The 115343-nt window shown below is 38.8% G+C and carries 103 protein-coding genes, 5 pseudogenes and 1 other annotated feature (1 of these 109 running past the window's edge); of the genes and pseudogenes, 94 read left to right on the top strand and 14 right to left on the bottom strand.

The genetic code is table 11. The features are described 5' to 3' along the window. From B7695_RS04370 to B7695_RS04345, 6 genes are all read left to right on the top strand, one after another. Positions 1 to 45 carry the final stretch of an ABC transporter ATP-binding protein gene (locus B7695_RS04370; protein ID WP_084889973.1) on the top strand. It extends 690 nt beyond the left edge of the window, so 45 of the gene's 735 nt are visible here — the last part of the coding sequence; its start codon lies beyond the left edge, outside the window; it ends in the stop codon at positions 43 to 45. 12 nt (positions 46 to 57) lie between these two features. Beyond that, positions 58 to 2073 (top strand): FtsX-like permease family protein, encoded by a 2016-nt coding sequence (locus B7695_RS04365; protein WP_084889937.1) that lies wholly within the window; start codon positions 58 to 60, stop codon positions 2071 to 2073. An 80-nt stretch (positions 2074 to 2153) separates the two neighbouring features. Continuing rightward, positions 2154 to 3728 carry an ATP-binding protein gene (locus tag B7695_RS04360; protein ID WP_084889935.1) on the top strand — a complete coding sequence of 525 codons (1575 nt, stop codon included), beginning with the start codon at positions 2154 to 2156 and terminating at the stop codon, positions 3726 to 3728. Further along, a complete protein-coding gene (locus B7695_RS04355) occupies positions 3709 to 4305 on the top strand; it encodes a response regulator transcription factor (RefSeq protein ID WP_084889933.1) in 597 nt (198 codons plus the stop codon). Before B7695_RS04360 ends, B7695_RS04355 begins: the two co-directional genes overlap by 20 nt. Before the next feature lie 47 nt (positions 4306 to 4352). Next, positions 4353 to 4622 carry a YqgQ family protein gene (locus B7695_RS04350; RefSeq protein ID WP_000051782.1) on the top strand — a complete coding sequence of 90 codons (270 nt, stop codon included), beginning with the start codon at positions 4353 to 4355 and terminating at the stop codon, positions 4620 to 4622. Further along, positions 4622 to 5005, top strand: a complete 384-nt coding sequence (locus B7695_RS04345; RefSeq protein WP_084889930.1) for a rhodanese-like domain-containing protein — start codon at positions 4622 to 4624, stop codon at positions 5003 to 5005. The genes B7695_RS04350 and B7695_RS04345 overlap by 1 nt, the downstream gene beginning before the upstream one ends. A gap of 33 nt (positions 5006 to 5038) precedes the next feature. Here the strand turns inward: B7695_RS04345 and B7695_RS04340 are convergent, their stop codons facing one another. Further along, positions 5039 to 5764, bottom strand: coding sequence for a 16S rRNA pseudouridine(516) synthase (locus tag B7695_RS04340; protein WP_084889928.1), 726 nt, complete (start codon positions 5762 to 5764; stop codon positions 5039 to 5041). A gap of 161 nt (positions 5765 to 5925) precedes the next feature. Here B7695_RS04340 and typA point away from each other — a divergent pair, with 161 nt between their 5' ends. The 10 genes from typA (at position 5926) to pyrE (ending at position 16577) form a co-directional block, all read left to right on the top strand. Continuing rightward, positions 5926 to 7767: a translational GTPase TypA gene (typA, locus tag B7695_RS04335; protein WP_000164108.1), complete on the top strand. Its 1842-nt coding sequence runs from the start codon at positions 5926 to 5928 to the stop codon at positions 7765 to 7767. A gap of 19 nt (positions 7768 to 7786) precedes the next feature. Beyond that, positions 7787 to 8041, top strand: coding sequence for a DUF3165 family protein (locus tag B7695_RS04330; protein WP_000262675.1), 255 nt, complete (start codon positions 7787 to 7789; stop codon positions 8039 to 8041). Positions 8042 to 8306: 265 nt separating this feature from the next. Further along, a complete protein-coding gene (locus B7695_RS11625) occupies positions 8307 to 8432 on the top strand; it encodes a hypothetical protein (protein WP_001818081.1) in 126 nt (41 codons plus the stop codon). Between the two features lie 131 nt (positions 8433 to 8563). After that, positions 8564 to 10585, top strand: a complete 2022-nt coding sequence (locus tag B7695_RS04320; protein WP_084889926.1) for a bacteriocin-associated integral membrane family protein — start codon at positions 8564 to 8566, stop codon at positions 10583 to 10585. Between the two features lies 1 nt (position 10586). Further along, positions 10587 to 11228, top strand: a complete 642-nt coding sequence (locus B7695_RS04315; protein WP_000571283.1) for an ABC transporter ATP-binding protein — start codon at positions 10587 to 10589, stop codon at positions 11226 to 11228. A 103-nt stretch (positions 11229 to 11331) separates the two neighbouring features. Beyond that, positions 11332 to 12684: a UDP-N-acetylmuramoyl-L-alanine--D-glutamate ligase gene (gene murD, locus B7695_RS04310; RefSeq protein ID WP_084889924.1), complete on the top strand. Its 1353-nt coding sequence runs from the start codon at positions 11332 to 11334 to the stop codon at positions 12682 to 12684. 1 nt (position 12685) lies between these two features. Further along, on the top strand, positions 12686 to 13744 hold the full coding sequence (locus B7695_RS04305) for a UDP-N-acetylglucosamine--N-acetylmuramyl-(pentapeptide) pyrophosphoryl-undecaprenol N-acetylglucosamine transferase (RefSeq protein WP_084889922.1): 1059 nt from the start codon (positions 12686 to 12688) through the stop codon (positions 13742 to 13744). 9 nt (positions 13745 to 13753) lie between these two features. Continuing rightward, the gene (locus tag B7695_RS04300; protein ID WP_084889920.1) at positions 13754 to 14977 is read left to right on the top strand and encodes a cell division protein FtsQ/DivIB; all 1224 of its coding nucleotides are present in this window, start codon (positions 13754 to 13756) and stop codon (positions 14975 to 14977) included. Positions 14978 to 15209: 232 nt separating this feature from the next. Next, the gene (gene pyrF / locus B7695_RS04295) at positions 15210 to 15905 is read left to right on the top strand and encodes an orotidine-5'-phosphate decarboxylase (protein WP_084889918.1); all 696 of its coding nucleotides are present in this window, start codon (positions 15210 to 15212) and stop codon (positions 15903 to 15905) included. A gap of 39 nt (positions 15906 to 15944) precedes the next feature. Next, the gene (gene pyrE, locus B7695_RS04290; RefSeq protein ID WP_084889916.1) at positions 15945 to 16577 is read left to right on the top strand and encodes an orotate phosphoribosyltransferase; all 633 of its coding nucleotides are present in this window, start codon (positions 15945 to 15947) and stop codon (positions 16575 to 16577) included. A gap of 61 nt (positions 16578 to 16638) precedes the next feature. Here pyrE and B7695_RS04285 read toward each other — a convergent pair whose 3' ends face one another. From B7695_RS04285 to B7695_RS04270, 4 genes are read right to left on the bottom strand one after another with little or no spacing between them, the layout of a single operon-like run. Beyond that, positions 16639 to 17505: a cysteine ABC transporter substrate-binding protein gene (locus tag B7695_RS04285; protein WP_084889914.1), complete on the bottom strand. Its 867-nt coding sequence runs from the start codon at positions 17503 to 17505 to the stop codon at positions 16639 to 16641. Positions 17506 to 17516: 11 nt separating this feature from the next. Beyond that, entirely contained in the window at positions 17517 to 18275 is a 759-nt protein-coding gene (locus tag B7695_RS04280) for an amino acid ABC transporter ATP-binding protein (RefSeq protein WP_084889912.1), read from the bottom strand. Beyond that, positions 18276 to 18953, bottom strand: a complete 678-nt coding sequence (locus tag B7695_RS04275; protein ID WP_033684005.1) for an amino acid ABC transporter permease — start codon at positions 18951 to 18953, stop codon at positions 18276 to 18278. It abuts the gene before it with no gap. Beyond that, on the bottom strand, positions 18913 to 19593 hold the full coding sequence (locus tag B7695_RS04270) for an amino acid ABC transporter permease (protein WP_084889910.1): 681 nt from the start codon (positions 19591 to 19593) through the stop codon (positions 18913 to 18915). The genes B7695_RS04275 and B7695_RS04270 overlap by 41 nt, the downstream gene beginning before the upstream one ends. A 215-nt stretch (positions 19594 to 19808) precedes the next feature. Between B7695_RS04270 and lctO the strand changes: the two genes are divergently transcribed. From lctO to manA, 12 genes and pseudogenes are all read left to right on the top strand, one after another. Further along, entirely contained in the window at positions 19809 to 20945 is a 1137-nt protein-coding gene (lctO, locus tag B7695_RS04265) for an L-lactate oxidase (protein ID WP_049524544.1), read from the top strand. A 285-nt stretch (positions 20946 to 21230) separates the two neighbouring features. Then, complete coding sequence (locus B7695_RS04255) at positions 21231 to 21626, top strand: CopY/TcrY family copper transport repressor (RefSeq protein ID WP_070535535.1); 396 nt, start codon at positions 21231 to 21233, stop codon at positions 21624 to 21626. Between the two features lie 10 nt (positions 21627 to 21636). Then, entirely contained in the window at positions 21637 to 22008 is a 372-nt protein-coding gene (locus B7695_RS04250) for a cupredoxin domain-containing protein (RefSeq protein WP_000935061.1), read from the top strand. A 9-nt stretch (positions 22009 to 22017) separates the two neighbouring features. Next, on the top strand, positions 22018 to 24261 hold the full coding sequence (locus B7695_RS04245) for a heavy metal translocating P-type ATPase (protein ID WP_084889908.1): 2244 nt from the start codon (positions 22018 to 22020) through the stop codon (positions 24259 to 24261). A 212-nt stretch (positions 24262 to 24473) separates the two neighbouring features. Then, positions 24474 to 26249 (top strand): pyruvate oxidase, encoded by a 1776-nt coding sequence (gene spxB / locus B7695_RS04240; RefSeq protein ID WP_084889906.1) that lies wholly within the window; start codon positions 24474 to 24476, stop codon positions 26247 to 26249. Positions 26250 to 26503: 254 nt separating this feature from the next. Beyond that, positions 26504 to 26851: a VOC family protein gene (locus B7695_RS04235; protein ID WP_084889904.1), complete on the top strand. Its 348-nt coding sequence runs from the start codon at positions 26504 to 26506 to the stop codon at positions 26849 to 26851. Between the two features lie 341 nt (positions 26852 to 27192). Continuing rightward, positions 27193 to 29190 (top strand): DUF1430 domain-containing protein, encoded by a 1998-nt coding sequence (locus B7695_RS04230; protein ID WP_084889902.1) that lies wholly within the window; start codon positions 27193 to 27195, stop codon positions 29188 to 29190. A 1-nt stretch (position 29191) separates the two neighbouring features. Continuing rightward, complete coding sequence (locus tag B7695_RS04225) at positions 29192 to 29827, top strand: putative bacteriocin export ABC transporter (RefSeq protein WP_084889900.1); 636 nt, start codon at positions 29192 to 29194, stop codon at positions 29825 to 29827. Next, positions 29824 to 30015 (top strand): hypothetical protein, encoded by a 192-nt coding sequence (locus B7695_RS04220; RefSeq protein ID WP_000850052.1) that lies wholly within the window; start codon positions 29824 to 29826, stop codon positions 30013 to 30015. The genes B7695_RS04225 and B7695_RS04220 overlap by 4 nt, the downstream gene beginning before the upstream one ends. A gap of 464 nt (positions 30016 to 30479) precedes the next feature. After that, positions 30480 to 32054 carry an ATP-binding cassette domain-containing protein gene (locus B7695_RS04210; RefSeq protein WP_084889896.1) on the top strand — a complete coding sequence of 525 codons (1575 nt, stop codon included), beginning with the start codon at positions 30480 to 30482 and terminating at the stop codon, positions 32052 to 32054. A 251-nt stretch (positions 32055 to 32305) separates the two neighbouring features. After that, positions 32306 to 32561, top strand: a pseudogene (locus B7695_RS04205) (SemiSWEET family transporter). A 258-nt stretch (positions 32562 to 32819) separates the two neighbouring features. Next, a complete protein-coding gene (manA, locus tag B7695_RS04200; RefSeq protein ID WP_084889894.1) occupies positions 32820 to 33764 on the top strand; it encodes a mannose-6-phosphate isomerase, class I in 945 nt (314 codons plus the stop codon). Between the two features lie 40 nt (positions 33765 to 33804). On the opposite strand, the gene B7695_RS04195 is transcribed toward manA, so the two are convergent. Further along, on the bottom strand, positions 33805 to 35145 hold the full coding sequence (locus tag B7695_RS04195) for a sodium-dependent transporter (protein ID WP_084889971.1): 1341 nt from the start codon (positions 35143 to 35145) through the stop codon (positions 33805 to 33807). A 339-nt stretch (positions 35146 to 35484) separates the two neighbouring features. On the opposite strand from B7695_RS04195, the gene B7695_RS04190 reads away from it, so the two are divergent. Next, positions 35485 to 36225, top strand: coding sequence for a MerR family transcriptional regulator (locus tag B7695_RS04190; protein WP_084889892.1), 741 nt, complete (start codon positions 35485 to 35487; stop codon positions 36223 to 36225). Positions 36226 to 36266: 41 nt separating this feature from the next. On the opposite strand, the gene B7695_RS04185 is transcribed toward B7695_RS04190, so the two are convergent. The 3 genes from B7695_RS04185 to B7695_RS04175 are packed head-to-tail and all read right to left on the bottom strand — an operon-like array spanning position 36267 to position 38913. Next, positions 36267 to 36788 carry a DUF1697 domain-containing protein gene (locus tag B7695_RS04185; protein ID WP_084889891.1) on the bottom strand — a complete coding sequence of 174 codons (522 nt, stop codon included), beginning with the start codon at positions 36786 to 36788 and terminating at the stop codon, positions 36267 to 36269. 48 nt (positions 36789 to 36836) lie between these two features. Further along, positions 36837 to 38009 (bottom strand): aminoacetone oxidase, encoded by a 1173-nt coding sequence (aao, locus tag B7695_RS04180; protein WP_084889888.1) that lies wholly within the window; start codon positions 38007 to 38009, stop codon positions 36837 to 36839. 58 nt (positions 38010 to 38067) lie between these two features. After that, complete coding sequence (locus tag B7695_RS04175; RefSeq protein ID WP_084889886.1) at positions 38068 to 38913, bottom strand: DegV family protein; 846 nt, start codon at positions 38911 to 38913, stop codon at positions 38068 to 38070. Between the two features lie 124 nt (positions 38914 to 39037). Between B7695_RS04175 and B7695_RS04170 the strand changes: the two genes are divergently transcribed. From B7695_RS04170 to B7695_RS11720, 19 genes and pseudogenes are all read left to right on the top strand, one after another. Beyond that, on the top strand, positions 39038 to 39595 hold the full coding sequence (locus B7695_RS04170; RefSeq protein ID WP_084889884.1) for a TetR/AcrR family transcriptional regulator: 558 nt from the start codon (positions 39038 to 39040) through the stop codon (positions 39593 to 39595). Between the two features lie 18 nt (positions 39596 to 39613). Continuing rightward, a complete protein-coding gene (locus B7695_RS04165) occupies positions 39614 to 40081 on the top strand; it encodes a deoxycytidylate deaminase (protein WP_000136976.1) in 468 nt (155 codons plus the stop codon). Positions 40082 to 40169: 88 nt separating this feature from the next. After that, positions 40170 to 40799 (top strand): uracil phosphoribosyltransferase, encoded by a 630-nt coding sequence (gene upp / locus B7695_RS04160; protein WP_084889969.1) that lies wholly within the window; start codon positions 40170 to 40172, stop codon positions 40797 to 40799. A gap of 171 nt (positions 40800 to 40970) precedes the next feature. After that, positions 40971 to 41561 carry an ATP-dependent Clp protease proteolytic subunit ClpP gene (gene clpP, locus B7695_RS04155; protein WP_000613475.1) on the top strand — a complete coding sequence of 197 codons (591 nt, stop codon included), beginning with the start codon at positions 40971 to 40973 and terminating at the stop codon, positions 41559 to 41561. A gap of 78 nt (positions 41562 to 41639) precedes the next feature. Continuing rightward, entirely contained in the window at positions 41640 to 41927 is a 288-nt protein-coding gene (locus B7695_RS04145) for a YlbG family protein (RefSeq protein WP_000462127.1), read from the top strand. 66 nt (positions 41928 to 41993) lie between these two features. Then, complete coding sequence (locus B7695_RS04140; protein ID WP_084889882.1) at positions 41994 to 43154, top strand: ABC transporter substrate-binding protein; 1161 nt, start codon at positions 41994 to 41996, stop codon at positions 43152 to 43154. A gap of 116 nt (positions 43155 to 43270) precedes the next feature. Then, positions 43271 to 44140 carry a branched-chain amino acid ABC transporter permease gene (locus tag B7695_RS04135; protein ID WP_000941427.1) on the top strand — a complete coding sequence of 290 codons (870 nt, stop codon included), beginning with the start codon at positions 43271 to 43273 and terminating at the stop codon, positions 44138 to 44140. Positions 44141 to 44143: 3 nt separating this feature from the next. Next, the gene (locus B7695_RS04130) at positions 44144 to 45100 is read left to right on the top strand and encodes a branched-chain amino acid ABC transporter permease (RefSeq protein WP_000662286.1); all 957 of its coding nucleotides are present in this window, start codon (positions 44144 to 44146) and stop codon (positions 45098 to 45100) included. Next, positions 45100 to 45864 (top strand): ABC transporter ATP-binding protein, encoded by a 765-nt coding sequence (locus B7695_RS04125; protein WP_001185997.1) that lies wholly within the window; start codon positions 45100 to 45102, stop codon positions 45862 to 45864. Before B7695_RS04130 ends, B7695_RS04125 begins: the two co-directional genes overlap by 1 nt. Beyond that, complete coding sequence (locus B7695_RS04120) at positions 45864 to 46574, top strand: ABC transporter ATP-binding protein (RefSeq protein ID WP_000062200.1); 711 nt, start codon at positions 45864 to 45866, stop codon at positions 46572 to 46574. Before B7695_RS04125 ends, B7695_RS04120 begins: the two co-directional genes overlap by 1 nt. 360 nt (positions 46575 to 46934) lie before the next feature. Next, on the top strand, positions 46935 to 47591 hold the full coding sequence (locus B7695_RS04115; RefSeq protein ID WP_084889880.1) for a CBS domain-containing protein: 657 nt from the start codon (positions 46935 to 46937) through the stop codon (positions 47589 to 47591). A 107-nt stretch (positions 47592 to 47698) separates the two neighbouring features. Further along, positions 47699 to 48794, top strand: a protein-coding gene (gene prfB / locus B7695_RS04105; RefSeq protein WP_100069222.1) for a peptide chain release factor 2 whose coding sequence is annotated in 2 segments (ribosomal slippage) — positions 47699 to 47770 and positions 47772 to 48794 — 1095 coding nt in all. Because the reading frame shifts where the segments join, the coding sequence is not laid out codon by codon here. 17 nt (positions 48795 to 48811) lie between these two features. Next, positions 48812 to 49504: a cell division ATP-binding protein FtsE gene (ftsE, locus tag B7695_RS04100; protein ID WP_000022265.1), complete on the top strand. Its 693-nt coding sequence runs from the start codon at positions 48812 to 48814 to the stop codon at positions 49502 to 49504. Then, entirely contained in the window at positions 49497 to 50423 is a 927-nt protein-coding gene (gene ftsX, locus B7695_RS04095) for a permease-like cell division protein FtsX (protein ID WP_049524182.1), read from the top strand. The genes ftsE and ftsX overlap by 8 nt, the downstream gene beginning before the upstream one ends. 182 nt (positions 50424 to 50605) lie before the next feature. Continuing rightward, positions 50606 to 52786 carry a PTS transporter subunit IIBC gene (locus B7695_RS04090; RefSeq protein WP_084889878.1) on the top strand — a complete coding sequence of 727 codons (2181 nt, stop codon included), beginning with the start codon at positions 50606 to 50608 and terminating at the stop codon, positions 52784 to 52786. Between the two features lie 51 nt (positions 52787 to 52837). Then, a complete protein-coding gene (locus B7695_RS04085; protein ID WP_084889876.1) occupies positions 52838 to 53653 on the top strand; it encodes an endonuclease/exonuclease/phosphatase family protein in 816 nt (271 codons plus the stop codon). Between the two features lie 292 nt (positions 53654 to 53945). After that, on the top strand, positions 53946 to 55289 hold the full coding sequence (locus B7695_RS04080) for a DEAD/DEAH box helicase (RefSeq protein ID WP_084889874.1): 1344 nt from the start codon (positions 53946 to 53948) through the stop codon (positions 55287 to 55289). Positions 55290 to 55421: 132 nt separating this feature from the next. After that, positions 55422 to 55511, top strand: a pseudogene (locus B7695_RS11270) (IS200/IS605 family transposase); the annotation flags it as partial. Positions 55512 to 55617: 106 nt separating this feature from the next. Further along, on the top strand, positions 55618 to 55878 hold the full coding sequence (locus B7695_RS11720) for a hypothetical protein (RefSeq protein ID WP_084889872.1): 261 nt from the start codon (positions 55618 to 55620) through the stop codon (positions 55876 to 55878). 209 nt (positions 55879 to 56087) lie between these two features. Here B7695_RS11720 and B7695_RS04065 read toward each other — a convergent pair whose 3' ends face one another. Beyond that, a complete protein-coding gene (locus tag B7695_RS04065; RefSeq protein WP_084889870.1) occupies positions 56088 to 58238 on the bottom strand; it encodes an LTA synthase family protein in 2151 nt (716 codons plus the stop codon). Positions 58239 to 58354: 116 nt separating this feature from the next. On the opposite strand from B7695_RS04065, the gene B7695_RS04060 reads away from it, so the two are divergent. The 15 genes from B7695_RS04060 to B7695_RS03990 all read left to right on the top strand — a co-directional run bounded on the left by B7695_RS04060 (position 58355) and on the right by B7695_RS03990 (position 73728). After that, positions 58355 to 59518, top strand: coding sequence for a class I SAM-dependent rRNA methyltransferase (locus tag B7695_RS04060; protein ID WP_192855727.1), 1164 nt, complete (start codon positions 58355 to 58357; stop codon positions 59516 to 59518). Next, positions 59515 to 60192, top strand: coding sequence for a type I 3-dehydroquinate dehydratase (gene aroD, locus B7695_RS04055; RefSeq protein ID WP_000767765.1), 678 nt, complete (start codon positions 59515 to 59517; stop codon positions 60190 to 60192). The genes B7695_RS04060 and aroD overlap by 4 nt, the downstream gene beginning before the upstream one ends. Further along, entirely contained in the window at positions 60182 to 61036 is an 855-nt protein-coding gene (locus B7695_RS04050; RefSeq protein WP_084889866.1) for a shikimate dehydrogenase, read from the top strand. The genes aroD and B7695_RS04050 overlap by 11 nt, the downstream gene beginning before the upstream one ends. A gap of 18 nt (positions 61037 to 61054) precedes the next feature. Beyond that, entirely contained in the window at positions 61055 to 62122 is a 1068-nt protein-coding gene (gene aroB / locus B7695_RS04045; RefSeq protein ID WP_084889864.1) for a 3-dehydroquinate synthase, read from the top strand. Positions 62123 to 62131: 9 nt separating this feature from the next. Next, on the top strand, positions 62132 to 63298 hold the full coding sequence (gene aroC, locus B7695_RS04040; protein WP_084889862.1) for a chorismate synthase: 1167 nt from the start codon (positions 62132 to 62134) through the stop codon (positions 63296 to 63298). A gap of 9 nt (positions 63299 to 63307) precedes the next feature. Further along, positions 63308 to 64411: a prephenate dehydrogenase gene (locus B7695_RS04035; RefSeq protein ID WP_084889860.1), complete on the top strand. Its 1104-nt coding sequence runs from the start codon at positions 63308 to 63310 to the stop codon at positions 64409 to 64411. Positions 64412 to 64421: 10 nt separating this feature from the next. After that, on the top strand, positions 64422 to 64760 hold the full coding sequence (locus B7695_RS04030) for a YlbF/YmcA family competence regulator (RefSeq protein ID WP_084889859.1): 339 nt from the start codon (positions 64422 to 64424) through the stop codon (positions 64758 to 64760). A gap of 91 nt (positions 64761 to 64851) precedes the next feature. After that, positions 64852 to 66135 carry a 3-phosphoshikimate 1-carboxyvinyltransferase gene (aroA, locus tag B7695_RS04025; RefSeq protein ID WP_084889857.1) on the top strand — a complete coding sequence of 428 codons (1284 nt, stop codon included), beginning with the start codon at positions 64852 to 64854 and terminating at the stop codon, positions 66133 to 66135. Continuing rightward, a complete protein-coding gene (locus B7695_RS04020; RefSeq protein ID WP_084889855.1) occupies positions 66128 to 66604 on the top strand; it encodes a shikimate kinase in 477 nt (158 codons plus the stop codon). The genes aroA and B7695_RS04020 overlap by 8 nt, the downstream gene beginning before the upstream one ends. Next, positions 66601 to 67449 (top strand): prephenate dehydratase, encoded by an 849-nt coding sequence (gene pheA / locus B7695_RS04015; RefSeq protein WP_084889853.1) that lies wholly within the window; start codon positions 66601 to 66603, stop codon positions 67447 to 67449. The genes B7695_RS04020 and pheA overlap by 4 nt, the downstream gene beginning before the upstream one ends. Continuing rightward, positions 67446 to 68741 carry an LCP family protein gene (locus tag B7695_RS04010; RefSeq protein WP_084889850.1) on the top strand — a complete coding sequence of 432 codons (1296 nt, stop codon included), beginning with the start codon at positions 67446 to 67448 and terminating at the stop codon, positions 68739 to 68741. Before pheA ends, B7695_RS04010 begins: the two co-directional genes overlap by 4 nt. A gap of 125 nt (positions 68742 to 68866) precedes the next feature. Further along, positions 68867 to 69712 carry a LicD family protein gene (locus tag B7695_RS04005; protein WP_084889848.1) on the top strand — a complete coding sequence of 282 codons (846 nt, stop codon included), beginning with the start codon at positions 68867 to 68869 and terminating at the stop codon, positions 69710 to 69712. Then, positions 69709 to 70677 (top strand): glycosyltransferase family 2 protein, encoded by a 969-nt coding sequence (locus tag B7695_RS04000; RefSeq protein ID WP_084889846.1) that lies wholly within the window; start codon positions 69709 to 69711, stop codon positions 70675 to 70677. The genes B7695_RS04005 and B7695_RS04000 overlap by 4 nt, the downstream gene beginning before the upstream one ends. A 21-nt stretch (positions 70678 to 70698) precedes the next feature. Further along, on the top strand, positions 70699 to 72858 hold the full coding sequence (locus B7695_RS03995) for a LicD family protein (protein WP_084889845.1): 2160 nt from the start codon (positions 70699 to 70701) through the stop codon (positions 72856 to 72858). Between the two features lie 57 nt (positions 72859 to 72915). Then, positions 72916 to 73728: a LicD family protein gene (locus B7695_RS03990; protein ID WP_084889843.1), complete on the top strand. Its 813-nt coding sequence runs from the start codon at positions 72916 to 72918 to the stop codon at positions 73726 to 73728. 95 nt (positions 73729 to 73823) lie between these two features. Here the strand turns inward: B7695_RS03990 and B7695_RS03985 are convergent, their stop codons facing one another. Then, positions 73824 to 75302, bottom strand: a complete 1479-nt coding sequence (locus B7695_RS03985; RefSeq protein ID WP_084889841.1) for an oligosaccharide flippase family protein — start codon at positions 75300 to 75302, stop codon at positions 73824 to 73826. 124 nt (positions 75303 to 75426) lie between these two features. On the opposite strand from B7695_RS03985, the gene mecA reads away from it, so the two are divergent. The 28 genes and pseudogenes from mecA to B7695_RS11780 all read left to right on the top strand — a co-directional run. After that, positions 75427 to 76164: an adaptor protein MecA gene (gene mecA, locus B7695_RS03980; protein ID WP_084889839.1), complete on the top strand. Its 738-nt coding sequence runs from the start codon at positions 75427 to 75429 to the stop codon at positions 76162 to 76164. Positions 76165 to 76316: 152 nt separating this feature from the next. Beyond that, on the top strand, positions 76317 to 77603 hold the full coding sequence (locus tag B7695_RS03975) for a homoserine dehydrogenase (protein WP_084889837.1): 1287 nt from the start codon (positions 76317 to 76319) through the stop codon (positions 77601 to 77603). 1 nt (position 77604) lies between these two features. Further along, entirely contained in the window at positions 77605 to 78474 is an 870-nt protein-coding gene (gene thrB, locus B7695_RS03970; RefSeq protein WP_084889835.1) for a homoserine kinase, read from the top strand. A 204-nt stretch (positions 78475 to 78678) separates the two neighbouring features. Beyond that, positions 78679 to 79617 carry a peptide-methionine (R)-S-oxide reductase MsrB gene (msrB, locus tag B7695_RS03960; RefSeq protein ID WP_084889833.1) on the top strand — a complete coding sequence of 313 codons (939 nt, stop codon included), beginning with the start codon at positions 78679 to 78681 and terminating at the stop codon, positions 79615 to 79617. Between the two features lie 60 nt (positions 79618 to 79677). Then, positions 79678 to 81402 (top strand): ABC transporter ATP-binding protein, encoded by a 1725-nt coding sequence (locus tag B7695_RS03955; protein ID WP_084889831.1) that lies wholly within the window; start codon positions 79678 to 79680, stop codon positions 81400 to 81402. Between the two features lies 1 nt (position 81403). Beyond that, a complete protein-coding gene (locus B7695_RS03950) occupies positions 81404 to 83152 on the top strand; it encodes an ABC transporter ATP-binding protein (protein WP_084889829.1) in 1749 nt (582 codons plus the stop codon). Positions 83153 to 83266: 114 nt separating this feature from the next. Next, complete coding sequence (locus B7695_RS03945) at positions 83267 to 84526, top strand: TRZ/ATZ family protein (protein ID WP_084889827.1); 1260 nt, start codon at positions 83267 to 83269, stop codon at positions 84524 to 84526. A gap of 76 nt (positions 84527 to 84602) precedes the next feature. Beyond that, positions 84603 to 84738, top strand: a sequence feature (ribosomal protein L10 leader region). 38 nt (positions 84739 to 84776) lie between these two features. Next, positions 84777 to 85277, top strand: coding sequence for a 50S ribosomal protein L10 (gene rplJ, locus B7695_RS03935; protein WP_001287277.1), 501 nt, complete (start codon positions 84777 to 84779; stop codon positions 85275 to 85277). Between the two features lie 72 nt (positions 85278 to 85349). Next, positions 85350 to 85718, top strand: coding sequence for a 50S ribosomal protein L7/L12 (rplL, locus tag B7695_RS03930; RefSeq protein ID WP_001196965.1), 369 nt, complete (start codon positions 85350 to 85352; stop codon positions 85716 to 85718). Positions 85719 to 85919: 201 nt separating this feature from the next. Next, the gene (locus B7695_RS03925; RefSeq protein ID WP_080982957.1) at positions 85920 to 86093 is read left to right on the top strand and encodes a hypothetical protein; all 174 of its coding nucleotides are present in this window, start codon (positions 85920 to 85922) and stop codon (positions 86091 to 86093) included. Continuing rightward, complete coding sequence (locus tag B7695_RS03920) at positions 86090 to 86869, top strand: replication initiator protein A (RefSeq protein ID WP_084889825.1); 780 nt, start codon at positions 86090 to 86092, stop codon at positions 86867 to 86869. The genes B7695_RS03925 and B7695_RS03920 overlap by 4 nt, the downstream gene beginning before the upstream one ends. Positions 86870 to 86967: 98 nt before the next feature. Beyond that, entirely contained in the window at positions 86968 to 88326 is a 1359-nt protein-coding gene (gene dcm / locus B7695_RS03915; protein ID WP_084889824.1) for a DNA (cytosine-5-)-methyltransferase, read from the top strand. After that, a complete protein-coding gene (locus B7695_RS03910) occupies positions 88310 to 88759 on the top strand; it encodes a hypothetical protein (RefSeq protein WP_000645900.1) in 450 nt (149 codons plus the stop codon). Before dcm ends, B7695_RS03910 begins: the two co-directional genes overlap by 17 nt. Continuing rightward, on the top strand, positions 88752 to 89132 hold the full coding sequence (locus B7695_RS03905) for a thioredoxin domain-containing protein (protein ID WP_084889822.1): 381 nt from the start codon (positions 88752 to 88754) through the stop codon (positions 89130 to 89132). The genes B7695_RS03910 and B7695_RS03905 overlap by 8 nt, the downstream gene beginning before the upstream one ends. A 12-nt stretch (positions 89133 to 89144) precedes the next feature. Continuing rightward, positions 89145 to 89378, top strand: a complete 234-nt coding sequence (locus tag B7695_RS03900; RefSeq protein WP_000840776.1) for a hypothetical protein — start codon at positions 89145 to 89147, stop codon at positions 89376 to 89378. Positions 89379 to 89380: 2 nt separating this feature from the next. Next, the gene (locus tag B7695_RS03895) at positions 89381 to 89968 is read left to right on the top strand and encodes a CPBP family intramembrane glutamic endopeptidase (protein WP_084889820.1); all 588 of its coding nucleotides are present in this window, start codon (positions 89381 to 89383) and stop codon (positions 89966 to 89968) included. A 127-nt stretch (positions 89969 to 90095) separates the two neighbouring features. Further along, positions 90096 to 90686: a type IV toxin-antitoxin system AbiEi family antitoxin domain-containing protein gene (locus B7695_RS03890; RefSeq protein ID WP_000227922.1), complete on the top strand. Its 591-nt coding sequence runs from the start codon at positions 90096 to 90098 to the stop codon at positions 90684 to 90686. Continuing rightward, entirely contained in the window at positions 90686 to 91522 is an 837-nt protein-coding gene (locus tag B7695_RS03885) for a nucleotidyl transferase AbiEii/AbiGii toxin family protein (protein ID WP_084889818.1), read from the top strand. Before B7695_RS03890 ends, B7695_RS03885 begins: the two co-directional genes overlap by 1 nt. 283 nt (positions 91523 to 91805) lie before the next feature. Next, positions 91806 to 92105: a hypothetical protein gene (locus B7695_RS03880; RefSeq protein WP_000869753.1), complete on the top strand. Its 300-nt coding sequence runs from the start codon at positions 91806 to 91808 to the stop codon at positions 92103 to 92105. After that, entirely contained in the window at positions 92095 to 92583 is a 489-nt protein-coding gene (locus B7695_RS03875; RefSeq protein ID WP_084889816.1) for a hypothetical protein, read from the top strand. Before B7695_RS03880 ends, B7695_RS03875 begins: the two co-directional genes overlap by 11 nt. Next, positions 92583 to 94460: a VirD4-like conjugal transfer protein, CD1115 family gene (locus B7695_RS03870; RefSeq protein WP_084889967.1), complete on the top strand. Its 1878-nt coding sequence runs from the start codon at positions 92583 to 92585 to the stop codon at positions 94458 to 94460. The genes B7695_RS03875 and B7695_RS03870 overlap by 1 nt, the downstream gene beginning before the upstream one ends. A gap of 20 nt (positions 94461 to 94480) precedes the next feature. Beyond that, entirely contained in the window at positions 94481 to 94723 is a 243-nt protein-coding gene (locus B7695_RS03865) for a hypothetical protein (RefSeq protein ID WP_000627865.1), read from the top strand. Positions 94724 to 94739: 16 nt separating this feature from the next. Beyond that, positions 94740 to 95594, top strand: a complete 855-nt coding sequence (locus B7695_RS03860; RefSeq protein ID WP_001054257.1) for a VirB6/TrbL-like conjugal transfer protein, CD1112 family — start codon at positions 94740 to 94742, stop codon at positions 95592 to 95594. A gap of 53 nt (positions 95595 to 95647) precedes the next feature. After that, positions 95648 to 96007 carry a PrgI family protein gene (locus tag B7695_RS03855; protein WP_084889814.1) on the top strand — a complete coding sequence of 120 codons (360 nt, stop codon included), beginning with the start codon at positions 95648 to 95650 and terminating at the stop codon, positions 96005 to 96007. Further along, positions 95958 to 98315: a VirB4-like conjugal transfer ATPase, CD1110 family gene (locus tag B7695_RS03850; RefSeq protein WP_192855726.1), complete on the top strand. Its 2358-nt coding sequence runs from the start codon at positions 95958 to 95960 to the stop codon at positions 98313 to 98315. Before B7695_RS03855 ends, B7695_RS03850 begins: the two co-directional genes overlap by 50 nt. Before the next feature lie 11 nt (positions 98316 to 98326). Then, complete coding sequence (locus tag B7695_RS03845; protein ID WP_084889811.1) at positions 98327 to 101032, top strand: phage tail tip lysozyme; 2706 nt, start codon at positions 98327 to 98329, stop codon at positions 101030 to 101032. Positions 101033 to 101740: 708 nt separating this feature from the next. Further along, the gene (gene ltrA, locus B7695_RS03840) at positions 101741 to 103663 is read left to right on the top strand and encodes a group II intron reverse transcriptase/maturase (RefSeq protein ID WP_084889809.1); all 1923 of its coding nucleotides are present in this window, start codon (positions 101741 to 101743) and stop codon (positions 103661 to 103663) included. A gap of 138 nt (positions 103664 to 103801) precedes the next feature. Continuing rightward, positions 103802 to 103924 (top strand): annotated as a pseudogene (locus tag B7695_RS11780) (CHAP domain-containing protein); the annotation flags it as partial. Between the two features lie 34 nt (positions 103925 to 103958). Here the strand turns inward: B7695_RS11780 and B7695_RS03830 are convergent. From B7695_RS03830 to B7695_RS11180, 3 genes are all read right to left on the bottom strand, one after another. After that, positions 103959 to 104567 (bottom strand): hypothetical protein, encoded by a 609-nt coding sequence (locus B7695_RS03830; RefSeq protein ID WP_084889807.1) that lies wholly within the window; start codon positions 104565 to 104567, stop codon positions 103959 to 103961. 1 nt (position 104568) lies between these two features. After that, positions 104569 to 104733: a hypothetical protein gene (locus B7695_RS11185; RefSeq protein ID WP_000201399.1), complete on the bottom strand. Its 165-nt coding sequence runs from the start codon at positions 104731 to 104733 to the stop codon at positions 104569 to 104571. A gap of 76 nt (positions 104734 to 104809) precedes the next feature. Further along, entirely contained in the window at positions 104810 to 105052 is a 243-nt protein-coding gene (locus tag B7695_RS11180) for a hypothetical protein (RefSeq protein ID WP_192855725.1), read from the bottom strand. Positions 105053 to 105230: 178 nt separating this feature from the next. Between B7695_RS11180 and B7695_RS03820 the strand changes: the two are divergent. The 3 genes and pseudogenes from B7695_RS03820 to B7695_RS03810 all read left to right on the top strand — a co-directional run. After that, a pseudogene (locus tag B7695_RS03820) lies at positions 105231 to 106205 on the top strand (IS256 family transposase); the annotation flags it as partial. Beyond that, positions 106162 to 106680: pseudogene (locus B7695_RS03815) on the top strand (transposase family protein); the annotation flags it as partial. The pseudogenes B7695_RS03820 and B7695_RS03815, both read left to right, overlap by 44 nt. A 475-nt stretch (positions 106681 to 107155) precedes the next feature. Continuing rightward, a partial coding sequence (locus B7695_RS03810) for a leucine-rich repeat protein (RefSeq protein ID WP_142358858.1) occupies positions 107156 to 115343 on the top strand: 8188 nt, incomplete at its 3' end.

Raw genomic sequence — 115343 nt, 5'->3', positions numbered from 1 at the left:
TCTAATGAACAGTATTTGCAAGAGATTTACAGCCGTACCAGATAGGAGGGGGAGAGTATGTATCCAAAATTGATTTTACGAAATGTATTTCGAAATTTACAGACCTATACCATCTATTTTTTCAGTCTGACCTTGATTTATAGCTTGCTCTATGCTTTTAATGCTTTACCAAGCCATCCAGTGATGCAAAGTTTATCAGGAGCAAAGGAAATGTTGACGACGGTGATGAGTCAGTACATGGGCTTGCTTTCCTATCTGATTCTATCGGCGATTGCCTTTCTCGTCGTTTATTCCACAAACTTTGTCCTGGGACGGCGCAAGAAAGAGCTGGGACTTTATGCAACGCTGGGAATGAAGAAGAAGCAGATTATCCGTACCCTGTTCTTTGAAACCATGCTGGTCAATATCTTTTCCTTGATTCTAGGTTTCTTGCTTGGAGTGATCTTACTGGTCATTCTAGCTAAGATTGCATCAGAGTTTTTTATGGCCAATTACTTTGGTAGTCTGCTTTTCTTTGATAGCAAGTCTGTCATCTTACTAGTTTATTCCTATTTGGTAACCAGTTTTATTGTTGGTGTCATGGACATTCTTACCTTTAGAAAGCAAAATATCATTGCACTCATTCAAGAAAATGGGGTCAAGAAATCTGTCTTGGCAAAAGGCAAGCCAGTTCTTCAAGCACTTCTCTTTATTCTTTCGACAGCTGTTATCGGTTTTGGTGCTCTCTATTTTTCAGACTATCACCATCTATCACTCTTGAAAAGTTGGGGTATCTTGCTGGTATCTGTCTTCGTGATTTTTGTGATTTTGTTTTACAATACCTTGAGCCATTTTATCTTGGTCTCTCTTAGAAAACTGCCTCAAACCTACTATAATAAACTAAACACTTTTAAAATTCGTCAATTTTCAAAACAAGCTGATAGTAATTCGGTCACGTTGGCTGTCTTATCCTTGACCTTGACACTGGCTCTCAGCTTACTAATTTTTAGTGGTAGTGCCTATACGACTATGAACCGAGAGCTGAACAAATACTCACCTTATGATGTAACTGTCAATCTCTACCGTGGTAAAGAGTTTCAATTTTCTCAGGAATCTGTCAAAGACAGATTGAAAGCCGATGGCTTTGACTTTAATGTCATCAAAGAGGAGTACAGCTATCCTAGCTATTCTAGTGATGTAATCTATAAAGATTTGATTGATACCAGCAATCTCTGGGAGCATGATAAGAAACTTCCTGAATCAAAAGTACCGATTTTAGGAATTTCTGCCTACAATCATCTCCGCAAACTGCAAGGTGAAAGAGAGGTTGACTTGTCAGAAGACCAATTTCTAGTCAATGCCAATTATAAAGGAACTGCCAAGCAGATTCAGGAATTTCTATCAACGACCAAAACCCTCATGATTAACGGTCATTCTCTCAACCTTGCCTCTTCAAAGCAACTTGAAACAGTTTACTTTTTATCTTCAGTAGGTCTAAATGACGCAGGAACCTTGATTGTACCAGATAAGGTAGTAGTTGGATTGACTGAAGACCACACGACCTATGTTGCCAATTTCAAGGAAAACATTGACAAACGGGAAGTAGAAACATTCTTGAGTCAGTGGATTGAAAAATACTACTTCACTCGTGATGGAGCAGAGTTGAATTCGTTCACCTATCAAACGAAAGGAAGTATTTTTGAGATTTACCTTGGATTTATGGGCGTCATTGTCTTTGTCATGATTTTTGTCAGTGTTATTTTTATCATTATTTCCCTCAGTATCTTGTCCCTTCAAACTTCAACAAGTGCTTTGGATAGTGTAAATGATTATCAAATCTTATACCTTCTTGGGAATAAGAGGAAGCAAAATCGTACTATTCTTTTGCAACAGATTCTAAGTTATTTCTTGGTTCCGCTGGTCATCGCAGGTCCGCTAGCATTTGCCTTGAGTACCGCTCTTTTGGGCTATTTTGAGAATTTCGCTAATACCAGCATTTCTATTGATATCACCTATCTGGGAGTAGCGGTTTTACTCTTTGTCCTTTACCTGCTAGTGACTTACAGAGTAAGTTGGCAAATTATTGAAAATTAAGTCAAATACCAGAGTTGCCTATCCGACAATTCTGGTATTGTGTTATAATGATATTAAAGTAGTTCAGGAAGTGGATACATATGAAACAGTTTGTCAAATCGCTCTCGAAAAACTCACTTTTATTGTGGTGGTTGACGATTTTTAATCATCTAGCTTTAATGATTTATATTTATTATAGGACTCCTCTGGACTTTTCGACAGATTTTTCCTTGCAGATGGTTTTATTGCTGCTTATTGCTTTAATTGTATTTAGCTATATTTGTAATATTGTGACTTTTCGGTATAGTGAGTTGAAACTTTGGTTGCTCCTGATGATGTTTCTCATTAGCTGGCAATCCATATTTAATCAAGGAGTTGTGAGCACCCTGTTGCACTTTTTTGATATTCTTCATCCGCTCAACTCTTTTTTATTGGTGTATAGTTCTCTGTCTATTATCTTTCTGGGAGAGAAAATAGGAGAAGAACTGTTGAGTGTGTCCTTTGTGTTGACACTAATCACCATTAGTTCGTATCTGTTAAGTCCTTCAATTTTTCTATTTCTGTCCTTGTTTGCGTCTTTCTTTTTAAACCTTGTTCCCTTGATTTTACTGATTTTATATCATAAAGAGTTGAAAAGTAAACTCAAGTATCAGAGACGAAATTTGTGGATATTAGCTTTAATATTGCCTCTTTCTTATTTCTTTTTGTATATCAATACGAGGGGCTCAGGAGTGATGAACCTAGTCTGGTATCTTGAGATTATTGGAATACTTGCTTTTTTGCATCTCAAAACAATTATTAACTCTCTTCAGAAAAAGGTAGTAGAGTTGAAGTTGTCCTATATAAAAGCTTTTTCACGCTTGTTTTTACTGGTTATGTTTTTGTTAGTAGGCATTTTCATCATCTTTCGTCTAGACTTAAACACGAGCTTTTTGGTATTGAATATCATGTTACTATTGTTCGGGATTTGTTCGGAAGAATTGATTCGCCTCTTTCGTTCTGCTGAAATGCTAGATGCTAGGTATTATGTAAAAGTTCTCTTTTTAAAGCGTAACCGTATGGTGAAAAGTCTGCTGGCAAATGAAGATACAGAACAACAGTTCTCGGAATTTCTTCACAATGAAATCCTGCAAAATGTGATGGCAATAAAAAATTTCAATAAATATAGTAGCAATCAAGCTTTTGGTGAACAGATCAATCTGGTGACAGAGGAGTTGGTTCAACGGATTCGTGAGCGGATGGATTATTATCAGCAAATGGTAGAAACAGACGAGCAGTTAGACATCCAGTATCAAGAGCTGATTAATCGGATTGTCAAGCGCTATCACGCAGAAAATGAAGTCGTCACACAGTTTCCTGTCCACTTTAGGCTTTTATCTCCTTACGATAAAATTGCCTATCGTCTGGTTGAGGAATTGGCGACCAATGCCGTTAAGTACGCTAGTGGTGGAAGGATTTCTTTGAAGATTGATGTGCATGATGACACTATTTTTATCATTTCTGAAAATAACTGCATTCAAACAGAAAAATCCTTAGGTTATGGCTTGAAAAATATGTCTAATAAAATTAGTGTTTTAGGTGGTCAAATGCAGATTTTTGAAAATAATAAGAGATTTCGTGTAGAAATTACTCTCCCGATTGATAAGGAGTTGTGTTATGAAAATTTTGTTAATTGATGATCATAAATTATTTAGCCAAAGTATCAAGATGATTTTAGAGTTATCGGAAAACATTAAAAAGGTCCAGTTAGTAGATAATTTTTCGACTATTTCGGAGATTGCTTTTAATGACTACGACATTATTTTGATTGATATCAACCTGACGAGTCTGTATCAAGATGATGGGCTGATCTTGGCACAAGAGATTATCGACAATGGTTGTACTAGTAAGGTTGTGATTTTGACAGGTTACAGTAAAAAAATGTATGAACACCGAGCTAAAGCTATGGGAGCTTATGGCTTTCTAGATAAAAGTATGGACCCAGATGAGTTGGTGAAAAAACTGGAAAAGATTTATCTAGGTGGTAAGGTCTTTTCAGATGAAGTGATGGTAGAGGTGCTAACACCACGAGAAATCGAGATACTAGAACTGGTTAGAAATGGCTTGACCATTGATGATGTCTGTGACAAGGTCTATGTGAGTAAACGTACAGTTTCTAATCACTTGGCCAATATCTTTTCAAAATTAGGAGTGGCTAACAGGCAGGAGGCGATTCACATCGCTGAGCAGTTGGGATATTTCCCACCAGATTAAAAAGTTGCAGAAGATGCAGCTTTTTTAATTTCTGTGCTACTTCTTGTGTGAGTCTCTTCTTGAAAAAAAGACAAAATTTTGCTAGAATGAGTCTTATGAAAACATTCTATGATGTGCAGCAATTCCTCAAACGATTTGGTATTATTGTTTACATGGGAAAACGCTTATATGATATTGAACTGATGAAGTTGGAGCTCTCTCGAATTTACGATGCAGGGTTGATGGACAAATTAGACTATCTAGAAGCAGAAGCGGTTCTTCGCAGAGAGCACAAGGTAGAATTGGATTATATTGAGAAAAATGGAGAAAAGAACTAATGGTTACTTGGATTTTGTGGGCACTTATACTAGCAATGTTGGCATGGATGGGCTTTAACTATCTTCGTATTCGCCGTGCGGCTAAAATCGTAGACAATGAGGAGTTTGAAGCCTTGATTCGTACAGGTCAATTGATTGATTTGCGTGATCCAGCAGAATTCCACAGAAAACATATCCTTGGTGCCCGCAATATTCCTTCAAGTCAGTTGAAGACTAGTCTTGCAGCCCTGCGTAAAGACAAACCTGTCCTTCTCTACGAAAACCAACGTGCGCAACGTGTCACAAATGCGGCCCTTTACTTGAAAAAACAAGGTTTTACTGAGATTTATATCCTTTCTTATGGTTTGGATTCTTGGAAAGGGAAAGTCAAAGTTGAGAAATAAGAAAATGAGCTTGGATATTTCCGAGCTCATTTTTTAACCACTTTTTCTGAGAAATTCATGAATGCTTGCCAATTCTTCTGAGTTTAGGGGACGATAGTCTCCTGCTTGAAGATTCTCATCCAAGCTCCAAGGCCCGAAATGGGTGCGTTTGAGGGAGGTCACCTTGACACCAACTGAGAGGAACATTTTCTTGACCTGATGAAATTTTCCTTCTGAAATGGTGATGGAGGCTTGACTAAGGGAAGGACTTGCAGATAGAATTTTTAGCCTTGCAGGTTTACAGACAGTGCCATCTAAAAAGATAATTCCTTTTTGAAAGGCTTGGATATGGTCAGGTGTTAGAAGTCCATTGACCTCAACTCGATAAGTTTTATCGACATGATATTGGGGATGGAGGAGCTGAAAGCCTAAGGGACCGTTATCGGTCAAGAGGAGGAGCCCTGTCGTATCTCGGTCCAGTCGGCCGACGGCATAGAGCTTGTCAGACTGGATGTCAGGTGACAGCAGGTCCATGACAGTTGGAAGTTTCTTGTCTTTGTTGGCTGTAACGACACCATTAGGCTTATGAAGCATAAGATAGGTGTGCTCATAGCCTTGAATGATTTGGCCCCGAAAGAGGAGCTCCTGTAGTCCTGTATCGATATTTTGAGCTAGGGAGCGGGCTGGGCAACCATCGACGAGAATGTCCCCTTTGAGTAAGGCTTGTTTCATGGCCTTTCGGCTGATTTTTTCTTGGGCTAATAAATTATCTAAACGCATACTGTGCTTATCTTATCATAAGTCGCTTGCTTTGAAAAGTCTTGATAGGAAAAGAAAAGCTTCGTGAAAACATTTACACTTGCTTGAATTATGTTATTTACTTGAAATTATGGTATAATCGTTCAGTTAGAAAATAAATTTTGAATATTATAGAGGAAATCATGACAAAACTTAGAGAAGATATCCGTAACATTGCGATTATCGCCCACGTTGACCACGGTAAAACAACCCTTGTTGACGAATTATTGAAACAATCAGAGACTCTTGATGCACGTACTGAATTGGCTGAGCGTGCTATGGACTCAAACGATATCGAAAAAGAGCGTGGAATTACCATCCTTGCTAAAAATACAGCTGTTGCCTACAACGGAACTCGTATCAACATCATGGATACACCAGGACACGCGGACTTCGGTGGAGAAGTTGAGCGCATCATGAAAATGGTTGACGGTGTTGTCTTGGTCGTAGATGCCTACGAAGGAACAATGCCACAGACTCGTTTCGTATTGAAAAAAGCCTTGGAACAAGACCTGGTTCCAATCGTGGTTGTTAACAAAATCGATAAACCATCAGCTCGTCCAGCTGAAGTAGTGGACGAAGTCTTGGAACTTTTCATCGAGCTTGGTGCAGATGACGATCAGCTTGACTTCCCAGTGGTGTATGCTTCAGCGATCAACGGGACTTCTTCATTGTCAGATGATCCAGCTGACCAAGAAGCTACGATGGCACCAATCTTTGACACAATTATCGACCATATCCCAGCTCCAGTAGATAACTCAGATGAACCTTTGCAATTCCAAGTATCACTTTTGGACTACAACGACTTCGTTGGTCGTATCGGTATCGGTCGTGTCTTCCGTGGTACTGTTAAGGTTGGGGACCAAGTTACCCTTTCTAAACTAGATGGTACAACGAAGAACTTCCGTGTTACTAAACTCTTCGGTTTCTTTGGTTTGGAACGTCGTGAAATTCAAGAAGCTAAAGCGGGTGACTTGATTGCCGTTTCAGGTATGGAAGATATCTTTGTCGGTGAAACCATTACTCCGACAGACGCAATTGAAGCTCTTCCAATCCTACACATCGATGAGCCAACTCTTCAAATGACTTTCTTGGTTAACAACTCACCATTTGCTGGTAAAGAAGGTAAATGGGTGACTTCTCGTAAGGTGGAAGAACGCTTGCAGGCCGAATTGCAAACAGACGTTTCCCTTCGTGTTGACCCAACTGATTCACCAGATAAGTGGACTGTTTCAGGTCGTGGGGAATTGCACTTGTCAATCCTTATCGAAACAATGCGTCGTGAGGGCTATGAACTTCAAGTATCTCGTCCAGAAGTTATTGTAAAAGAAATCGACGGTGTTAAATGTGAGCCATTTGAACGTGTTCAAATCGACACTCCAGAAGAATACCAAGGGTCTGTTATCCAAAGCCTTTCTGAACGTAAGGGTGAAATGTTGGATATGATTTCAACTGGTAATGGTCAAACTCGTTTGGTCTTCCTTGTTCCAGCGCGTGGTTTGATTGGATACTCAACTGAGTTCTTGTCAATGACTCGTGGTTACGGTATCATGAACCATACCTTCGACCAATACTTGCCATTGATTCCAGGGGAAATTGGTGGTCGTCACCGTGGTGCCCTTGTTTCTATCGATGCTGGTAAGGCTACAACTTACTCAATCATGTCTATCGAAGAACGTGGAACAATCTTTGTCAACCCAGGTACTGAGGTTTACGAAGGAATGATTATCGGTGAAAACTCTCGTGAGAACGACTTGACAGTTAACATCACTAAGGCAAAACAAATGACCAACGTTCGTTCAGCTACTAAGGACCAAACAGCTGTTATCAAGACACCTCGTATCTTGACACTTGAAGAATCTCTTGAATTCTTGAACGACGATGAGTACATGGAAGTAACGCCTGAGTCTATCCGTTTGCGTAAACAAATCCTTAACAAGGCAGAGCGTGAGAAAGCTAACAAGAAGAAAAAATCAGCTGAATAAGAGCTAGAAAGAGATAAAGATGGTTTATTTAATCATAGGACTCCTCTTATTACTACTCTATGTATTTGCGACACCACAAAGCATTAAAGGGACAGTCAATATCGTCCTTGTCGTCTTTGCTTTCGTAGCACTTTTGATTTTGCTGATGTTGTCTGTCCTGCAAATCTTTCAGCTACCAACAGAATTCTTTATCGCAATCGCCATGCTCTTCCTAGCATACTTTAGCTTGCGAGATATTACCCTCATGTCGGTCAGTAAAAGTAAAAGAAGATAAAAAGAGAGTTTCGGCTCTCTTTTTTTGTAGAAATTTTACAATAGTTTGAATTGCCTTTTACTATAACATCATCTCTTTTGCTTGGATAATATGGATGGTAAAAGCTTGAATAAAATTCTTTAACGACATCTATTTTTTTAGGAAATTGTAAAACTTCATTACTAATGATATATTAGTACAATATGTTGACAAGTTATATATGAAGTGATATATTTATGTTATAAGAAACCGATTTCAAAATAAGAAAGGATTAAATTTATACTCAATGAAAATCAAAGAGCAAACTAGGAAACTAGCCGCAGGTTGCTCAAAGCACTGCTTTGAGGTTGTAGATAAGACTGACGAAGTCAGTTACATATATCTACGGCAAGGCGACGTTGACGCGGTTTGAAGAGATTTTTGAAGAGTATTATTGTCTTGTTGTTCAGGGTGTAATTGATTAAACTAGGAAAATAATTCTAAGAATTTATAAAAGATAAAATCTTTTTCTATAGGGTTATTCTCTTATACAAGGAGTCTACTATGAAGAAACTATTCATATTATTATCAACTTTTTTTCTCAGCTTCTTCCTTGCTTGGATTATTGTCTTACGTGCTCCACAATATTTATATGCAAGCTATGATTCCGTCTCCTTACTTCGTGTCAAAAAAGATACTCAGGAACCGACGCGTGAGGTATTTGAACAGGAATTGGAGAAGTTTGCAAACTCAGAACAGAGTTTAATAGCTAGAAGAATCGTAGAGCCGAGTAAGGATGGAACGACTCACTTTGCTTATGCAACTTATGGTCAGGGAACTTTACCAAAAGAATTCCAAGAAGCTAGTCAAGAAAGTCGTGAACGTAGTGATCCGCTAAATAGTTATCTCCTTTTATCAGGCTCCTTGACGAAAGAAAAGCTAGCCGATAAATTAGGAGATTTGGGTTATAAAGCAATTGCTGACCGAAAGACACCGCCCTATTCTCTTGCTTTTCGAATGTTACTAAATCCACTTATCTTAATTAGTTTAGCAATATTTGGCTTATCTTTCTTTGCTCTAGTGATTATTACTCGGATTAAGGAAATGAGAGCAGCAGGTATAAAACTCTTTTCTGGTCAGACTCTCTTATCCATCATGGGGCATTCTTTATCGACTGATATCAAGTGGATCCTTCTATCAGCCCTCCTTTCCTTCCTAGGTGGAGGAGTCGTTCTTTTTAGTCAAGGTTTGTTTTATCCTATCTTGTTAGCCACCTATGGTTTTGGGATTAGTTTCTATCTGTTGTTTTTATTGGGTATTTCAATTTTACTAATGCTCCTTTATCTAATGAGTTTGAGTTACAAAGCATTAGTTCCTGTTATTAAAGGGAGATTACCCCTTAAACGCTTGATGATTTTAACCTTATTGTGTCAGTTAGTAGCTGTTTTTACAGTGGGCTACGCTGTTAAGACAGGCTTGACGTCTTACCAACGATTGAAAGAACTTGAAATTTCAAAACAAGCGTGGAAGGACAGAGCAGACTATTATCAAATTTCTTTTGGCTTAGGTGATAGAGGAAAAGATACAGAAAATCAGAATAAGTGGTATGAATTTTCCAAAGAAGCAGTTGAAAAAGAACAGGCTCTATTTGTAAAAGATAATCTCATTCATTTTGCAAATCCTCAAGGAAAAAATAAAAACGGAGAGACACTGGATACCTATAGTCCAGATGCTAATGTTCTTTATGTCAGCCCAAGTTATTTGGACAAGGAAAATGTTACTGTAAATGATGATACTAGACAGAAACTAGCTCATCTTCAAAAAGGGGAGTTTGGACTCTTATTACCAGAATCTCTTCGTTCACAGGAAGCAGAACTTAAGAAAGCTTTTGAAGAAAGATTGAGTTATTATGGAAAATCTGGTGAGGAGGCGAGTGCTCCTTTAGAGTATGAAATGAGAGCGATTGTTAGCTATCTTCCAACTGGAGAAAAGCGATTTATTTATAATAACGGTGAAAGCCCAGTATCCATCCAGTACTTAACTGATCCGATTTTAGTTGTATTTACTCCAACATCTACAGGTGATAGTATCATTTCCAAATCTGTTTGGTCTATCAATGCTGGAAAGCAACTCTTTATCAAAGGATATGAGAGTGGGCTAGATCTATTGAGGGAAGCTGGAATTTATGAGCAAGTATCCTATCTTAAAGAAGGAAGAAGTGTTTATCTAACTCGTTATAATGAAGTTCAAACTGAAACAGCAACTTTAATCCTAGGAGCTATTGTTGGAATAGCTAGTTCCTTGTTACTCTTTTATTCTGTCAATCTTCTATATTTCGAGCAATTCCGCCGAGATATCTTGATTAAACGAATTTCAGGTTTACGATTTTTTGAAACACATGCTCAGTATATGGTTAGTCAATTTGCCAGTTTTGTATTTGGTGCTAGTCTCTTTATTTTAAGCAGTCGAGACTTGGTGATTGGCTTGCTCACTTTATTAGTCTTTCTAGCTAGTGCAGTTCTGACGCTTTACCGTCAAGCGCAGAAAGAATCTCGTGTTTCTATGACAATTATGAAAGGAAAATAGGATGATTGAACTAAAGAATATATCTAAAAAGTTTGGAAGCCGTCAGCTATTTTCAGATACGAATCTTCATTTTGAAGGTGGGAAAATTTATGCCTTAATCGGTACAAGTGGCTGTGGTAAGACAACACTCTTGAATATGATTGGACGATTAGAGCCATATGACAAAGGGCAAATTATCTATGATGGCACCTCTCTTAAGGACATCAAGCCTTCTGTTTTCTTTAGAGATTACTTGGGATACTTATTTCAAGATTTTGGCTTAATTGAAAGTCAAACCGTCAAAGAGAATCTCAATCTGGGTTTAGTTGGTAAAAAGTTGAAAGAAAAAGAGAAAATCTCTTTGATGAAACAAGCTCTAAACCGTGTTAACCTCTCTTATTTAGATTTAAAGCAACCTATCTTTGAATTATCAGGAGGAGAAGCACAACGTGTTGCACTAGCGAAGATAATCTTAAAGGATCCACCTTTGATTCTCGCAGATGAACCAACCGCTTCACTAGACCCCAAAAACTCTGAGGAATTACTTTCTATCCTAGAATCTTTAAAAAATCCGAATCGAACTATCATTATTGCGACCCATAATCCTCTGATTTGGGAACAAGTGGACCAAGTTATTCGAGTTACCGATTTATCACATAGATGATATGGCGAGATTCAGTTAGAAGAAAGAGTCACAAACACACTTTGTGGCTTTTTTATTTCCATAAAAATGGTAAAATAGTAGGAGTAGAAATGGAGTTTGAGACATGAAAGTAATAGATCAATTTAAAAATAAGAAAGTCCTTGTTTTAGGTTTGGCCAAGTCTGGTGAATCTGCAGCTCGTTTGTTGGATAAGCTGGGTGCCATTGTGACAGTAAATGACGGGAAACCATTCGAGGACAATCCAGCTGCGCAAAGTTTGCTGGAAGAAGGGATCAAAGTCATTACAGGTGGCCATCCTTTGGAACTTTTGGATGAAGAGTTTGCCCTTATGGTGAAAAATCCAGGTATCCCCTACAGCAATCCCATGATTGAAAAGGCTTTGGCAAAAGGTATTCCAGTCTTGACTGAGGTGGAATTAGCTTACTTGATTTCAGAAGCACCGATTGTTGGTATCACTGGTTCGAACGGTAAGACAACCACAACGACTATGATTGGAGAAGTTTTGACTGCTGCTGGCCAACATGGTCTCCTATCAGGGAATATTGGCTATCCAGCCAGTCAAGTGGCCCAAACAGCGACAGACAAGGATACGCTTGTCATGGAACTTTCTTCTTTCCAACTCATGGGAGTTCAAGAATTTCATCCTGAGATTGCGGTTATTACCAACCTCATGCCAACTCATATCGATTATCATGGTTCGTTTGAGGCCTATGTAGCAGCTAAGTGGAATATCCAGAACAAGATGACAGCGGCTGATTTCCTTATCTTGAACTTTAACCAAGACTTGGCAAAAGAATTGGCTAGCAAAACACAAGCTACTGTTGTACCATTTTCAACACAGGAAAAGGTTGATGGAGCTTATCTGGAAGATGGTCAACTTTACTTCCGTGGGGAAGTGGTTATGGCAGCGAATGAAATCGGAGTTCCAGGTAGCCACAATGTAGAAAATGCCCTTGCGACTATTGCTGTAGCCAAGCTTCGTGGTGTGGATAACCAAATCATTAAGGAAACTCTTTCAGCCTTTGGTGGTGTCAAACACCGTCTCCAATTTGTGGATGAAATCAAGGGTGTCAAATTCTATAATGATAGCAAGTCAACCAATATCTTGGCTACTCAAAAAGCCTTGTCAGGATTTGACAACAGCAAGGTCATTTTGATTGCAGGTGGTTTGGACCGTGGTAATGAGTTTGACGAACTGGTTCCAGATATCACTGGACTCAAGATGATGGTCATCCTGGGTCAGTCTGCAGAACGTGTCAAACGGGCAGCGGATAAGGCTGGTGTGGCTTATGTGGATGCGACAGATATTGCTGATGCGACCCGCAAGGCTTATGAGCTCGCGACTCAAGGAGATGTAGTCCTTCTCAGTCCTGCAAATGCCAGCTGGGATATGTATGCTAACTTTGAAGTACGTGGAGACCTCTTTATCGACACAGTAGCGGAGTTAAAGGAATAATATGAAAAAAATTGTCTTTACAGGTGGGGGGACGGTCGGACACGTTACCCTCAACCTTTTGTTAATGCCCAAGTTTATCGAAGATGGCTGGGAAGTCCACTATATCGGAGATAAACGTGGTATCGAACACCAAGAAATCCTTAAGTCAGGTTTGGATGTTACCTTCCATTCCATTGCGACTGGCAAATTGCGTCGTTATTTCTCTTGGCAAAATATGCTGGACGTCTTCAAAGTTGGCTGGGGAATTGTCCAATCGCTCTTTATCATGTTGCGACTTCGTCCACAAGCACTTTTTTCAAAGGGAGGCTTTGTCTCAGTACCGCCTGTTATCGCAGCGCGTGTGTCAGGAGTGCCTGTCTTTATTCACGAATCTGACCTATCTATGGGCTTGGCCAATAAAATCGCCTATAAATTTGCGACCAAGATGTATTCAACCTTTGAGCAAGCTTCAAGTTTGTCTAAGGTCGAGCATGTGGGAGCAGTGACCAAGGTTTCAGATCAAAAAAATCCAGAACCAGATGAATTGGTGGATATCCAAACCCACTTTAATCCTAAATTGCCAACTGTATTGTTTGTCGGTGGTTCTGCAGGTGCTCGTGTCTTTAACCAATTGGTGACAGACCATAAGAAAGAGCTGACAGAACGCTATAATATTATCAATTTAACTGGAGATTCTAGCCTGAATGAGTTGAGCCAAAATCTCTTTCGTGTTGACTATGTGACTAATCTCTATCAACCCTTGATGGAATTGGCTGATATTGTTGTGACACGAGGTGGTGCCAATACGATTTTTGAGCTCTTGGCTATGGCAAAATTACATGTTATTGTGCCACTTGGTCGTGAAGCTAGTCGTGGTGACCAGATTGAAAATGCGGCTTACTTTGTAAAAAAAGGCTATGCAGAAGAGCTTCAAGAAAGCGATTTGACCTTGGATAGTTTGGAAGAGAAGCTGTCTCACTTACTAAGCCACAAGGAAGATTACCAAGCCAAGATGAAGGCTTCTAAGGAATTGAAATCTCTAGCAGATTTTTATCAACTATTGAAAAACGATTTATCATAAGGAAAGTAAATGTCAAAAGATAAGAAAAATGAGGGCAAAGAAATCCTCGAAGAATTGAAAGAGTTATCAGAATGGCAGAAACGAAACCAAGAATACCTAAAAAAGAAGGCTGAAGAAGAGGCAGCCCTAGCTGAGGAGAAGGAAAAGGAAAGACAAGCTCGAATGGGAGAAGAATCTGAGAAGTCAGAGGACCAGGAGAGTGAAACAGACCCAGAAGATGAAGAATCAGCTAAGGAAAAGTCTGAAGAAAAAGTAGCATCCTCAGAGGGTGACAAAGATGAAGAAGAGATAAAAGAATCAGGGTTTAAAGAGGACGAGGAACAGGATAAAAAGGATACAAAAGAAAAAGCAGCCAAAGCAAAGATTCCTGGCCTCCATATCTTGCGAGCTCTAACGATTTTATTTCCAAGTCTGCTTTTATTGATTATCTCTGCTTACTTACTCAGTCCTTATGCGACCATGAAGGATATAAGTATTGAGGGAACGGTACAAACTACGGCTGATGATATCCGACAAGCTTCAGGCATTCAGGATTCGGATTATACGATTAACCTTCTGCTAGATAAGGCAAAATATGAAGAGCGGATCAAGTCTAATTATTGGGTGGAATCAGCTCAGCTTGTCTATCAATTTCCAACCAAGTTTACTATCAAGGTTAAGGAATATGATATTGTAGCCTACTATATTTCTGGTGAAAACCATTATCCTATTCTTTCCAGTGGTCAGCTTGAGACCAGTGCTGTGAGTTTGGTCAGTCTACCAGAAACTTATTTATCAGTTCTCTTTAATGATAGTGAACAAATCAAGGCTTTTGTCTCAGAACTTGCTCAAATTAGCCCAGAACTCAAGGCTGCTATCCAAAAGGTGGAATTAGCCCCAAGCAAGGTGACTTCCGATTTAATTCGATTGACTATGAATGATTCGGACGAAGTCTTGGTTCCTCTATCTGAAATGAGTAAGAAATTGCCTTATTACAGCAAGATTAAACCTCAATTGTCAGAACCAAGTGTGGTCGATATGGAAGCTGGAATTTACAGTTACACTGTGGCGGATAAATTAATTATGGAGGCTGAGGAAAAAGCCAAACAAGAGGCTAAGGAAGCTGAGAAGAAACAGAAAGAGGAAGAGAAGAAAAGACTGGAAGAACAGCAGAATAAACTAGAAGAGGAAAGGAAAAAGCTGGAGGAAGAGGGCAATCGAAATCAAACAAGTCAGCGTTCATCGCGTCGCTAGGCTTAGCTTTTCTTCTATAGCTCTTTAGTTGCCATGTTTTTACTTGACAAGTGCTAGTAGAAATAATAGAATAATAGAAAACCTTTAAAGCAGTCCAGAGAGGCAGCTAAGGTTAGACGGTGAAAGGGTGGAGACTACCCATTTTTCGTGGAACCTTGCTGTTGGCAGGTTCCTTTTTTCGTGGCTTCTGTTGCCCAGACTCTCTCACTAGCAAAGGTAAAAGGAGAAACCTATGCGAGAACATCGTCCAGTCATTGCTCTTGATTTTCCTAGTTTTGAGGCGGTCAAGAAATTTTTAGCTCTTTTTCCAGCAGAAGAAAGCCTTTATCTAAAGGTAGGGATGGAGCTCTATTACGCAACAGGGTCTGAGATTGTGTCCTACTTGAAAGGCCTGGGGCACAGTGTCTTTTTGGACCTCAAACTACATGATATTCCAAATACAGTCAAGTCAGCTATGAAGGTCTTATCTCAGCTTGGTGTGGATATGACCAATGTTCATGCCGCTGGCGGTGTAGAGATGATGAAGGCGGCGCGTGAAGGTCTTGGAAACCAAGCCAAATTGATTGCAGTGACTCAGCTCACATCAACCTCAGAAGCTCAGATGCAGGAGTTTCAAAATATCCAAACCAGCCTGCAAGAGTCTGTGATTCATTATGCTAAGAAGACAGCTGAAGCTGGATTAGATGGTGTTGTCTGCTCGGCTCAGGAAGTGCAACTCATCAAGCAGGCTACCAATCCAGATTTTATCTGTCTGACACCGGGCATTCGTCCTCAGGGAGCTGCTGTTGGAGACCAAAAACGCGTGATGACGCCAGCAGATGCCTATCAAATCGGTAGTGACTATATCGTAGTGGGACGTCCCATTACTCAAGCTGAGGATCCTGTTGCAGCTTATCATGCCATCAAGGATGAATGGAACCAAAACTAGAATTAAAGAAATAGATTAGAAAAACAAAAGGAGAAGACCATGACACTTGCTAAAGATATCGCTAGCCACCTCTTGAAAATCCAAGCCGTTTACCTCAAACCAGAGGAGCCTTTCACTTGGGCATCTAGTATCAAGTCGCCGATTTATACTGATAATCGTGTGACATTAGCCTATCCAGAAACTCGTACCCTAATTGAAAATGGTTTTGTGGATGCTATCAAAGAAGCCTTTCCTGAGGTTGAGGTGATTGCAGGAACTGCGACAGCAGGGATTCCTCACGGAGCCATCATTGCTGACAAGATGAACTTGCCATTTGCCTATATCCGTAGCAAACCAAAAGACCACGGAGCTGGTAACCAAATCGAAGGCCGCGTAGCTCAGGGGCAAAAGATGGTAGTGGTTGAAGACCTTATTTCAACAGGTGGTTCTGTTCTTGAAGCAGTAGCCGCAGCTAAACGCGAAGGAGCAGATGTGCTTGGAGTTGTAGCGATTTTCAGCTACCAATTACCAAAAGCAGATAAGAACTTCTCAGATGCAGGTGTCAAACTTGTGACGCTTTCTAACTACAGTGAATTGATTCATCTAGCTCAAGAAGAAGGCTATATCACGCCAGAAGGACTCGATCTTCTAAAACGCTTTAAAGAAGACCAAGAAAATTGGCAAAATGCTTAAGACATAGAAAATCAGGTAGTCATTAGGATTACCTGATTTCTTTTTGTGATTTCATTGAGTATTAGTCAACTTTTCCGCCCTCAACAACTAGGTCATCTGCTTTAGCAGCGTCACCGTAGGTTGGGTGAAGTGTTTTTTCATAGGCTTTGTGGAAGAAGTTTTCTTTACCTAATTTTTCAATATCTTTATTGATGAAGTCTAGCAATTCTTGGTTGCCTTTTTGAACTGCTGCCGCAATGGTATCGGGATTACCGAGGGAAGTAATTCCTACTTCAAATCCTTTATTTTCAAGCGCCCAAGCTAGGACTTCCGTATTGTCAGTAGAGAAGGCATCTCCACGTCCGTCAAGAAGGGCTTGGTAAGAGTCACTGTATTGGTCGTATTTTTGGAGTTTGATTTCTGGATGATTCTTTTCAAAATAAGTCTCAGCAGTCGTTCCTTTTGTGACAATCAAGGTTTTACCTTCCAATTGTTTGACATCTGTAATAAGACCATTCTTAGGCGATACGACACCAAGTGAAACTTTCATGTAAGGAAGGGCAAAATCAACTTGTTTTTTGCGTTCGTCAGTCACCGTAAAGTTGGCAAGAGTAATATCCACCTTGTTTGAAATCAAGTATTCAGCACGGTTGGCAGCATCGACTGAAACGTATTTAACCTTGACACCCAAGTCTTGTGCTAGTTGGTTCCCAAGTTCAATATCGTAACCTTGGTAAGAACCGTCATTGTCAACGTAACCAAACGGTTTTTTATCTCCAAATACGGCGATTCGTAGCTCACCGCTTTTTTTGATTTCATCGATTGTGCGAGCCTTGGCAGTGGTTTTACCAGACGATGCACCACCATTTCCACCTGAGCTACAAGCTGTGACAAAGATAAGGGCGAAGGCAAGAGCCAAAACAGTTAAGAGTGGTTTGAGTAGTTTCATAAAAATCTCCTTTATAGATATGAGCCAAATTGGCTAAAGTCAAAGACGTTTAAAAATTCCTGAGCTCGTTTGGTTTGCGGATTGGTAAAGAAGGCTTGAGCCGTTCCCTCTTCAGCGATTTTCCCTTGGTCGAGGAAGATAATCCGATCGGCAATTGCTTGGGCAAACTGCATTTCATGAGTTACTAAAATCATGGTGCGACCTTCTTGAGCTAAATCATTGATGAGTTCCAGAACTTCACGCACCCTTTCTGGGTCCAGAGAAGCAGTCACTTCGTCAAAAAGGATGATTTCTGGATGCATGAGGAGGGCACGAACAATTGCAACCCGTTGCTTCTGTCCGCCAGATAATTGACGCGCAAAGCTATGTTGTTTATCTAGCAAACCGACACGTTCCAGTAGTTTCAGAGCTTCTTCCGTTACTTCCTTCTTGTCGCGACCTTGAGCCTTAATAGGACCTAGGATGAGGTTTTGTAAGACATCCAGATGGGGAAAGAGTTCATAGCTTTGAAAGACCATGCCAATCTTTTGGCGAACTAGGTGAAAATCTTTTTTATTTTCAACGATAGACTGACCGTCCAGAAGAATATCTCCACCTTGAATACTTTCTAAGCCATTGAGGCAACGAAGGAGGGTACTTTTCCCACAACCAGAGGGTCCTAGAATGACGACAACTTCCCCTTTATTGATTTGTAGGGATAGACCTTGGAGGATGGGATTGTCTCCGAAGGATTTTTTTAGTTCCTTGATTTCTAAGATAGTTTCAGACATTTAGTTCCTCCAATGTTTTTCTAAGTGAGTAGATAGTTTGGAAATAGGAAAGCAGACTGCGAAATATAAGACTAGAATGGTTCCATAAATCCAAAAGGAAGCTGTTGGTATAGTCAGGCGATTGCTATCGATGATTTGTTGTCCAACCTTGGTAACCTCTACAACTCCAATCAAAACGACCAAGGAAGTAGTTTTAATCATCCGAGTGACAAGATTGATGGCTTGTGGAAGTAATCTTCTCAAGACTTGTGGGATGATGATGTGGTAGTAAAGTTGAACATTGGTTAAGCCTAGCGCCTGTCCACTTTCAAACTGATGCTTAGGGAGGGAAGTGATAGCTCCACGGACCAAGTCCCCCATTTCAGCTGTTCCCCATAGGGTAAAAACGATAATAGCTGAAGTCTCACCTGAGATATTGATATTAAAGTTTCGAGCTAAGCCAAAGTAAACGATGAAGAGTAGCACCAGCTGGGGCATGATACGGATGAATTCCAGATACAATCGTGTTAAAAATCGTACGATTCTAGAATGGGAGGTCATGATGATTCCCATGACTGTTCCGAATATCATGGATAAGAGGACAGAAAGGATGGATATGCCAATCGTAACGCCCAATCCCTGTAAGATTCTCAGGAGGTTATTTCCCTGAAAGAGTACTTGGATTCCCGAATCCTGCATGGCGGAGCCTCCTTTCTATCCAGCTAAAGACCAGTGAGATGGGCAGCAGCATAATCAGATAAGCAATTACCAACATAGCTAGCGCAATGTCTGTTTCATAGTAGAGCCCAATCAAGTCCTTGGCGACGTACATGAGGTCGGCCAAAGCTACTGCTGAGAAAACAGAGGTTTCCTTGATGAGGAAAATGACATTGGCGCTAAAAGAGGGTAGGGCTACCGCTGTTGCTTGTGGCAGAACTACATAGTGAAAGACCTGTACAGGTGTCAGACCGATGGCTAATCCAATCTCGTGCTGGGTTTGACTGACGGCCTCCAGTCCGCTTCGGAAAGATTCTGCCATATAGGAACCTCCTAAAAAGACCAGTCCCAGAGTAGCACAGACTTCTGAAGATAGGACAATCCCCATTCGGGGAAGACCAAAGTAGAGAAAGAAGAGTTGAATCAAAAGGGGCGTGTTACGTGACAATTCAATGTAGGCTGTCGCTATTTGCGCCAAAACAGGGATGCGGTAATGTCGGATGATACTAACGATTAAACCAAGCAGAAAGGATCCTAAAATTCCCCAAACTGCAATATGCAAGGTTAGAAAGAATGCCTTTTGATATAGTGGTAGATATTGTTCAACAATGGACCAATCCAAAAATAGAACCTCCCATCTAGAAATAATACAGTTATTGTAGCACTTAAAATCTTCTTTGGATAATATGTATTTTTTATTGCCGTTATAAGGATTTTTTATCATAGACATAAAATTTCTGAAATTTTCAAACAAAATATTTGAAAAGTTTTGAAAAAAGAGTTAAGATATTTTTGTAATATACAAAGTAAACGCTTACTTACTAAGGAGGACATCTTATGTCATACAAAACAAGCAATGCAGAAGGTCATGTAGATTTCATCAATACCTATGATTTGGAGCCAATGGCGCAACAAGTTATTCCTAAAGCAGCATTTGGCTATATCGCTAGTGGGGCGGAAGATACTTTTACTTTACGTGAGAATATTCGCGCCTTTAACCACAAACTCATCGTTCCGCATACGCTTTGCAATGTAGAAAATCCAAGTACAGAGATTGAATTTGCAGGTGAAAAATTGTCTTCACCAATCATTATGGCGCCTGTTGCGGCTCATAAATTGGCAAATGAACAGGGTGAAGTGGCGACTGCGCGTGGTGTTCATGAGTTTGGTTCTCTTTATACAACCAGCTCTTACTCTACTGTTGACCTTCCAGAAATTACGGAAGCCCTTCAAGGGACACCTCACTGGTTCCAATTTTACTTTAGTAAGGATGACGGTATCAATCGCCACATCATGGATCGTGTGAAGGCTGAAGGTTATAAAGCGATTGTCTTGACGGCAGATGCTACTGTAGGGGGTAATCGTGAAGTGGATAAGCGTAATGGGTTTGTCTTCCCAGTTGGCATGCCGATTGTTGAAGAATACCTGCCAGAAGGTGCTGGAAAATCAATGGACTTTGTTTACAAATCAGCTAAACAACGCTTGTCTCCACGCGATGTAGAATTTATCGCTGAATACTCAGGACTTCCTGTTTATGTCAAGGGACCACAATGCCGTGAGGACGTTGAACGTTCGCTTGCTGCAGGAGCTTCTGGTATCTGGGTAACCAACCATGGTGGCCGCCAAATCGACGGTGGACCAGCTGCCTTCGATTCACTTCAAGAAGTGGCAGAAGCAGTTGATAAACGTGTGCCAATTGTCTTTGACTCTGGTGTTCGTCGTGGTCAACATGTCTTTAAAGCCTTGGCTTCAGGAGCAGACTTGGTAGCTATTGGTCGCCCTGTTATCTATGGCTTGGCCCTTGGTGGTAGTGTTGGTGTGCGTCAAGTCTTTGAACATTTGAATGCGGAATTGAAGACAGTTATGCAATTGTCTGGAACTCAGACTATTGAAGATGTCAAACACTTCAAACTCCGTCACAACCCATACAACCCAACCTTCCCAGTTGACCCTCGTGACTTAAAATTGTATTGATAAAACAGCTTGCCTCCATTTGATGTGGAGGCAAGCTGTTTTATACTCTTCGAAAATCTCTTTAAACCCCTTGGATTATATATGTGACTGAAACCTCAAAGCAGTTCTTTGAACAGCCTGCGCCTAGCTTTCTAGTTTGCTCTTTGATTTTTATTGAGTATTAAACACTTTTGAAATGAAAATTTTAAAAAAAGAGAAAGATTTGAATTTTATAGTTGACAAATGTAGATTTTAAGAGTATACTGATAATTATAATTGACAAATGTAGATTTTGGAGGTGTGATTATGCAGATTTCAGATGCAGAATGGCAGGTCATGAAGATTATTTGGATGCAAGGAGAGCAGACCAGTACGGATTTGATCAGGGTTCTGGCGGAGCGGTTCGACTGGTCCAAGTCAACCATTCAAACTCTTTTGGCTCGTTTGGTTGAGAAAGAGTGTCTGACAAGGAAAAAAGAAGGCAAGTTCTTTGTCTATTCAGCCCTTTTAACTTTGGACCAAAGTCGGGATTTACTTGTCCAAGATATCAAGGACAAGGTTTGTTCTCGTAGGATTAAGAACTTGTTGGCTGATTTGATTGCTGAATGTGATTTTACTCAGGCTGACTTGGAAGACTTGGAAGCTGTGATTTCTGAGAAGAAATCAAGCGCTGTAACAGAAGTAAGATGTAATTGTATGTAAAGGAGACGTCATGTTAAATAGTATTGTAACCATTATTTGTATTGCCCTTATCGCGTTTATCTTGTTTTGGTTTTTCAAAAAGCCTGAAAAATCTGGACAAAAAGCCCAGCAAAAAAACGGCTACCAAGAGATTCGAGTGGAGGTCATGGGGGGCTATACGCCTGAGTTGATTATCCTCAAAAAATCAGTGCCAGCCCGCATTGTTTTTGACCGCAAGGATCCTTCACCTTGTTTGGATCAGATCGTCTTTCCAGACTTTGGTGTGCATGCGGACCTGCCTATGGGGGAAGAGTATGTAGTGGAAATCACACCTGAGCAGGCTGGAGAGTATGGTTTCTCTTGTGGCATGAATATGATGCACGGCAAGATGATTGTAGAATAGGAGAATGATATGACTGAAATTGTAAAAGCAAGTCTTGAAAATGGTGTTCAAAAAATCCGTATCACGGCAGACAAAGGCTACCATCCAGCCCATATCCAGCTTCAAAAAGGGATTCCAGCTGAGATTACCTTTCATCGAGCAACTCCTTCAAACTGTTACAAGGAAATTCTGTTTGAAGAAGAAGGCATCTTGGAACCAATCGGCGTAGATGAGGAGAAAGTCATTCGTTTTACACCTCAAGAATTAGGCCAACATGAATTTTCTTGTGGCATGAAGATGCAAAAAGGAAGCTATACAGTTGTTGAGAAGACTCGAAAATCTCTATCACTTTTACAGCGTTTTTGGATTACTAGTATCTTTACTGTGCCTCTTGTGATTCTCATGATTGGGATGTCGATAGGAGGAATTAGTCACCAAGTCATGCGTTGGGGCACCTTTTTAGCCACAACACCGATTATGCTAGTAGCAGGTGGTCCTTATATCCAAAGTGCTTGGGCTAGTTTTAAAAAGCACAATGCCAACATGGATACCTTGGTTGCTCTGGGAACCCTAGTGGCCTATTTCTATAGCTTAGTTGCCCTCTTCGCTGGTCTCCCTGTTTACTTTGAAAGTGCTGCATTTATCTTCTTCTTCGTTCTTATGGGAGCTGTTTTTGAGGAGAAAATGCGGAAAAATACTTCCCAAGCTGTGGAGAAATTACTTGACTTGCAGGCTAAAACTGCAGAAGTCTTGCGTGAGGATAACTATGTTCAAGTTCCCTTGGAGCAAGTCAAGGTAGGTGATCTGATTAGAGTGCGTCCCGGTGAAAAGATTGCTGTTGATGGTGTCGTAGTAGAAGGTGTGTCCAGTATTGACGAATCCATGGTGACAGGTGAGAGCCTACCAGTGGACAAGACAGTTGGAGATACCGTCATTGGTTCAACCATCAATAATAGTGGAACGCTTGTTTTTAGAGCAGAAAAAGTTGGTTCAGAGACTGTTTTGGCTCAGATTGTGGATTTTGTGAAGAAAGCTCAAACCAGTCGTGCGCCGATTCAGGACTTGACGGATAAAATTTCAGGCATTTTTGTCCCAGCAGTTGTCATTTTAGGGATTGTGACCTTTTGGGTTTGGTTTGTCTTGCTCAGGGATAGTGTAGTTGTGCTTGGAGCTAGCTTTGTGTCTTCTCTTCTCTACGGAGTGGCTGTTTTGATTATCGCCTGCCCTTGTGCCTTGGGACTTGCAACACCGACAGCCCTTATGGTGGGGACAGGTCGCAGTGCCAAGATGGGAGTTCTCCTCAAAAATGGAACGGTTCTACAGGAAATCCAGAAAGTCCAAACTATTGTTTTTGATAAGACAGGAACTTTGACGGAAGGGAAACCTGTGGTAACAGATATCATCGGCGACGAAGTAGAAGTGCTTGGATTGGCAGCTTCCTTGGAAGAAGCTTCTCAACACCCACTGGCTGAAGCCGTTGTGAAACGAGCGAGTGAAGCTGGACTTGAGCTTCAAACTGTTGAAAATTTCCAAGCCTTGCACGGAAAAGGTGTCTCAGGGCAAATAGCTGGAAAACAAGTCTTACTTGGAAATGCTAAAATGCTGGATGGCATGGATATTTCTAGCATTTATCAAGAAAAACTAGAAGAACTGGAAAAAGAAGCTAAGACAGTTGTGTTTTTGGCTGTGGACAATGAAATCAAAGGCTTGCTTGCTTTGCAAGATATCCCTAAGGAAAATGCTAAGCTAGCCATCAGTCAGTTGAAAAAACGAGGTCTTAAAACAGTCATGCTGACAGGAGACAATGCAGGTGTGGCGCGTGCCATTGCCGATCAGATTGGAATCGAAGAGGTCATTGCAGGTGTCTTGCCAGAAGAAAAAGCCCATGAAATCCATAAGCTACAAGTGGCTGGCAAAGTAGCCTTTGTTGGGGACGGTATCAATGACGCTCCTGCCCTCAGTGTAGCAGATGTGGGGATTGCTATGGGAGCTGGAACAGATATTGCTATCGAGTCAGCAGATTTGGTGTTGACAACTAATAACCTCCTAGGAGTGGTTCGTGCTTTTGACATGAGTAAGAAAACCTTTAATCGAATTCTGCTCAATCTTTTCTGGGCCTTTATCTACAATGTCGCCGGAATTCCGATTGCAGCAGGAGTCTTTTCAGGTGTTGGACTGGCCCTCAATCCAGAACTGGCAGGTCTAGCTATGGCCTTTAGTTCTGTATCTGTTCTGACTAGTTCACTCTTACTAAACTTTAGTAAAATAGACTAAAAGCGAGTTTGCTCGCTTTTTATTATAAAACAGAGTCTAAAAAACGTTTTCAAACTGTACTGTAATAGAGAATAAAAACTTCTGAGCAGATTCTTAGTAAAGTCAAAATAAATGTGATAAATTAGTATTGTAAAAATTTACTGAAACGTTTTCAAAAACTATATGAAACCTTTTTTAGTAGATTTAAAAATATTTGAAGGAGAGTTATCATTATGACTCAAGGGAAAATTACTGCATCTGCAGCAATGCTTAATGTATTGAAAACATGGGGCGTAGACACAATCTACGGTATCCCATCAGGAACACTCAGCTCATTGATGGATGCTTTGGCTGAAGACAAAGACATCCGCTTCTTGCAAGTTCGCCACGAAGAAACAGGTGCTCTTGCAGCGGTTATGCAAGCTAAATTCGGCGGCTCAATCGGGGTTGCAGTTGGTTCAGGTGGTCCAGGTGCGACTCACTTGATTAACGGTGTTTACGATGCAGCTATGGATAACACTCCATTCCTAGCAATCCTTGGATCACGTCCAGTTAATGAATTGAACATGGATGCTTTCCAAGAATTGAACCAAAACCCAATGTACAACGGTATCGCTGTATATAACAAACGTGTAGCTTACGCTGAGCAATTGCCAAAAGTTATTGACGAAGCTTGCCGTGCTGCAGTTTCTAAAAAAGGTCCAGCTGTTGTTGAAATCCCAGTAAACTTCGGTTTCCAAGAAATCGACGAAAACTCATACTACGGTTCAGGTTCATACGAACGTTCATTCATCGCTCCTGCTTTGAACGAAGTTGAAATCAACAAAGCTGTTGAAATCTTGAACAATGCTGAACGTCCAGTTATTTACGCTGGTTACGGTGGTGTTAAAGCTGGTGAAGTGATTACTGAATTGTCACGTAAAATCAAAGCACCAATCATCACAACTGGTAAAAACTTTGAAGCTTTCGAATGGAACTATGAAGGTTTGACAGGTTCTGCTTACCGTGTTGGTTGGAAGCCAGCCAACGAAGTGGTCTTTGAAGCAGACACAGTTCTTTTCCTTGGTTCAAACTTCCCATTTGCTGAAGTTTACGAAGCATTCAAGAACACTGAAAAATTCATCCAAGTCGATATCGACCCTTACAAACTTGGTAAACGTCATGCCCTTGACGCTTCAATCCTTGGTGACGCAGGTCAAGCAGCTAAAGCTATCCTTGACAAAGTAAACCCAGTTGAATCTACTCCATGGTGGCGTGCAAACGTTAAGAACAACCAAAACTGGCGTGATTACATGAACAAAATCGAAGGTAAAACTGAGGGTGAATTGCAATTGTATCAAGTTTACAATGCAATCAACAAACATGCTGATCAAGACGCTATCTACTCAATCGACGTAGGTGACACTACTCAAACATCTACTCGTCACCTTCACATGACACCTAAGAACATGTGGCGTACATCTCCACTCTTTGCGACAATGGGTATTGCCCTTCCTGGTGGTATCGCTGCTAAGAAAGACAATCCAGATCGCCAAGTATGGAACATCATGGGTGACGGTGCATTCAACATGTGCTACCCAGACGTTATCACAAACGTTCAATACGACCTTCCAGTTATCAACGTTGTCTTCTCAAATGGTAAATATGCCTTCATCAAGGACAAATACGAAGACACAAACAAACACTTGTTTGGTTGTGACTTCCCTAATGCTGACTATGCGAAAATCGCTGAAGCTCAAGGAGCTGTTGGATTTACAGTTGACCGTATCGAAGACATCGATGCAGTTGTTGCAGAAGCTGTCAAACTCAACAAAGAAGGTAAAACTGTTGTTATCGATGCTCGCATCACTCCACACCGTCCACTTCCAGTAGAAGTACTTGAATTGGATCCAAAACTTCACTCAGAAGAAGCAATCAAAGCCTTCAAGGAAAAATACGAAGCAGAAGAACTCGTACCATTCCGCCTCTTCTTGGAAGAAGAAGGGTTGCAATCACGCGCAATTAAATAATTTCTCTCGTCGAAAATCAAAGATAAATTTATAGACTTCTTTATTAGATTACTGCCGACGATTCCATCATTGAAACCATAAATTTCAATGATGGAATCTAGTGTGGAGCCTAGAAAAAGTCCCAAAGGATTTTTCGTAGTTTGATGAGCAAAGATTTGCCATCAAACTTGGTTTTACCTTGTTTATTCTTTGATTTTCATAGAGAGAAACTTGAAAAGATCGGAGCAATCCGGTCTTTTTATGGAGGATAGTAAATGGATTTAAATCAATTAGATATTATCGTTTCAGATGTTCCCCAAGTCTGTGCTGACTTGGAGCTTACTTTGGATAAACAGGCAGATTATGCTGACCAAGGTTTTGCTCAGTTTACGATTGGCAGTCACTGTCTGATGTTGTCCCAAAATCATTTGATTCCTGTGGAAGATTTTCAGTCAGGAATCATTCTTCATATCGAGGTTGAGGATGTAGACCAGAATTACCAACGTTTAAAAGAGATCGGTATCGAGATTTTACACGGTCCTTGTGAAACGGATTGGGGAACAGAATCCTTGCTTGTTAAAGGCCCTGCTGGTCTAGTGATTGATTTTTATCGTATAAAATAAGGCGCTTAGTCATTTGAAGTTAGCCCTAATGATTCTTAAAATAGAGTGTGCGAATATAAACAATTGAAAGATCGGAGCAATCCGGTCTTTTTATATAAAGAAATTGCATATATAAAGAAATTGCATATATAAAGAAATTGCATATAAATAGTTGACAGCGTTTTCTTAAAATCTTATAATAAAAATATAACAGCAGAAAATAAGACTGATATGGAAAGGAGAAATATTTTTTAAATAGCTGTAGTAAGTGGATTTTATTATTTCATTGGAAGTTGGGATTGAAATATCTCCATGAATAGATAGAGAGCAACCTTTTTAAACAATGTAGAAAGGAGTAGTCTATGTATAACATACTAAAACGAAGCCTTGCAACTTTTTCCTTTGTTTTAATTGCTTTTGTTAGCCTTTTCTTTATTAGCCAATATAAAAGTGAAATGTTGGGTGGATATAGTAAGATGATTTCTGTAGAGAAATCTACTACTACCATTAAGAAGGATTTAGAAGAGATTGCAAAAGATAAACAGAGTGTTTTAGCTCGTAGGATTGTTTCTGTAAAGGATAATGTTAGGGGAAAGACAGAAAATACCTATATACCAATTGGAGGTGAACTACCTGTAGATTTACCATTACAACAAGATCAAAACCTAATTCAAAATGCATCTGATGACACCTTATATTTGATTGTAAGAGGAAACTTAAGTGCACAGGAACTAGCACAAACTTTAAACCAAAAAGGACATCAAGCCATTGTTGAACAATCAAGTTCTGGTCTGACCTTGTTAAAGGTATTTTTGACTTATCCTCAATCGATTACTTTTACATTAGTTTTGATAATTGCTTTTGGGACTCTGACACTAGCTGACTACATAGCGAAACTGCGTTCTGTAAGTATAGAACGATTATCAGGTAGAGGAAAATATCAAATTGCTTTGAGAAATATTAGCAAAGATAGTATTTTCTTAATATTGATAGCAAGTATAGTTTATTTAGCGACAGTTTTATTCTTATTCTCTACTAGAACTGTAAACATTTTGTCGTTAAGTCTAGTATTTTATCCTTTGCTTTCTTGGTTATTTCTTTTACTTTTTTTAAATTTCTTTTTATCAAATATTTTTTACCATATTTTACAAAAGCAAGCTCTTAATCTATCTATAAAAGGTAAGGCACCTTTGCATCTTGTGTTCATTTTGGTTATTTTGACGCAGTTACTATCTCTTTTAATTGTGATGTATAGTGTTTATGGTGTTGTTAACTTAAATCAACAATTGTCAACATTACAAGTAGGACGAGATGAATGGAGTAAGCATTCTAATTATTTTGCTACTAATGAATTATATACTGGAGAGTCAAATAAAGACAGAGAAGCAGAAGTAGCTTTTTATTCAGAACTTAGTCAAAAAACAAATCTCCTTTATATAGATACAAATCTAGATAAAATTGCTTTTCAAAAGAGTTCTTCAGCTAATTCTTATTATCCTACCCCAGATATGGTATCAAATGAAATTCGTGTGAATCGACGTTTTGTTGAAAAAAGTGGAATTCAGTTGAGTATGGAAGCTCAAGCATTCTTTGAACAGATGGGAGATTTTGATCGTCTCGTGTTAATACCAAAGAATCAAGAATCAAACTTTTCAGAATTACATAAGGCTTGGTTGCGATATGAACAAAAAGGCTTTGCTCCAGACGATGCTCCTGTAAAAAAGAAAGATCCTAATGAGAAAATTGAGATAGCCACTTATCAAGGCGGTGAAAATCTATTTGTTTACCCTATCTTCACTTCGGTTAATTACTTAGTGAATCAAAATGCTTTTGTTCATGAACCAATTATTACTGTGTTTGGTTCTGCTTATGAAAATAGAACAATTCGCCAATTCTCTTTGGCACATTATATTTTTGATAAACCTGAGGTAGTGAAAGAATTGATTTCTAAATACAAGTTAACAGCTAGTATTGGTAGTTTTTCAAATGGCATGTATTCATTTGAAAATAGAATTCAAAAAGTAGAGACAGATAGATTTATATTATTTTTTGCGATGATTATTAGTTTTGTGAGTTCCATTTTATTGATGGTATTACTGAACACTCTTTACCTCTATCAAGGGCGCAAAACTTATTTCATTGAGAGATTAGCAGGGAAGTCACTTTTTGAAATTCATCATGTTTATTTTTCAATTTTATCTAGTTGCTATATTTTTTGTACTTTATTGTCAGTAATATTAGGCTTCAATTTGTTTGTAATTTCTATTCCTTTGCTCTCATTGCTATTATTTACAGGAATTTTTCTTCTTCAACTGAGACAAGATAAAAAGGCTAATATTTTATATCTAAAAGGAGGTTAGTATGATTGAATTGAAAGATATTTGTAAACAATTTGATGATTACATTATTTTTAAAGATTTTAATTATCAATTTCATGAAGGTCAGACCTATGCTTTGATAGGTGAGTCTGGAGCAGGCAAAACAACTCTTTTAAATATTATAGGTAAATTAGAAACTGTCCAAAGTGGCTCAGTAGAAGTTGATGGTAAGGACTTAAAACAAATTAAGGAAAAAATCTATTTTAAGGATTATGTAAGCTACTTATTTCAAAATTATGGTTTAATTGAAAATAAGAGTATTAAAGATAATTTAGAACTTGCATTTATTGGGAGAAAAGAAAGCAAAAAAGAACAAGAAGCTCTTATGAAAGAAGCCTTGAAGCATGTTCACTTACAATTAGATTTAAAACGTAAGATTTTTACTCTTTCAGGTGGTGAAGCACAGCGTGTCGCAATTGCTAAAATAATGTTGAAAGATTCCCCAATAATCTTAGCAGATGAACCAACAGCCTCTCTTGATAGTAGGAATAGTCGTGAAATTATTGACCTTATTCTTGGATTACGAAATGAAAAACGTACGATTATTATTGCAACTCATGATAGTAGTGTATATGAACGAATGGATCAGGTTGTAGAAATTAGAAAGGAAAAGATATGAAAACAAAATTTAGTTTAACAACAATTTTTTTCCAAGTAATGATTTTTGGTTCTTCTCTCTTTGTAATACTGACTCAGTTTGGCTTACTGCGTCAACCTACAAAGCTAATTATACAGATGATTTGCTTACTAAGTTTGTTATCTTTAGCTATTGCGATTTGGAATTATGTACGTGAAGAAAAAGACTGAACAGATCGGAGCAATCCGGTCTTTTTAATATAAAGCAATTGCATATAAACAATTGACAGCGTTTTTCTAAAATCTTATAATAAAAACATAACAGTATAAAACAAGATTCATATGAAAGGATGGTTTCTGTTTGTTAGAGAAGACTGTAAAACATGTCCCTTTGTTTTAGTTTGTAAATCAGGATTTTGTCCAATGACCAAGCATATTACGGAATTAAGCTCTTCTGTGATTTGTAAGAATATGCAAGAGAAAATTCGTAAAAATCTAGCACTTTATGCTATTTCCGGATGCTATGAAGATATTTTAGATGTGGACTAGAGAGGGATAAGCAAAAATGTCTATTAAGAAAAACAAAAAGGTTGTAAAAAAACCTGAAGCCGTAAGCAATAATTGTAATATTTGTAAAATTTATATAATAAAAATGGAGAGGAGTGCTAGCATCTCTCTTTTTCTAGGAGGGCATTATGAATAAAATATTTCACTATCTGGATAAGAAAACGAAGTTTTATACTATCATCGGTGCGCTGGCAAATGGAGGTTTGGCTCTTGCTCAACCCTTAGTCGTATCACAAGCCTTGTCCTTAAATCAAGGAGAACTGACTTATTATAAAATCATACAGTTTGCTGTTTTTGGCTTTACAGTATACTTTGTCTTGTATAGCTTAATGCTCTTTTGTAATCATACACATAATGTTTTTCGGCGTGAAATTCAAATGAATATGAGGGCAGATTTATTTGACAAGCTGATGACAAAAAAAGATTTTAGCGAAGATGAAAAAATCACTATGCTCACACAAGATATGGAGTATTTGGGGGATAATTACTTAGAAAAATACATCAATATCATTTGCTGGAGCTTTGTAGCATTACTAACAGCGATTTATATTATTTCGCAAAATTTGTTGTTAGGTAATATTTTTGTCTTTTTCACTATTTTACGTCCTATTCCTCAGTTCTTGATGAATAAAAGACTCAAATATACTGGTGATGACATGGCGCAAGGCAGAGTAGAAGTGCATAATCAAGTATCTGATAGTATCCGAGGAGCACATACTCTACTTATGAACCAAGCAATTTCTGAAAATCAGAACAGATTTTGGAAGATTAATAGACATTATCAACTAGCCATTCAAAAATTTTGCTTTACCCATAATATAATTTTCTTTTGCAACGGTTTCATGGTCTTTTTAAGTCAAGTTTTACCACTTGTTTTAGGTTTTTACTTTGCTATGGCTGGGCAGAAAGTGTCAGTGGCAAGTCTTGTTGCCATGTACATCGCAGCAGGTCAGTTAGTGAGCCCTATTCAGACTATTATGTATGATGCTGTAGATATACAAGGGGCAAAAACGACAGCAGATAAGATTTTTGGAGTATTAGAAATTGGAGATGTAAAACAGATAGATAAAAAAGATGCGCAAGAATTGAATGCTCTGCACATTAAAAATTTAAGTAAATCCTATGGTGACAGACGACTTTTTACTCATCTAAATTTGGATGTTCAAGCAGGTCAGAAAGTTTTAATCAAAGGACCGAGTGGTTGTGGTAAGTCAACCTTGTTTCGACTCATTACTGGAGAAGAAATAGCAGATGAGGGAGAAATTATCGGTGTGACAACTGTTAATGAATGTACATCAAGTTTTGTATCCAGTATAGGAATTATTAGCCAACATCCATTTCTCTTTAACGATACAGTGCGTTATAATTTGACCTTAGGACAAGAATTTTCTGAGGAAGAGTTGCTTGCTGTTTTGAAACAAGTCAAACTAGATTTTGAATTGACGGGTGGGGTGGATTTTATTATCAAGAATAACGGGGAGAATATTTCTGGGGGACAAAGAGTAAGGATTGAATTGGCACGTTTTCTTCTTCGTAGAAAAAATCTGTTATTGGCTGATGAAGTGACCGCAGCCCTAGATAAAGAAAACGCCTTCATGGTACATGAACTACTATTTTCTCTTCCTGTAATGATGTTAGAAATTGCTCATCATATTGATGATGAAAGTAGATATCAACAAGTTGTAGATTTAGGAAAATATTGATTCTGGCTTAAAAATCAGTTTTATCAGAAAATAAATTAAATATTTCAGCAATAAAACACCCAGTATCAAGATTTTTCAACACATAATAATATGCGTTTTTTCTGATTATATATACTTTTCCAACTTCACTCTTCTTTCTTATCACAAGATTGTAATAGTTTACATTTTTATAACAAAACTCTCAAACTCTTACTTGTTTTTGCATCATATTATAAAATAAAAAGCATAAAAGAATAAAAGAGGTTTTGAAAATGTCTGAAAAACAAATGAAAGTTTTGGGTTGGGTAGCGACCTTCATGTCTGTTATGATGTATGTGTCTTACTTCCCACAAATTATGAACAATCTGGCTGGTCAAAAAGGAAATTTCATCCAGCCCTTGGTTGCTGCCATCAACTGTAGTCTCTGGGTTTACTACGGTCTTTTCAAGAAAGAGATATTCCCCTTGCTACTGCCAATGCTCCAAGTATCGTTTTGGCCTTGTGACGGCTATTACAGCTTTGATTTAAAAAGAAGACTGGTTTCAGTTTTGTTCGTTTATGAGAATAGATGCTTCATTAAAGTAATTTTTGAATGAGAGTTGAGGGAAAAAGTCCAGTGACAGCTAGCTTTACGAGAGTCTTTTATGTTCGTCTCTATCAAAGAAAAAAGTATATCGTTACTATTTTTATAAAATCTTCTCCCTACTTTATAAGATATGAAAAAGAGTTCTAATGGAACTCTTTTTTTGCTATAATGAGGGGAGAAAAATCAGACAGGAGATCAAGATGTCAGAACCATTATTTTTACAATCAGTTATGCAAGAAAAAATCTGGGGGGGAACCAAGCTACGTGATGAGTTTGGCTACGACATCCCAAGTGAAAAAATCGGAGAATATTGGGCCATCTCAGCACATCCAAATGGAGTCTCTAAAGTTGCCAATGGTCGCTTTGAAGGAACAGACCTAGCAACTTTGTATGCAGAACACCGTGAATTGTTTGGCAATCGTCCAGAACCTGTATTTCCGCTTTTGACAAAGATTCTGGATGCCAACGACTGGCTCAGCGTCCAAGTTCACCCAGACGATGCTTACGGACTAGAGCATGAAGGCGAACTCGGAAAAACAGAATGCTGGTACATCATAGCTGCGGATGAAGGCTCAGAGATTATCTACGGTCACAATGCCAAGTCAAAAGAAGAACTCCGCCAGCAAATCGAGGATAAAAACTGGGAGGACTTGCTGACAAAAGTGCCTGTTAAGGCTGGAGATTTCTTCTATGTGCCAAGTGGTACCATGCATGCTATTGGTGCGGGCATCTTGATTCTTGAAACCCAGCAGTCTAGTGACACCACCTACCGTGTCTATGACTTTGACCGCAAGGATGACAAGGGCAACTTGCGTGAACTTCATCTTGAAAAATCCATCGATGTTTTAAACATTGGAGAACCTGCAAATAGCCGTCCTGTAACTGTTAAAGCAGATGATTTACGTTCAACTCTCCTTGTATCCAATGATTTCTTTGCAGTTTACAAGTGGGAAATTACTGGAAAAGTTGACTTCGAAAAGACAGCTGACTACAGCTTATTCAGTGTCTTAGCCGGTCAAGGTCAACTGACTGTTGACGGAAAAAACTATCCAATCCAAAAAGGCAGCCACTTTATCCTACCAAGTGATGTTGAATCTTGGACCCTAGAAGGGCAAGCTTTGGAATTGATTGTTAGTCATCCATAAAAAAGAAAGGGCCTGAGTTCACTACTCAAGTCCTTTTTGATTACATAAATTGGGCGATGAAGACCACGATGATGATGATTGGAATGATGAAACGAAGAAGGAAGAGCCAGACTTGGAAAAATCCCTGTTTCCAGGCTCTTTCATCGAGATGGAATTCCTCCATAGCAAGAGCCTTTTTAAAGATATAGCCTGTAAAAAGTGAAAGGCAGAGAGCTCCAAATGGCATGAGGAGATTGGAAACCAAGAAGTCCATAGCGTCAAAGAAGGTCTTCCCAAAGATGTGAACATCCGCCATGACACCGTAAGATAGGGCTGAAGGAATTCCAAAGACAAAGGTCAAAATTCCTAAAATCACACTCCACTTAGCACGTTTGCTGTTATCCTGATTAGTGATATTACCCACATTGATTTCCAGCATAACGACAGAAGAAGTGACCGTTGCAAAGAGGAAGAGCAAGAGGAAGAGGATGTAGAAAATGGTTCCAAAAGGCATCTTGTCAAAGAGTTGAGGCAATACGATAAAGAGCAAGCTCGGTCCCCCTTCAGACTGGATATTGAAGGCTGACATGGCTGGGAAAATGGCTAGACCCGCCATGATAGATACTGAGATATTCATAGCTACGATGGAGATTCCTGATTGGACCAGATTGGTTTTCTTATCCAAGTAAGAAGCATAGGTCAGCATGGCTGTAACCCCTAGTGAGAGGGCAAAGAAAGATTGTCCCAGAGCATAGAGGAGACCAGCGCTGGTCAGTTTTGAAAAGTCTGGTTTGAGGAAGTAAAGAACTCCTTCCATGGCATTTGGCAAACTGAGAGAGCGCCCGATGATGACAACAAAGATGATAAAAAGCAGGGGCATCATAACCTTAGATGCTCTTTCAATCCCTTTTTGAACCCCACGTGATACAATAAAGATATTCAAGAGGATAAAGGCTGCTTGAGCTCCAAGCGCAATGGCTGGATTTGAAATGATGGAAGTAAATAACTGAGCATAATCACCAGTTCCGCTAAGTTGGAACAATTTTCCAAACTCAATTCCTAGATAGACTAAAATCCATCCTCCAATAACACTGTAAAACGATAAAAGGATAAAGAGGGCAAAGGCACCAATCCAACCGATAAAGTTATACTTGCTATTCTTGCCGAGTTTTCCAAAGGTTTTAATTCCAGAGACACCAGCGCTTCGGCCGAGGGCAAATTCAGCCAGCAAAAGGGGGAAACCGATTAGAATAGTGGAGATGAGAAAGACCAGTAAAAAGCCTCCTCCACCGTTAGCAGCAGTCATATAGGGGAATTTCCAAACGGCTCCAAGTCCGATAGCTGAACCAGCAGATGCTAGAATAAAGCCCAGTTTAGAACCCCATTGCGATTTTTCAGACATAGTTAAACTCCTAAAATTAGTATTACAAAAGAAAAAGCTACTGCCCTTGGCAACTAGCCTCATAAGTACTCAAAATGAGCCTTTCTTTTGATTGATAGACTTGACTATCCTATCATGTTTTCTAAGGTCTGTCAAGAAAACCATTTTCATGTTATGATAAAGTAAAAAAATTCGCAAAAACGCTTGACTCTGACCTAGGGGGAGGGGTTATACTATCAATGTAATACTCTTCGAAAATCTCTTCAAACCACGTCAGCGTCGCCTTACCGTACTCAAGTACAGCCTGCGGCTAGCTTCCTAGTTTGCTCTTTGATTTTCATTGAGTATAAGGAGGAAATCATGTACCATATAAAAGAAGCTGCGCAGCTTTCGGGCGTCTCGGTCAAGACGCTGCACCACTACGATAAGATAGGGCTTTTGGTTCCTTTAAAGTCGGAAAACGGCTATCGAACCTACAGTCAGGAGGATTTGGAGCGACTTCAGGTCATTCTTTATTATAAATATCTTGGCTTTTCTTTAGAAAAAATAGCAGAGCTATTAAAGGAAGAAAGGACAGATTTATTGCCCCATTTGACTAGGCAGTTGGACTATCTAACTCGAGAAAGGGAACATCTGGATACCTTGATTTCCACCTTGCAAAAAACCATTCAAGAACAAAAAGGAGAAAGAGAAATGAGCATTCAAGAGAAATTTGCTGGATTTAACTACCAAGACCATCAAAAATACCATCAAGAAGCGGTAGAAAAATATGGACAAGAAGTCATGGACCAAGCGCTCGAGCGCCAAAAAGGTCACGAAGACGAGGCTACGGCTGCCTTTAATCAAGTATTTCAAGCCTTGGCACAAAATCTTCAAGCTGGTCTGCCCGTAAAAGCAACTGAGAACCAAGAGCAAGCAGCCAATCTCTTGCAAGCCATTCGTACCTATGGATTTGACTGCTCAATTGAAGTATTCGGTCATATTGGTAAAGGCTACGTCTACAACCCAGAATTTAAGGAAAACATTGACAAATTTGGACCTGGTACAGCCCAGTACACATCAGATGTCATTGCTCACTATGTCCAAACTCAGACAAAATAAAATCGGAGGAGTATTCTTCCGATTTTTACTAAATTCAAGCACTACTTACTTAATAATTTTTCTACTACATTTAGTTTTCGCATGGTCAAATCTACATTAAAAAGCTTTTCAAGATAGTTGGTATGGAGTTTCTTTTGTTTTGCATTTCTAGGGAGATAGAGGTAAAGACAGTGGTTACCGATACAAATTTCTTCTTCACCGTAATCAATTTTCAATTTTTCTAGAGGGAGGCTTTGGAGAAATCCCTGATAAAGAATCACATGTACACGATCATGAAGATAGTCTTCTCTAAACGGATTTTCTTGGACGATTTTTTTAAAATCACTTTTGTTCTTGATTACCATTTTTAAGTCAGCACCAATTTTTTCCTTTATTAGAGTATGAACCTGTTCTCGTATTTCTTCTAGGGTTAAGTCACTTTCAAGAATGATATTACCACTTTGAATATAGGTTCGAACTTGTTGAAAACCGGCTTCTGTTAAGATATCTACTAGATAAGACATTTTAGGGATAGCATTTTTTCCATTAGGAGTAACTCCCCTTAACAAGATAATATGTTCCAAAGGACTTCCTTTCTTTTGGGGCTGATTTAGCCATTAAATAATTCAGATTTAGATTGGGTTTGATCCCGCCACCCAGCCAGTACAGAGGGCAGAAGTGATGTTAAAGCCACCCGTGTGGGCGTTGATATCCATGACCTCCCCAGCAAAGTGGAGCCCAGGTACCAGCTTACTTTCCAGAGTTTTGGGATTGATTTCCTTGAGACTGACACCACCTTTGGTGACAAAGGACTTGGCAAGGGACATTTTGCCAGTCACAGGGATTTTAAGGGTCTTGATAGATTGGAGCAGTTGCGCCCTTTCTTTTTCAGTCAATTGTTTGACTTTGTCAGGATATCCTTGTACAAAAAATTCTGCCAAACGTTCTGGTAACAAGTTTTTTAAGGCATTTTTCAGAGATTTTTCCCGATTTTCTTCTAGAAATGTAGCTAAGTCCTTCTCAGAAAGTTGAGGCAAGACATCCAGTGAGAGAACCTCCCCACCCTTGACAAAGCTGGACATACGGAGAGCAGCAGGACCAGACAATCCAAAGTGGGTAAAGAGGAGGTCGTGCGTGATCACATGTTTACCATAACTGAGTGTCACATCGTCTAGAGAAATCCCTTGTAAGGCCTTGTGAGGGAAATCTGTCAATAAAGGACTCTCAGCAGCCTCAAGGTCTGTAATAGTATGTTTGAAATGGCGTGCAATCTCATGACCAAAACCAGTAGATCCAGTAGAAGGATAGGATTTTCCACCAGTTGTAACAATGAGTTTCTCACAAGTAAAGGATTCATCCGCTGACTTGAGGACAAACTGACCGTCTATCTTTTTTACAGAAACGATCTCTGTTTGAGTAGCAACTTGACCACCTAACTCAGTGATTTTCTTTTCCAAGGCTTCGATAATGGTTCGAGATTTGTCGCTAGCCGGAAAGACACGGCCGTGGTCTTCGACCTTAAGTTTAACACCATTTTCTGTAAAAAAGTTAATGATATCATGGTTATCGAACTGGGAGAAAACACTGTAAAGAAAGCGACCATTTCCAGGGATTCCAGCTAGTAGGTCATCTAGAGTTCCGTTGTTGGTTACATTGCAACGTCCCCCACCAGTCCCAGCTAATTTTTTTCCAAGTTTCCGATTTTTTTCGATGAGAAGGGTTTTCTGTCCATAAAAGCTACTGGAAATTGTAGCCATCATTCCAGCAGGTCCTCCACCGATGACGATAGTATCAAAATGTTTCATAGCTCTATTGTACCATAAAAAAACAAGAGATGATGGTCACCTCTTGTCAAGAATGCAATTAATCAATTTCATATCCCATTAGCAAACCACCATCTTCTGCATAAAAACTACAGAGACCAGAGGTTGGGAGAATTTTAATATCCGCCTGTGGGAAATTTTCACGGATTCGCTCTGAAAGCTGTTGGCAACATTTCTCGTTATTGCGTTGAGCCATGACAATACGACCACCAGCATATCCAGCCTTGACTAACTCTTCATAGGCTGCCTGAATCGATTTCTTTGGTCCTCTTGCTTTTTGTAGCAATTCGAGAGTTCCAGTTTCACTAGCTTCCCCTACCATACGGATGTTAAGAAGACCAACGACTGTACCGATAAGCTTACTCAAACGGCCGTTTTTCACCAAGTTATCGACTTTGGCTAGAACAAAGAGCAGCTTGGTTTTTTCTTGATAGGCAGTGATAGCTTCAACCACTTCTTCAAAAGATAAGCCCTGGTCAATCAAGTCATTCAATTTTTCTACGAGTAGGTCAACCTCACCACCAGCAGACAAACTATCAATTACATGAATTTTAGTATCAGGATGTTCTTCCAGATAAATATTCTTAGCTAGTTGAGCACTATTGTGACTGCCAGAGAGAGTACCTGTGATGGTTACTAGGAAAATGTTTTTGGCACCTTCAAATGCTTGCAAATAATCATCTGGGCTTGGACAAGCTGATTTTGAAGCTTCTGCAGTTGCATACATGGTTTCCATCATTTGGTCAATGTCAAGACTAGCATCATCAACAAAGACCTGCTCAGCTACTTGAATGGTTAAGGGGACACTTACAAAAGTCGTGTCAATAGCTGGTGTTGCCAGCTGACGATAATCACAACCAGAGTCAGCAATAATCTTCCAAGTCATAGAAATTCTCCATCTTTGTCAGTTATACATTGACAAAGGTTCTGTCTTTTTTTACAATTATATCATGAAAGCCCTTGAAACAAAAGCCTCATCCGTCTGTTGTGACAAGTAGAAAGAAAATGTTATGTCTGAACGTAGAATCTCTGAAAAGTCTCTTGAAAATCTCAGAAAATCAAACCAAGAATCCAATTTATTAACTAGAGAAGCCATCGAAACAGCCCTCTTGCAACTCTTGGAAAAAAAGGACTTGACCAAGATTAGTATTTCTGAATTGGTCAAACGTGCAGGCGTTTCGCGTGCGGCCTTTTATCGCAATTATGATTCTAAAGAGGAGATTTTAGAAAGTGTCTTTAAACGGACTGTTCATAATATCATGGAACAGTTGCATCATTATGATTTAAAGACAGACCTTTATCTGGTCTGGGTTCACCTTTTCCGAGAAGCAAGAAAGGAGGCCAGAGTGATTCAATTGGCCTTAGATTACCATTTGGAAAAAATCTTTGTCCAAGCCATGCAGGAATTTCTGGAAAAATACCATGGAAAATCAAAAGGTGTCAGCTCTTATCTTCATTCCTTCTGGAGCTCGGCCGTCGTCTCTGTCCTTCTAAAATGGATCAAGGATGGCATGAAGGTACCTGCTGAAAAGATAGCGGATTTACGGTTACCATTTTTTAAAAAATAGAGAAAAAGGAGAAGAGATATGACTGAAAAAAGACTAGCATGGGATGAGTATTTTGCAGCCCAAGCTCTACTAATTGCCAATCGTTCCACTTGTAAACGTGCCAAAGTGGGTGCAATTCTGGTAAAGGATAATAAAGTTATTTCCACTGGTTACAATGGTTCGGTGTCAGGGACTGAGCATTGTATTGACCATGAATGTCTGGTCATTGAAGGACACTGTGTTCGCACCCTTCACGCTGAGGTCAATGCTATCCTTCAAGGTGCAGAACGTGGTGTTCCTAAAGGCTTTACAGCCTATGTGACCCATTTTCCTTGTCTGAACTGTACAAAACAATTACTTCAGGTCGGTTGCAAGCGCGTGGTTTATATTAACCAGTACCGAATGGACGACTACGCCCAATACCTTTATCAAGAAAAAGGGACAGAATTGACCCATCTACCACTTGAGACAGTACAGACAGCTCTTAAAGAGGCTGATTTAATGTAAAAATTATCAAAAATAAATGGTTTAGAAAGATTTTTAAACCGTTTTTTGGTATAATAAGAAGAATAAATTGAAAGAAGGAACTCCAAAAATGGGAAAAATTGAAGTTATTAATCATCCACTGATTCAACACAAATTGTCAATCTTGCGTCGTACAGATACTTCTACAAAAGCTTTCCGTGAGCTAGTAGATGAGATTGCAATGTTGATGGGATATGAAGTACTTCGTGATCTTCCGCTAGAAGATGTGGAAATCGAAACACCAATTACAAAAACAGTTCAAAAACAATTGGCAGGTAAGAAATTGGCCATCGTTCCAATCTTGCGCGCAGGTATCGGGATGGTTGATGGGCTCTTGAGCTTGGTTCCAGCTGCTAAAGTTGGCCATATCGGTATGTACCGTGATGAAGAAACACTTCAACCAGTTGAGTATTTGGTGAAATTTCCTGAAGATATTGACCAACGTCAAATTTTTGTCGTAGACCCAATGTTGGCAACAGGTGGCTCAGCGATCTTGGCTGTTGACTCACTTAAAAAACGTGGCGCATCAAATATCAAATTTGTCTGCCTTGTATCAGCACCAGAAGGTGTAAAAGCCTTTCAAGAAGCTCATCCAGATGTAGAAATCTTTACAGCAGCCTTGGATGAACGCTTGAACGAACACGGTTATATCGTTCCAGGTCTTGGAGATGCTGGAGACCGCTTGTTCGGTACGAAATAAGAATAAAGAAGATTGACTTGGAAAAGTATTTCCAATCGTGAAAGGAGGTTGAATTTTTGTTTCTGTCTGATGAAAACAGAGCAAAAATTTGACCTTTTTTGACCAAGATATTATAATAGTCTTATCTTCAGTCATTTGACCAACAAAATTAAAATTCAAAAGGAGAAATGAATGATTCCTGTAGTTATTGAACAAACAAGCCGTGGGGAACGTTCCTACGATATTTACTCACGTCTTCTCAAAGACCGCATCATTATGCTGACTGGTCCAGTTGAAGACAACATGGCTAACTCAGTTATTGCCCAGTTGCTTTTCTTGGATGCCCAAGATAGTACAAAAGATATTTACCTTTATGTCAATACACCTGGTGGTTCTGTTTCAGCTGGTTTAGCAATCGTTGATACCATGAACTTTATCAAGGCAGATGTCCAAACTATCGTTATGGGTATGGCAGCATCTATGGGGACTGTGATCGCATCAAGTGGAGCAAAAGGCAAACGTTTCATGCTTCCAAATGCTGAATACATGATTCACCAACCAATGGGTGGTACAGGTGGTGGTACCCAACAAACCGATATGGCGATCGCTGCAGAACACTTGCTTAAAACTCGTAACACCTTGGAAAAAATCTTGGCTGAAAATTCAGGTCAGTCAATTGAAAAAGTCCACGCAGATGCAGAACGCGATAACTGGATGAGTGCCCAAGAAACACTTGAATATGGCTTTATTGATGAAATCATGGCCAACAATTCATTAAACTAATGACTAAAGAAGGCAAACTCGACTGGGTTTGCTTTTTTTGGTATAATAGGGGGAGATTTCTTAGAAAGAGGATTTATCATGTTTGAAAAAGTCAATCGATCTGGCTTGATTATCTATCTTTACTATAATCGTGATGCAAAAAAACTGCAGGATTATGGAGATATTACCTATCATTCCAAGAAGCATCGTTACTTGCAACTTTATGTTCCAACTCAAGAAGTGGAGCAATTAGTCGGGCGCTTGAGCAAGGAAAAGTTTATAAAAAAAGTCAGAGTTTGTCATATCCAAGAGCTGGAAACACCCTTTGTTGGTAATCTTTACCGAGAGGAAAACGTTATCATCGAAAAAGTTCAAGAAAAGTGTTGACAATTTTCTGATAATTCGGTATATTCTTAACATGCTATTTATTTAAGAAATAAGGAGACAAAAAAGATGAAGAAAAAATTTGCCCTATCGTTTGTGGCGCTTGCAAGTGTAGCACTTCTTGCAGCCTGTGGAGAAGTGAAGTCTGGAGCGTCAAACGCTGCTGGTAACTCAGTAGATGAAAAGACAATCAAAATCGGATTTAACTTCGAAGAAACTGGTGCCGTAGCTGCCTACGGAACATCTGAACAAAAAGGTGCCCAACTTGCCGTTGATGAAATCAATGCCGCAGGTGGTATTGATGGAAAACAAATCGAAGTAGTCGATAAAGATAACAAGTCTGAAACAGCTGAGGCTGCTTCAGTAACAACTAACCTTGTAACCCAATCTAAAGTATCAGCAATCGTAGGACCTGCGACATCTGGTGCAACTGCAGCCGCGGTAGCGAACGCTACAAAAGCAGGTGTCCCATTGATTTCGCCAAGTGCTACTCAAGATGGATTGACTAAAGGTCAAGATTATCTCTTTATCGGAACTTTCCAAGATAGCTTCCAAGGAAAAATTATCTCAAACTATGTTTCTGAAAAATTAAACGCTAAGAAAGTCGTTCTTTACACTGACAATGCTAGTGACTATGCTAAAGGTATCGCTAAATCTTTCCGTGAGTCATACAAGGGTGAAATCGTTGCAGATGAAACTTTCGTAGCAGGTGATACAGACTTCCAAGCAGCCCTTACAAAAATGAAAGGGAAAGACTTTGATGCGATCGTTCTTCCTGGTTACTACACTGAAGCTGGAAAAATTGTAAACCAAGCGCGTGGTATGGGAATTGATAAACCAATCATTGGTGGTGATGGATTCAATGGTGAAGAGTTTGTACAACAAGCAACTGCTGAAAAAGCATCAAACATCTACTTTATCTCAGGTTTCTCAACTACTGTAGAAGTTTCAGCTAAAGCAAAAGCCTTCCTTGACGCTTACCGTGCTAAGTACAACGAAGAGCCTTCAACATTTGCAGCCTTGGCTTATGACTCAGTTCACCTTGTAGCAAACGCAGCAAAAGGTGCTAAAAACTCTGGTGAAATCAAGGATAACCTTGCTAAAACAAAAGACTTTGAAGGTGTAACTGGTCAAACAAGCTTCGATGCAGACCACAACACAGTCAAAACTGCTTACATGATGACCATGAACAATGGTAAGGTTGAAGCAGCAGAAGTTGTAAAACCATAATAGAAAAATGTTGAAATAGGGAATGAGCCTCGGACTCACTCCCTGTTTCGATGTTTAAGAACCTATCAAAAAGTGAGGGAAAACCCTCGGAATTATAAATAGAAAGAGTGAATCTTATGCTCCAACAACTAGTAAATGGTTTGATTCTAGGTAGTGTATACGCGCTGTTAGCCCTAGGATATACCATGGTTTATGGAATTATCAAGCTCATCAACTTCGCCCACGGTGATATTTATATGATGGGAGCCTTTATCGGTTATTTCTTGATTAATTCTTTCCAAATGAATTTCTTTGTAGCGCTTATTGTAGCTATGCTAGCGACGGCCATTCTTGGTGTCGTGATTGAGTTCCTTGCTTACCGACCTTTGCGTCACTCTACTCGTATTGCTGTTTTGATTACAGCTATTGGGGTTTCTTTCCTATTGGAGTATGGGATGGTCTATCTGGTTGGTGCCAATACCCGTGCTTTCCCTCAAGCGATTCAAACAGTTCGCTATGATTTGGGACCAGTTAGCCTAACAAACGTGCAGTTAATGATTTTGGCCATTTCCTTGATTTTGATGATTTTGTTACAGGTTATTGTACAAAAAACGAAGATGGGAAAAGCCATGCGTGCAGTATCCGTAGATAGCGATGCGGCGCAATTGATGGGGATCAATGTAAACCGTACTATCAGCTTTACCTTCGCTTTGGGTTCTGCTCTTGCGGGTGCGGCTGGTGTTCTGATTGCCCTCTATTATAACTCTCTTGAACCTTTGATGGGGGTTACTCCAGGTCTTAAGTCTTTCGTTGCCGCGGTACTTGGTGGTATCGGAATCATTCCTGGTGCGGCGCTTGGTGGATTTGTAATTGGTCTATTGGAAACCTTTGCGACAGCCTTTGGGATGTCAGACTTCCGCGATGCCATTGTCTATGGAATCTTGTTGTTGATTTTGATTGTCCGCCCAGCTGGTATCCTTGGTAAAAATGTGAAAGAGAAGGTGTAAGCGATGAAAGAAAATTTAAAAGTTAATATTCTATGGTTACTCCTTTTGTTAGCTGGCTATGGCTTGATTAGTGTATTGGTTTCAGTCGGAGTACTTAATCTATTCTATGTACAGATTTTACAACAAATTGGAATTAATATTATTTTGGCTGTTGGTCTCAACTTAATCGTTGGTTTTTCAGGTCAATTTTCACTTGGTCATGCTGGTTTCATGGCGATTGGTGCCTATGCAGCAGCTATTATTGGTTCTAAATCACCAACCTACGGTGCCTTCTTTGGAGCCATGCTGATAGGTGCTTTGCTTTCAGGAGCAGTTGCTTTGCTTGTCGGAATTCCAACCTTGCGCTTGAAGGGGGACTATCTTGCGGTAGCGACTCTTGGTGTTTCTGAAATTATCCGTATCTTTATCATCAATGGCGGAAGTCTTACAAATGGTGCAGCAGGTATCTTGGGAATTCCAAACTTTACAACTTGGCAAATGGTTTACTTCTTTGTCGTGATTACAACCATTGCAACCTTGAACTTCTTGCGTAGTCCAATTGGTCGTTCAACTCTCTCCGTTCGTGAGGATGAAATTGCTGCTGAGTCAGTTGGGGTTAATACGACTAAAATTAAAATCATCGCTTTTGTCTTTGGTGCCATTACTGCAAGTATTGCAGGGTCACTTCAGGCAGGATTTATCGGTTCAGTTGTACCGAAAGATTACACTTTCATCAACTCAATCAACGTTTTGATTATTGTTGTATTTGGTGGACTTGGTTCCATTACAGGTGCAATCGTTTCAGCTATTGTTCTTGGAATTTTGAATATGCTTCTCCAAGATGTTGCTAGTGTGCGTATGATTATTTACGCTTTGGCCTTGGTATTGGTAATGATTTTCAGACCAGGTGGACTCCTTGGAACATGGGAATTGAGCCTATCACGTTTCTTTAAAAAATCTAAGAAGGAGGAACAAAACTAATGGCATTACTTGAAGTAAAACAGTTAACCAAACATTTTGGCGGTCTAACAGCTGTTGGAGATGTGACTCTTGAATTGAACGAAGGGGAACTGGTTGGACTAATCGGACCAAACGGAGCTGGGAAAACCACTCTTTTCAACCTCTTGACGGGTGTTTATGAACCAAGTGAGGGAACAGTAACACTAGATGGTCACCTTTTGAATGGAAAGTCACCTTATAAGATTGCCTCTTTGGGACTTGGACGTACTTTCCAAAATATCCGTCTCTTTAAAGATTTAACCGTTTTGGACAATGTTTTGATTGCTTTTGGCAACCATCACAAACAACATGTTTTTGCTAGTTTCTTGCGCTTACCAGCTTTTTACAAGAGTGAAAAAGAATTAAAGGCTAAAGCCTTGGAATTGCTGAAAATCTTTGATTTAGATGGTGATGCAGAAACTCTTGCTAAAAATCTTGCCTACGGACAACAACGTCGTTTGGAAATTGTTCGTGCCCTTGCTACGGAACCTAAAATTCTCTTTTTGGATGAACCAGCCGCAGGTATGAACCCACAGGAAACAGCCGAATTGACTGAGTTAATTCGTCGCATCAAAGATGAATTTAAGATTACAATCATGCTGATTGAACACGATATGAATCTGGTCATGGAAGTAACAGAACGTATCTACGTACTTGAATATGGTCGTTTGATTGCTCAGGGAACTCCAGACGAAATTAAGACCAATAAACGCGTTATCGAAGCTTATCTAGGAGGTGAAGCCTAATGTCTATGTTAAAAGTTGATAATCTTTCTGTGCATTACGGCATGATCCAAGCAGTCCGTGATGTAAGCTTTGAAGTGAATGAAGGAGAAGTTGTTTCCCTTATCGGTGCCAATGGTGCTGGTAAGACAACCATTCTCCGTACCTTGTCTGGTTTGGTTAGACCAAGCTCAGGAAAGATTGAATTTTTAGGTCAAGAAATCCAAAAAATGCCAGCTCAGAAAATCGTGGCAGGTGGCCTTTCACAAGTACCAGAAGGCCGCCACGTCTTCCCTGGCTTGACTGTTATGGAAAATCTTGAAATGGGAGCTTTCTTAAAGAAAAACCGTGAAGAAAATCAAGCTAACTTGAAGAAAGTTTTCTCACGCTTTCCACGTCTTGAAGAACGCAAGAACCAGGACGCAGCCACTCTTTCAGGAGGAGAACAACAAATGCTTGCCATGGGACGCGCTCTTATGTCAACGCCAAAGCTTCTTCTTTTGGATGAACCATCAATGGGACTTGCTCCAATCTTTATCCAAGAAATTTTTGATATCATTCAAGACATCCAGAAACAAGGAACAACCGTCCTCTTGATTGAACAAAATGCCAATAAAGCACTCGCAATCTCTGACCGAGGCTATGTACTGGAAACAGGAAAAATCGTCCTATCAGGAACAGGAAAAGAACTCGCTTCATCAGAAGAAGTCAGAAAAGCGTATCTGGGTGGCTAAAACAATCCAGTGGATTGTTTTAGTCGGTGGATGAAGATGACGAAGTAATCATCATTATAGTCCGGGGGACCTTTTTAGTCGGCGGATGAAGATTGCAAAGCAATCATCAAATCCAGTGGATTGTTTTAGTCGGTGAATAGAGATTGCGAAGCAATTCTCATCTGCACTGGAAGGTTAGCTTCTGATAATTGAAATAAAATCGAATGAAGCGTATCTACCCTTCATTCACAGAGCTCGATTTTAGAGCTCTTTTTGCTAGCTTATTCATACTTTTCTGAATTTTGAAAAAGAAATGTAAGCGTTTGATAGATTTGCAAAAAGATTGTATAATAGGGATAAGAATAGAAAAGGAGAAGTCTCATGGCAGTTAAAGATTTTATGACCCGCAAGGTAGTTTATATTAGTCCAGATACAACAGTATCTCATGCAGCAGATTTGATGAGAGAGCAAGGGTTGCACCGCTTGCCTGTTATCGAAAATGATCAATTGGTTGGTTTGGTGACTGAGGGCACCATTGCCCAAGCTAGTCCATCCAAGGCAACCAGTCTTTCTATCTATGAGATGAACTATCTTCTAAATAAGACAAAAGTAAAAGATGTCATGATTCGTAATGTTGTCACGGTCTCTGGCTATGCGAGTCTTGAGGATGCAACTTATTTGATGTTGAAAAACAAGATTGGTATTCTTCCTGTCGTTGATAACCATCAAGTCTATGGAGTTATTACGGATCGTGACGTTTTCCAAGCCTTTCTTGAAATTGCTGGTTATGGTGAAGAAGGAATTCGTGTGCGCTTTGTTACAGAAGATGAAGTTGGTGTTCTTGGTAAGATTGTTTCTCTAATCGTTGAAGAAAATTTGAATATTTCACATACAGTCAATATTCCGCGTAAGGATGGTAAGGTGATTATCGAAGTTCAAATCGATGGATCAGTTGATTTACCAGCCTTGAAAGAAAAATTTGAATCAGAGAATATTCAAGTAGAAGAAATCACGCGTACTTCAGCAAAAGTCTTGTAAGAAGGGAAGCCGAAAGGCTTCTTTTTTCATGAAAAGAGGAGTAGAGCAAAAGATGGAAAGAAATGATAAAATATGCTATAATGAAATGATGTAAAAAAGGAGTATTTATGGACATTTCAGTAATCCGTCAGAAAATTGACGCAAATCGTGAAAAATTAGCTTCTTTCAGGGGGTCTCTTTGACCTCGAGGGTCTAGAGGAAGAGATTGCCATCTTGGAAAATAAGATGACAGAACCTGATTTTTGGAACGATAATATCGCGGCCCAAAAAACGTCGCAAGAATTAAATGAATTAAAAAACACCTATAACACCTTCCACAAAATGGAAGAGTTGCAGGATGAAGTCGAAATTTTATTAGACTTTTTAGCTGAAGATGAGTCGGTGCATGAAGAATTGGTTGAACAGTTGTCAGAACTTGATAAGATGATGACCAGCTACGAGATGACGCTTCTCTTGTCGGAACCTTATGACCACAACAATGCCATCTTGGAAATCCATCCAGGATCCGGTGGTACTGAGGCTCAGGACTGGGGTGATATGTTGCTTCGTATGTACACTCGCTATGGAAATGCTAAAGGCTTTAAAGTGGAAGTATTGGATTACCAAGCAGGAGATGAAGCTGGTATCAAGTCAGTAACCTTATCATTTGAAGGTCCTAATGCCTATGGCCTTCTCAAGTCAGAAATGGGGGTACACCGTTTGGTGCGAATTTCACCATTTGACTCTGCTAAACGTCGCCATACCTCTTTCACATCTGTAGAAGTGATGCCTGAGTTGGACGATACCATTGAAGTGGAAATCCGGGAAGATGACATCAAGATGGATACCTTCCGTTCAGGTGGTGCCGGTGGACAAAACGTCAACAAGGTTTCAACAGGTGTACGTTTAACCCACATTCCAACTGGAATTGTTGTCCAATCAACAGTGGATCGTACCCAGTATGGAAATAGAGATCGAGCTATGAAGATGTTGCAGGCTAAGCTCTATCAAATGGAGCAAGAGAAGAAAGCTGCGGAGGTAGATTCCCTCAAGGGTGAGAAAAAGGAAATCACATGGGGAAGCCAAATCCGTTCTTATGTCTTCACACCTTATACTATGGTAAAAGATCATCGAACTAGCTTTGAAGTTGCGCAGGTAGATAAGGTTATGGACGGAGACCTAGATGGTTTTATCGATGCCTATCTCAAGTGGCGAATTAGCTAAGAAAGAAAGGAACTCACATGTCAATCATTGAAATGAGAGATGTCGTCAAAAAATACGACAACGGAACGACTGCCCTACGCGGTGTTTCGGTCAGCGTTCAACCGGGAGAATTTGCTTACATTGTAGGACCTTCAGGAGCAGGGAAGTCAACCTTCATTCGTTCGCTATATCGTGAAGTGAAAATTGATAAAGGAAGCCTATCAGTTGCTGGTTTTAATCTGGTTAAAATTAAAAAGAAAGATGTTCCGCTTCTACGTCGTAGTGTTGGGGTTGTCTTCCAAGACTATAAACTCTTGCCAAAGAAAACGGTCTATGAAAATATTGCTTACGCTATGGAAGTAATCGGGGAAAATCGCCGTAATATCAAAAAACGTGTAATGGAAGTTTTAGACTTGGTTGGGTTGAAGCACAAGGTTCGTTCTTTCCCAAATGAGCTCTCAGGTGGAGAGCAACAGCGGATTGCGATTGCACGTGCCATTGTAAATAATCCCAAAGTATTGATTGCGGACGAACCAACAGGAAACTTGGACCCGGATAATTCATGGGAAATTATGAATCTCTTGGAGCGGATTAACCTACAAGGGACAACTATTTTGATGGCGACTCATAATAGCCAGATTGTAAATACCTTGCGCCACCGTGTCATTGCCATTGAAAATGGCCGTGTCGTTCGTGACGAATCAAAAGGAGAGTATGGATACGATGATTAGTAGATTTTTTCGCCATTTATTTGAATCACTAAAAAGTTTGAAACGAAATGGTTGGATGACAGTGGCTGCTGTCAGCTCAGTCATGATTACTTTGACCTTGGTTGCCATATTTGCTTCTGTTATTTTCAATACAGCGAAACTAGCTACAGATATTGAAAATAATGTTCGAGTGATGGTTTATATTCGTAAGGATGTAGCTGATAATAGCGAGACTATTGAAAAAGAAGGTCAAACTGTTACAAATAATGACTACCACAAGGTATACAATGCTTTGAAGGGGATGTCTACTGTTAAGAGTGTTACTTTTTCAAGTAAAGAAGAACAATATGAAAAATTAACTGAGACAATGGGGGACAACTGGAAAATTTTCGAAGGAGATGCCAACCCCCTCTATGATGCCTATATCGTTGATACCAAAGCGCCAAGTGATGTAAAAACTGTGGCTGAAGATGCTAAAAAAATTGAAGGTGTGTCTGAGGTTCAGGATGGTGGTGCCAATACAGAACGCCTATTCCAACTAGCATCATTTATCCGTGTTTGGGGATTAGTTATTGCAGGACTTTTGATTTTCATTGCAGTTTTCTTGATTTCAAATACCATTCGTATCACCATTATTTCCCGCAGTCGTGAAATTCAAATCATGCGCTTGGTTGGTGCTAAGAACAGTTATATCCGTGGACCGTTCTTACTTGAAGGTGCCTTCATTGGTTTGCTTGGAGCAACTGCACCATCAGTGTTGGTCTTTATTGTTTATCGAATGGTTTACCAATCTGTCAATAAGTCATTGGTAGGTCAAAATCTTTCTATGATTGCGCCAGAGGTATTTACTCCTCTGATGATTGCCCTATTATTTGTGATTGGAATTTTCATTGGTTCACTGGGATCAGGAATTTCCATGCGCCGATTCTTGAAGATTTAGATAAATAGCTACTTTTATGAGGAGATTAAATGATCTCCTTTTTTGCTACAAAAATTTTAGAAAAAAGTGTAATTTTTTTTGTAAAAGCCTTTACAAAAAAAATTAAAGTGGTATAATTAAATCATAAAAGGTGCAAACGTTTTCGTAAAACGTTTGCCTAAATAAAAATAAAGGAGATTTGAATGATGAAAGATACATTCAAAAATGTCTTGTCTTTCGAATTTTGGCAAAAATTCGGTAAGGCTTTGATGGTGGTTATCGCGGTTATGCCGGCTGCTGGTTTGATGATTTCAATCGGTAAGTCTATCGTGATGATTAACCCAACCTTTGCCCCACTCGTTATTACTGGTGGTGTACTAGAGCAAATCGGTTGGGGAGTTATCGTTAACCTTCATATCTTGTTCGCCCTCGCTATTGGAGGAAGCTGGGCTAAAGAACGTGCTGGTGGTGCTTTCGCCGCTGGTCTTGCCTTCATCTTGATTAACCGTATCACTGGTACAATCTTTGGTGTATCAGGCGATATGTTGAAAAATCCAGATGCTATGGTTTCAACACTATTGGGTGGGCAAATCAAAGTTGCTGATTACTTCATTAGTGTTATGGAAGCCCCAGCATTGAACATGGGTGTCTTCGTAGGGATTATTTCTGGTTTTATTGGAGCAACTGCTTACAATAAATACTATAACTTCCGTAAGCTTCCTGATGCACTTTCATTCTTTAACGGAAAACGTTTTGTACCGTTTGTAGTTATTCTTCGTTCAATAATTGCTGCAATTGTACTTTCAGCTTTCTGGCCACTTGTGCAAACTGGTATCAATAGCTTTGGTATCTGGATTGCTAACTCACAACAAACTGCTCCAATCCTTGCACCATTCTTGTATGGTACATTGGAACGTTTGCTCTTGCCATTTGGTCTTCACCACATGTTGACTATCCCAATGAACTACACAGCTCTTGGTGGTACTTATGAGGTCTTAACTGGTGCAGCAAAAGGTAGCCAAGTATTTGGTCAAGATCCACTTTGGCTTGCATGGGTAACAGACCTTGTAAACCTTAAGGGTACTGATGCTAGTCAATACCAACACTTGTTAGATACTGTTCATCCAGCTCGTTTCAAAGTTGGACAAATGATTGGTTCATTCGGTATCTTGATGGGTGTGGTTGTGGCTATCTACCGTAATGTTGATGCTGACAAGAAACATAAATACAAAGGTATGATGATTGCAACAGCTCTTGCAACATTCTTGACAGGGGTTACTGAACCAATCGAATACATGTTCATGTTCGTCGCAACACCTATGTATCTTGTTTACTCACTTGTTCAAGGTGCTGCCTTCGCTATGGCTGACGTCGTGAACCTACGTATGCACTCATTTGGTTCAATCGAGTTCTTGACTCGTACACCTATTGCAATCAGTGCTGGTATCGGTATGGATATCATTAACTTCGTTTGGGTAACTGTTCTCTTTGCTGTAATCATGTACTTTATCGCAAACTTCATGATTCAAAAATTCAACTACGCAACTCCAGGACGTAACGGAAACTACGAAACTGCTGAAGGTTCAGAAGAATCTAGCAGTGAAGTGAAAGTTGCAGCAGGTTCTCAAGCTGTAAACATTATCAACCTTCTTGGTGGACGTGCAAACATCGTTGATGTTGACGCATGTATGACTCGTCTTCGTGTAACTGTTAAAGATGCAGATAAAGTAGGAAATGCAGAGCAATGGAAAGCAGAAGGAGCTATGGGTCTTGTCATGAAAGGACAAGGGGTTCAAGCTATCTACGGACCAAAAGCTGACGTATTGAAATCTGATATCCAAGATATCCTTGATTCAGGTGAAATCATTCCTGAAACTCTTCCAAGCCAAATGACTGAAGCACAACAAAACACTGTTCACTTCAAAGGTCTTACTGAGGAAGTTTACTCAGTAGCAGACGGTCAAGTTGTTGCTTTGGAACAAGTAAAAGATCCAGTATTTGCTCAAAAAATGATGGGTGATGGATTTGCAGTAGAACCTGCAAATGGAAACATTGTATCTCCAGTTTCAGGTACTGTATCAAGCATCTTCCCAACAAAACATGCTCTTGGTATTGTGACTGAAGCAGGTCTTGAAGTATTGGTTCACATTGGTTTGGACACAGTAAGTCTTGAAGGTAAACCATTTACAGTTCATGTTGCTGAAGGACAAAAAGTTGTAGCAGGTGATCTCCTTGTTACAGCTGACTTGGATGCTATCCGTGCAGCAGGACGTGAAACTTCAACAGTAGTTGTCTTCACAAATGGTGATGCAATTAAATCAGTTAAATTAGAAAAAACAGGTTCTCTTGCAGCTAAAACAGCAGTTGCTAAAGTAGAATTGTAATATACTTGAGGTTGGAAGCTGTATTCCAACCTCTTATTTTGGGAGAAAAGAATGAAATTTTTAACACTCAATACTCACAGTTGGATGGAGAAAGAAGCAGAGGAAAAATTCCAGATTTTGCTTGAGGATATTCTTGAAAAGGACTATGATTTGATTTGTTTCCAAGAAATCAATCAGGAGATCACTTCGCCAGAGGTGGAGGTTAATGACCTTTATCAAGCTTTGCCAGCAGCTGAGCCTATTCACCAAGATCACTATGTTAGACTCTTGGTTGAAAAGTTATCTGAGCAAGGGAAAAATTACTACTGGACTTGGGCCTATAACCATATTGGTTATGATCGCTACCACGAAGGTGTGGCTATCTTGTCTAAAACACCTATTGAAGCCAGAGAAATTTTAGTTTCAGATGTGGATGATCCAACAGACTATCATACTCGCCGTGTTGCCTTGGTTGAAACTGTAGTTGATGGTAAGGAGCTTGCAGTTGCAAGTGTCCACCTTTCTTGGTGGAATAAAGGTTTCCAAGAAGAATGGGCACGATTTGAGGCTGTCTTGAAAGAATTGAACAAGCCGCTTTTGCTAGCTGGAGATTTCAACAATCCGGCTGGACAGGAAGGCTACCAAGCTATTTTAGCTAGTCCATTGGGCTTACAAGATGCCTTTGAAGTTGCTCAAGAGAAAAGCGGTAGCTATACCGTTCCACCAGAAATTGATGGCTGGAAAGGGAACACAGAACCCCTTCGAATCGATTATGTCTTTACTACCAAAGAGTTAGCGGTGGAAAATTTACATGTCGTATTTGATGGTAACAAGAGTCCACAAGTGAGTGATCACTATGGCTTGAATGCTATTTTAAACTGGAAATAATAACTGATACTCTTCGAAAATCAAATTCAAACCACGTCAACGTCGCCTTGCCGTATATATGTTACTGACTTCGTCAGTTCTATCTGCAACCTCAAAACAGTGTTTTGAGCAACCTGCGGCTAGTTTCCTAGTTTGCTCTTTGATTTTCATTGAGTATGAAAAGAGGTTGGAATCATGAAATTCTAGCCTTTTTCTGACTAGAAAAGCTACAGGAAATAGCCTAAATAAGTGAGACTACTGAAATGGAATAAAATATGGTATAATTGGTAAGATAGATAGAATCGAGGATATTATGTCATTTACGAAATTTCAATTTAAAAACTATATTAGAGAAGCCTTGGAGGAGTTAAAATTTACAACTCCTACAGAGGTGCAAGATAAGTTGATTCCGATTGTTTTGGCAGGTCGTGACCTAGTCGGTGAATCAAAAACAGGTTCGGGTAAGACTCATACTTTCTTGTTGCCGATTTTCCAGCAATTAGATGAAGCTAGCGATAGTGTACAAGCAGTCATTACTGCACCGAGTCGTGAATTAGCTACTCAAATTTATCAAGCAGCTCGTCAGATTGCTGCCTACTCAGATGTCGAAGTTCGTGTGGTTAATTATGTGGGTGGTACGGATAAGGCTCGCCAGATTGAGAAACTGGCAAGCAATCAGCCTCATATTGTTATCGGAACGCCAGGTCGCATCTATGACTTGGTTAAATCCGGTGACCTGGCTATTCACAAGGCTAAGACCTTTGTTGTCGATGAGGCAGACATGACCTTGGATATGGGATTCTTAGAAACTGTTGATAAGATTGCTGGCAGCCTTCCAAAAGACTTGCAATTCATGGTCTTCTCAGCGACTATCCCACAAAAGTTGCAACCATTCTTGAAAAAATACTTGTCAAATCCTGTTATGGAGAAAATCAAGACCAAAACGGTCATTTCTGATACCATTGATAATTGGTTGATTTCGACCAAGGGCCGAGATAAGAATGCTCAAATTTACCAGTTGACTCAGTTGATGCAACCGTATTTGGCAATGATTTTTGTTAACACTAAAACGCGTGCTGATGAATTGCATTCCTATCTGACTGCTCAAGGCTTGAAGGTGGCAAAAATCCATGGGGATATTGCCCCTCGTGAGCGTAAACGTATCATGAATCAGGTTAAAAATTTGGATTTTGAGTACATTGTCGCAACAGATTTGGCAGCGCGTGGGATTGACATTGAAGGTGTCAGCCATGTCATCAATGATGCTATTCCGCAAGACTTATCCTTCTTCGTGCACCGTGTTGGTCGTACCGGACGCAATGGCCTACCAGGTACAGCTATTACCCTTTATCAGCCAAGTGATGACTCAGATATCCGTGAGTTGGAGAAATTAGGAATCAAGTTTACTCCGAAGATGGTAAAAGATGGAGAATTCCAAGATACCTATGACCGTGATCGTCGTGCAAACCGTGAGAAAAAACAAGATAAGCTAGATATCGAAATGATTGGTTTGGTTAAAAAGAAAAAGAAAAAAGTCAAACCGGGTTATAAGAAAAAAATTCAATGGGCAGTTGATGAAAAGCGCCGCAAGACCAAGCGTGCCGAAAATCGTGCTCGCGGTCGTGCCGAGCGTAAAGCAAAACGCCAAACATTTTAATAGTAATCGTTGGAGTACTGAGCTCCAACTTTTTTAATTATGTGACTTTTGCGTCGAAGGTTATACCAAAAAAACTCCAAACGCGATACAATAAAGGTGTTCAAGCCAATTGTAAAGCGACAGAAGAAAAATATAGCACAAAAGGTTCATAGTTTATCGCACACAAAGTGGCACTGTAAGTATCACATTGTGTTCACCCATAAGTATAGACGAAAAGTCATCTAAAATCAATATCGAAGTAGTTTATCACATTAGAATCACAAAAAATTTTAAAAAATGGCAATATTTGTTAACAAGGCTTTCCTAGTTTGTTATAATGTAGTTGTAAATGATTAAGGTTGGTAATCAAAAAAATATAGGGAGGAATGTTTTGAATAAGAAATATAATATAGTTCTATTTTTGTTGTTTATAGTTTATTTATTGGGATATTTTTCAATTTCGAAAACGTTAATTCCTATAATGTGTGTGATCCAAGTATTTTTGACAGAACATATATTTAGATTTCGAAATAGAATTATGCAGATAGGTGAAATTATAATTATTGTTGCTTCTATAATATTATTTATTGATAGTATATTGAATTTGTAACAAAAGGCTTTTCTATAAAATCAAATTTTCCAGATATCTACTAAAGCTGATTTATCTTCTACTATCTACGTCACTAAACTTGACAGACATATATTGCAGTTACAACCTCTCTACCTACAATCTCAGAGTTGACCTGAGGCTAGTTTCCTAGTTTGTTCTTTGATTTTCATTGATAAAAAGAAATGCTCCTCCAAGACGGAAGAGCATTTTTATTGTGATTTTGATTCGGTTTCTACCGACTCTGGGTGGAGTTCTTGGTAACTTGGTGCCTTGAAAAGGTCAGTACTGGTCTTACCTTTTCGTTGGCTAAAGAGACTGGTTGATTGACTACCTTTTTCCTGCTCAATCTTTTGAAGAATTGGTAAGGAATTGAGGTAAGAAATGCTTTCTGTATCAACTGTTCCAAGATGATCTTTTTGGTAGAAACGTATCAAATCGCCAGTTTGAATCTGGTCGCTGATTTTTAGCTGTTGACTAGCTGCTTGACGAACAATTTCTAGTTCAGTCTGAGCTTGTTCATCAAGATTACTGATTTCAAGACCGCTTTCAGTATAGTAGGTTCGTCCGTCATAACTGGTGTATTTAGGTGTGACGAAGGAATTTGCAGTTCGAAAGGCAACGATTTCTTGATGGTCTGGTGATAGGAGGTTTTGTCCAACTTGAAGGAAGGAATTGGACTCAATACCAAGGAGGTGTTCGAGAGTCGGTAAGATATCGATTTGTCCACCGTAGGTATTGATGATTTGTCCTTTTTCATAGCCAGGCATGACCACCATAAAAGGCACTCGTTGCAACATGGCATTGTCGTAATTCGACCAGTTCTCAGAAGTCTTTCCAATCAAGGGTGCCAGCTCAGGATTGCGGGAGTTAGAAATTCCATAATGGTCTCCGTAGATGACGATGATGGATTTTTCATAGAGGCCACTTTCTTTGAGATAGTCAAAGAAGGCCTTGATAGCACTATCCAGATAGTTGGCGGTTTGGAAGTAGCCATTGATCGTTTCATCTTTGGTTTTAGCCAGTGGGAAACCAAGCTCATCGCCTGTCAGATTGCTAGCATAGGGATAGTGATTGGACACCGTGATATACTTGGCATAAAAAGGCTGCTGTAAGTGCTCTAGATACTGGATAGAATCTTTCATCATGATTTTATCATTTAAACCATATTGGAAAGAATTGCTACTGTCTTGTTTGGTAAAATAGGAAGCATCAAAGAAGTATTGGTAGCCCCATTGTTTGTAGGTCGTATTTCGATTCCAGAAGGTCCCGATATTACCGTGAAAGACGGCACTCGATTGATAGCCGTTTTTTGATAGGATAAAAGGCGCTGCTTGCTGGGTATTGGTACCACCGTAATTGACCATAAAGGAACCTTGGTCAAGTCCAAACAAACCAGTCTCCAGCATGGTTTCCGCATCTGAGGTCTTACCAGCCTTGACTTGGTTAAAGATATTCGAAAAGGCTAGGGTTGCTTGCGAATGGTAGAGGGAGTTAAGGAAGGGAGTGACTTCATGCTCAGTTCCATCTAGGTTGAGTTTATAGTCAAGCAGGAACTGTTGGAAGCTCTCCAAGTGGAGATAAATCACATTTTTTCCTTTGGCCAAGCTAAAATAGTCTGGATTGGGCTTAGCAGAATGTTCTTGAATATAATCTGTAATAGGTTGAAGATCAGTCTCAGAGGCCTTGGCACGTTCCTTGTTTGCACTGTAGGATTGGTTGGCGCTATAACCTAAAAAGGCTGGCAAACTAAGGGCGCGGACAACATAATAATTAGAAAATCCTCGCGATAGGAGATCGGGACGTTCAATTTCAGCCAAGAAAAGATTAGCAGAAAAGAGCAGGGCTGAGAGAGCAGTGATAGCAACACTGGAGCGGAATTTGAAGAGTCTCCTATCCAGCTGGATGAATTTTTTATAGAAAAGGAAAGCCAGCAATGGGAAATCCATAAAATAGATGAAATCCCAAAAGCGCAGTAACTCTAGTTCCGCAGTACCAACAGACACCTTGTTGACCACTTTCATGGTATTAGCCGTGATAAAGTCGCTAAATTCTCGATAGTAAAAGACATTAGAATAGAGCCAAATGAATAAAAGGCTATAAATAGCTATACTCAGACCATAAAAGATCTTGGTTGACCGAGCATAGAGGGCTAGAGCTAGCAGGAGGAGTCCCAAAGGAAGGGGGTTGAAAAAGGCGATAAAGGCAAGGTAATTTCCCTGCAACTTGCCCACTTGAATATCTAAATTAAAGTCAACGGCATAGGCTAATAAGGTTTTGAACCAATATAGGATTAAAAGGGTTAGGACAAAACCCAGTCTGGTACCGATGGCTTTTTGGATTTTGTTAAAATTGCTTTTCACACATTTACTTCCTAATTTTTTATTAGTATTAGTATACCATTTTTTAAAAGAAGAGTAAAAAAGCAAGGGTAGTTTCTTTTTTGAGAATTGTCTAAAAGTTTGATATAATGGTAGTTATGAATAGAATAAGAGTTAGCAAAAGGGTTGAAAAGAAGCTCGCTAAGGGGTTAGTTTTACTAGAAGCCAGTGATCTTGAAAATGTCAATCTTAAGGATCAGGAAGTAGAAGTCTATCGTCAAGAAGGCACCTTTCTTGGAACTGCCTACCTTTCTCAGCAAAACAAGGGTTTGGGTTGGTTTATCAGTAAAGACAAGATCACCTTTAATCAAGCTTTCTTTGAAACACTCTTTAGACAAGCTAAAGAAAAGAGGAAAGCCTACTATCAAGATGATTTGACAACTGCCTTTCGTCTCTTTAACCAAGAGGGAGATGGCTTTGGCGGTCTGACAGTGGACCTTTATGGCGACTATGCTGTCTTTTCTTGGTATAACTCTTATGTTTATCAGATTCGCAAGGTTATCTCAGAAGCTTTTAGACAGGTTTTTCCTGAGGTGTTAGGGGCCTATGAGAAGATCCGCTTTAAGGGTTTGGACTATGAATCAGCCCATGTTTATGGTCAAGAAGCACCTGACTTTTTCACTGTTCTGGAAAATGGTGTTCTGTATCAAGTCTTTATGAACGATGGCTTGATGACAGGGATTTTCCTAGACCAGCATGAAGTTCGCGGGAGCTTGGTTGACGGATTGGCTATGGGGAAATCTTTACTCAATATGTTTTCTTATACAGCCGCCTTTTCAGTAGCTGCAGCTATGGGAGGAGCAAGCCAGACTACTTCGGTTGACCTAGCTAAACGTTCACGAGAATTGTCTCAAGCGCATTTTCAGACAAATGGAATCAGTACAGACGACCACCGTTTTATAGTCATGGATGTCTTTGAATATTTCAAGTATGCCAAGCGAAAAGACTTGACCTACGATGTGATTGTCCTAGATCCGCCTAGTTTCGCTCGGAACAAAAAACAAACGTTCTCTGTGGCTAAGGATTATCACAAGTTGATTTCCCAGAGTCTTGAGATTTTAAATCCTGGAGGGATTATCATTGCTAGTACCAATGCTGCCAATGTATCCCGTCAGAAATTTACAGAACAAATTGATAAAGGCTTTGCAGGAAGAAGTTACCAGATTTTAAATAAATACGGTCTTCCAGCAGATTTTGCCTATAATAAAAAAGATGAAAGTAGTAATTACCTCAAGGTGATTAGTATGAAGGTTAGTAAATGAAATTAATCGTTTCAGTAATGCCAAGAAGTTTAGAGGAGGCCCAGGCTTTGGACGCCACGAGGTACCTGGATGCCGACATCATTGAATGGCGTGCCGACTATCTGCCTAAGGAAGCGATTTTGCAGGTGGCTCCAGCTATTTTTGAAAAATTCGCAGGCCGTGAGTTGGTTTTCACTCTGCGAACTCGCTCTGAAGGGGGAGAAATCGACCTTTCTCCAGAAGAATATATCCATCTCATCAAGGAAGTGGCGCAACTCTATCAGCCAGACTATATTGATTTTGAGTACTACAGCTACAAGGATGTTTTTGAGGAAATGCTGGACTTCCCAAATCTCGTTTTGAGTTACCATAATTTCCAAGAAACACCTGAAAACATGATGGAAATCTTGTCAGAGTTGACGAGCTTAAATCCAAAACTTGTTAAGGTTGCGGTGATGGCTCACACGGAGCAGGATGTGCTAGACTTGATGAACTATACACGAGGCTTTAAAACTCTCAATCCTGAGCAGGAATATGTGACCATTTCTATGGGCAAGGTGGGCAAGGTCTCTCGTATCACTGCAGATGTGACTGGTTCTAGCTGGTCCTTTGCTAGTCTGGATGAGGCTAGTGCCCCTGGTCAGATTTCACTAGCCAACATGAAAAAAATCAGGGAGATTTTGGATGAAGCTTGATGGCTATACACGTTTAGCTGCCGTTGTTGCCAATCCTATTAAGCATTCTATTTCCCCCTTTATTCACAACAGCGCCTTTGAGGCGACAGCTACCAATGGTGCTTATGTGGCTTGGGAGATTGAAGCGAGTGACTTGGCAGAAACAGTGGTCAATATTCGTCGCTACCAGATGTTTGGCATCAACCTATCCATGCCCTATAAGGAGCAGGTGATTCCTTATTTGGATGAGCTGAGTGACGAAGCGCGCTTGATCGGTGCGGTTAATACGGTTGTCAATGAGAATGGCAATTTAATTGGATATAATACAGATGGCAAGGGATTTTTTAAGAGCTTGCCTTCTTTTACAATTACAGGTAAGAAGATGACCTTACTGGGTGCAGGTGGTGCAGCCAAGTCCATTCTGGCGCAGGCTATTTTGGATGGTGTTAGCCAGATTTCAGTTTTTGTTCGTTCAGTATCCATGGAAAAAACAAGACCTTATCTAGACAAGTTACAGGAGCAGACAGGCTTTAAAGTTGACTTGTATGCTTTAGAAGATGTTCCTGAACTGCAAGTAAGGATTGCTGAGTCGGATTTACTTGTCAATGCGACAAGTGTAGGGATGGATGGTCAATCATCTCCAGTTCCTGAAAGCATAGTCTTACCAGCAACTCTCTTAGTAGCAGATATTATTTACCAACCCTTTGAGACGCCATTTTTGAAATGGGCTAGGAGGCAGGGCAATCCAGCCGTCAATGGTCTGGGTATGTTACTCTATCAAGCTGCAGAAGCTTTTCAACTGTGGACAGGAAAAGAAATGCCGACGGAAGAGATTTGGCAGTCCTTAACAGAAAAATACCAATAAAGAAAGGGAGATTCTCCTATGAAAATCAGAATCGATATTCCTCATCATCCTTATGATATTCAGATTGAAAAAGGCTGTCTGGCTCAGGCTGGTCAATGGTTGCGAGAACTCTGGCAACCACAAAAAGTGGTCATTGTGACAGATAACCATGTAGCCTCTCTCTATGCAGAGAAGCTCAAACTCAGCCTAGAAGATGCTGGTTTTCAGGTAGCTGTTTTTGACTTTTTAGAAGGCGAAGAAAGAAAGAATTTAACCACTGTCCAGAAAGTCTATGAATTTTTAGTCAAGCAAGGTCTGACTCGTAGCGATGGAATCGTGGCTCTTGGTGGCGGTGTCGTTGGGGACTTGGCTGGTTTTGTAGCCTCTACCTATATGCGGGGCATTCACTTTGTTCAGATTCCGACTAGTTTGACTGCCCAGGTGGATTCTTCAATCGGTGGAAAGACGGGCGTCAATACTCCATTTGCTAAGAATATGGTGGGGACCTTTGCCCAGCCAGACGGGGTTCTGATTGATCCGCTTGTCCTTGAAACGCTCGGAAAGAGAGAGTTGATTGAAGGAATGGGTGAGGTCATCAAGTATGGCTTGATTGAGGATCCAGAACTGTGGAAAATTTTGACGGAGCTAGATGGTTCTGTTGAGAGCATTCTGGAATATGCAGAGACTTTGATTGAACATTCTTGTCAGGTCAAGCGCAAGATGGTAGTTGAGGATGAGTTGGACAATGGTGTTCGCCTTTACCTCAATTTTGGCCATACTATTGGCCATGCCATTGAAGCAACTGCCGGTTATGGAAAAGTCATGCATGGAGAAGCTGTAGCCATGGGGATGGTACAGATTTCCAAGGTTGCTGAGGAAAAAGGCCTTATGCCAGCTGGCATAACTCAGTCCATTACAGATATGTGTCAGAAATTTGGCTTGCCTGTTGATTATGAAAACTGGGATGTTAACAAGCTTTATCAGGCTTTGACACATGACAAGAAAGCGCGTGGTAATACCTTGAAATTGGTCTTGGTACCAGAGCTTGGTTCAGCGACTATTCACCCAGTTTCTCTGGAAGAGATGAAAGACTACTTGGTAAAATAAGGAGAGTGTATGAGATATTTAACTGCAGGAGAATCACACGGCCCCCGTCTGACGGCTATCATTGAAGGAATTCCAGCTGGGCTACCTTTGACAGCAGAGGATATCAATGAGGACCTTAAACGCCGTCAGGGTGGTTACGGTCGTGGTGGCCGTATGAAGATTGAGAGTGACCAGGTTGTCTTTACTTCGGGTGTTCGCCATGGGAAGACGACTGGGGCTCCTATTACCATGGATGTTATCAATAAGGACCACCAAAAATGGCTGGACATCATGTCTGCGGAGGACATTGAAGAGCGCCTGAAAAGCAAACGAAAAATCACCCATCCTCGCCCAGGACACGCCGACTTGGTTGGGGGGATCAAGTACCGTTTTGACGATTTGAGAAATTCTTTGGAGCGTTCATCTGCCCGTGAAACCACCATGCGGGTGGCAGTTGGCGCAGTAGCCAAACGCCTCTTGGCTGAACTGGATATGGAGATTGCCAACCATGTCGTGGTCTTTGGTGGTAAGGAAATCGATGTTCCTGAAAATTTAACAGTCGCTGAGATTAAGGAACGAGCTGCCCAGTCTGAAGTTTCTATTGTCAACCAAGAAAGAGAACAGGAAATCAAGGATTATATTGACCAAATTAAACGTGACGGTGATACCATCGGTGGGGTTGTGGAGACAGTCGTTGGAGGTGTTCCAGTTGGTCTTGGTTCCTATGTCCAATGGGACAGAAAATTGGATGCGCGATTGGCCCAAGCCGTTGTTTCTATCAATGCTTTTAAAGGGGTGGAATTTGGTCTCGGCTTTGAAGCTGGTTACCGTAAAGGTAGCCAGGTCATGGATGAAATTCTCTGGTCTAAAGAAGACGGTTATACCCGCCGTACCAATAATTTAGGCGGTTTCGAAGGTGGCATGACTAATGGGCAACCTATCGTTGTTCGTGGCGTCATGAAACCTATTCCTACTCTTTATAAGCCTCTTATGAGTGTGGATATCGAAACCCACGAACCTTATAAGGCAACCGTGGAGAGAAGTGATCCGACCGCTCTTCCAGCTGCAGGAGTGGTTATGGAAGCTGTTGTGGCTACGGTTCTGGCACAAGAAATCCTCGAAAAATTCTCATCAGACAATCTAGAGGAATTAAAAGAAGCGATAGCCAAACACCGAGACTATACAAAGAACTATTAAGGAGTTCCTATGGCAAAAACAATCTATATCGCAGGTCTTGGTTTGATTGGTGCCTCTATGGCACTTGGTATCAAACGTGATCATCCAGATTATGAAATTTTAGGTTATAATCGCAGTCAAGCTTCGAGAGATATTGCTTTGAAAGAAGGCATGATTGACCGTGCAACAGATGATTTTGCCAGTTTTGCTCCTCTTGCGGATATCATCATTCTCAGCTTGCCAATCAAACAAACTATTGCTTTCATTAAGGAGTTGGCTAACTTGGATTTGAAAGAAGGCGTCATTATTTCAGATGCTGGTTCGACCAAGTCAGCCATTGTGGATGCGGCGGAGCAGTATTTGGCTGGCAAGTCTGTTCGCTTTGTCGGGGCCCATCCCATGGCTGGTAGTCACAAGACAGGGGCTGCTTCTGCGGATGTCAATCTTTTTGAAAACGCCTATTATATCTTCACACCTTCGAGGCTGACAAGTCAGGACACGCTTGAGGAAATGAGGGATCTGCTTTCAGGTCTTCATGCTCGTTTTATCGAAATTGATGCCAAGGAGCATGATCGTGTCACTTCTCAGATTAGCCATTTTCCTCATATTCTGGCTTCTAGTCTCATGGAACAGACCGCGGTCTATGCTCAAGAACATGAGATGGCAAGGCGCTTTGCGGCCGGTGGTTTTCGAGATATGACTCGGATTGCGGAAAGCGAGCCAGGGATGTGGACCTCCATTCTCTTGTCCAATCGTGAGACTATCCTAGAGCGGATTGCGGATTTCAAGGAGCGTTTGGAAGAGATTGGTCAAGCCATCAGCAAGGGAGATGAGGAGCAGATTTGGAACTTTTTCAACCAAGCGCGTGAGCAACGTCAGGCCATGGAAATCCATAAGCGTGGTGGTGTGGATAGCTCTTACGACCTCTATGTTGACGTTCCCGATGAAGAAGACGTTATTTTACGAATCTTGGAATTGCTACGTGGAACTTCCTTGGTTAATATTCACATCAATGAGGAAAACCGTGAGGATATTCACGGGATCCTACAAATTTCATTTAAAAATGCTCAAGACTTGGAACGAGCCGAGTACCTCATAACAGAAAATACCGACTACACAGTCGTCATCAAATAAGGAGAAAATTATGTCAAATATTTACGATAGTGCAAATGAACTCAGTCGCGGTCTACGCGAATTGCCAGAATACAAGGCTGTCAAAGCAGCTAAAGATGCTATTTCAGCAGATGCTGAGGCAAGCAAAATTTTTACAGAATATGTTGCTTTCCAAGAGGAAATTCAAAGACTGGCACAGACAGGTCAAATGCCAGACGCTTCCTTTCAAGCGAAAATGGAAGGCTTTGGCAAGCGGATTCAAGGGAATAGCCTCTTATCAGAATTCTTTACTAAGCAACAACAATTGGCAATTTACCTTTCTGACATTGAAAAAATTGTTTTCGAACCAGTTTCAGAATTGCTAAAATAAGAAAATAACTATCATAAAGTCAGAAATTTTTAAGGAATTTCTGGCTTTTTATGATAAAATAGGTAAAAGTATTGCAAGTATGAGGTCCAGTATGAAACTAAAAACAAACATTCGCCACTTACACGGCAGTATCCGCGTCCCAGGTGACAAGTCTATCAGTCACCGTTCTATTATCTTTGGAAGTTTAGCTGAGGGTGAGACCAAGGTTTATGATATTCTGCGAGGTGAAGACGTTCTTTCGACCATGCAGGTTTTTCGTGACCTTGGTGTTGAAATTGAGGACAAAGATGGGATTATTACTATTCAAGGTGTAGGCATGGATGGCTTAAAAGCTCCGCAAAATGCCCTTGATATGGGAAATTCTGGAACCTCGATTCGTCTGATTTCAGGTGTTCTTGCTGGTGCAGACTTTGAAGTAGAAATGTTTGGAGATGATAGTCTTTCCAAACGTCCTATGGATCGTGTGACGATTCCACTGAAAAAAATGGGCGTTAGTATTTCAGGACAAACTGAGCGAGACCTGCCTCCCCTTCATTTAAAGGGGACTAAAAATTTAACACCTATTCAGTATGAGTTGCCGATTGCCTCTGCCCAAGTCAAGTCAGCCTTGATGTTTGCGGCCTTGCAGGCTCAGGGGGAGTCTGTTATTATCGAAAAAGAATGCACCCGTAATCATACTGAAGATATGTTGCAACAATTTGGTGGTCATTTAAGTGTGGACGGTAAGAAAATCACAGTCCAAGGGCCACAAAAATTGACAGGACAAAAGGTGGTTGTTCCAGGAGATATTTCCAGTGCAGCCTTTTGGTTGGTCGCAGGTTTGATTGTTCCAAATTCTCGTGTAGTGCTGCAGAATGTGGGCATCAACGAAACGCGTACAGGTATCATTGATGTCATTCGCACCATGGGTGGAAAATTAGAAGTTACTGAAATTGACCCAGTCGCTAAATCTGCAACCTTGACTGTTGAGTCTTCTGACCTCAAAGGAACAGAGATTGGTGGCGCTTTGATTCCACGCTTGATTGATGAATTGCCAATTATCGCTCTTCTGGCGACCCAGGCCCAAGGTGTAACAGTTATCAAGGATGCTGAGGAGCTCAAGGTCAAGGAAACAGATCGCATTCAGGTGGTGGCAGACGCTTTAAATAGTATGGGAGCAGATATTACTCCGACGGCAGATGGAATGATTATCAAAGGAAAATCAGCCCTTCACGGTGCTAGAGTCAATACTTTTGGAGACCATCGTATCGGCATGATGACGGCTATTGCGGCCCTCTTGGTTGCTGATGGAGAGGTGGAGCTTGATCGTGCAGAAGCCATCAATACCAGCTATCCTAGTTTCTTTGATGATTTGGAGAGCTTGATTCATGGCTAAGGTGTTATTAGGCTTTATGGGGGCTGGAAAATCGACTATTGCAAGAGGCTTGGACTCTAATTACCTTGATATGGATGCTCTGATAGAGAAGCGCTTAGGCATGTCTATTGCAGAATTTTTCTCGGAAAAGGGAGAAGCGGCCTTTCGACGGGTGGAGTCAGAAGTTTTAACAGACTTACTAAAAACGGACCGAGTTGTGTCGACTGGTGGAGGAGTAGTCATTTCTCAGAAAAATCGCGACTTACTCAAAAACAATTCTGATAATATCTATCTGAAAGCTGATTTTGAAACCCTCTACCAACGTATTGCAGCTGATAAGGATAATCAGCGTCCGCTTTTTCTAAATAATAGCAAGGAAGGATTAGCAGCTATTTTCCAAGAACGACAGGCTTGGTATGAGGAAGTAGCCAGTCGGGTTTTGGATGTGACCAAGCTAAGCCCAGAGGAAATTATAGAGGAACTGAGATGAAAATTGCTTATCTAGGTCCCAAGGGATCATTTTCACATCACGTTGTGCAGACAGCTTTTCCTCATGAGGAATTGCAGGCCTTTGCCAATATTACAGATGTCATTAAGGCCTATGAGCAAGGCTTGGTGGACTATTCTGTGGTGCCAGTTGAAAATTCTATCGAGGGTAGTGTTCATGAAACCTTGGACTACCTTTTTCATCAGGCTCGCATCCAAGCAGTAGCAGAAATCGTTCAGCCCATTCATCAGCAGTTGATGGTGGTTCCAGGTCACACTAAGATTGAAAAGATTTTTTCTCACCCACAGGCCTTGGCTCAAGGAAAGAAATTCATCGATGAACAGTATCCAAAGGCCCAAATTGAGGTGACAGCCAGTACAGCTTATGCGGCCCGCTTTATTTCTGAACATCCTGACCAGCCTTATGCAGCCATTGCACCTAGAAGTTCTGCCGAAGAATATGGCTTGGAACTGATTGCTGAGGATATTCAGGAAATGGAAGCTAATTTCACACGTTTCTGGGTTCTGGGAGCTGAAGGTGTAGCTATTCCCTTGCAAGCACAAACTGAGAAAATGAGTTTGGCCTTGACCTTACCTGACAACCTTCCAGGTGCACTTTATAAGGCTCTTTCGACCTTTGCTTGGAGAGGAATTGACCTGACAAAAATTGAAAGTCGTCCACTCAAGACAGCGTTGGGCGAATACTTTTTCATTATCGATGTGGACTATACTGATAAGGAACTTGTCCATTTTGCCCAAAAAGAATTAGAAGCGATTGGAATCCAGTATAAAGTTCTGGGTGCCTATCCTATTTATCCAATATCAGACCATGGAAAGGAGAGAAGATGAGTAAAGAAAATCCCTTAAGCCATCACGAGCAGTTGCGTTATGACTATCTACTTAAGAATATTCACTACCTCAATGAGCGAGAGAAAAAAGAGTTTGCTTACTTGCAAGACAAATTAAATAAGGCAAGTAGTGACGCTCTCTCAGAAAGTCAGGAATTGACAGAGGATTTTAGAAAGACAAGTGCTAACACTTCGATTCCTTCTTATAATAGCCGTAGTCGTTCTGAGAGATACCAGAAGATCAATTCTCTTCCAAAGAAAAAAACTAAAAAGCGGAAGCTACGGTGGGGCCGCATTTTCGCAGGTTTACTGGCTATCTTAGCTTGTCTAGCATTGGGTATGATTTTTATGTTCTTAAAAGGTTATACCAATGCTAATCCAGATAAAACTGCCAATGCCCGAGCAGCTCAAGTAGAAGTCTTTAACGGTCAAGATACCAGAGATGGAGTTAATATTTTGATCATGGGTACAGATGGTCGAATCGGTCAAAACAGTGCTGAGACGCGGACGGACTCTATTATGGTACTAAATGTCGGAGGTTCGGATAAGAAAATGAAGCTAGTCAGTTTCATGCGTGACAATTTGGTTTATATAGACGGTTACAGCCAAGTCATTAACGGTAGAAAACAGACGGATAACAAGTTAAACGTAGCCTATGAGTTAGGAGAACAAGAGGGGCAAAAAGGGGCAGAAATGGTTCGCCAAGTCTTGAAAGATAATTTTGATTTGGACATTAAGTACTATGCCTTGGTCGATTTTCAGGCCTTTGCAACAGCGATTGATACACTTTTCCCTGAAGGGGTGACAATTGATGCTCAATTTTCAACATTGAATGGGCGCCCATTAACAGAAGCTACAGTAGGGGATGATTTACACGCTACTGAGACTGAATCTCCAACCCAGACTATCAAAGTTGGGAAACAGCAGATGAACGGTTCAACCTTGCTCAACTATGCTCGCTTCCGTGATGATGATGAGGCGGATTACGGCCGTACCAAAAGACAGCAACAAGTACTGACAGCCCTTCTTCAGCAAATCAAAGATCCAACCAAGCTCTTTACAGGCTCAGAGGCACTTGGCAAGGTATTCGCAATGACCTCAACGAATGTTCCTTATACCTTCCTGTTAACAAATGGCTTGTCTTTCCTAGACGGAGCTCAAAATGGTATTGAAAAATTGACGATTCCAGAACTGGGTGACTGGGTAGATGCCTATGATGTTTATGGAGGTTTGGGCTTGCTGGTCGATCAAAACAAATATCAGAATAAATTATCTCAGGTGGGCTTGAGATAAGATAAGACAGAAAAATCAAAGCTTGAAGGCTATTTATCTAGCAGTCAGGCTTTGATTTTTTACAGTCTTCAATAGATTTTCACCCCCTATTTGTGGTATAATGAAACGATACGATAGAAAGAATAATGAACAATATGACTGATTTAAAAGCAATTCAGGCTCGTAGTCTGGAGATGGCTGAATATTTTGTGGCCTTTTGCAAGGAACATGATTTACTTTGTTATCTCTGTGGAGGAGGTGCTATTGGTGCCCTTCGAAACAAGGGTTTCATTCCTTGGGATGACGACCTAGACTTTTTTATGCCTCGTAAGGATTATGAGAAATTAGCAGAAATATGGCCTCGTTATGCAGATGAACGTTATTTCTTGTCAAAGAGTAACAAGGATTTTGTTGATCGTAATCTTTTTATTACCATTCGTGACAAGGAAACCACCTGTATCAAGCCTTATCAGCAGGATTTGAATTTACCACATGGTCTGGCCTTGGATGTTTTGCCTTTGGATTATTATCCGAAAAATCCAGCTGAGCGGAAAAAACAGGTTCGTTGGGCGCTGATTTATTCTCTTTTTTGTGCCCAAACTATTCCAGAAAAGCATGGTGCACTTATGAAATGGGGAAGCCGTATTTTACTGGGTGTGACTCCAAAATCTCTCCGTTATCGCATTTGGAAAAAAGCTGAGAAAGAAATGACCAAGTACAGTCTAGCTGAGAGCGATGGAATCACAGAATTATGCTCAGGTCCTGGCTACATGAGAAACAAGTACCTAATCGAATCTTTTGAGGATAATCTTTTCTTGCCATTTGAAGGAACAGAGATGCCTATTCCAGTTGGCTATGATGCTTATCTCAGCACTGCTTTTGGCGATTATATGACTCCTCCACCAGCAGACAAGCAAGTACCGCATCATGATGCTGTCATCGCTGATATGGATAAGTCTTATACAGAATACAAGGGAGAATATGGAGCATGATGGGTGAAAAAATTAGCGTTATCGTTCCAGTCTACAATGTAGAAGCCTACCTGAAGCGATGTGTGGAGTCAATTCTTCATCAGACTTATACTAATTTTGAACTAATCCTAATAAATGATGGATCTACTGATTCCAGTGGACAAATCTGTGATCAGTTAGCACATCAGTATGAAAATATCAAGGTTTACCATATCGAAAATGCTGGTGTTTCTAATGCCAGAAATGTTGGAATTCAGCTAGCGACGGGTGCTTGGATAACTTTTGTTGATAGCGATGATTTCGTCACCAAGGATTACCTAGCTACTTTAGCTAGTGCAGTTGAGGGAGAAAATGTAGGTTTTGTGATTGCTCCTCTACATCATATCAAAAATGGAATAGAGACAGCCTTCCCCCCGTATTCTGGTAGAAAAGAACTTTGGTCAACAGAAGAAACCATGAAAGAATTACTGATGACCACTAAGACATCATTCTTTCCAGTCGCAAAACTATTTAAGAGAGACCTGCTGGTAGATGAGAAATTTAATACAGACTACCATCTAGCTGAAGATGCCTTATTTTTAACTGAATTGCTACTAAAGACAAGATGCAGTAGCGTATTTATTGACAAACCAATTTATTATTATGATCATCGTGAGGGAAGTGCGACAACATCTGTTAATCGGTATGTATTTGATACGATAAAAGTTTATAAGAACATTATTGCTCAAGTATCACAAGTATTTCCTAATTTAAAATATGAATTAAAAAATAGAGAATGTTGGTCATATATCACAGTCTACGATAAAATCATATTTACTTCATCTGAGCAGTATCAAAAGGAGAAAGTCGAACTAAGGACTTGGATTATTCAGCATCGACACGAAATATGGAAGGATACTTATTTCACCACATTTCGTAAGATAGCTGTCCTGTCACTTGTCTTTTCTCCATGGATATATAAAAAAATTGTTGGATTAAGAAACTAATATTATGAGAAGGAGTTGAAAATGAATTTTTCAAAAATGGATGAATACTTTGAAAAATCAAAACTATGGATTGCATATCTCTTTGTTTTCATTTCGATTTTAAGTATGAGTTCACTGGTTTATAAGATAGCAAATCCCCTTTATAAAGGATTGTCAGCGATTGTAGTGCTTTATATTTGCTATACCTTATTGTTTAAGTGGAAAAAAATCACAGTAGATCGTAAATTTCTGTCCTTATTTGGTCTATTAGCAGGAAGTCATCTGTTATCTGCTATTTTTAATCGCTCTGGACATTTGATTGGAAATGTGATTGAGATTCTCTTTATGGTAACCTATATTTTATTATTTACCATGTTAGAATCAGGTCAATTAAAGAAATTATTTGATTGGATTTCTTACACTATTCAAATTATTTCTTTTTCTTCTGCTATTTTTGCATTTACATTATTAGTAAGTAAAGTACTTATCCTATTTAAAATTGGCCAGCAATCTTATTACTATGGTGTTATGAATGGGCGTTTGTGGGGAATTGTTAATCCCAATGCTAGTGCAATTTTTTCATATATTAGCATTGTTTTGGCTATGTATTTGATTCATAAAGGAAATAAATACTCTGTTTATCTAAAACTGAATAATGTGATTCAATTAGTTTACTTTGCAACCATGCAAAGTAGGGGTGCTTTATTATCTTTAGTGTTAATGATTGGGTTTTATAGTTTCTTTATTAACAGGGGCAAGTTAGCTAAGCGATTTCTAATCTTTATTGTTTCTGCTTTACTTGTTTCTGCTACTAACATCGGATTGAGTTATGTAACCTCTATTTACATATCCTCGGGGAAAGCGACTGTATTAGACTTAAATAAAGGACAATCTTATGCAGAAACAGATTCTTCAGTTATAAAAAAAACAGGCGAACTTCATCTAATAGAAACAACACCTAGTGGTAGAACTTATATTTGGAAAAATGCTATAAAAATGGGAAGTGCAAAACCAATTTTTGGTTATGGTGTAAGGAATGTTCCAGATTATTACACAAAATATTTCAGTAAATTTGAGATTCAAAATTCTCTTATTGGTGGAAATTTCCATAACATTTTGGTAACGATATTTGTTAGTTCTGGTATTTTAGGTTTAGTATCCTTTCTGCTTCTACTAGGATATGTAATTAAGCGCTTTTTGACTTATTTGATTGTTTCCAAAAAGAACTCTGAAAAGTTGATTATGATTCTTTTCTTTGGCATCTTGTTCGGTCAATTATTTGAAAGTCAGATTATGTACTCAACTAACTTTATCAATATTATTTTTTGGTTGATTATTGGTTATGGATTAGTTGTTTGCAAACGTGATGAAGGTATTCGTTATCAGGAAGTAACTGATATTAGAGAGATTCAACAGATGGAACTAGGAATCATGGAATACATTCATGAAACTTGTCAGAAAATTGGTGTTAAATATTTCCTAGCTTATGGCAGTCTTATCGGTGCGGTTCGTCATAAAGGTTTTATTCCTTGGGATGATGACATGGATATCTGTATGTTACGAGAAGATTATGAAAAGTTGCAAGACTATCTTATCGCTAACCCTGATGAACGTTACGAAGTGATGTCTTATAAAAATAATCTCAACTATGTCTATCCCTTCATGAAAGTGCAGGATAATCAAACTTATTTACTAGAAGAAGATGTTCGAATTGATTCCAATATGGGGATTTATGTAGATATTTTCCCTGTAGATGGTTACGATGATGACTCAGTTTTTAAAGATAAAATGACGAGACTTATAAAAAAACGTCAATTAAGCTGTTATACATTTAAAGGAATTACCAATACTAAAAGCCTATTAAATTCTTTAATTCGCTATATATCAGTCATTATCTTCTATTTCACAAATACGAATAAGTATATTAGAGGCATTGATGATCTTGCTAAATCTAGAAAAGTAGATGATTACGAGTTGGTTGACTATCTTATTTATAAAGATATGAATAAACCAGTCTGGAAGCGGGAATGGTTGAATCAAACTATTACGGGTGTATTCGAAGGTAAGGAATTTATGATTCCAAAAAACTATCATGAAATTCTGACCTCGGACTACGGAGACTACATGCAACTACCACCAGTTGAGCTAAGGTTCTCTCATCATGATTTTCAATTGTGGAAAATTATTAAGGTATCTCAATGATGTTATTGAAATGAAGAACCATTGACTCAATGTAAAAAGATTAGGAGTGAATAATAGATGTCAGAGAAAATTTTGACTCTTGAAGAAATTAAACAAATTGAATTAGATATTTTAAACTATTTGCATGAATTGTGTGAGGAGCATGAAATCAAGTATTTTATTGATTTTGGAACCTTGCTAGGAGCTGTACGCCATAAAGGTTTTATTCCTTGGGATGATGATACCGATATTTCTTTGGCTCGAGATGAATTTGAAAAGCTCTATGAGATATTAAAAAATGAAAAACATCCCTACTACAGATTAATTTCATATAGAGAAACAAAAGGCTACCCTTATACATATATGAGAGTTTATGATGTGAGGACAAGAAGAGATGCTAATCTTTTAGATAAGTCGGTTGTTCTAGGTACTTGTGTTGATATTTTCCCATACGATGGGGTTGTTACAGATGAACGTGATAGAAAAAAGATGAGGCTTTATAAACAATTTATTCGACTTTCGTCTCTGAATTTTAAAGGAGTCAAAATAGATAATGGAGGTGTCAAAAATTTACCACGTTATTTTGCATCTACAATTTTTAGACTGACTTCTCCACAGAAATGGAATGAAAAATTGGAGAAGTTAGCTTTGCAATATGATGTTGGGCAGGCTACAGATCTTGCATGTACTACCTATGACTCTTACTATCCAAGTGGAATTAAGAAAGAGTGGCTATATGATACAATTGAAATGCCATATGAGAATATTCTTGTGAAGGTTCCTAGAAAATTCCATGAGATTTTGGTTTACGAGTTTGGTAAAGACTATATGACTCCTCCACCTATTGAAAATCAAAATCCAGGAACTGATAAAAATTACTGGATTGATTAATTTATGAGCAAGTTGCTTTGATTTGATAATTCGATAAAATAAATAACCTACCTATTTACTGGATATTCCTTGTTTTAGATAGGTAGGTGATTTTTTTAATTTCTTTTAATCTTAGCAAGAGCAAGATTGAGTGCATAATGGAATGTTTTATCTTTTGTGATAAAAAGTATCAAGAGATAGTAGATTCCACAGGTTGCAACAGTCGAGAGAACCATGAGTATCATATTGAGGTTGACTATATAAGAGTTGATTTGGAAAAGGAATTTAAACGCAAAATAGATCGGAATGAATCCGAGCGATACAATAGTATAGCGTGTTAAAGTAGTAAAGATTTCTTTTAAGTCAAGCAGATGATGTTTCTTGATAAAGTAAATTTCCAGTAGAACAACTACAGTTTCTGCAATAATAGTAGTAGCAATGTAGTACTCTGGTGCAAAAATATTATTGAAATATAAGAGACTGTTGAGTAGGATATTAGCGCCGCCACCAATAAAGTAAAAGGCTGTTAAACGATTTTCGTGGTCGTTGATGAAGATAATTTGTTTACCAAGGATTAACTCAATGGCCCAAATGATAGTCCGAAAAGCGAAGACACTAGTCACAATACCAGCTTCAAGGTATTTTTCAGAAGAATAGATGACTGCAGCGTAGTTCCCTAATACCATAATCCCAATACTGGTTGGAATGATAAGGAAATAAAAGAGGGCGGCTCCTTGGTTTAGAAGATTTTTATAAGATTCGTAGTCTTTCTTACCGAGATAGTAGCCGAGACGTGGAATACTAACGTTGATAGCTCCACTCAGGACACTGGCAATCAACATAACGATGCTAGAAGCAATGGTGTAATAAGAAATGTAGTTTTCATCAGGTCCTTTGGTAATAAACATTCTATCAAGTAAGGTGTAGAGCATATTGGCATTAGCTAGAAGCAACATGGTCAAGAGTGGTTTAGATGCTTTGACTAATTCGACAAGACCAATCTTAACAAAGGAAACTTCTCTCTTGATCCAGAGAAAACTGAGTAGATAGTTGAGAATTGTCGTTGCACTCATGATGATTGCATAAGGTACGATATCATTTGGAGTTTTTACAAAGGTGAAGATAGCGACCAACATGGCAATACGAATAACCAATGTTTTATATAAGATGAATGCATAATTTTCATAAGCTTCATTCATCCACTCGATATAAAGGAATTGGAAGAGAGCCTGGACACCAAGTATATAGTAGAGTTCTTTCAAATTTTCAATACTATTATCTAGATAAATAAATAGGAAATAGATACTTGTTGTTAGAACAGATGTAATAATGGATATATAGAATAACTTAGAGAAAACATAGTTGATTTTATTTTTATCGTCCTTGACCTTACTGATAGCTCGAATTCCGTAGTTATAGATTCCAAAGGCGGCTAAAGGAATGACAAAGCTAGCCCAGGTATTAGCAGTATTGAAGTAACCGTAGTTGGATTTGCTGAGAATCCGAGTCAGATAAGGATTGGTTATCAGCGGAAAAACGATATTGAGAACATTGACTAGTAAGCTAGCCAGTGCATTAACTTTTATATTTTTCATTGTACTTTCTTTCTTGTATTGTAAAATGGTCTCTAGTATTATATCACATTCTCGCTCCATTCTTTTGATAAAATCGTAAAAATCTAGTATAATAGATAGAACTGAAAGTATGAGGTTACTAGCAATGAAAATGAAACAAATTAGTGATACAACTTTGAAAATCACGATGTCTTTAGAGGATTTGATGGATCGAGGAATGGAGATTGCTGACTTTCTTGTTCCTCAAGAAAAAACAGAAGAGTTCTTTTATGCTATCTTAGATGAGTTAGAGATGCCTGAGAGCTTTTTGGATACAGGCATGTTGAGCTTCCGTGTGACTCCAAAACCTGATAAGGTTGATGTCTTTGTAACCAAGTCAAAGATTGACCAAAATCTAGATTTTGAAGATTTATCGGATTTACCAGACATGGAAGAATTGGCTCAGATGTCGCCAGATGAATTTATCAAAACTTTAGAAAAAAGCATCGCAGACAAAACCAAGGATGACATCGAAGCCATTCAATCTCTAGAGCAAGTAGAAGCCAAGGAAGAAGAGCAGGAGCAAGCTGAACAAGAAGTTGAGAACAAGAAAGAGCCTTACATCTACTACATCCTTTCTTTTTCTAAGTTAGCTGACTTGGTAGCTTTTGCTAAGACAGTGACTTTTGAGATGGAAACTTCTGAACTCTACAAAATGAACGAGCGCTATTATTTGACCATTTTAGTGGATATTGAAAATCATCCAAGTCCATATCCAGCTTGGCTGTTGGCTCGTATGCGCGAGTTTGCGGACGATAGTGACATCAGTCGCTCAGTCTTGCAAGAGTATGGCCAAGTCTTGATGAATCACGATGCAGTACTTAATCTGCAAAAGATTGGATAATCATTTCTGGAAAATTATTTCTAGATTTTAGGAAGAGCGAATCATTTGATTCGTTTTTTTCTTTTCTAGACTGAAATAGTGATTTACTATAATAGGAATTTTCACAAAATTCTGTTATAATGGCTATATTAGAAAATTTCGAGGAGACAAACATGACAGTTAAAATTGCTTTACTAGGATTTGGTACCGTTGCAAGTGGCGTGCCTTTCCTCCTAAAGGAAAATGGAGAAAAAATCAATCAATCAGCACATTCAGAGATTGAAGTTGCCAAGGTATTGGTCAAAGATGAAGATGAAAAGAATCGCTTGCTTGCAGCAGGGAATGACTTTAACTTTGTAACCAATGTGGATGACATTTTATCAGACCAAGACATTACGATCGTAGTGGAATTGATGGGACGTATCGAACCTGCTAAGACCTTTATCACTCGTGCCTTGGAAGCTGGGAAACACGTTGTTACTGCCAACAAGGATCTTTTGGCTGTCCATGGTGCAGAATTGCTAGAAATCGCTAAAGCTAACAAGGTAGCACTTTACTACGAAGCAGCAGTAGCGGGAGGTATTCCAATTCTTCGCACTCTAGCAAATTCCTTGGCTTCTGATAAAATCACGCGTGTGCTTGGAGTAGTCAACGGAACTTCTAACTTCATGATGACCAAGATGGTGGAAGAAGGATGGTCTTACGATGATGCTCTGGCGGAAGCTCAAAGACTTGGTTTTGCAGAAAGTGATCCGACAAATGACGTAGATGGGATTGATGCAGCCTACAAGATGGTTATTTTGAGCCAATTTGCCTTTGGTATGAAAGTTTCATTTGACGATGTAGCTCACAAGGGAATTCGCAACATCACACCAGAAGACGTAGCTGTAGCTCAAGAACTTGGTTATGTAGTGAAATTGGTTGGTTCTATTGAGGAAACTCCTTCAGGAATTGCTGCAGAAGTAACTCCAACCTTCCTACCTAAAGCGCACCCACTTGCTAGTGTGAATGGGGTAATGAACGCTGTCTTTGTAGAATCTATCGGTATCGGTGAGTCTATGTACTATGGACCAGGTGCGGGTCAAAAACCAACTGCAACAAGTGTTGTGGCGGATATTGTCCGTATCGTTCGTCGTTTGAATGATGGAACCATCGGTAAAGATTTCAACGAATACAGCCGTGAATTGGTCTTGGCTAATCCAGAAGATGTCAAAGCAAACTACTACTTCTCAATCTTGGCACCAGACTCAAAAGGTCAGGTCTTGAAGTTGGCTGAAATCTTCAATGCTCAAGATATTTCCTTCAAGCAAATCCTCCAAGACGGAAAAGAGGGTGACAAGGCGCGTGTCGTTATCATTACACACAAGATTAATAAAGCCCAGCTTGAAAATGTTTCAGCTGAATTGAAGAAGGTTTCAGAATTTGACCTCTTGAATACCTTCAAGGTGCTAGGAGAATAAGATGAAGATTATCGTACCTGCAACCAGTGCTAATATCGGGCCAGGTTTTGACTCGGTTGGTGTAGCTGTAACCAAGTATCTTCAAATTGAGGTTTGCGAAGAACGAGATGAGTGGTTGATTGAACACCAGATTGGCAAATGGATTCCTCATGACGAGCGTAATCTCTTGCTCAAAATTGCCCTACAAATTGTACCAGATTTGCAACCAAGACGCTTGAAAATGACCAGTGATGTTCCCTTGGCGCGTGGTTTGGGTTCTTCTAGCTCGGTTATTGTTGCTGGGATTGAACTAGCCAACCAATTAGGCCAGCTCAACTTATCTGACCATGAAAAGTTGCAGTTGGCGACCAAGATTGAAGGGCATCCAGACAATGTAGCTCCAGCCATTTATGGTAATCTTGTTATTGCAAGTTCCGTTGATGGACAAGTTTCAGCTATCGTGGCTGACTTCCCAGAGTGTGATTTTCTAGCTTACATTCCTAACTATGAATTACGCACTCGCGATAGCCGCGGTGTCTTGCCTAAAAAATTGTCCTATAAGGAAGCTGTTGCTGCTAGTTCTATTGCCAATGTGGCCGTTGCAGCCTTGTTGGCAGGAGACATGGTGACAGCTGGGCAAGCAATCGAGGGAGACCTCTTCCATGAGCGCTATCGTCAGGACTTGGTAAGAGAATTTGCTACGATTAAACAAGTAGCCAAAGAGAATGGTGCCTATGCAACCTATCTCTCTGGTGCAGGACCAACAGTGATGGTCTTGGCTTCTCATGATAAGATGCCAACGATTAAGGCAGAATTGGAAAAGCAACCTTTCAAAGGCAAACTACATGATTTGAAAGTTGATACCCAAGGTGTCCGTGTCGTAGCAAAATAAAGAATAGAAGATAGGATGGGGAAACTCTCGACCAGAGGGCTTCCTATCCTTTTTTTGAAAAGAAGTCTAGTTAATACTCTTCGAAAATCAAATTCAAACCACGTCAGCTTCGCCTTGCCGTACTCAAGTACAGCCTGTGGCTAGCTTCCTAGTTTGCTCTTTGATTTTCATTGAGTATAAAAACTTGATAAAGGAGAAATAAAGATGGCAGAAATTTATCTAGCAGGTGGTTGTTTTTGGGGCCTAGAGGAGTATTTTTCACGAATTTCTGGAGTGCTAGCAACCAGTGTTGGCTACGCTAATGGGCAAGTCGAAACGACCAATTACCAACTACTCAAGGAAACAGACCATGCAGAAACGGTTCAAGTGATTTATGATGAGAAGACAGTGTCACTCAGAGAGATTTTACTTTATTATTTCCGAGTCATCGATCCTTTATTGATTAATCGACAAGGGAATGACCGTGGTCGCCAATATCGTACTGGGATTTATTACCAAGATGAAGCAGATTTGCCAGCTATCTACACAGTGGTACAGGAGCAGGAGCGCATGCTGGGTCGAAAGATTGCAGTAGAGGTGGAGAAACTGCGCCACTACATTTTGGCTGAAGACTACCACCAAGACTATCTTAAGAAGAATCCTTCGGGTTACTGTCATATCGATGTGACGGATGCTGAGAAGCCATTGATTGATGCCTCTTACTATGAAAAGCCTAGTCAAGAGGTGTTGAAGGAAAGCTTAACTGAAGAGTCCTATCGTGTCACCCAAGAAGCTGCTACAGAGGCTCCGTTTAGTAATGTCTATGACCAAACCTTTGAAGAGGGCATTTATGTAGATATTACGACGGGTGAGCCACTCTTCTTTGCTAAGGATAAGTTTGCTTCAGGTTGTGGTTGGCCAAGTTTTAGCCGTCCGATTTCCAAGGAGTTGATTCATTATTACAAAGACTTGAGCCATGGAATGGAGCGAATTGAAGTTCGTTCTCGGTCAGGCAATGCTCACTTGGGTCATGTTTTCACAGATGGACCTCGGGAGTTAGGTGGCCTCCGTTACTGTGTCAACTCTGCCTCTCTGCGCTTTGTGACCAAGGATGAGATGGAAGAAGCAGGATATGGCTATCTACTGCCTTACTTAAATAAATAAAACAGAGAGGGTGGGCACTTCCCACTTTCTTTATTTCCAGAATACGAATAAAAGGGATTTATGAAACATTTACTATCTTACTTTAAACCCTACATCAGAGAATCGATTTTAGCACCCTTGTTCAAGCTACTTGAAGCTGTGTTTGAGCTCTTAGTTCCTATGGTGATTGCTGGGATTGTTGACCAATCCTTGCCCCAGAGAGATCAAGGTCATCTATGGATGCAGATTGGTCTACTCCTTATCTTTGCAGTAATTGGTGTTGTAGTGGCCTTAATAGCTCAGTTCTACTCAGCTAAGGCTGCGGTTGGATTTGCCAAAGAATTGACAGGTGATCTCTATCGCCATATTATTTCCTTGTCCAAGGACAGCAGAGACCGTCTGACAACTTCTAGTTTGGTGACACGCTTGACTTCGGATACCTATCAGATTCAGACTGGGATCAATCAATTCCTGCGTCTCTTTTTACGAGCGCCTATTATCGTTTTTGGGGCTATTTTTATGGCTTATCGCATCTCAGCTGAGCTGACTTTCTGGTTCTTGGTCATGGTTGTCATTTTGACTATTGTTATTGTAGGGCTGTCTAGACTGGTTAATCCTCTCTACAGTGTTCTCAGAAAGAAAACGGACCAACTGGTTCAGGAAACACGTCAGCAATTACAAGGAATGCGGGTTATTCGTGCTTTTGGACAAGAAAAACGAGAGTTACAGATTTTTCAAACTCTTAACCAAGTCTATGCTAGATTACAAGAAAAGACAGGTTTCTGGTCTAGTTTATTACCCCCTCTGACCTATCTGATTGTTAATGGAACTCTCCTCGTCATCATCTGGCAGGGCTATATCTCAATTCAAGGAAGCTTGCTTAGTCAAGGTGCCTTGATTGCTCTTATCAATTATCTATTGCAGATCTTGGTGGAATTGGTCAAACTAGCTATGCTGATAAATTCTCTCAACCAGTCCTATATCTCAGCCAAGCGAATCGAGGAAGTCTTTGCCGAAGCTCCAGAAGATATTCATTCAGAGTTAGAACAAAAGCAAACTACCAGTAATCAGGTTTTACAAGTCCAAGAACTGACCTTTACCTATCCTGATGCGGCCCAGCCTTCTCTGAGAGACATTTCCTTTGATATGAAGCAAGGGCAAATCCTTGGTATCATTGGGGGAACAGGTTCTGGTAAATCAAGCTTAGTGCAAGTCATCCTTGGACTTTACCCAGCAGACAAGGGGAGCATTGACCTTTATCGAAATGGATCTAGTCCTCTTAATTTGGAGCAGTGGCGGTCTTGGATTGCCTATGTGCCCCAAAAAGTCGAACTCTTTAAGGGAAGCATTCGTTCCAACTTGACTCTAGGTTTCAATCACGAAGTAACGGACCAAGAACTTTGGCAGGCCTTGGAAATTGCGCAAGCAAAGGATTTTGTTAGTGATAAGGAAGAACTCTTGGATGCTCTAGTTGAGGCAGGAGGGCGAAATTTCTCGGGAGGTCAAAAACAAAGGCTGTCTATCGCACGAGCAGTCTTGCGCCAGGATCCGTTTCTCATTCTAGATGATGCTACCTCGGCACTGGACACTATCACTGAGTCCAAACTCTTGAAAGCTATTCGAGAAAATCTGCCAAATACGAGCTTAATTTTGATTTCTCAACGGACTTCGACACTTCAGATGGCTGACCAGATTCTCCTCTTAGAAAAAGGAGAGCTCCTAGCTATCGGCAAGCACGAGGACTTGATGAAATCCAGTCAAGTCTATCGCGAAATCAATGCATCCCAACATGGAAAGGAGGACTAGCATGAGACGACAAACTGCAAACCAGATGCTTAAACGTTTGGCCAAAGATTTAGCAAACCATCCCTTCCTCCTTTTCCTAGCCTTTCTAGGAACCATTGCTCAAGTTGCTCTGTCCATCTATTTGCCAATCTTGATTGGGCAGGTCATTGACCAGGTTCTAGTGGCTGACTCTTCACCAGTTTTTTGGCAAATTTTCATTCAGATGATCTTGGTGGTTATAGGAAACACTTTAGTTCAATGGATCAATTCTCTCCTCTATAATCGCCTAATCTTCTCTTATACCAGAGACTTGCGAGAGCGAATCATCCAGAAGGTCCATCGTTTACCGATTGCTTTTGTAGATCGGCAAGGCAGTGGAGAAATGGTCAGTCGTGTAACCACGGACATAGAACAGTTGGCAGCTGGCTTGACCATGATTTTTAACCAATTTTTCATTGGAATCTTGATGATTCTGGTTAGTATACTAGCCATGCTTCAGATTCATCTCCTCATGACTCTCTTAGTCTTGCTGTTGACGCCACTATCCATGGTGATTTCACGCTTTATTGCTAAACGCTCCTATCATCTCTTTCAGAAGCAAACAGAGACAAGGGGGATTCAGACTCAGTTGATTGAAGAATCGTTGAACCAACAGACTATTATCCAGTCTTTTAATGCTCAGACAGAGTTTATCCAAAGACTGCACGATGCCAATGACAACTATGCAGGTTATTCGCAGTCAGCTATCTTTTATTCTTCAACGGTTAATCCTTCGACTCGCTTTGTCAATGCACTCATTTATGCCCTTCTAGCTGGAGTGGGAGCTTATCGTATCATGATAGGCTCTACCTTGACCATTGGGCGCTTAGTGACCTTTTTAAACTATGTTCAACAGTACACCAAGCCTTTTAACGATATTTCTTCAGTTTTGGCTGAGTTGCAAAGTGCTCTGGCTTGTGCAGAGCGTGTTTATGGAGTCTTAGAGAGTCCTGAGGTGGCTGAAACAGGTAAGGCAGTCTTGACCAGTGACCAAGTTAAGGGAGCTATTTCTTTTAGACATGTCTCTTTTGGCTACAATCCTGAAAAGATTTTGATTAAGGATTTATCTATTGATATTCCAGCTGGTAGCAAGGTGGCTATCGTTGGTCCGACAGGTGCTGGAAAATCAACCCTTATCAATCTCCTCATGCGGTTTTATCCCATTAACTCAGGAGATATCATGTTAGATGGTCGTTCCATTTACGACTATACCCGGGCATCATTGAGACAACAGTTTGGCATGGTGCTCCAAGAAACCTGGCTCAAGCAAGGAACCATTCATGACAATATTGCCTTTTGCAACCCTGATGCTAGTCGGGAGCAGGTGATTGCTGCTGCAAAAGCAGCCAATGCAGACTTTTTCATTCAACAGTTGCCGCAGGGCTATGATACTAAGTTGGAAAATGCGGGAGCATCTCTTTCTGTTGGTCAAGCTCAGCTCTTGACCATTGCCCGAGTCTTTCTGGCTATTCCAAAGATTCTTATCTTAGACGAGGCAACCTCTTCCATCGATACACGGACAGAAGTACTGGTTCAGGATGCCTTTACCAAACTCATGAAGGGGCGCACAAGCTTTATCATTGCCCACCGCTTGTCAACCATTCAGGATGCGGATATGATTCTAGTCTTAGTGGATGGCGACATTGTTGAGTATGGGAACCATCAGGAACTCATGGCTAAGAAGGGCAAGTATTATCAAATGCAGCAAGCTGCAGCTTTTAGCTCTGAATAAGCCATTCTAATTTCGAACTCTTATAGATAAAACAGTTGCCTTCGGGTGACTTTTTTGTTACAATAGCTAGAAAAATTGTTCACTTTAAATTGTCTTTTAGAAAAGGAGCCTATAATGAAAGTCTATCAGCATGTAAATATCGTGACTTGTGACAAAGATTTCCATGTCTATCTAGATGGAATCTTATCTGTTAAAGATTCTCAAATCGTCTATGTTGGTCAAGAGAAGTCAGAGATTTTAGAGCAAGCTGAGCAGATTATAGACTATCAGGGAGCCTGGATTATGCCTGGTTTGGTCAATTGCCACACCCATTCTGCTATGACAGGCTTGAGAGGGATTCGAGATGATAGCAATCTCCATGAATGGCTCAATGACTATATCTGGCCTGCAGAAGCAGGATTTACTCCCGACATGACTACTAAGGCGGTCAAAGAAGCTCTGACAGAGATGCTCCAGTCAGGAACAACAACCTTTAATGATATGTATAATCCCAATGGTGTGGATATTGAGCGGATTTATCAGGCAGTGAAAGATTCCAAGATGCGTTGTTATTTCTCACCGACTCTTTTTTCTTCAGAGGCAGAGACAACTGCTGAGACCATAAGCAGAACACGCGCCATTATCGAGGAAATCATAGAAAATGAAAATCCAAATTTCAAGGTTATGGTAGCCCCACATTCTCCCTACAGCTGTAGTAGAGACTTGCTGGAAGAAAGTTTAGACATGGCAAAAGAACTAAATATTCCTATCCATATCCACGTGGCGGAGACCAAGGAGGAGTCAGGCATTATCCTGAAACGATACGGTAAACGTCCTCTTGCTTTTCTCGAAGAACTGGGTTACTTAGATCATCCGTCCGTCTTTGCTCACGGGGTCGAATTAAACGAGAAAGAAATTGAACGCTTGGCAACTTCTCAAGTGTCTATTGCCCACAATCCTATCAGTAACCTCAAACTGGCATCAGGGATTGCTCCCATCATCCAACTGCAAAAATCAGGAGTGGTTGTCGGAATTGCGACAGATTCGGTTGCTTCCAATAACAACCTTGATATGTTTGAGGAAGGAAGGACAGCAGCCCTTCTTCAGAAGATGAAAAGTGGAGATGCCAGCCAGTTTCCAATCGAAACAGTCCTCAAGGCACTGACAATCGAAGGGTCTAAGGTCCTAGGAATGGAAAATCAGATAGGAAGTCTGGAAGTAGGTAAACAGGCAGATTTTCTCGTTATTCAACCACAAGGGAAAATTCATCTCCAACCTCAGGAAAATATGCTGTCTCACCTCGTTTATGCAGTCAAATCCAGTGACGTTGATGATGTCTATATTTCCGGACAACAGGTTGTCAAGCAAGGCAAAGTTTTGACGGTAGAACTTTAAAAGAAAAATCACGAAAAAATTTTAAAAAAAGTTTGCAAAAATCTTGCATTCTTTTTTTGACTATGCTATACTTATATACGGTTTGAAAAAACTGCCTAAGACAGTAGGGGAGCTCGACTCATAAGTATCCTACCGAGGACAAAACGTATCATGTAAAAAGAAGCGTATTGTACTTTCGTGTCTAGGTTTGGGCGCGTTTTTCTTTTGGAAAAATTCCCCAAGCAAAATAATAACGGAGGTGAACACACTAATGAGTGAAGCAATTATTGCTAAAAAAGCGGAACTAGTTGACGTAGTAGCTGAAAAAATGAAAGCTGCTGCATCTATCGTCGTTGTAGACGCTCGTGGTTTGACAGTTGAGCAAGATACAGTTCTTCGTCGTGAGCTTCGTGGAAGCGAAGTTGAGTATAAAGTGATTAAAAACTCAATCTTGCGTCGTGCAGCTGAAAAAGCTGGTCTTGAAGATCTTGCATCTGTATTTGTTGGACCATCTGCAGTAGCATTTTCTAACGAAGATGTTATCGCACCAGCGAAAATCTTGAACGACTTTTCTAAAAACGCTGAAGCACTTGAAATCAAAGGTGGTGCAATCGAAGGCGCTGTCGCATCTAAAGAAGAGATTCTTGCTCTTGCAACTCTTCCAAACCGCGAAGGACTTCTTTCTATGCTCCTTTCTGTACTTCAAGCGCCAGTGCGCAACGTTGCTCTTGCAGTCAAAGCGGTTGCAGACAACAAAGAAGACGCAGCTTAATCTTAAGCTACGCAGCGTAGCCTAGCTACGAAAATCTATTATAAATTTAAAACATATTTGGAGGAAATAACAATGGCATTGAACATTGAAAACATTATTGCTGAAATTAAAGAAGCTTCAATCCTTGAATTGAACGACCTTGTAAAAGCTATCGAAGAAGAATTTGGTGTAACTGCAGCTGCTCCTGTAGCTGTTGCTGCAGCTGGTGCTGCTGACGCTGGTGCTGCTAAAGATTCATTCGACGTTGAATTGACATCTGCAGGCGACAAAAAAGTTGGCGTTATCAAAGTTGTACGTGAAATCACAGGTCTTGGACTTAAAGAAGCTAAAGAACTTGTTGACGGTGCACCAGCACTTGTTAAAGAAGGCGTTGCAACTGCAGAAGCTGAAGAAATCAAAGCTAAATTGGAAGAAGCTGGAGCTTCAGTTACTCTTAAATAAGAGGCATATACCAATTAGAATTCGGAATACTATAGTATCAGCCTTTTAGAATCGTGAACACATTTTAGAAACTGATAAATTAATTTAGTTTCCTACCAAAAACCCTACCAAAAATTAATTTGGCAGGGTTTTTCTTTTTAACAATTTTATCGTGGAGAACAGTTGAATATTGTTCTCCTTTTTTTATTTTCAGGAGGGAAAATGACAAAAGAATTACAATCATCACGATATATTGTCATTTCATTTTTAGTACGTGAAATGGGAATTGACATTGTTGAAGCCATCACTCTTATGGCAGAATTAGAAAAAAGTGGCTTGGTTCGATTGGAATCAAGTGGAGATTTAATACTCAAAGAACTTGGAGGAGCGCTATGAAACGAATTACCGCAAATCAATATCAAACTTCAGAACGGTATTATAAATTACCTAAAATTCTTTTTGAGGATGAGAAATATATGGATATGAAACTAGAAGTAAAGGTGGCTTATTCTATTTTAAAAGATCGTTTAGAATTATCTCTCAGTCGTGGTTGGATAGATGAAGAAGGCGCGGTTTATTTAGTATTTTCTAATTCTAAATTGATGAGGCTGTTAGGTTGTTCGAAGTCAAAATTACTGTCCATCAAAAAAATTCTTAAAGAATATGACTTAATTGATGAAGTCCAACAGTCTTCGAGTGAGAAAGGAAGACTAGCTAATAAGATTTATTTAGGGGAATTATCTTCTACCCCAGTATCTAGTTCACACAGGCCTAGTGTTAAAAAAGGACTAGGGCAGGCTGAAAATGAAACGGCCCCCGTCTCACATTCAGCCCCTAGTGAGACTGAAGTTAGTGAGACTAAACATAGTGAGACTGATTCTTTATTTATTGAGGATGAGGAGGAGAGGAATACTCAACCTATCTTGAGAAGAAAAGTAGAAAAGGTCACAAAATATGATCGAGATTATATTTGGGGATTGGTACAAGATCAATTTAGACGAGAGGGTTTTTCTGAAACAGCCAGTGAAATTGCTATGACTGATTTTGAGAGAATCTATCAGTATGCTCTTGACAATGTTCGCTTTGTGAGACGAGCAGAAGTACTTGCTGAATTTGTGTTTAATGGCTTGTATTCCGTTTGGAATAATCGTGTTAGAAAAGGAGGTGGTTAAATGTCGCTAATCGAGTGGGTATTAGTCATTCTTATTTTAATTTCAAGTGGAGTGACAGTTTGGACATTGATAGTCGATCAGGAAGGGGTGATCAAGAAATGAGGTTTATTGATTTATTTTCAGGTATCGGTGGCTTTCGACTTGGAATGGAAAGTGTCGGACATGAGTGTATTGGATTTTGTGAGATTGATAAATTTGCTAGGAAATCTTATAAGTCCATTTTTCAAACAGAAGGAGAAATAGAATTTCATGACATACGAGATGTTTCAGATGACGAATTTAAAAAACTTAGAGGGAAAGTCGATGTCATCTGTGGGGGATTCCCTTGTCAAGCATTTTCAATCGCAGGAAGACGATTGGGATTTGAAGATACTAGAGGCACTTTATTCTTTGAAATTGGTCGGGCGGCCAAACAAATCCAACCACGTTTTCTTTTTCTTGAAAATGTTAAAGGCCTACTCAATCACGATAAGGGACGGACGTTCACCACAATCCTTACCACGCTTGATGAGTTGGGGTTTGATGTTGAGTGGCAGTTGCTTAACAGTAAGGATTTTGGCGTTCCCCAAAACAGAGAGAGGGTGTTTATTATCGGACATTCTAGAAAGAGAGGTACCAGACTCTTATTTCCTTTCAGACGAGAAGGTCAAACAACTAACTCTGAGACTTTAAAAACACTAGGGAATTTGAATCCATCAAAAAGTGGAATGAGCGGTAAAGTCTATTATTCAGAAGGTCTTGCACCAACCTTAGTTCGTGGAAAAGGAGAAGGATTCAAGGTTGCGATTCCTTGTATGACACCAGACAGATTAGACAAGAGACAAAATGGGAGACGCTTTAAGGAAAACCAAGAGCCGATGTTTACTTTAAATACTCAGGATCGTCATGGTATTGTCGTTGTTGGAGATTTACCGACTAGCTTTAAGGAGACAGGTCGAGTCTATGGAAGCGAGGGCTTATCTCCAACACTGACTACGATGCAAGGAGGAGATAAAATTCCCAAAATACTGATTCCAGAACCAATCCAATTTCTAAAAGTCCGGGAAGCAACTAAAAAAGGGTATGCTCAAGCAGAGATTGGAGATTCAATCAATTTAGAAAGACCAAGTTCTCAGTATCGTCGTGGTAGAGTTGGAAAAGGTATAGCGAATACATTAACAACTAGTGGTCAAATGGGAGTAGTAGTGGCTAGCTATGAAGGAGAAGATAAACAAGTTTACCATGTAGCTGGTGTTTTAATAGATGGACAATTTTACCGTTTGAGAATACGACGAATCACTCCTAAAGAGTGTTTTCGACTGCAGGGCTTTCCTGATTGGGCTTTTGAAGCTGCTAGAAAAGTCTCTAGTAATAGTCAGCTCTATAAACAAGCTGGTAATAGTGTAACTGTTCCTGTGATTGCCGCAATCGCAAAAAAATTAAAAGAAATAGAGGAAAAAGATGAAAGCGCTAAATAAAGAGTCAATACTATATTGTGATGAATTAGAAACAGAATTACATGATGCAGAAATGATGCAGTTGGATGAACAAATATTTTTGATGCCCAATTATCCATGTGAGTTTGAGGTGACATTTTTAGATTATTACCATAAAAAACACAATTACCCCCTATTTTACGAATCCTATCTTCAAAACATTATGGAATTCCTTGAAAGTCAGGATATAAAGAACGGAGCTGATGCCTTTATAGATGATAATCATAATCTTGTTTTTGTTTTATATGGGCAAGGCTATCGAGCCGAGGGAAAAGAGGGAATACTTACAACCCAAGTAACTGTAAAAGCTTATGATGAAGACAAGAAATCAATTAACTTCTCCAATTTATTAGATTCCTTAATCGTCTCAGAATATCAAATGGAACCGAATCTTTGGGAGGTCTCACATGATTGATCTCTATCTAAGTAAAAATAACCATAGAAATCAACTTCTTTTAGAATTCTTCCAAAACTATGGCATTGAGGTATCCTGTCATTCGATTTCTGAAATGACAAGGGATAAATTAATTGAGATGATGAGCTATTCTTCAGATTGTTTTGAGTTTTTATCTCCTAATTTATTACGATTTAAGAACCGTGACAATTTAAGACTAACGGATTTCATTGAAATGATATTAAAAAATCCTGAACTAACCATCAGACTTCCTCTTGCAGTTTCAAATAAGCGAGTTTATCCAAATTTGAATTTTGAAGAGGCTAGAGCTCTATTGCCTAGAGACACGAAACAATTGATTTACATGGAACAAACACATTATTTATCTAGTTAAAGGAGAAGCAATATGGCTGAACGATTTTGGGAGAACTTGTCCATTATTTTGGCTGAAAGAAATATCAGCTGGATTGAGTTAACCAGAAAAATGTTTGCGGGAGAATTTCACTATCCAAGTGAATTGAATCGTTTGTATCAAAAGATTCGCCACTACAAGATGGAACAACGAATGCCTCAAAGTCCATGGGTAGAAAGGATTGTGCAGGTATTAGATTTAGATTATGAAGATTTATTTCGGAGGTAACTATGAAAAGAATAATTCCAGTTTATATATTCCAACAAGTAAATGTCCTATTGGTATCCCTTTACTTACTGAAATTGCTTTGTATCGGTGAGTTAACTATACTAGAGATTCTCTATTGTGGGTCGCTCATTTCTTTTTTATGGATGTATGATCAACGAAAACAAGTGGTCAAGGTCAATATGAAAATTAGGATAAAGTGGTTTGGTATTGGATTCATTAGCCTACTGATTATAAGTCTATGTTTTAGCCTAATCCATGCTCAAGGAAGCACGAATCAAGCAAACTTAATTGGCCTTCAACATCAGGTTCCTTGGTTTTCATTTTTATTGTTCTTAATCAATGCGAGTATGGTTGAAGAATTTTTGTATCGAGAAATTTTATGGAACTTGGTCAAAAAATTAGATATCAGAATTGCGTTGACAAGTGTTTTGTTCGCTTTAGCTCATCATCCAGGAACCATTCTAGCTTGGTGTTTGTATGTTTCACTTGGGATGTTTTTAGGGCTTGTACGCTATAAATCTGACTTATGGGGCAGTATGGGGCTACATTTAGTGTGGAATCTATCAGTCTATGTCTTATTTTTTCTTTAATAATAGCTGGTCCGTCTTACGTATGGGTTAATTTTGAAATAAAAAATAAATGAATTGATTTTAAAGAAATAAAATGCTAACATATATAGAGGATGTTAGCATTTTGTTTCTAAGAAAGGAGAATGATATGGTTGATAAAAGAGAGAAACTGATGAACTCTTTCAATCAGTATGGTTTTTTAACTTTTAAACAAGTAATAGATGAAAATTTACACTACAAAACCTTATTAAAAATGGTTACAGAAGGAAAAATCGATGCTGAAGAAAAAGGCTTATATCGCTTACCTGATATTTATTTAGATGAGTGGTTTGTCCTTCAGTATCGATTTCCAAAGGGAATCTTTTCTTTGGAGACAGCACTTTGGTTACATGGTTTATCTTTGACTATCCCTTTTAACATGACGATGAGTTTTCCTTATGGTACGAATACCAAAAACATTAAGGAAGCAGATATATGTCCTATTATTTTACGTTCTCACTATAGTGAGGGAATTATTGAAATAGAGCGTCTTCCTGGTCAATTTATTAAAGTTTATGAAGTTGAACGAGTTTTGGTCGAGTGTCTAAGACCAGTTCATCAGGTGGATCTTCAAATTATTGCACCAGCATTTAAGAAATATTTTCAACAGAATCAAATTCATTTACACAAATTATTTTATTATGCCCAGTTATTTAAAGTAACTGATAAGTTACAATCTTATACGGAGGTGCTATCTTAATGTTTTCAAATGCGAATAGCTTTAAAGCAAAAATCAAAAATATTTCAAAAGATAAGGGAATTCCAGCTCAACAAGTACAACAACATTATTTAATTGAGCAAGTGTTAAAGCTGATTTCTACTAGTTCTTATAGAGATTCCTTCATTGTAAAAGGAGGGTATCTAATAGGTCAAATGATTGGACTAGATAAGCGAACTACAATGGATTTAGATGTCACTCTGAAGGGAACCGAAATGAGCAGAGAAAATTTGATTGATATCTTTGAAGAGATTCTTTGTTCTAAAACTGATGGTTTTTCATTTTCAGTAGATAAGCTAGAACCTATTCGCCAAGATGATGAATATGGAGGATTTTCATTAAAATTAAATGCGGCTTTTGATACATTAAAAGAGGTTGTTTTTATTGATATTACTACTGGTGATAAGATCACACCAAGAGAAATAACTTATTCAATGACTTCTATCTTTACTAATGAAAGCATCAAGATATGGACATATAATCTAGAGACTGTACTTGCTGAAAAGTTAGAAACAATCATCAGTAGGGGATTAGCTTCGACACGCCCACGTGATCGATATGATCTTTTCACCTTGTATAAACTTAGAAAAGAAGAGATTAATCTAGAAGTATTAAAAAATGCACTTGAGAATACGGCAGAAAAACGTAAAAGTAAAGAAACTATTTATAATTGGAAAGAACAAGTGAGAGGAATTGAAATTTCTGATTATCAGAAAGAGCTATGGATTCGTTATCAACGCCAATTTAAGTATGCTAAAGATATCTCATTTGATAACTCTGTTCAGGTTATTAGGGAAATTATGCAACAAATATTTTAGTACAAAAGTAACTCATTCGTAAAGCAGTGAGTTGCTTTTTTTTATTCCAACAGCCTCAAAAATGTGATAAAAATTTCAACTACTCTTATCTATAATAAAGCTACCTGTTCTTTGAAAATTGAATCCACTCCGTCTTGATTAGCGTGCCTGTGTAAGTAGGGACTGAGAGTATTTCCCTGAGAAGGGCAACTGGCACAAGACGTGTGTGAGAATTTTCTAACAGACACGGAGTTTATCGTTACCAGACTTAAACGATGCGACAAACTAGATAAAGGAGTTAATCATGAAGGTAGTAAACTTGTATGATTTGAAACAAATGGGAAATAAAGGTGGTTGTACCATCCAATTGATTCATCACTTTCCTTTTGGTATGGGCTTAGGACATCTCAAAAAAGACTACATTGAATTTAAACGTGTTGGTATCTTTGATGGGAAAGCAGTAGAAGTTACTCTTCGAGAACCTTATTCGAGAGATCTACTGCAGGTTGTCAAGTCAATTAAGCAACGTCAGAAATTGATAGCTTATCGTTATAAAGAAGGAAAGCTGCTATTTGTTAAGAAGGAGGCATCAGATGTCCTCTGAACAACAGGAACGAATGGCAGTTCAATATGCTGAGCGTAGTCTTTTATTTACTGTAAAAAGTCTTTTAAAGATTCTAGAATGGTCTAGACGTCAGGCTTTAGCACAGGATTCCGCCTATAAGATAGGAGTGCAGAAATTAGAAGAATTGCTACAATCTCCTTATTCGATTGATACGATTAATCTGAAAAAAGATTTTTTAGACAAACCAATTGATATAGAGAAATTTAAAGCTTTTTTAGAAAAAGAAGAGATTCCTTTGGCCATCGCTTGGCAAGGGGATTCTCTACATTTCTACACGAAAGACCGTTCGATTCTAGACAATCATTTAGACCATCTGTTAGAAAAAATGGTTAATGATCCGGAGAAATTAGCTGATTTTACCATGGATAAGTCATTAGACCAAGCAATTGATGAGGCTAAATCCCAAATTACCTTTAGACAAGAAGGAGCCGTCAAACAGAAAGAGATGGTGAGATGATGTACAGTGGAAAAAAATTCCTACTATTCTCACTGTTAGGTATCTTACTAGGCTATCTTTTTCATCGTTTGACGCTTTTGTATGATTCCTATACTGGAAATACCTTAGATAAATGGACTCATCTTCTAATGGAAGGTCAAGATGAAGTTCTTCAGTCGCCATGGAATATTTCATTTACTGGAAAATCAAGTGCTTTTTTTCTACTAGGTTTTGTGATGATGTTGCTGGTTTATCTCTATTTAGAGACTGGTAAAAAACAATACCGAGAAGGAGTAGAATATGGGAGCGCCCGTTTTGGAACTCTAAAAGAAAAGAAGCTCTTTTACGGTAAGGAATTTTCTCATGATACGATCTTAGCACAAGATGTTCGTTTGACATTATTAGATAAAAAACCACCTCAATATGATAGAAATAAGAATATTGCGGTGATCGGAGGTTCAGGAAGTGGGAAGACATTTCGCTTTGTGAAACCCAATCTGATTCAGATGAATAGCTCTAATATTGTAGTGGATCCTAAAGATCACTTGGCCGAGAAAACAGGCAAACTCTTTTTAGAACATGGCTACCAAGTAAAGGTGTTAGATTTAGTCAATATGAAGAACTCAGATGGCTTCAATCCTTTTCGCTATATAGAGACAGAAAATGATTTGAATCGCATGCTGACGGTTTATTTTAACAACACCAAAGGCTCTGGATCTCGTAGTGATCCATTTTGGGATGAAGCTTCTATGACTTTGGTACGAGCTTTAGCCTCCTACTTGGTCGATTTCTATAACCCACCTAAAACAAGAGAACAGCTCATAGAAGAAAGTCGTTTAAGTCAAACAGAATACCAAAACTTGTTGAAACGTCAAAAAAAAGAAGTGGAAGAGCGAAAAAAACGAGGGCGTTATCCAAGTTTTGCTGAAATCTCAAAACTCATTAAACACTTATCCAAGGGTGAAAACCAAGAAAAAAGTGTCTTAGAAATTCTATTTGAAAATTATGCTAAAAAGTATGGGACTGAAAATTTTACCATGCGAAATTGGGCAGATTTCCAAAATTATAAGGATAAGACTCTGGATTCTGTTGTTGCTGTAACCACTGCTAAATTTGCCCTCTTCAATATTCAAAGTGTCATGGATTTGACCAAAAGAGATACCCTTGATATGAAGACATGGGGCAAGGAAAAATCAATGGTGTACTTAGTTATCCCAGATAACGATAGTACCTTTCGCTTTCTTTCAGCCCTCTTTTTTTCAACCGTATTTCAAACCCTAACAAGACAAGCAGATATTGATTTTAAGGGTCAATTGCCTCTTCATGTGAGAGTTTACTTAGATGAGTTCGCAAATATCGGAGAAATCCCAGATTTTGCTGAACAAACCTCAACAGTCCGTTCACGGAATATGAGTCTCGTTCCCATTCTACAAAATATTGCCCAACTTCAAGGGCTCTATAAAGAAAAAGAAGCTTGGAAAACTATTTTGGGGAACTGTGATAGCTTAGTCTACTTAGGTGGTAATGATGAAGATACCTTTAAATTTATGAGTGGATTACTCGGTAAACAAACCATTGATGTTCGAAATACTAGTCGTTCCTTTGGCCAGACAGGTTCAGGATCCCTTTCTCATCAAAAGATTGCTCGTGATTTAATGACACCAGATGAGATCGGAAATATGAAACGGCATGAATGCTTGGTTCGAATTGCTAATATGCCTGTCTTTAAAAGCAAAAAATACAATTCAACCAAGCATCCAAACTGGAAGTACCTAGCCAATCAAGAAACCGATGAACGGTGGTGGAACTATCAAATCAATCCTTTGAATCAAAGACAAGAAAATCATCTTGAAGGCCTTAGAATTCGTGATTTAACTTTTGAATCTAGTTTAAAATAAAAATAGAAAAGAGGAAATAGATGATTACGCATTTTAAAGGTTTTGTTTATGGAGTAGACGCAAGTGCTATGTTTGCACAAGCTATGTCTTTGTTACAGAAGGGATTGATTGCAGTTGGTGCCTTTCTCGTTGTTGTGGGGATTGTCAACCTTGCAACCAACATTAAAGATGGTGGACCAGGTGTTCGGAATGCCATTCTGGAAATTGTCGGTGGTGTTATGGTAGGGGCTGCTGGAGCCTTTGTAACTCAAATTTCAATTTAGGAGGATAAACAATGACATGAATCTTAGTTTAGTCTCACCCTTTGTTTACCTTGCATCTGAAAAAATATCAGCTGAAAATTTATTTGAAGGATTTAATGTAGATTTACAATCTACGGTAGATCTGATTAAATCCCTATCTAGCTACAATCCAACAGTTTGGACTTATATGTCTAGTATTACTAAAAGTGTCATGCAGCCTCTTGGAGTTGCGATTTTATCAGTTGTTCTCATCTTAGAATTTTCGAAGATGGCAAAGAAAATTGCTAACTCAGGTGGAGCGATGACCTTTGAAGCATTAGCCCCGATGTTGATTAGTTATATTATGGTCGCAGTTGTAATTACCAACACTACCGTCATTGTAGAAGCCATCATCGGGATTGCGAGTCATGCCATTGAACAAGTGGCTTCGATTGTGGCTCACGGTGGGGCAAAGTATGATACCATCTCTGGATTAAAAGGTTCAGGCTTTATTGGTCGGATGATTGTAGGATTTTTCGCCCTCCTCATTTGGCTTGTTCGGATAGTAAGTGCAGCCATGGTCAATCTTTTGGTATCTATTCGATTTATTCAACTCTACCTTATGATTCCATTTGCCCCTCTTACGATTCCAACATTTTTAAGCGATGAGTGGAAGTCTATTGGTATTGGCTATTTAAAAAATATTATGGTCTATGCAGTACAAGGGGTTCTTATTTTTCTGATTGTTTCTCTTGTTCCTTTGTTTGAATCTGCTGGGAAAATAGCAGTTTCAAATGGTGCAGGAGTCTTGCAATCACTTGCGATTATGTTTGGTAGTTTGGTACAAGCTATCTTACTGATTATTGCCCTCGTTGGTTCTCAACGTACGGCTCGCTCAATCTTAGGTATGTAATTAGATAAAGGCTAGGAAGTGAATGCTTCTTAGCCTTTTTAGAAAGGAAAGTCATGAATACACGTGTCTTTAAAGACATCTCAAAATACCAACATAGGGCTTGGTTAGGCTTCACTACAAGGCAAATCATCTTTGTTTTACCGGCCTTTATTGTCACAATTATTGTTTTGGGCTTGAATCTCTTTTTCTGGCAATTTGGAGATTGGTTTGTTTACGGTTTTGTGTTTGCCTTTACCATCCCCCTCATGCTTTTTGGAGTCTATAAACCCAATGATTTATATTTTGAACATTATTTGAAATACCATCTTCATTTTGAACTAACGGTTCCTCTACGCACAATTACAGGAAAGAAAGGACTTGAACATGAAAAGAAAATCAAATACATTAAAGAAACAAAAAACTTCAATGACTAATAAAAAGAAAGAAGTTAAAGGGAAAAAAGAGGAAGTGTTACCATCAACGGCTAATACTCTCTCTTATCAAGCCCTGTATCAAAATGGTCTAATGCAGGTAAAAGAAGATTATTTCTCACAAAGCTATTTACTTGGTGATGTCAATTACCAGACCGTTGGTTTAGAAGATAAAGGCGCAATCATTGAGAAGTATTCTGATTTGATTAACTCCCTAGATGATCAAACTAACTTCCAATTGACCATCTTTAATAAAAGATTGAATTTAGAAAAGTTTAGACAAAGTGTTTTGTATGAGGAAAAAGAAGATGGATATGATACCTATCGTAAAGAATTGAATCGGATGATGAATCAGAATTTAGACAGTGGTGAAAATAATTTTTCAGCTGTGAAACTGATTAGCTTTGGTAGAAAGGATTCTAGTCCCAAACAAGCCTACCGTTCCTTGTCCCAAATAGGAGAATATTTCAAGAGTGGTTTCTCAGAAATTGATGCACGATTTGAATCCTTGTCTGGAGAAGAGCGTGTCAACTTGTTGGCCGATATGCTTAGAGGAGAACACCATCTTCCTTTTTCTTACCGTGATTTAACGAGATCGGGTCAGACAACTCGTCACTTCATAGCGCCTAATCTCTTAGATTTCAAAAACAAGAATTACCTACAAATCAATGACCGCTTATTGCAGATTGTCTATGTGAGAGACTACGGCATGGAATTAGGGGATCAGTTTATCCGAGACCTCATGCAAGGAGATTTGGAATTGATAGTGAGCCTTCATGCTCAAAGTTCGACCAAGGCAGATGCCATGAAGAAACTACGAACAAAGAAGACCTTAATGGAATCCCAAAAGATTGGGGAACAACAAAAACTTGCTCGTACAGGTATCTATTTGGAAAAAGTAGGCCATGTATTAGAAAGTAATATCGATGAAGCTGAGGAACTCTTAAAAACCATGACAGAGACAGGAGATAAACTATTTCAAACTGTCTTCTTGATTGGTGTTTTTGGGCAGGATGAAGAAGAACTCAAACAAGCACTAGACACTATCCAACAAGTGGCCGGCTCAAATGACCTAATGATAGATAAACTTCCATATATGCAAGAAGCAGCCTTTAATAGTTTGCTGCCATTTGGTTGTGATTTTTTAGAGGGAGTATCACGTAGTTTATTAACATCTAATGTAGCAGTGAACTCTCCTTGGACTTCAGTAGACTTACAAGACCGTAGTGGGAAATATTACGGTATCAATCAAATCTCAAGCAATATTATTACCATTGATCGCAGCCTATTAAATACACCGTCTGGTCTGATTTTAGGAACATCTGGAGCTGGGAAAGGGATGGCAACCAAGCATGAAATTATCACGACTAAAATCAAGGAATCTGGTGAAAATACTGAAATTATCATCGTAGATCCAGAAGCAGAGTACAGTGTCATTGGACGGGCTTTTGGTGGAGAAATGATTGATATTGCGCCAGATTCCCAAACCTATCTCAATGTCCTTGACTTGTCTGAGGAAAATATGGATGAAGATCCTGTAAAGGTAAAATCAGAATTTCTTTTATCCTTTATCGGCAAGTTACTGGATAGGAAAATGGATGGAAGAGAAAAATCGATTATCGACCGTGTTACCAGACTCACTTATCAGTCATTTAAAGAGCCTTCTTTGGAAGAATGGGTCTTTGTCTTGAGTCAACAACCAGAAGAAGAAGCGCAGAATTTGGCACTTGATATGGAACTGTATGTCGAAGGTTCTCTTGATATTTTTTCACATAAGACCAATATTCAGACAGGATCTAATTTCTTAATCTATAATGTTAAAAAGTTAGGAGATGAGCTGAAACAAATCGCTCTTATGGTTGTTTTTGATCAGATATGGAATCGTGTCGTTCGGAATCAAAAATTAGGGAAGAAGACCTGGATTTATTTTGATGAAATGCAGCTTCTCTTACTAGATAAATATGCCAGTGATTTCTTCTTTAAATTGTGGAGTCGTGTCAGAAAATATGGAGCTAGTCCGACTGGGATAACCCAAAACGTCGAAACTTTATTGTTAGATCCAAATGGTAGACGAATTATTGCAAATAGTGAATTTATGATTCTTCTCAAGCAAGCAAAAAATGACCGAGAAGAACTGGTCCAACTCTTAGGCTTGTCAAAAGAACTTGAAAAATACCTAGTCAATCCAGAAAAAGGGGCTGGACTGATAAAAGCTGGTTCCGTTGTCGTTCCCTTTAAAAATAAGATTCCTCAAGGTACTCAATTGTTTGATATCATGAGTACGGATCCTGATAAAATGGCTTCTAATTAAGGGGAAGGTAAATGAAGGATAAAAGAGAAATCATACGTGCCCGAAAGGCATTTAGAAGAAGTCTAAAAGATGAGAAAAAATTCTTGAAAAAAGGAAAGAAGGAGGTGAGGAAACAGAAAAAAGATTCCGCTGTACTGGATGATAAAGCATGGAAAAAAGAGATAAAAGAAAAGCTAGAGGAGATGAGAGAAGCTTCAAAGGAGAGAGTAAAACAAGCAAATGAAGACTACAATCATATTCTTCAAAATAGTCCTCTATCTCTTTTGAATCGTAAAGAATTAAGAGACAGACGATTGCCTCATGCTAGGAAACGATTGAAAATAGCCAAGAAGCAATTTAGAGAAGCCAAGGTAGAAGCAAAAGAAGAAAGAAAAGAGAGTCGTAAAGAAAGAAAAACCAATCAAAAATTTCTCTACGGTCAGGAATCAAAAGCAAAATCAAATTTTTTCTTTCAAGGGAAGAGTTTAGAAGAATTAAAAGCTAAGAAAGAAGTCAAGGCCGCAAAAGAGAATCTAAAATCTACTAAACAAGCCTATAAGTCCAAAAAAGTCAGTAGGAAAGCCAAAACTTTTCTTTATGTCCTTGGACGTGAAGGTGGAGAGTTAGCTTCAGAAAATGAAGATTTAGAAGGTTATCGCACACTTCAAGAGACAATTAGAAAAGGAAAACGCTACAGTCGGCTTTCTTATAACCTTGGAAAAGCTAGTGTCAAAACAGGACAAGCAACAGGTCGTTTTACCAAGAAAAGACTGACCAACACAAAAGAGCGATACCATCATTTTAAGGATGAAAAAGGATGGAAACTAGCGAAAGATAACCCAAGTTCCTTTAAAAATCGATTTCGAAAATTAAAGAAACAAGGTCTTACAAGTGTCCGAAATATCTATCAAAAACTAAAAGCAGCCTTTTCCTTCTTTACATTTGCGGCTGGAAATCCTGCAACCTGGATAGTTGGAGGATTAGTCTTTCTTCTCTTATTTATGATGAGCTTCTTTTTAGGATTTTCATCTGCTAGTTTAATTCAACAAGATGAATTTGAATTAACAAAAGCTTATACCCACCTGACTTGGGAAGACGCAGAACATACTCGTACAAATGACAAAGGAATTACCTATTACACAAAAGTTGATGATGTGATGGGGTATATGAATTTTAAATTCCATGACTATGAGTTACACAAACCAGTTCACTTATTTAGTTCAGAAACTTACAAGGATTATCTGTCTACTTTGTGGCATGATTTAAACGATGGGGATGATTTGAAATCCATGCAAGACCTCTATGAAACTCCTAAGTATAAACTCTCGAAAGACGATCAAGAGGAAATAAAGGAACTAAAAGAAGAGGGTGTGTATGCTTCCATGCAGGAATTGGACAATCCATTTGAGGGGAAAAGCAACGAAGATAGTCTAACCATGACTTATCGTTATGGATACTATGATTTAGATGGGAAACCTACTCTTCAGGAGTACATTCTACTAGAATCAAAGGCTCACCAAACGATTGTCGCACCAATGGATGGTGTTGTATCTCTAGATGGCGACAATGTTATTCTCACTAACGGAAAAGGAGAGAATGAGAGTCGATTGACCTTGTATTCCATTCATAATGGCCGTGCGATTGAGGGGACAAGGGTCTTAACTGGTGATGTTATTGGTGAAACACCAGACGATACAGGTTTGAAAGTTTCCTATCAAAAGTATAAGAACAAGAAAGAAAAATTGGTGTATGTCAATCCGCAATTTTATTTTCCAAAAGTCATTCAACTTCAGACAACTATCTTACCTGCCATTGGTCAGTTTGGTGGGGATGAGTTTGAACGAGCAAAACATATTTATGAGTTTTTGAAATCTCAAGGGGCAAGTCCCCAAGCCATTGCGGCTATTTTAGGAAATTGGTCGGTAGAGTCTTCTATCAATCCTAAACGAGCTGAAGGAGATTACTTATCTCCTCCTGTTGGCGCTACCGATTCCTCATGGGATGATGAAGCATGGTTAGCGATTGGAGGTCCAGCCATTTATAGTGGTGCTTATCCTAATATTCTTCATAGAGGTTTAGGTTTAGGTCAATGGACAGATACTGCAGATGGTTCAACACGGCATACAGCTTTATTGAATTATGCACATATCAAAAATAAGAAGTGGTATGATTTAGACCTCCAACTTGATTTTATGCTTCATGGGGATAGTCCTTACTATCAAAGTTGGTTAAAGGATTTCTTTGGAAATACGGGCAGTGCAGCCAATCTCGCCCAACTCTTCCTTACCTATTGGGAGGGAAATTCTGGTGACAAACTACTGGAAAGACAAACCAGAGCAACGGAATGGTATTACCAAATTGAAAAAGGCTTTAGTCAAACAAATGGAGGACAGGCAAAAAGTGATCCACAATCCCTTGAAGGGGTTCGTGGGGACTTGTATGATCATTCTGTTCCTGGTGGTGGAGATGGTATGGCCTATGCTTATGGACAATGTACATGGGGTGTTGCGGCTCGTATGAACCAGTTAGGCTTAAAATTAAAAGGTAGAAATGGAGAAAAGATTTCAATCATTAATACCATGGGAAATGGTCAAGACTGGGTTGCGACAGCTTCAAGTCTTGGTGGGGAAACGGGCTCTACACCAAGAGCAGGTGCTATTGTTTCTTTTGTAGGAGGTACACATGGTACACCAGCAGACTATGGTCATGTGGCTTTTGTCGGTGCGAGACGTTTCTAACTGAAAAGGTTAGACACGTTCTTGAAAAATCAACCTGATAATCAGGTTAAATTTGAATAGAATGGAGAACTCTTATCTTGAAAATTGGAATGAAGGGGTAACGCCCTGAAACGATTTCTCTAATACTCCGACATGCGTTTATCTTGTGCAAAGGTAAAGGTATGAAGCTCGGTGAAGTTGGCTGAAATATACCGTCATTCTTAAGGACTTAAGAATCGAAAGTGTTCCAGAGGTGGAATATGTATCTGATAGGTCGGGAGTCATTAAAAACTAAATAGGGTGAGAATGTGCATGAGCACTGACGAACCAGCGAATGTACGCTCCGAAGGCGAGTACGTAGAAATGCGTATAACAACGTAAGTTGTTTCAACTTGAGGAAGAGTAAGAATCGACGATATGAAATTCCTTGTTATGTTACAGGCATATCAAAGTTGAAGGGGTATAGCTAGGCACCTAAGTTTAGTATTGATAAAGATAAGGGAACGTCGAAAGCTAGAGATGTGGAGGTTGCACAACCAGAGAAACATTGGAAAGAAAATCATAACTTTCCTTAATCTCTAGTGAGAGTGGTGGCACGACCTTTGAAAGTGTTGTAATGATACTGGAGGAACAGCCACTAGTCAATAGTGTATTGTTATGAACTTTATCATTTCATGGATTCTTGTAAGACATAAAAGGTCACGAATCCAAAGAGAGGAGTGATAGACCATGACGAAACCAAAAAATGATGACAAACTATTAAAACATCAAAAATTAAGATATGCGGAATACTATGGCATGACCGAGATATTTGATGATTTATATTCCAAAAGTCAAAATGGATTCATTTTTAAGAACTTAATGAACATTATCACATCTCCCGAGAATATACTGCTCGCTTATCGTACCATAAAGCGAAATGGTGGTAGTCAAACCGAAGGAGTAGATGGTGTTACCATTAAAGATTTAGAAAATCTGACCCAAGAAGACTTTATCTCTAAAGTTCAAAGAAGATTTCAATATTATAGACCCAGAAAAGTCAGAAGAGTAGAGATTCCTAAGCCAAATGGGAAGAAACGACCACTTGGCATTCCCTCGATGTGGGACAGAGTAGCTCAACAGTGTATTTTACAAGTGTTGGAGCCAATCTGTGAAGCGAAATTTTACAAACACAGTTATGGATTTAGACCCTTAAGGTCGGCTGATAACGCTATTATGGACTGTATGTATCGTATGAATAAAAGTCATATGACTTATGTCGTTGACGTTGATATTAAAGGCTTTTTTGATGAAGTGAATCATACTAAGTTAATGCGTCAAATCTGGACATTAGGTATCAGGGACAAACAACTTCTAGTGATTATTCGAAAAATGTTAAAAGCACCAATTGTTCTTCCGAATGGAAAAGTGACCTATCCAACTAAGGGCACACCACAAGGAGGTATCTTATCTCCACTACTTGCCAATATCAATCTCAATGAATTTGATTGGTGGATAGGACGGCAATGGGAAGAAAGAGATTGTAAGGAATTAGTTCCTCAATATAATTCCAAGGGAACAAGACACAAGTCACATGTTTACAGAAAGCTGCGAGCTTCAACGACGCTAAAAGAAGTTTATATTGTCCGATATGCGGATGATTTTAAAATCTTTTGTCGAAATAGGAATGAGGCAGAGCGAACGTTTAAGGCTGTAAAATTGTGGTTAAAAGAACGACTTAACCTCCCTATTTCAGAGGAAAAATCTCAAATTACCAATCTGAGAAAGAAAAGCAGTGAATTCCTTGGGATTACTTTAAAGCTAGTTTCTAAGAATAATCGTTTGGTTTGTTTCTCTCATATTGCATCAAAAGCCAAGAAACGCATTAAACATCAACTGAAACAACAGATGAAATTGATACAAATTAAAGGTGCTAAAGAAACAATTATTCGTGAAATACAGAAGTATAATAGTATGGTTATCGGTATTCATAACTATTATAGTATGGCAACACATGTGAGTAAGGATTTAGAAGAAATTCATTATCAGCTTTATCTCTCTTTTAAAAATCGATTGCAGGCGAAAGGTCTGACAAAAATAGGAGAATACAAGGGAAAAGATAAAGGACTTCTCCCCTACCTCCAATCTCAAAATATTCGGTACTTAATGGGTTATCCAATTCTTCCAATTAGCTATGTCAAGACGAGAACACTAAAAGGAAGAAATAAGAATCTGAATAGGTATACTCCCGAGGGGAGAAAATTGATTCATAAACAACAGGAATCTGTTGAAACATGGAAATTAAAATGGCTGAGAGAACACTCAATTATAAATAAGCGTGCAACAGTTGAATACAATGATAATCGAATTTCTTTATTTGTAGCTCAAAAAGGGAAATGTGCTGTAACCGGTCAGGAATTGGATATGGATGATATTCATTGTCACCATAAGAGACCGTGGTTAGAAACAAAGGATGACTCTTATAGGAACCTTATCATTGTTGGACGAGATATTCATCGCCTGATTCACGCAACAAATGAGAAGGTTATCAAAAATCTCTTTCAGCTTTTGAATTTGAGTAATACAGGACTGACCAAATTAAATCAGTTGCGCGAACTTGTAGGAAATTCACCATTATTGAAAGAAAATTTGAACTTAGAACAATTATGTTAATCATATTAATACAGCACGATAAAGCAAAATCGTGATAATACACTATTGATGGAACGCCGTGTGCGGTGAAAGTCGCACGCACGGTGTGAAGCGGGGGAAAAGATGGAGATAGTATCAAAGTTTTACCTATCGCTATAGAAGGTCTATGATGATGGTTCTTTCCTTGTGTCTGAAACTAACTATGGTGGCAACCCTAACTATACCTTTAGAAAAATCTCGCAAGCAGATAGTGCCATTAGTTTTGCCTATACAACGAAATAAAAAAATCATGTCATCAGTTTAGGTGACATGATTCTTATTTTTTATAGAGTGACATATTTAATGCCATAGGCTGATAAGTTACTTGATGATCGTCTTTAATCAATTGACTGTAAGCAACAAATCCGAACTGTTCATAAAATTGAATGACTTTAGGATGATTGATACTATCTAAAAATACCATCTGAGTTCCTACAATTGCTCGAAATTCTTCAATTTTTTGAATTACAATTTCAAATAACTCTTGTCCTGATAGTTTATTTAGCTTTGTGTTTTTGCCGAATTGACCGATAAGTAACACAGGGAGATAATCAATATTTTTGGGACTTTTCCCTTTTAGGACGAGTTTCTTTTTTAAGGATTTATCTAAATCAGAAATATCAACAACTTTGAGAGATAAACTAAAGAATCCTATGATGTTATTTGTTTCAGTTTCTTCAACGATAAAATTACGAGAACGATGTTGTTTTTCAAAATTGGGGGCTTTATCAGATAGATAAGTCAACATCTCTTCATTACCGTTGAAATCAACATTTTCTAAAATGATAGTTTTAAATAGCTCCTGAACTTGTTTCTCAGTTTTATCAGGAGCTAGCACTTGAATATTTTCAAGATATTGCTTAAGTGGTGTTACTTGAATTGTCATCTTACAGATACTTTGAAATGAGTTTATTTTTCGTTGGAGCGGTAGCGTCCTGTGATTCAATAGATTTCAAGACGGCTTGTAGCTTTTTAGATGGTTTATGATTAAGAATTTTTAGAGCATCTTCGTTTGTTAGTTTTATATCACGTGTTAAACTGATTGTAGCCATTTGTTCTACCTCCTGTTTCTACTTAAATTCATTATAGCTTATTTTGAGCAAAAGTTCAATCTGAAGATAGTGTATGTTATCTATAGTGTATAAATCCAAAATAAGTTTTTCTCTTGCGTTTGTAGCTCATATTCGTTAGAATAATGGTGTAGATGAGTGGTCGGCTCATGGTCAATCTGATAGTAATCTTGGACATAAGGGCCAAGCGGTGGCGGACACCAGAACGAAATCCGATAGCAATCTTGGACGTAAGGGCCAAGCGGTGGCAGACACCAGAATAAACCGACTGACTAGGTGGCTTACAGGTTCTGTAAGTCATCTATTTTTTATTATTACAATAGTTTACTTGAAAAAATTTGGTAGTGTAAAATAAGTTGTGTAAACACAAAAGGAATAAATCCGTTATAGTAGAGTTGCAACACATTACTAGAAAGAGATTTATTCCTATGATACAGTTTACCACAGAATTGCTTAACTTCCTAGCCTAAAAGCAAGATATTGATGAATTTTTTCGTTCTTCTCTTGAAACAGCTATGAATGACCTGCTTCAAGCAGAGTTATCAGCCTTTTTAGAGTATGAAACTTACGATAAAGTAGGCTATAATTCTGGGAATAGTCGTAATGGAACCTATTCACGGAAATTTGAAACCAAATATGGGACTGTTCAGTTGAGCATTACAAGAGATCGTAATGGAAACTTTAGTCCAGCTTTGATCCCTGCTTATGGACGTCGAGATGACCACTTGGAAAAGATGGTTATCAAACTCTATCAAACCGGTGTAACGACTCGAGAAATTAGTGATATCATCGAGCAAATGTATGGTCATCACTATAGTCCTACCACAATTTCTAATATCTCAAAAGCAACTCAGGAGAATGTCGCTACTTTTCATGAGAGAAGCTTAGAAGCTAACTACTCTGTTTTATTCCTTGACGGAACCTATCTTCCATTAAGACGTGGAACCGTTAGTAAAGAATGTATTCATATCGCACTTGGCATTACACCAGAAGGACAGAAGGCTGTTCTTGGATATGAAATCGCCCCAAATGAAAACAATGCTTCTTGGTCCAACCTGTTAGACAAGCTTCAAAACCAAGGAATCCAACAGGTTTCTCTTGTAGTGACTAATGGTTTCAAGGGGCTTGAGCAGATGATCAGTCAGGCTTACCCGTTAGCTAAACAACAACGTTGCTTAATTCATATTAGTCGAAATTTGGCTAGTAAGGTGAAGCGATCTGATCGGGCAGTTATTCTGGAGCAATTTAAAATGATTTATCGTGCTGAAAATTTAGAAATGGCAGTACAAGCTTTGGAGGACTTTATCGCTGAATGGAAACCAAAGTATAAGAAAATAATGGAAAGTCTGGAGAATACGGATAATCTTTTAACTTTTTATCAGTTTCCCTACAAGATTTGGCACAGCATTTATTCGACAAACCTCATTGAGTCTCTCAACAAAGAAATCAAACGTGATTGTGGATGCAACAGAGGTAAAAATCAATCGTCCTAAAAAAATCAACTAGCCAATTATTCTGGTAAAAAGAAATGTCATGCTATGAAGGCTCAGGCGATTGTCACAAGCCAAGGGAGAATTGTTTCTTTGAATATTGCAGTGAACTATTTGCCACGATATGAAGTTGTTCAAAATGAGTCGCAGAAATATCGGACAAGCTGGTAAAATCTTGGCAGACAGTGGTTATCAAGGGATCATGAAGATGTATTCACAAGCGCAAACTCCGAGGAAATCAAGCAAACTTAAGCCACTAACTCTTTAAGATAAATCCTATAATCATGTGCTATCTAAAGAGAGTATCAAGGGTGAGAATATTTTTGCCAAAGTAAAAACGTTTAAAATGTTTTCAACAACCTATCGAAATCGACGTAAACACTTTGGATTACGAATGAATTTGATTGCTGGAATTATCAACCGTGAACTAGGATTCTAGTTTCGCAGAAAGTCTAATAAAACATTAAAAGGCGTAGCCAAAAAAATGTAAACGTTTGCTAAAAACGGATTTTCATAAAAATCTTCTTTTTAAAAAGTAGAATTATGTTAAAATGCTAAAGAGGTGTAAATTATCAGATTATTTCAGCCGTACAGTGTAATTTGTAGATATTTCATAATTTTACGGCCTTTCAAAAATAGGATTGATTTTATTTGTAAGTAATGAAAAGTTTGAGAACAATTTAGTCACGTTCTACTTCAACGTATAAGTATTAGTTTAGGTGATGATAAAAATTAATTGTCCTACCATATTTGAATAGAGTTTTTTGAGAAATGGTTTAACCTTTACTTTGTATAGCACAGACTTTTCTGGAAAGGAGTATTAAGAAAGATTTTACGAAGAATAAATAATTTGATAATCAAAAAGACAGTCAAAGAGTAACTTGAAAGATATTATTGCAATAGGAGATATTTGAATGAAGGAAGTTTTAAAATTAAGAAAACGCCGAACAGGTCAATGGGTAACCGTTGCTGGGACGGTTTTAGTTGGTGCGTACATGGTATTTGGAAATTCAGTTGTGTTTGCAGATGAGACTTCAAATAACGTGCCTACAATCACTGAAAATAGTACGGTAACTGAAACAGTAACATCCGGGTATAGTGATGTCGTGTTACCGCATTCTATTGAAAGCTCTTCTAATACGAATAGTGAAGTAACTTCTTCAGAGAAGGGTATAGTCACTGAAGAACATAAAACAAATTTTTCTGTGTCCGAACAGGTAAATCCAGAGATTGGTAAATCATTACCCTCAGAAGATGTTACTGCTCTAGTAGCAAATAATAATAGTTCTGTAGATAAGATTTCTACCAAAGAAGATGCGAATATAACCTTAGACAATTCGAAAGGTGAAGACAGAGCATCAGTTCTAACTAATTCTTCGGATAGTAGAGTGGAAAAAACAGTTGAGGAAGAAAATAGAAAACGTTTAGATTATTTTGAAGAGTTAAATGCCAGTGGTGCTTCGCGTATTGAAATTCCAGAAGGTATGACTGTTATAGATAATAATGCTTTTAAAAATAACACGAAATTAAAGGAAGTAATTTTACCGAGTACTCTAAAAAGCATAGGAATGTCAGCTTTTGAGGGGACATCGCTATCCAAGATAGAATTGCCATCAAGTTTAACGTATATTGGTGAGAATGCTTTTGCTAATATAAAGACGTTGACAGAAGTAACTATACCAAAATCTGTTGAAACTGCTAGTCATGCCTTTTATGGAGATATTAATCTTAAAAAAGTAAATTTCGAAGATGGTATTGTCACTATCCCGTCCGGTATTCTTTATAACACTGGTTTAGAAGAGATAGTTTTACCCTCTAGTGTCAAGGCTATTGGAAGCTATGCTTTTTCTAATAATAAATCTTTAGAAAAGATTAATTTGTTAGATGGAGTTAGACAGATTGAAGAAGGTGCTTTTTCAGGTGATAGCAAATTATCAGTTGTTGAACTTCCTAAAACTTTGACTGAGATTTCTAGATATGCCTTCTCTGATACTTCAAGTCTTACCCATATTAATTTACCGAGTGGTATTACAAATATTGGAACAGGTGCTTTTGAACATTCAGGTTTGACATCTATTGAATTACCTAAAGAGCTAACTGAAATAGGTAGATCTGCTTTTAGTGGAACGCATTTATCTGAAATCTATTTTCCAAAAAAATTAAATTATTTAGGGATTAATGCATTTTCTAATATTGATACGTTAAAAAAAGTTACAGTGACTTCTGATATCAATAAAAGTTGGGACGATTGGTATTGGGAGGGGCTCTTTGATGGCAGCCCGTTAACGACGGTTGTGATTGAAGAAGGAGTTACCAAAATACCAGCTAAAATGTTTTATAATCAACAAGGGATTGTGAATATCAACTTTCCATCAACGATGAAAGAAATTGCTGGCTATGCTTTTAAGAATACAAGTCTTAAGACTGTTCTTTTCCCATCAGCTATAGAAAAGATTGGAAATTATGCTTTCGGAGATATTGTAACATTGACTTCAATTGACGTAGGAAGTAATTTAGTTACAGGATGGAATGCTTTTAGTGGTAGTAAAAATTTAGTTACAATAAACCTTAAATCAGGGGCTAGAAAAATTGTTGATGGTTTTCTAGCAGATACTGGTATTACAGAATTTGTCGTACCAGAAGGAGTAGAAGAAATTGGGAAAGATGCTTTTTCTAGTAATAAACAATTAACAAAGATTACTTTACCATCAACTCTTAAAACTATTGGGGAAGGAGCGTTTTCAAATACTGGGCTAAAAGAAATTGTATTCCCTGCTTCGATGAAAACAATTCCAAAAGGTATTTTAGACAGTACTCAAGTTGAAAAAATTGTTTTATCAGAGGGTGTGGAAGAAATAGGTGATTATGCCTTTGCTAATAACAAGTTGTTGAAATCAGTTGTATTTCCAAGTACCCTGAAGAAGATTGGAAGAGCAGCTTTCAAGAATTCTAACTTAGAGTCAGTAACTCTTCCTTCAGGCTTAGAGGAAATAGCTGAAGAAGCATTTTCGTATAACAAACTATCAGCAGTTACTTTGCCTACTCAGTTAAAGACATTAGGTGATAATGCGTTCTCAAATAATAACTTAAAAGAAGTTACCCTTCCGAGTCATTTGGAAGTTCTTGGAACTGCCTTTGTTGATAATTCTGAATTAAGTAAGATAACTTTCTCAGAAGGTTTAAAAGAAATAAGAGGAGCTTCTTATTCCAGTCTCAGTGCATTTTCTGGAACGTCAATTAAATCGGTAGTATTACCAAAAAGTCTTGAAAAAATAGGAGATGGAGCATTCTATGATTTGAAAGGCTTAGCTGACATTTCTATACCAGAAAATGTGACTAGTATTGGAAATGAAGCCTTCTACAATACAGGTCTGACTTCTGTTGATTTACCAGCTAATCTGAAGACAATTGGTCGGTATGCTTTCAGTGGAACTAAACTAAAAAAAGTTGTCCTTCCTAGTCAAGTTGAGACTATTGGTTCTAGTGCGTTTAGTATTGAATCGTTAGAGTCAGTACATATTCCAAAATCTCTTAAATCAGTTACTGATTATTCTATAAGTAATAGTAATATTTATGGTACATACTGGCATGACGTAGAATGGGGACAAGGTTATAATGCCATATTTTTAGGGGATAAGAATCTAAAAACTGTAACTTTTGAAGATGGACTTTCAGAAATTATTAGTGAATTGTTCAGAGGAACGGGTATTAAAAAGATTGATTTACCAAGCAGTGTTACAAAGATTGGCTCTGCGGCATTTGCTCATTCTGATTTAACCACGATTAACTTACCGCCATCATTATCTGAAATTCAGGACTTTGCATTTGCAAATACTAAGCTTAAAGAAATTACCATTCCAGATAGTGTTGAAAAGATTGGTTACGGAGCATTTGATTCTGTTGAAACTCTAGATAAAGTTACTTTGCCTGCAAATTTAAAAGAGATCTCAAGTAAGACTTTCTATAAGACTAATATAGCTAAGATTACAATTCCTGAATCAGTATCAAGCATTGGAGGAATTGCTTTCGCTGATACTCCTTTGAAGAGTATTACATTACCAAGTAACTTAATAACAGTTGGACAAAACGCTTTTTCAGGCACACAACTGACAACAGTTACTCTGCCTTCTAAATTACAGACATTAAAAGAAGGAGCTTTTGGTGAAATCTCCACCCTAGTTTCTGTGAATATTCCATTGAGTCTTAAAAGTGGATATGAAGCTTTTTCAAATAGTAAAAAACTTGAAACAGTAACTTTTGAAGATGGACGTGAAACTATCCCATCGGGTCTTTTGAAAAATATTGGGATTAAAACATTTACCCTACCTTCTACAATTAAAACAATAGAATATTCTGCCTTTGCTCAAAACGATTATTTAAGTGAAATTATTTTAAATAATGCCTTGGAAGCCATTTATGAAAGTGCTTTCGCTAATACAAATTTAAAACATGTTAAATTACCTGATAGTTTGACTTATTTGGGTAGGGGAGCCTTTGAAAATAATCATTCACTCACAGAAGTGATTTTTCCCAAACAGTTGAGAGCTATTTCTGAGAATGCTTTTGCTAATACAGGACTGACCAAATTAGAAGTTCCAAGTAATATTGAGGAAATTAATTCTGGTGCTTTTTACAATACTAAATTATCTGACTTAATTTTATCAGAAGGAATTAAACGAATTGCTTCGTCAGCTTTTGTTGGTAATCAGTTGAAGGTGATAGAGTTACCGGCCTCTTTGCAATATTTAGGAAGTTCAGCTTTTGGAAATAGTAGTAAGCTAAGAGTCGTAAAAATCAAGTCAAATATAGAACTTGATAAATATTATGATGTTAACACAATCTCACCGTTTAGCTATCGAGATTATTATAGTGATGAAATATCTAAACAAAGACCTGAGAGTATCTTCGTTAATTTTGAAGGTGGCGTTAGCAAGGTATCAGACTATCTTTTTAACGGTGTAACACCTGTAAAATCAGTGACATTTAAAGACAATATTAATCTTACCGAAATTGGAAATCACGCTTTTGATGGAACTAGTCTTACGTTCTTAACTTTGCCAGATACTGTGGAAACGTTAGGGGAGTTCGCTTTTGGAAATATTAACACTTTAAATAGTGTTAATATTCCTGAAAAATTAACAACAGCAGATAGAGCCTTTGCAGGCAGTAAGAAATTGAATGAGTTGCGTAATAAAATTGAAGGTATCCGTATACCTGATGGTATGTTTGAAAACACAGGTTTGACAACCTTTATCGTACCTTCAGGGATTAAGGAAATTGGTAAATATGCATTCCGAAATAATAAGTCTACAGCTATAAGTTTTGAAGGCCCACAAGAAGGTTTTAAAGATGTTATTCTACCTGTTGGTTTAACAAAAATTGATTCACGTGCCTTTGAATCAACGGAGATAGATTATTATGATATTCCAGATACTGTCAGTGAGATTGGAGATGGAGCATTCCGATTTAATCCTAATTTAAAGAGCATAAAGCTACCATCTGAGTTGCAAGCCTTAAAAGGTTATCTTTTTGAAGGAAACAAAGGCATGAAACTACTAGTTATTCCAGATAAAGTTGAAAGTATTGATACTAATGCTTTTGTTAATATGGAAGGGTTGGAAAATGTTTATATTCCTGCAAGTGTAACGAATATTGGAGAAAACCTTATTGCAAACAAGGACAAGGTAACATTCCATGTTGTAGGTGGTTCTTATGCCGAGACTTATTTGAAAGCTAATGGTTTTAAGACAGTAGCAGTAGGTGATGATTACAAGCACTACAACGATAGTATTGTGACAAGAGCTCATTTACTAACAACATCTCAGAATCTAAAATTTTCTGGAGATCTTTCGCTTCGTTTAGAATACGAATTAAAGACAGCAGGGCGTAACATCTCAGATACAGAGATTGTTATCACACTGCCAGATGATAAGGTAAGTTTTAATTCAGAAAACCCTATTGTTAAAAAAGGTACGATTTCAGGAAAAAATAAAAATGTTTTAACATTGAAGGACATAAATTCATTAAAAGGAACTTTTGACTTTAATGTTAAAACAACAGCGGAAGAATTAACCTATTTAGATATTGTCGCACAAATTCGTTATAAGGAAAATGGTATTCAAAGAGCCGAGCTTCTAGGACATATTAATGAAGAAATGCCGTATTTGACTATAAATGTTAATGATTATATTTCTAGTAATTCGTTAACAGTATCTGGGAAGACTAAGCCAAATACCAAAATAAAATTATTTGTTAAGGATTCATCTGAAAGAATCTTGGAAACAGTCTCTAAAGAGGATGGCAGTTATAGTGCAGTAGTGCCAGTGGATGTTTCAAAATTATCAAGTGATGAAAAATCTTTAAGGAATATCTTATTAACAGTTTATTCAGAAATTTCACGGGATAACATAATTGCTAAAAGCAAGACTATATTATATCACTCATCTGCCCCACGTCTAAAATCATTTATTATGAAACATCATGGACAATCGTTTGATTTAACTGATGGTAAACCAAATAATAATGTAATTTTCCGACCAGGCGAAAAGTTTGAATTTGAAGTGGAGTTGGAGAATGATAAAAATGTTTCTAGAGTTTCTATAAAAACATCTCGAAATAATAAAGATGGAGTTATTCATTTAAGTAGACAGTCTAATCCTCATTTATTCAAATACGAAGGCTTTTTCGATGTTAATGGTATAAGAGATGATTTCATTCCAAAAGATTTCGTCATCAAAGTTGAAACGCTTAACAGTCGAGATAGTGATGGAGATGGTCTAATTGACTCGGATAAATTAAAGGAAACGGATAAGGTAGTAATCAGTAACTATAATCCTATAATTGCTGATAAACATAACAATAGTTGGGATGTGTCTGATAGGGATTTGTTGATATTTTCAGGTTTAGCTTATCTCTCTCCAAAAGGATTAGAAGGATTGTTTCCTAAAAATGGAGAAACGGGAGTTTCATATTTTAACTTTGATTCATTGAACGCAGACAAGAAACCGAGCTATCAATTCTTTGATTTAGATATTGAATCTACTGATAAGAGCCTATTTTCTAATTGGATATTTGTTAAGCAGCTGGAAATTGCTTTTAAGGAACCTGAAATAGCGGGAGACAATCCTTCGCCTGGTGAATATCATTCCACAGTTTCATATTTTATTGATAAAAATAAAGAAAATATCATTGTTGCTTTTAGGGGAAGCGAGGAAAAGCCAAATAGACTAATAAAAATTGACCCTCTTGGTATTGATAATGAAGCTGGTTTTGGGAATATAAAAATTCCTCTCGGGAATAGTCCTCAAGAAAGGGCAGCGAAGTATCAGATTAATAAAATTATGGAAGAAGTTAAGTTAAACTATCCAAATATTGAAAATATTTATATCACAGGGCACTCTTTAGGAGGTTATCAAGCAATTAATGCAGGGGACCGGATTTTAGAAGATGATAACTTAGCTGATATCAAAAATAAATTACGAAGAGTTGTTAATTTTAACGGTCCAGGTTTTAATAATCAAGAAGCAGGTCTTTCTAGAGCAATAGCACAAGGTAATATGTTTACGAGATACTTGGTTGATAAAATAGACACTCCGAATGGTCTTGCAACAATAGGGCAGATGCCAAATGATGTTAAAGTACCATACAAAAAGACTATTAATAATCCAGACGTTTCAGTTCATAATTTAACATCGTTCTTTTATACTTTAGATCGAGGTTACCGTTCTTCTAAATTACGTTTTAGAGATAGTGGTAATTACCCTTTAATTACTGATCTTGTTGAGGTTAAAAACTATCTTTTAACTCTTCCTGAATCGCCAAATTATGTTATTGATCCATCTGGAACAATTATGAATAGCGTAACAAGTAAAGCTCTATCTGGTGCCAAAGTTACAGTCTACTTTAAGGACGCTAATGGCAAGGAGAAAGTTTGGAATGCTGATGACTACTCTCAACTTAACCCAGTTTTAACAAGTGTAAATGGGGAATTTGCTTGGGATGTTCCTGAAGGCCTTTGGAAAGTCAAGGTTTCTAAAGAGGGGTACATTTCATCTGAATCTGATTGGCTTCCTGTAGCGCCTGTTCAAACGGGGATTGACTTTAAATTGGTACCTCATACTTATTCCCTTACTTACAATTTAGGTGGTGGTAGTGTTACTCGTGACTTACCTTCAACATACCAAACCGATGTTGAAATTCCTTTGGGAAGTCCAGCTCGTAGTGGTTATATTTTTGAAGGGTGGTATGATAATCCAGATTTTATTGGGAATAAGATTGATAGTACTCTCTTTAATTCAGTTGGTGATAAAACCCTATGGGCTAAGTGGGCGCTAGCTAGACAAGTTAAAACTCGTCAGGAGAGTCGTGTCATCACAACGGATAAAGTAGAATATGTTGATGATGCAAGTCTTGAAGCAGGTAAAATTCGAGAAGTTGCAGCAATAAACGGAAAAGTTTTAGTAGAAATCACAGACGTATATGTAAATGATGAGTTGCAATTAAGTACAGAAAAAGAATTATCACGTATTGAACCGCAAGCTAAGAAGGTTTATCGAGGAACAAAACAGGTATCTCACGTCCCAGATGTTGCACCAATGGAGAATAATAAACCAGAGGTTATTATTGAAACTAAGGTTCGTCAAGAAAGTCGAGTTCTTAAGACAGATAAGATTGAATATGTTGATGATTCAAGTCTCGATGCAGGCAAAGTTCGAGAAGTTGTAGCAATAAACGGAAAAGTTTTAGTAGAAATCACAGACGTTTATGTAAATGGTGAATTGCAATCAAGTACAGAAAGAGAATTATCACGTATTGAACCCCAAACTAAAAAGGTTTATCGAGGAACAAAACAGGTATCCCAAGTTCCAGATGTTGCACCAATAGAGCAAAATAAACCAGAGGCTATTATTGAAACCAAGGTTCGTCAAGAAAGTCGAGCTCTTAAGACTGATAAGGTTGAATACGTTGATGATTCAAGTCTAGATGTAGGCAAAGTTAGAGAAGTTGCAGCAATAAACGGAAAAGTTTTAGTAGAAATCACAGACGTTTATGTAAATGGTGAATTGCAATCAAGTACAGAAAGAGAATTATCACGTATTGAAC

Origin of the sequence: Streptococcus mitis (assembly GCF_002096845.1) — a bacterium.
GTDB classification, from domain to species: Bacteria; Bacillota; Bacilli; order Lactobacillales; family Streptococcaceae; genus Streptococcus; species Streptococcus mitis_A.
Note: the sequence above shows the minus strand (reverse complement) of the source record. Positions and strands in the feature narration are given on the sequence as shown.

What these genes read in the sequence shown, in the direction of transcription:
- B7695_RS11720 (WP_084889872.1), top strand. Translation starts at nt 55,618, where the DNA reads ATGATTAAGGTTGGTAATCAAAAAAATATAGGGAGGAATGTTTTGAAT.
- aao (WP_084889888.1), bottom strand. Translation starts at nt 38,009, where the DNA reads ATGAAACATTTTGATACTATCGTCATCGGTGGAGGACCTGCTGGAATG.
- B7695_RS04245 (WP_084889908.1), top strand. Translation starts at nt 22,018, where the DNA reads ATGACTGAAATTGTAAAAGCAAGTCTTGAAAATGGTGTTCAAAAAATC.
- B7695_RS04090 (WP_084889878.1), top strand. Translation starts at nt 50,606, where the DNA reads ATGATGAAAGATACATTCAAAAATGTCTTGTCTTTCGAATTTTGGCAA.
- murD (WP_084889924.1), top strand. Translation starts at nt 11,332, where the DNA reads ATGAAAGTAATAGATCAATTTAAAAATAAGAAAGTCCTTGTTTTAGGT.
- ftsX (WP_049524182.1), top strand. Translation starts at nt 49,497, where the DNA reads ATGATTAGTAGATTTTTTCGCCATTTATTTGAATCACTAAAAAGTTTG.
- B7695_RS03945 (WP_084889827.1), top strand. Translation starts at nt 83,267, where the DNA reads ATGAAAGTCTATCAGCATGTAAATATCGTGACTTGTGACAAAGATTTC.
- clpP (WP_000613475.1), top strand. Translation starts at nt 40,971, where the DNA reads ATGATTCCTGTAGTTATTGAACAAACAAGCCGTGGGGAACGTTCCTAC.
- B7695_RS04220 (WP_000850052.1), top strand. Translation starts at nt 29,824, where the DNA reads ATGAAAACAAAATTTAGTTTAACAACAATTTTTTTCCAAGTAATGATT.
- pheA (WP_084889853.1), top strand. Translation starts at nt 66,601, where the DNA reads ATGAAAATTGCTTATCTAGGTCCCAAGGGATCATTTTCACATCACGTT.
- B7695_RS04130 (WP_000662286.1), top strand. Translation starts at nt 44,144, where the DNA reads ATGAAAGAAAATTTAAAAGTTAATATTCTATGGTTACTCCTTTTGTTA.
- aroC (WP_084889862.1), top strand. Translation starts at nt 62,132, where the DNA reads ATGAGATATTTAACTGCAGGAGAATCACACGGCCCCCGTCTGACGGCT.
- B7695_RS03870 (WP_084889967.1), top strand. Translation starts at nt 92,583, where the DNA reads ATGTACAGTGGAAAAAAATTCCTACTATTCTCACTGTTAGGTATCTTA.
- B7695_RS11185 (WP_000201399.1), bottom strand. Translation starts at nt 104,733, where the DNA reads ATGGCTACAATCAGTTTAACACGTGATATAAAACTAACAAACGAAGAT.
- B7695_RS04225 (WP_084889900.1), top strand. Translation starts at nt 29,192, where the DNA reads ATGATTGAATTGAAAGATATTTGTAAACAATTTGATGATTACATTATT.
- rplJ (WP_001287277.1), top strand. Translation starts at nt 84,777, where the DNA reads ATGAGTGAAGCAATTATTGCTAAAAAAGCGGAACTAGTTGACGTAGTA.
- B7695_RS03955 (WP_084889831.1), top strand. Translation starts at nt 79,678, where the DNA reads ATGAAACATTTACTATCTTACTTTAAACCCTACATCAGAGAATCGATT.
- B7695_RS04275 (WP_033684005.1), bottom strand. Translation starts at nt 18,953, where the DNA reads ATGCAGGATTCGGGAATCCAAGTACTCTTTCAGGGAAATAACCTCCTG.
- upp (WP_084889969.1), top strand. Translation starts at nt 40,170, where the DNA reads ATGGGAAAAATTGAAGTTATTAATCATCCACTGATTCAACACAAATTG.
- B7695_RS04300 (WP_084889920.1), top strand. Translation starts at nt 13,754, where the DNA reads ATGTCAAAAGATAAGAAAAATGAGGGCAAAGAAATCCTCGAAGAATTG.
- B7695_RS03985 (WP_084889841.1), bottom strand. Translation starts at nt 75,302, where the DNA reads ATGAAAAATATAAAAGTTAATGCACTGGCTAGCTTACTAGTCAATGTT.
- B7695_RS04145 (WP_000462127.1), top strand. Translation starts at nt 41,640, where the DNA reads ATGTTTGAAAAAGTCAATCGATCTGGCTTGATTATCTATCTTTACTAT.
- B7695_RS03855 (WP_084889814.1), top strand. Translation starts at nt 95,648, where the DNA reads ATGAATACACGTGTCTTTAAAGACATCTCAAAATACCAACATAGGGCT.
- aroD (WP_000767765.1), top strand. Translation starts at nt 59,515, where the DNA reads ATGAAATTAATCGTTTCAGTAATGCCAAGAAGTTTAGAGGAGGCCCAG.
- ltrA (WP_084889809.1), top strand. Translation starts at nt 101,741, where the DNA reads ATGACGAAACCAAAAAATGATGACAAACTATTAAAACATCAAAAATTA.
- B7695_RS04085 (WP_084889876.1), top strand. Translation starts at nt 52,838, where the DNA reads ATGAAATTTTTAACACTCAATACTCACAGTTGGATGGAGAAAGAAGCA.
- pyrF (WP_084889918.1), top strand. Translation starts at nt 15,210, where the DNA reads ATGCGAGAACATCGTCCAGTCATTGCTCTTGATTTTCCTAGTTTTGAG.
- mecA (WP_084889839.1), top strand. Translation starts at nt 75,427, where the DNA reads ATGAAAATGAAACAAATTAGTGATACAACTTTGAAAATCACGATGTCT.
- B7695_RS11180 (WP_192855725.1), bottom strand. Translation starts at nt 105,052, where the DNA reads ATGACTTACAGAACCTGTAAGCCACCTAGTCAGTCGGTTTATTCTGGT.
- lctO (WP_049524544.1), top strand. Translation starts at nt 19,809, where the DNA reads ATGTCATACAAAACAAGCAATGCAGAAGGTCATGTAGATTTCATCAAT.
- B7695_RS04140 (WP_084889882.1), top strand. Translation starts at nt 41,994, where the DNA reads ATGAAGAAAAAATTTGCCCTATCGTTTGTGGCGCTTGCAAGTGTAGCA.
- B7695_RS04005 (WP_084889848.1), top strand. Translation starts at nt 68,867, where the DNA reads ATGAACAATATGACTGATTTAAAAGCAATTCAGGCTCGTAGTCTGGAG.
- spxB (WP_084889906.1), top strand. Translation starts at nt 24,474, where the DNA reads ATGACTCAAGGGAAAATTACTGCATCTGCAGCAATGCTTAATGTATTG.
- typA (WP_000164108.1), top strand. Translation starts at nt 5,926, where the DNA reads ATGACAAAACTTAGAGAAGATATCCGTAACATTGCGATTATCGCCCAC.
- B7695_RS03885 (WP_084889818.1), top strand. Translation starts at nt 90,686, where the DNA reads ATGTTTTCAAATGCGAATAGCTTTAAAGCAAAAATCAAAAATATTTCA.
- B7695_RS04340 (WP_084889928.1), bottom strand. Translation starts at nt 5,764, where the DNA reads ATGCGTTTAGATAATTTATTAGCCCAAGAAAAAATCAGCCGAAAGGCC.
- B7695_RS03975 (WP_084889837.1), top strand. Translation starts at nt 76,317, where the DNA reads ATGACAGTTAAAATTGCTTTACTAGGATTTGGTACCGTTGCAAGTGGC.
- B7695_RS04035 (WP_084889860.1), top strand. Translation starts at nt 63,308, where the DNA reads ATGGCAAAAACAATCTATATCGCAGGTCTTGGTTTGATTGGTGCCTCT.
- B7695_RS03860 (WP_001054257.1), top strand. Translation starts at nt 94,740, where the DNA reads ATGAATCTTAGTTTAGTCTCACCCTTTGTTTACCTTGCATCTGAAAAA.
- B7695_RS04360 (WP_084889935.1), top strand. Translation starts at nt 2,154, where the DNA reads ATGAAACAGTTTGTCAAATCGCTCTCGAAAAACTCACTTTTATTGTGG.
- B7695_RS03880 (WP_000869753.1), top strand. Translation starts at nt 91,806, where the DNA reads ATGAAGGTAGTAAACTTGTATGATTTGAAACAAATGGGAAATAAAGGT.
- B7695_RS04030 (WP_084889859.1), top strand. Translation starts at nt 64,422, where the DNA reads ATGTCAAATATTTACGATAGTGCAAATGAACTCAGTCGCGGTCTACGC.
- B7695_RS03845 (WP_084889811.1), top strand. Translation starts at nt 98,327, where the DNA reads ATGAAGGATAAAAGAGAAATCATACGTGCCCGAAAGGCATTTAGAAGA.
- B7695_RS04305 (WP_084889922.1), top strand. Translation starts at nt 12,686, where the DNA reads ATGAAAAAAATTGTCTTTACAGGTGGGGGGACGGTCGGACACGTTACC.
- B7695_RS03990 (WP_084889843.1), top strand. Translation starts at nt 72,916, where the DNA reads ATGTCAGAGAAAATTTTGACTCTTGAAGAAATTAAACAAATTGAATTA.
- B7695_RS03850 (WP_192855726.1), top strand. Translation starts at nt 95,958, where the DNA reads ATGAAAAGAAAATCAAATACATTAAAGAAACAAAAAACTTCAATGACT.
- B7695_RS04330 (WP_000262675.1), top strand. Translation starts at nt 7,787, where the DNA reads ATGGTTTATTTAATCATAGGACTCCTCTTATTACTACTCTATGTATTT.
- B7695_RS04365 (WP_084889937.1), top strand. Translation starts at nt 58, where the DNA reads ATGTATCCAAAATTGATTTTACGAAATGTATTTCGAAATTTACAGACC.
- manA (WP_084889894.1), top strand. Translation starts at nt 32,820, where the DNA reads ATGTCAGAACCATTATTTTTACAATCAGTTATGCAAGAAAAAATCTGG.
- B7695_RS04080 (WP_084889874.1), top strand. Translation starts at nt 53,946, where the DNA reads ATGTCATTTACGAAATTTCAATTTAAAAACTATATTAGAGAAGCCTTG.
- B7695_RS04355 (WP_084889933.1), top strand. Translation starts at nt 3,709, where the DNA reads ATGAAAATTTTGTTAATTGATGATCATAAATTATTTAGCCAAAGTATC.
- B7695_RS04315 (WP_000571283.1), top strand. Translation starts at nt 10,587, where the DNA reads ATGATTGAACTAAAGAATATATCTAAAAAGTTTGGAAGCCGTCAGCTA.
- B7695_RS04190 (WP_084889892.1), top strand. Translation starts at nt 35,485, where the DNA reads ATGTACCATATAAAAGAAGCTGCGCAGCTTTCGGGCGTCTCGGTCAAG.
- aroA (WP_084889857.1), top strand. Translation starts at nt 64,852, where the DNA reads ATGAAACTAAAAACAAACATTCGCCACTTACACGGCAGTATCCGCGTC.
- B7695_RS04175 (WP_084889886.1), bottom strand. Translation starts at nt 38,913, where the DNA reads ATGACTTGGAAGATTATTGCTGACTCTGGTTGTGATTATCGTCAGCTG.
- B7695_RS04000 (WP_084889846.1), top strand. Translation starts at nt 69,709, where the DNA reads ATGATGGGTGAAAAAATTAGCGTTATCGTTCCAGTCTACAATGTAGAA.
- B7695_RS03995 (WP_084889845.1), top strand. Translation starts at nt 70,699, where the DNA reads ATGAATTTTTCAAAAATGGATGAATACTTTGAAAAATCAAAACTATGG.
- rplL (WP_001196965.1), top strand. Translation starts at nt 85,350, where the DNA reads ATGGCATTGAACATTGAAAACATTATTGCTGAAATTAAAGAAGCTTCA.
- B7695_RS04320 (WP_084889926.1), top strand. Translation starts at nt 8,564, where the DNA reads ATGAAGAAACTATTCATATTATTATCAACTTTTTTTCTCAGCTTCTTC.
- msrB (WP_084889833.1), top strand. Translation starts at nt 78,679, where the DNA reads ATGGCAGAAATTTATCTAGCAGGTGGTTGTTTTTGGGGCCTAGAGGAG.
- B7695_RS04345 (WP_084889930.1), top strand. Translation starts at nt 4,622, where the DNA reads ATGGTTACTTGGATTTTGTGGGCACTTATACTAGCAATGTTGGCATGG.
- B7695_RS04115 (WP_084889880.1), top strand. Translation starts at nt 46,935, where the DNA reads ATGGCAGTTAAAGATTTTATGACCCGCAAGGTAGTTTATATTAGTCCA.
- B7695_RS04235 (WP_084889904.1), top strand. Translation starts at nt 26,504, where the DNA reads ATGGATTTAAATCAATTAGATATTATCGTTTCAGATGTTCCCCAAGTC.
- B7695_RS03900 (WP_000840776.1), top strand. Translation starts at nt 89,145, where the DNA reads ATGGCTGAACGATTTTGGGAGAACTTGTCCATTATTTTGGCTGAAAGA.
- B7695_RS04165 (WP_000136976.1), top strand. Translation starts at nt 39,614, where the DNA reads ATGACTGAAAAAAGACTAGCATGGGATGAGTATTTTGCAGCCCAAGCT.
- B7695_RS03905 (WP_084889822.1), top strand. Translation starts at nt 88,752, where the DNA reads ATGATTGATCTCTATCTAAGTAAAAATAACCATAGAAATCAACTTCTT.
- thrB (WP_084889835.1), top strand. Translation starts at nt 77,605, where the DNA reads ATGAAGATTATCGTACCTGCAACCAGTGCTAATATCGGGCCAGGTTTT.
- ftsE (WP_000022265.1), top strand. Translation starts at nt 48,812, where the DNA reads ATGTCAATCATTGAAATGAGAGATGTCGTCAAAAAATACGACAACGGA.
- B7695_RS04120 (WP_000062200.1), top strand. Translation starts at nt 45,864, where the DNA reads ATGTCTATGTTAAAAGTTGATAATCTTTCTGTGCATTACGGCATGATC.
- B7695_RS04125 (WP_001185997.1), top strand. Translation starts at nt 45,100, where the DNA reads ATGGCATTACTTGAAGTAAAACAGTTAACCAAACATTTTGGCGGTCTA.
- B7695_RS04285 (WP_084889914.1), bottom strand. Translation starts at nt 17,505, where the DNA reads ATGAAACTACTCAAACCACTCTTAACTGTTTTGGCTCTTGCCTTCGCC.
- B7695_RS03925 (WP_080982957.1), top strand. Translation starts at nt 85,920, where the DNA reads ATGACAAAAGAATTACAATCATCACGATATATTGTCATTTCATTTTTA.
- B7695_RS03895 (WP_084889820.1), top strand. Translation starts at nt 89,381, where the DNA reads ATGAAAAGAATAATTCCAGTTTATATATTCCAACAAGTAAATGTCCTA.
- B7695_RS04170 (WP_084889884.1), top strand. Translation starts at nt 39,038, where the DNA reads ATGTCTGAACGTAGAATCTCTGAAAAGTCTCTTGAAAATCTCAGAAAA.
- B7695_RS04135 (WP_000941427.1), top strand. Translation starts at nt 43,271, where the DNA reads ATGCTCCAACAACTAGTAAATGGTTTGATTCTAGGTAGTGTATACGCG.
- B7695_RS04020 (WP_084889855.1), top strand. Translation starts at nt 66,128, where the DNA reads ATGGCTAAGGTGTTATTAGGCTTTATGGGGGCTGGAAAATCGACTATT.
- B7695_RS03920 (WP_084889825.1), top strand. Translation starts at nt 86,090, where the DNA reads ATGAAACGAATTACCGCAAATCAATATCAAACTTCAGAACGGTATTAT.
- B7695_RS04230 (WP_084889902.1), top strand. Translation starts at nt 27,193, where the DNA reads ATGTATAACATACTAAAACGAAGCCTTGCAACTTTTTCCTTTGTTTTA.
- B7695_RS04250 (WP_000935061.1), top strand. Translation starts at nt 21,637, where the DNA reads ATGTTAAATAGTATTGTAACCATTATTTGTATTGCCCTTATCGCGTTT.
- B7695_RS03950 (WP_084889829.1), top strand. Translation starts at nt 81,404, where the DNA reads ATGAGACGACAAACTGCAAACCAGATGCTTAAACGTTTGGCCAAAGAT.
- B7695_RS11625 (WP_001818081.1), top strand. Translation starts at nt 8,307, where the DNA reads ATGAAAATCAAAGAGCAAACTAGGAAACTAGCCGCAGGTTGCTCAAAG.
- B7695_RS03910 (WP_000645900.1), top strand. Translation starts at nt 88,310, where the DNA reads ATGAAAGCGCTAAATAAAGAGTCAATACTATATTGTGATGAATTAGAA.
- B7695_RS04060 (WP_192855727.1), top strand. Translation starts at nt 58,355, where the DNA reads ATGAATAGAATAAGAGTTAGCAAAAGGGTTGAAAAGAAGCTCGCTAAG.
- B7695_RS03865 (WP_000627865.1), top strand. Translation starts at nt 94,481, where the DNA reads ATGATTACGCATTTTAAAGGTTTTGTTTATGGAGTAGACGCAAGTGCT.
- aroB (WP_084889864.1), top strand. Translation starts at nt 61,055, where the DNA reads ATGAAAATCAGAATCGATATTCCTCATCATCCTTATGATATTCAGATT.
- pyrE (WP_084889916.1), top strand. Translation starts at nt 15,945, where the DNA reads ATGACACTTGCTAAAGATATCGCTAGCCACCTCTTGAAAATCCAAGCC.
- B7695_RS03875 (WP_084889816.1), top strand. Translation starts at nt 92,095, where the DNA reads ATGTCCTCTGAACAACAGGAACGAATGGCAGTTCAATATGCTGAGCGT.
- B7695_RS04050 (WP_084889866.1), top strand. Translation starts at nt 60,182, where the DNA reads ATGAAGCTTGATGGCTATACACGTTTAGCTGCCGTTGTTGCCAATCCT.
- B7695_RS04210 (WP_084889896.1), top strand. Translation starts at nt 30,480, where the DNA reads ATGAATAAAATATTTCACTATCTGGATAAGAAAACGAAGTTTTATACT.
- B7695_RS04280 (WP_084889912.1), bottom strand. Translation starts at nt 18,275, where the DNA reads ATGTCTGAAACTATCTTAGAAATCAAGGAACTAAAAAAATCCTTCGGA.
- B7695_RS04010 (WP_084889850.1), top strand. Translation starts at nt 67,446, where the DNA reads ATGAGTAAAGAAAATCCCTTAAGCCATCACGAGCAGTTGCGTTATGAC.
- B7695_RS03890 (WP_000227922.1), top strand. Translation starts at nt 90,096, where the DNA reads ATGGTTGATAAAAGAGAGAAACTGATGAACTCTTTCAATCAGTATGGT.
- dcm (WP_084889824.1), top strand. Translation starts at nt 86,968, where the DNA reads ATGAGGTTTATTGATTTATTTTCAGGTATCGGTGGCTTTCGACTTGGA.
- B7695_RS04195 (WP_084889971.1), bottom strand. Translation starts at nt 35,145, where the DNA reads ATGTCTGAAAAATCGCAATGGGGTTCTAAACTGGGCTTTATTCTAGCA.
- B7695_RS04255 (WP_070535535.1), top strand. Translation starts at nt 21,231, where the DNA reads ATGCAGATTTCAGATGCAGAATGGCAGGTCATGAAGATTATTTGGATG.
- B7695_RS03830 (WP_084889807.1), bottom strand. Translation starts at nt 104,567, where the DNA reads ATGACAATTCAAGTAACACCACTTAAGCAATATCTTGAAAATATTCAA.